This is a genomic window from Streptomyces sp. NPDC001599, from assembly GCF_042893535.1.
Lineage (GTDB): Bacteria > Actinomycetota > Actinomycetes > Streptomycetales > Streptomycetaceae > Streptomyces.
Genome location: NZ_JBIAVA010000007.1, coordinates 168445 through 281005, shown reverse-complemented (window position 1 = coordinate 281005; position 112561 = coordinate 168445). Strand labels below are relative to the sequence as shown.

Sequence of the window (112561 nt, the reverse complement as noted above, 5' to 3'; positions counted from 1 at the left end):
CCTGGTGCTCGGCGAACCAGTCGACGCCGGCGCCCAGCAGGTTGTTCAGGAGCCCCGCGACGACCAGCACGACGGCCGCGAGGGGGATGGCGACGAAGCTCGTGCGCAGCGACAGGCGGCGCAGCGCGTCCATGTGGTCCGGCAGCGGCCGTACCGTCGCGCCCTCCAGGGGCGGGGCGGGCAGCAGCGCGGGGGCCGCGCTCTCCCGGCACACCGTCCAGAAGCGCTCGGCGACTCCGGTGACGAAGGCGGTCACCAGGAGGTAGGCGAGCGCGTCGTCGGGCGTCCAGTCGATCCACAGGGGCGCGACGATCAGCAGGGCGGCCCGCAGCCCGTCGGCGCCCACCATGGTCCAGCGCCGGTCGAGCGGGCCGTCCTGCGAGGTGAGGGAGGTCAGGGGCCCCAGCAGGACCGCGCCGAAGAGCAGCGTCGCCAGGATCCGGACGCCGAAAACGGTCGCCACTGCGAACGCCACGCCGCGGTAGCCCCCGCCGAAGGAGCCCGCGCCGATCGCGGCCTGGACCACGAGGAGGACCAGCACCAGGAGGGCGAGGATGTCGCCGACACCCCCCACGAGCTGTGCGCTCCACAAACGCCTCAGCTGCGGGCGGCGCAGCAGGGCGCGGACGGCGCGCTCGCGGGAGTCCGCGACCAGGGCGTCGTCCGGGGCGGGGTGAGGGGCCGTTGGCTGCTCGGCTCGCGTCATGCGTTCAGCCTATCGGTCGCCACCGACAGTCCGGTGTGCCCGGCCGAACGTACGCGCGCCCCGACACCGAAATGATGCCGGGGCGTTCGTTTTGCGAAGAGCGTGCGTGGCGGCGTGAGGAGGAGCGGGCGGGCCTGAGCCGGGCTCAGTCCTCCGAGGCCTTCGACGCGGTCGCCTTCTTCGCCGCCGTCTTGGCGGTCGTCTTCTTCGCGGTGCTCTTGGCGGCGGTCTTCTTGGCCGCCGTGGTCTTCGCGGCGGCCGTCTTCTTGGTCGCCGCCGCCTTCTTGGCCGGGGCCTTCTTGGCGGCCGTCTTCTTCACGGCCTTCTTCGCCGTCTTCTTGGCGGGCCCCTTGGCGCGCTTCTCGGCGAGCAGTTCGTAGCCCCGCTCGGGCGTGATCTCCTCGACGCTGTCGCCGGAGCGCAGGGTCGCGTTGGTCTCGCCGTCGGTGACGTACGGGCCGAAGCGGCCGTCCTTGACCACGACCGGCTTCTCGCTGACCGGGTCGGTGCCCAGCTCCTTCAGCGGCGGCTTGGCCGCGGCCCGGCCACGCTGCTTGGGCTGGGCGTAGATCGCCAGCGCCTCCTCCAGCGTGATGTCGAAGAGCTGCTCCTCGGTCTGGAGGGACCGCGAGTCCGTGCCCTTCTTCAGGTACGGGCCGTAGCGGCCGTTCTGCGCGGTGATCTCCACGCCCTCCGCGTCGGTCCCGACGACCCGCGGCAGCGACATGAGCCGCAGGGCGTCGTCAAGGGTCACCGTGTCCAGCGACATCGACTTGAACAGCGAGGCGGTGCGCGGCTTCACGGCGTTCTTGCCGGTCTTCGGGGTGCCCTCGGGCAGCACCTCGGTGACGTACGGGCCGTAGCGGCCGTCCTTGGCGACGACGGCATGGCCGGTGGCCGGGTCGGTGCCCAGCTCGAAGTCGCCGCTCGGCTTGGCGAGCAGCTCCTCCGCCAGCTCGACGGACAGCTCGTCGGGCGCCAGGTCCTCGGGGACGTCGGCGCGCTGGTGGTTCTCGGCGTCCTTCTCGCCGCGCTCGACGTAGGGGCCGTAGCGGCCGACGCGCAGCACGATGTCGTTGCCGACGGGGAAGGACGACACCTCGCGGGCGTCGATCGCGCCGAGGTCGGTGACCAGTTCCTTGAGGCCGCCGAGGTGGTCGCCGTCGCCGTTGCCCGCGTCGGCCGCGCGGCCGCCTCCGGTGCCGTCGCCCTCGCCGAAGTAGAAGCGGCGCAGCCACGGCACCGACTGGGCCTCGCCGCGGGCGATGGCGTCGAGGTCGTCCTCCATCTTGGCGGTGAAGTCGTAGTCGACGAGCCGCCCGAAGTGCTTCTCCAGGAGGTTGACCACGGCGAAGGAGAGGAAGGACGGGACGAGGGCCGTGCCCTTCTTGAAGACGTAGCCGCGGTCCAGGATGGTGCCGATGATCGACGCGTACGTCGACGGGCGGCCGATCTCGCGCTCTTCCAGCTCCTTGACCAGCGACGCCTCGGTGTAGCGGGCCGGGGGCTTGGTGGCGTGGCCGTCGACCGTGATCTCCTCGGCCGTCAGCGCGTCGCCCTCGGCGACCTGCGGCAGGCGCCGCTCGCGGTCGTCCAGCTCGGCGTTCGGGTCGTCGGCGCCCTCGACGTAGGCCTTGAGGAAGCCGTGGAAGGTGATGGTCTTGCCGGAGGCGCTGAACTCGACGTCCCGGCCGTCGGAGGCGGCGCCGCCGATCTTGACCGTGACGCTGTTGCCGGTCGCGTCCTTCATCTGGGAGGCGACGGTCCGCTTCCAGATCAGCTCGTACAGCTTGAACTGGTCGCCGGTCAGTCCGGTCTCGGCGGGCGTGCGGAAGCGGTCGCCGGAGGGGCGGATCGCCTCGTGCGCCTCCTGCGCGTTCTTGACCTTGCCGGCGTACGTGCGCGGCTGAGGCGGCAGGTAGTCGGCGCCGTACAGCTGCGTCACCTGGGCGCGAGCGGCGGAGACCGCCGTGTCGCTCAGGGTCGTGGAGTCCGTACGCATGTAGGTGATGTAGCCGTTCTCGTACAGCTTCTGGGCGACCTGCATGGTCGACTTCGCGCCGAAGCCGAGCTTGCGGCTCGCCTCCTGCTGGAGTGTCGTCGTACGGAACGGGGCGTACGGCGAGCGGCGGTACGGCTTGGACTCGACGGAGCGGACGGCGAACCGCGTGTTCTCCAGGGCGGCGGCGAGCGCGCGGGCGTTCGCCTCGTCGAGGTGGAGGGTGTTCGCGCTCTTGATCTGGCCCAGGGAGTCGAAGTCGCGACCCTGCGCGACACGCCGTCCGTCGACCGTCTGGAGGCGGGCGACCAGCGACGACGGGTCGGAGACGTCTCCCGCGCGGCCGGTCGCGAAGGTGCCGGTGAGGTCCCAGTACTCGGCGGAGCGGAACGCCATGCGCTCGCGTTCCCGCTCGACGACGAGCCGGGTGGCGACGGACTGGACGCGGCCGGCCGACAGGCGCGGCATGACCTTCTTCCACAGGACCGGCGAGACCTCGTAGCCGTAGAGGCGGTCGAGGATGCGGCGGGTCTCCTGGGCGTCGACGAGCTTCTGGTTCAGCTCGCGCGGGTTGGCGACGGCAGCGCGGATCGCGTCCTTGGTGATCTCGTGGAACACCATGCGTTTGACCGGGATCTTCGGCTTGAGGACTTCCTGGAGGTGCCAGGCGATGGCCTCGCCCTCGCGGTCCTCATCGGTGGCGAGGAAGAGTTCGTCGGAGTCCTTCAGGAGGTCCTTGAGCTTCTTGACCTGGGACTTCTTGTCGGCGTTGACCACGTAGATGGGCTGGAAGTCGTGTTCGACGTCCACACCGAGGCGGCGGACCTCGCCGGTGTACTTCTCCGGCACCTCCGCCGCGCCGCTGGGAAGGTCGCGGATGTGCCCGACGCTCGCCTCGACGACGTAGCCAGGGCCGAGATAGCCCTTGATCGTCTTCGCCTTGGCAGGCGACTCGACGATGACGAGTCGTCGGCCGCCCTTCGCGGTCTCGCTGGTCGGGGACAACTTCGCTCTTCTCTCCGGTCGACGCTGGGCCTCCCCAGGGCGTGGTCCCGGGTCGGGTCGTTCTGTGTTTCGATCGTGACGCTGCGGAGTGTGACGGTACCTCCCGCCCCCGTGTCAAACGGGAAAAGCCCGCAACGGCCACTCGAACGGTAACCCGACGAACCGTGTTCCTGCCGCCCGGAGTGCTCACCTGCCCCGACGCGTGTATCCGGAGCGCGATCCCCCGGTTACCCGGGCGGCGCCCCGGCCGGGGCGCGGAACCGGCTCCTCACACCTGGGTCAGGCACCAGGCCCCGAGGCTCAGCGCGACCACGGCGGCGACGCTCGCGACGGTCGCCGATGCGACGGGGCTCACACCGTGCGCGACGGGCCGGCCGTGCCGCACCCGTGTCGTGGTCCACACCAGCAGACCGGCCCCGAACAGGGCGAACACCACTCCCGCGAAGATCGCCGGCCCGCTCTCCATGGTCCCCGTGCCCCTTTTCTCCAGCCCGCGCGTGTCCAGCCTCCGGGAGGCTGTCACGCACGGGCGGCGGGCAGGCGAACCCGAGGTGAACGGGGAGCCGACGGATCCGCCGGGTGCCGTCGTCGGGCGTGGCCGGTCCGCGTACGCCGGGTGGGGCGGGCGGCTCGGGCAGTCGCGGAAAAAGAAATGGGTGCGCGCACCCACGCCCGGCGACGGGGCCGCCCTACGCCGGTTCGAGGAAGCCCTGCTCCACCAGCAACCGGATCTGCGCGGGCGTGCGGTCGCGCAGGGCCACCGGGTCCTCGCCGACCAACTGGGCGATGGCGTCCAGGATGCGGCCCGCGCTCATGGTGCCGTCGCAGACGCCGGCGAATCCGGCGCCGACCGTGTCGACCCGGGTGGCCCGGCGCATCCCGCGGTTCTGGCGCAGGACGACGTGCTCCGGGTCCTCGGCGCCGGGCAGCCCGACCTGCTCCTGGACGACCTCGCCGGCCAGCGTGAAGTGCGCCTCCAGCAGGGCCGCGTCGTCGTGGGAGCGCAGGTAGTCGACCCGGTCGAAGTGGGCGCGCACGGTCTCGCCGAGCGGCTGCTCGACGGGGTGCGGCCATTCCTCGGCGACGACCGAGGGGGCGGCGGCCCCGGTCCGGCGCAGGGTGATCCAGCCGAAGCCGACGGCCTTGACCTTCCGCGCCTCGAACTCGTCCAGCCACGCGTCGTACCGCGCCTGGTACGCGGCCGGGTCACCGCGGTGGTCGCCCGCGTCCCGCAGCCACAGCTCGGCGTACTGGGTGACGTCCTGCACCTCGCGCTGCACGATCCAGGCGTCGCAGCCGCGCGGCACCCAGGAGCGCAGCCGGTCCGTCCAGTCCTCCCCCTCCACGTGCTGCCAGTTGGCGAGGAAGTGCGCGAACCCGCCCTCGTTCAGGCGCTCTCCCGTCTGCTGAACGAGCGAGCGGCACAGATCGTCCCCGCCCATGCCGCCGTCGCGGTAGGTGAGCCGGGCGCCGGGCGAGATCACGAACGGCGGGTTGGAGACGATGAGGTCGTACGTCTCGTCGTCGGCGACCGGTTCGTAGAGGGAGCCCTCGCGCAGGTCGGCGGCCGGAGCGCCGGACAGGGCCAGGGTGAGCGCGGTGATGTGCAGCGCGCGGGGGTTGACGTCGGTGGCCGTCACGCGCGTGGCGTGCGCGGCGGCGTGCAGCGCCTGGATGCCGGAGCCGGTACCGAGGTCGAGGGCTGCGGAGACGGGCGTACGGACGGTGAGGCCGGCCAGGGTCGTGGAGGCGCCGCCGACACCGAGGACGACGCCCTCGGCGTGGTTGCCGATGCCGCCGGCGCCGCCGACCGCGCAGCCGAGGTCCGAGACGATGAACCAGTCCTCGCCGTCGGACCCCCCGTAGGGCCGGACGTCCACGGTGGCCGCCACCTCGTCGTCGCCCGCACGGTCGAGCCAGCCGCTCTCCAGGCAGGCGTCGACGGGCAGGACGTCCGCCACGCGCGCGTGGGGCACGGGTTGCTGGAGCAGGAACAGCCGGACGAGCAGTTCGAGCGGTGTGTCGCCGCGGGTCGCCCGGAGCGCGGGCACGGTCTCGCTGCGCGACAGCGCCGCGTAGGCGGGGGCGCCGAGCAGCTCCAGCAGTCCGTCGGCGGTGAAGGACGCCCCGAGCAGGGCGTCCCGCAGCCGGGCGGCGACGTCGGGGCGGTCGGCGGAGGGCAGGGGGGACAGGCTGGCGTTACTCACACCCCCATTGTGGCCCTGCGGTCAGCACCCCGCCCCGCGTCCGCGTCGGGAGAGCGGCCGGCGTCCGCGTGGGAAGACCGGCCAGCATCCGCGCGGGAGACCGGCCCGCGTCCGCGTGGGGAGACCGGCCCGGTCAGCCCTCGGCGGCCGACGGGGTCACCGAGGCCGACTTGCAGCTGGGCTGCTTGGCCATCGCCTGGCCGACGTCGCCCTCCTCCAGGGTCTTGAGCGCGTTGCTGCCGCTCTTGCTGAGCTTGTTCAGCTCGGTGGCGATGTCCTTGAGGCCGTCGGCGAACTCGGCCTGGTCCTTGGTGTTGAGGTCCTCCACCTGCTTGCGCAGGGAGGCGTAGGACGAGGAGAGGCCGTTCAGCTCGGTGACGGCGTCCTTCTGCTTCTTCTCGCCGTCGTCGACGTCCGGGGGCCCGGCCTTCTGGACGGTGGCGCCCATCGCCTTGTAGGCGTCGGACATGTCCTGGAACGCCTTCGCGTCGGTCTTCTGGACCTCGGCGGGAGTGCTGTTGTCCGAGGTCTCCTTCTGGATGGCCGCGTTGGCCGCCTCGATCTTCTTGGCCTGCGGCTGCACGCCCTCGCAGACGTCCTTGGCCCAGGAGTCCAGCTTCTCGTTGTCGTCGCTGCTGCTGCATCCCGTCAGCGCCAGTACCAGTACCGCACCGCCGGACAGTGCGGCCGCGAGCTTCTTGTTCACCGGATTGGTCCCTTCCATGGCTCTCGGCCCCGGAACATACACGCCGGATGGGGGACATCCACCGGACGAACATCCGTTATGACGGTATTGAAGCCATTTGCACCAAGAGAGAGAAGGCTCACGGTGAGACGGCGCACGCGGGCGCGAAACGGGCGGACGACGCGTCAACACGCGCCGTCCGCCCGTCCCTTGAGCGGTGTATGGACCGACTCCGTCTGGTGCCCCGGAGAGCGGAGGCTACGAAACCACCGCCGGATCGGCCGACTTGGGCTCCGGGTCGGCGTCGTCCTCGTCGCCCATGGCGATCCCGCGCCGCTTGGACACGTAGACGGCCGCCGCGATGACGGCGAACGCGACGACGGCGATCAGCACCCGTACACCGACGCTCTTGTCGGCTCCGTAGGAGAACTTGATGACCGCCGGCGCGATGAGCAGCGCCACCAGGTTCATGACCTTCAGCAGCGGGTTGATCGCCGGACCCGCGGTGTCCTTGAACGGGTCGCCGACCGTGTCGCCGATGACGGTGGCGGCGTGGGCCTCGCTGCCCTTGCCGCCGTGGTGGCCGTCCTCGACGAGTTTCTTGGCGTTGTCCCAGGCGCCACCGGAGTTGGCGAGGAACACCGCCATCAGCGTCCCGGCGCCGATCGCGCCCGCCAGGAACGCGCCGAGCGCGCCGACGCCGAGCGTGAACCCGATGAAGATGGGCGCCATCACGGCGAGCAGCCCGGGCGTGGCGAGTTCCCGCAGGGCGTCCCTGGTGCAGATGTCGACGACCTTGCCGTACTCGGGTTTCTCGCTGTAGTCCATGATTCCGGGCCGTTCCCGGAACTGCCGTCGCACCTCGTAGACCACCGCGCCCGCCGACCGCGACACCGCGTTGATCGCCAGCCCCGAGAAGAGGAAGACGACCGCCGCGCCGGCGATGAGCCCGACGAGGTTGTTGGGCTGTGAGATGTCCATCATCAGGTTCATCGGCGCGCCCTCGCCGCTGAGTTTCTCGCCCACGTCCGCCGCGCCGGTGGTGATGGCGTCGCGGTACGACCCGAAGAGGGCCGCGGCGGCCAGTACGGCGGTGGCGATGGCGATGCCCTTGGTGATGGCCTTGGTGGTGTTGCCGACGGCGTCCAGGTCGGTGAGCACCTGGGCACCGGCGCCCTCGACGTCGCCGGACATCTCGGCGATGCCCTGCGCGTTGTCGGCGACCGGCCCGAAGGTGTCCATGGCGACGATCACACCGACCGTGGTGAGCAGACCGGTGCCGGCCAGCGCCACCGCGAACAGCGCCAGCATGATCGACGTACCGCCGAGCAGGAAGGCCCCGTAGACGCCGAGGCCGATCAACAGGGCGGTGTAGACGGCGGATTCGAGGCCGAGCGAGATCCCGGCGAGGACGACGGTGGCGGGACCGGTAAGCGAACTCTTCCCGATGTCCTTGACGGGGCGCCTGGTGGTCTCGGTGAAGTAGCCGGTGAGCTGCTGGATCAGGGCGGCGAGCACGATGCCGATCGCGACGGCGACCAGCGCGAGGATCCGCGGGTCGCCGCTCTTGCCCGCGATCGCCGCGTCGGTGACACCGTCCAGGTCGGCATACGAACCGGGCAGATAGACGAAGACGGCGACCGCCACAAGGACCAGCGAGATCACCGCGGAGATGAAGAAGCCCCGGTTGATCGCGCTCATGCCGCTGCGGTCGGACCGCCGCGGAGCCACCGCGAAGATGCCGATCATGGCCGTGAGCACGCCGATCGCCGGGACCAGCAGCGGGAACGCCAGCCCGGAGTCGCCGAAGGCCACCTTGCCGAGGATCAGCGCGGCCACCAGGGTGACGGCGTACGACTCGAAGAGGTCGGCCGCCATGCCCGCGCAGTCGCCGACGTTGTCGCCCACGTTGTCGGCGATGGTCGCGGCATTGCGCGGATCGTCCTCCGGGATGCCCTGCTCGACCTTGCCGACCAGGTCGGCGCCGACGTCGGCGGCCTTGGTGAAGATGCCGCCGCCGACGCGCATGAACATCGCGATCAGCGCGGCACCGAGGCCGAAGCCCTCCAAAACCTTCGGCGCGTCGGCCGCGTACACCAGCACCACACAGCAGGCGCCCAGCAGGCCGAGCCCCACCGTGAACATGCCGACGACGCCGCCCGTGCGAAACGCGATCTTCGTCGCTTTGTGTGAGACGAGAGTGAGATCCTTTTCCGGTTCGCCGGGGGCCGGTGTCGCTTCCCGGGCCGCCGCGGCGACGCGCACATTGCTGCGCACGGCGAGCCACATGCCGATATAGCCGGTGGCCGCCGAGAACGCCGCGCCGATCAGGAAGAAGATCGAACGTCCGGCACGTTGATTCCAGTCGTCCGCGGGCAGCAGCATGAGCAGGAAGAACACGACGACGGCGAATACGCCGAGCGTGCGCAACTGCCGGGCCAGGTAGGCGTTCGCGCCTTCCTGGACGGCCGCCGCGATCTTCTTCATGCTGTCGGTTCCCTCGCCCGCCGAGAGCACCTGGCGCACCAGGACGCCGGCGAGCACCAGCGCTGCCAGTGCGACAACCGCGATGACCGCGACCAGGGCGCGGTTCCCGTCGGTCAGCACGGCGGCCGCGAGATGAGAGGTAGGAAGCTCCGCCATTCGTCCTCCTTGACGCTTGGGCTGAGCTCAAGATGTGGACGGGATTGTAGGTACCGGAAGCCGATCAAAACAGTGCACGACAAAAGGAATTGCTCTGTCAACCACAAAGGGACCGGAAGTAGTAATGGCCCTCCGGCATTAATGTCGTGATCCGCTCGTTGATCCGCTCGTTGATCCGCTCGATGATCCGTTTCAAGAACGGCTTGGTGATCAATTCTCCGTGCGATTGATCGTGAAAGAATTCACTTAACGCCCGCACGGCACCAATGTATGTCCGCGCACGACAAAGGGCCCCACCAGGTGGGGCCCTCCGGGTGACACAGTGGTGAAGTGCGGGGGTGACGCGGGGGTGACGCGGGGGATCAGATCGGCGGCAGCACCGCCGGCGCGGTGGGCCAGGTCATGCGGATCAGTCCGCCGTCCTCGCCCGCCGAGACCTCCACGTCGTCGACGAGTCCGCTGATGACCGCGAGACCCATCTCGTCCTCCTCGGCCTCCAGCTCGTCGGCGGCGTCCCCCGAGGTCTTGACCCCGGGGACCGCGTGCGGCGCCTCGTCACCGACCTCGATGGAGAACTGCTTCTCCTCCTCGATCAGCGACACCTTGACCGGCGCCGTGATGCCGACGTGCTGATGCAGGCCCACGGCTCGGGTGCAGGCCTCGCCGACGGCGAGCCTGACCTCGTCGAGGACGGCCTCGTCCACTCCGGCCCTGCGCGCCACCGCGGCCGCCACCAGACGGGCGGTGCGGACGTGCTCGGGCAGCGCGCTGAAACGGAGTTCGACGGTGGCCATGCATCCCCCTCGGAACTGCGGGCGTGCTTTCGAGGGTCCGGGCCGCCGACAGCCCGGACCCCCCTCGTTCTACTTGCTGTCCCGGGCCCCAAGAGGCCCGGGACCGGTCGTCAGTCGGTGGCCGCCACCGCTTCCTCGACCGAGGTGTGAATGGGGAACACCTTGGTGAGGCCGGTGATACGGAAGATCTTGAGAATGCGCTCCTGGTTGCAGACCAGCCGCAGCGAGCCCTCATGGGCACGCACCCGCTTCAGTCCACCCACCAGCACGCCGAGCCCTGTGGAGTCGAGGAAGTCCACGCCCTCCATGTCGACGACGAGGTGAAAACTCCCGTCGTTCACGAGCTCGACCAGCTGCTCACGCAGCTTGGGCGCGGTGTATACGTCAATTTCGCCACCGACCTCGACGACCGTACGATCGCCGACGGTACGGGTCGACAGGGACAGGTCCACGGATCCTCCAGCACCTTGCTATCGAGCGGTCGTCCATCGGGACACCTCGGCTTGAAGCCCCCAGGACGGTTCGCCAGCCGCGATGGCATTCAATCACTTACCGGCAGGCGTGCACGACGCCTTGGTCCCATTGTCCGTCACGCCAGTGACAGACTCGGTGCCGATGGCCAAGAATCACCGACCCGATCGATCCCCGGCGGAGCCCGGCTCCCGGCCGGAACCGGGCATGCTCCTGGACCGGCTCGCCGCGGGACCGAGCCGGGCTGCGCGCATCACTCATACGGAGCACTTGCCCCCGCGTGCGGGCCGTCATGCCGTCTGGCCGGACCGGATTCGGCCGGAGGTCCTGGCCGCGGTGCGGGCCGCGGGAATCGAACACCCCTGGGCCCACCAGGCACGCGTGGCCGAGCACGCCCTGGACGGAGACTCGGTGGTCGTCGCCACCGGCACCGCGTCGGGCAAGTCCCTGGCCTATCTGGTGCCCGTCCTGTCGGCCCTCGTGGACGGTTCCGAGGCGCCCAACGGGCGCGGCGCCACGACCCTCTACCTGGCCCCCACCAAGGCGCTGGCAGCCGACCAGTGCCGGTCGGTGAAGGAACTTTCACAACCTCTCGGGACTTCCGTGCGGGCCGCGGTCTACGACGGCGACACGCCGTTCGAGGAACGCGAGTGGATCCGCCAGTACGGAACGTACGTCCTGACGAACCCGGACATGCTGCACCGCGGCATCCTGCCCTCCCACCCCCGCTGGTCGTCGTTCCTGAAGGCTCTGAAGTACGTCGTCATCGACGAGTGCCACACCTACCGGGGCGTCTTCGGCTCCCACGTCGCCCAGGTGCTGCGCAGACTGCGCAGACTGTGTGCGCGCTACGGCGCGTCGCCCGTGTTCCTGCTCGCCTCCGCCACCGCCGCCGAACCCTCGGCGGCGGCCCGCCGGCTCACCGGTCTCCCGGTGATCGAGGTCGCCGACGACGCGTCACCCCGCGGTGAACTGGTGTTCGCCCTGTGGGAGCCGCCGCTGACCGAACTGGAGGGCGAGAAGGGCGCACCGGTCCGCCGTACGGCCACCGCGGAAGCCGCCGACCTGCTCACCGACCTCACGGTGCAGGGCATGCGCTCGATCACCTTCGTCCGCTCCCGGCGTGGCGCGGAGCTGATCTCGGTGATCGCCCAGGAACGTCTGGCCGAGGTCGACCGCTCCCTGGCCGGGCGCGTGGCGGCGTACCGCGGCGGTTACCTCCCCGAGGAGCGCCGTGCCCTGGAACGCGCCCTGCACTCCGGCGACCTCCTCGGCCTGGCGGCGACGAACGCCCTGGAACTCGGCCTCGACATCTCCGGCCTGGACGCCGTGGTGATCGCCGGGTACCCGGGCACGCGGGCCTCGCTGTGGCAGCAGGCGGGCCGGGCCGGCCGGGCCGGGCAGGGGGCGCTGGCCGTGCTGGTCGCCCGTGACGATCCGCTGGACACCTTCCTCGTCCACCACCCGGAGGCCCTCTTCGACCAGCCGGTGGAGTCCACCGTCCTCGACCCGGACAACCCGTACGTCCTCGCCCCCCACCTGTGCGCGGCGGCGGCGGAACTGCCGCTGACCGAGGAGGACCTGAAGCTCTTCGGCCCCGCCTGCGAGGAGCTGCTGCCCCAGCTGGAGGCGGCGAAGCTGCTGCGCCGCCGGACCCGGGCCTGGCACTGGACCCGCCGTGAGCGGGCCGCCGACCTGACGGACATCCGCGGCGAGGGCGGACGCCCGGTACAGGTCGTCGAGGAGGGCACGGGCAGGCTGCTGGGCACCGTGGACGCCGGTGCCTCCCACACGGCCGTCCACGAGGGCGCCGTGCACCTGCACCAGGGGCGCACGTACCTCGTCCGCTCCCTCGACCTGGAGGACTCCGTCGCGCTGGTCGAGCAGGCCACCCCCGCCTACTCGACGGTGGCCCGCGACACCACGGCGATCTCGGTCCTGGAGACCGACGTCGAGGTCCCCTGGGGCGACGGGCGCCTCTGCTACGGCTCCGTCGAGGTCACCAACCAGGTGGTCTCCTTCCTGCGCCGGCGCCTGATCACCGGCGAGGTCCTGGGCGAGACGAAGCTCGACCTCCCTCCCCGCACGCTGCGCACCCGCGCGGTGTGGTGGACGGTCACCGAGGACCAGTTGGACGCGGCCCGGATCAACCCGGAGATCCTCGGCGGGGCCCTGCACGCCGCCGAGCACGCCTCGATCGGCATGCTGCCCCTGTTCGCGACCTGCGACCGCTGGGACATCGGCGGCGTGTCGGTCCCCCTGCACCCGGACACACTGCTGCCGACGGTCTTCGTGTACGACGGCCACCCCGGCGGCGCGGGCTTCGCCGAGCGGGCCTTCCACACGGCCCGCGACTGGCTCACCGCAACCCGCGAAGCCATCGCCTCCTGCGAGTGCGACGCGGGCTGTCCGTCCTGCATCCAGTCCCCCAAGTGCGGCAACGGCAACGATCCACTGCACAAGCGGGGGGCGGTACGGCTCCTCACCGTGCTGCTGCGGGGGGCGGCGGAGGCAGGACCGGCGGAGCAGCCGGAGCAGCCGGAGCAGCCGGGGTAGGCGGGGCAGGCGGGAGGGGCCGTGCGGACGGCGGGGGCAGTGCGGACGGCGGCGGCTGTGCGGGCGCACCCGTTTCGAGCGGGGCGGGACCCGCCCTCGCCCGGACCTCCACCGTGAACGGCCCTCTGCCCGAGGCCGCCGTCACGTCCGAGATCTGACCGGTGAGCACGCAGCGCACCAGCCGCACCTCCTGCGCCCGCGCGACCCGCCCCGCCCTTTCGCACGCCGCGGTGGCGCCCTGCGCCCAGTCGTCCGCCGCGGCGAGGGCCGCCAGATCGGCGCCGCCCGCCGCGCGGTGCCGGGCCACGACGGCCTGCCCCAGGGCCAGCACGATGCCGAACACGAAACACAGAACGGCGATGACGGCCACGCTCCACACGGTCGCCGACCCCTGGTCGGAGGCGCTCACGGCTCGCCTCCCACCGGCGCCGTCCCTCGCGGCGCCGTCCTCACCGGTTCCGCCGCCCTTCACGGCTAAGCCTCCACGGAGTCTGCCCCTTACGGCTCCGCCTCCACCGATTCGATCCCTCACGGCTCGAACCCCACCGCCTCGGTCCCTCACGGCTCGAACCCCACCGGTTCGGTCCCTCACCGTTCGTCCCTCACCGGTTCCGTGGCCGTCGGCTCCGTCCCCACCGTCTGCTCCACCGAAGCCACGGCTTCCTCCCGTACTTCGAACGGCAGGCCCTGCAGAGCGGGTGGCTCGGCCACCACGACCACACGTACCAGGCCCGCCTCCCGGCTCACCGCGACCCGCGCTCCACGTGGTGCCGCCTCACGGGCGAGCTCGACGACCGCGTCTTCCGGGTCCTGTCGTGCCGCCGCGCGGGCCCCCGCCCGGGCCGCGTCCACGCACTGGATCTGAGCGGCCACCACGAGCAGCCCCCACACCAGCGCCATCGCGAACACCACCAGCACGGGAAGCACCACGGCAGCCTCCGCCGTCACGAATCCGCTGTCCGGCCCGGTGCTCGCCCGGGCGGCGTCCGGTGCGCCGCGCATGCGGCGTCCGCATGCACCGCGGACCGGCGTCCCGGCTCTCACCGCCCTTTCACATCCGCGCATTGAGAGCCCCCTTCACGATGCCCTGCAGCTCCGCGCTGACCGTGCCGCTCGTGACGACCTTGTAGAGGACCACGGCGAAGGCCACCGCCGCGACGATCCCCATCGCGTACTCGGAGGTGACCATTCCGGTGTCCCGCCGCGCGGCCTGCCGGCGCACCGCCCCGAGTACTCCGCCCACCAGGGCACCCAGCCGTGCCCGCACCCTCTGATACATCGCAACCCCCGTAAGGCTCGATTCCGTTGCTCGCTTGCTCATTCGTTGCTCGACTGCTGCTCGTCCGACGCCCCGATCCGTCAGCCACCGCCTCCCCCGCGACCGAGCACCCCGCCGGCCAGTCCGATGACCACCGGCAGTACGCCCACCGCGATGAACGCGGGCAGAAAGCACAGCCCCACGGGCGCGGTGACCATGACGGCCGCTCGACGGGCCCGGACCGTCGTGGTGCGGGCCCAGTCGGCACGGGCCTGGGCGGCCAGGCGGGCGACCGGGCCCGCCGCGGGCAGACCGGACACCTCGGCCCGCTCCAGCAGCCGCGCCAGGGGCACGGCCCCCGGGACGGCGGCCAACCCCCTCCAGGCACCGTCCGGTTCGCCGCCGAGGCGCACCTCCGCGGCACCGCGCCCCAGCGCGTCCCCGACCGGTCCGCCCAGGGCCTCGCCGACCGCCCGCGCCGCCGCCACCGGACTCGCGCCCGCCGCGATGCAGGCCGCCAGCAGATCGGCTGCCAAAGGCAGTTGGCGGGCGGCCTGCGCGGCGGCGGCCTCCGCCGCCTCCGTGCCCGCGGCCGAACGCCGGGCATTCCAATGCCACAGTCCGAACGCGCCCACCAGCCCCACCAGGACCCCGACCACACCGCCGACCAGGGCCCAACCGGCGCCCACCGTGCCGACCAGCGGCAGCCACGGGCGCAGGGTGCTCAGCGCTTCGGCGCGTCGCACGGCGGACCGGACCGACGCCGGCCGCGGTGCCAGTAGGCCCCCGAGCCGCCTGCGCAGTGCGCGGCCCCGTCGCGCGGCACCGAGACCGCGCGTCAGCCAGCCGACGACCAACACCATCGCCACCGCTGCCCCCAGCCTGTGGACAAAGTCGCCGTTCACGAAGTCGCCTCCGCTCCGCGCACGATCCGCGTCACCCACCACACTCCCAGGCTCTCCAGGACCCCGCCGACCAGCAGGCAGCCCAGCCCGGCACCGGTGTGCAGCAGCACGTGCAGAGGATCGGACCCGAGGGCGACGCCGAGCAGGAGGCCCAGGACCGGAAGGCCGGCAAGCATCACGGCGGTGGCCCGGGCGCCGGCCAATTGGGCGCGCAGGTCCGCGCGCTGGTCCCGCTCGGCACGCAGCGCGCCCTCCAGCCGGTCGAGACCGGCCGCGAGCCCCGCGCCCTGATCGACCGCGACCCGCCAGCACGCCGCGAGCCCGCGCAATCCCTCGGCGCCGGGCTGCCCGGCCGCCAACGCCAGCGCCCTCGGGACGTCCCCGCCGAACCGGGCCGCCGCAACCACCGCCGCCTGCGCCTCACCGAGCCCGCCGGAGTCGTGCGCGGCGCACAGGAGCGCCTCGCCCGGTTGCCGCCCTGCCCGCACTTCCCCGGCGAGCGTCCCGCACAGGGCGATCACCGCGTCCTGCCGACGCTCCTTGTCCCGCCGCTCCCGACCGGCCAGCCGCGTCCGCCGCAGCGCCGGCACTCCGGCCGCCCCCGCGACGACCGGCAGCACCGAGGTGCCCAGGATCGCCAGCACCAGCCCGGCGGCCAGTGACCACCACTCGGGCCTCAGCCGGCCCCTGAGACGCCGCAACCCGTCCGTCGTCCGACGCGCCGCGGGCAGACCGGCGGCGCGCGTCCCACCAGACCCGTCAGTCCCCCTCGGCCCACCGGTCGCGCGCGTCCGGCCTTCGGCGAGCACCGCCCGCGCTCGCCGTACGCCTGAGTGCCACCCTCCTGCCAACCAGGCGGCCGCTCCCAGGCACACCAGGATCGCGCCCGTCGACAGCTCACCCGTCCCCGGCATGCCCGTCACCGGCGTGCCGGTCACCGTCATGCTCATCACCTCCGCGCCTCCCGTCCGACCGCCCGCTCTTCGATTCCCGTGCCGCGCAACAGCTCCCGCAGCCGCTGCCAGCCGCGTTCGGCCACGAAGGCCTCCGTCCCCCATCGCAGCGCCGGTACCGTCCGCACCAGCCCCGACGGGTCCCGCTCCAGTACGTGCACCTCGGCGATCCGGCGCCGTCCCGCGCGGTCACGGACCAGGTGGAGGACCACCGAGAGGGCCGCCGCGAGCTGGCTGTGCAGAGCCGCACGGTTCAGGCCCGCGGTCGTGCCGAGCGCCTCCAGCCGCGCCGGTACGTCGGCGGCGGCATTGGCGTGGACCGTCCCGCACCCGCCTTCGTGACCCGTGTTCAACGCGGCGAGCAGGTGGACCACTTCGGGACCCCGCACCTCACCCACGACCAGCCGGTCCGGCCGCATGCGCAGCGCCTGGCGCACCAGGTCCTCCAGGGTGACCAGACCCGCGCCCTCCTGATTCGCCGGTCTGGTCTCCAGACGGACGACGTGCGGGTGGTCGGGTCGCAGTTCCGCCGAGTCCTCGGCCAGCACGATGCGCTCGTCCGGTCCGACCAGTCCGAGCAGGGCGCTGAGCAGCGTCGTCTTTCCACTGCCGGTACCGCCGCTGACGAGGAAGGACAGCCGGGCCCGCAGCAGGGCGCGCAGCACGCGGTCACCGCCCGGCGGCACGGTGCCCGCCGCCGCCAGCTCGTCGAGGGTGAAGGCGCGCGGCCGTACCACCCGCAGGGCGAGGCAGGTGCAGTCGACGGCGACCGGTGGCAGCACCGCGTGCAGCCGAGTGCCGTCGGGCAGCCTGGCGTCCACCCAGGGCCGAGCGTCGTCGAGCCGGCGCCCAGCGACGGTCGCGAGGCGCTGCGCGAGCCGCCGCACCGCCGCCGCGTCGGGAAAGGAGACCGGTGCCAGCTCCAGGCCGCCGCCCCGGTCCACCCAGACCCGGTCCGGGGCGGACACCAGCACATCGGTCACCGAGGGGTCGGCGAGCAGCGGCTCGAGCGGTCCGCTGCCGACCAGTTCCGACCTGAGCTGTTCGGCGGCACCGAGGATCTCGGCGTCCCCGAGCACCCGACCCTGCTCCCGCAGTGCCTGCGCCACTCGCGCGGGCGTCGGCTCCGCCCCGCTCTCGGCGAGCCACCGCCGCACCCGGTCGAGCATCCCGGGAGGGGCGCCGAGGCCGTTCTGCGCGGACGGCGCCGTAGACCGCAGGGAGCCCTGCGCCTGCGTCCGCGCCGGGCCGGAAGCCGGTCCCGTTCCCACAGGCGTTCCGGCGGACTGCCGGATCACCCAGCCCGGAACCGCCCGTGTGTCCGGTCCATCAGGTGTCCCTGGGGTCCCAAGAGCCCGGCCGCCCGTCCCCTCCCCCTGGGCCGCCCCCGCGGGCCTCCCCGGAATTCCGACCCGCTCCACCGCAGCCGACATGTCCGTCTCGACCCCCCTTCCACCGCTCACCGCCGGCCCGGCCACGCCCCTCACGAGCCGCTCCCGCCGCGCCCGTCCGTCTCCGCCAGCGCCCGTTCCCAGAACTCCCGGCAGAAGCGCGCCAGCGGGCCGCGGGTGGGTGTGCCCGGAGGGCGTTTGCTCTCCGTGGCCCGCAGGAGGCCGGACTCGACCGGCACTTCGCCGGCCAGGGGAAGGCCGAGCAACCGGGCCACCTCACGGTCGTCGAGTCCGGAGCCGTAAGGTCCGCGCACCGCGACCCGGAGGTCGCGCAGAACCATGCCCACCGCGGCCGCCACCCGGCCCGCCGCCGCGACGGCCCGCAGCTCGGCGGGGACGACGAGGAGCCCGATGTCGAGCTGCGCGAGTACCTCGGCGACGCCGTCGTCGATCCGCCTGGGCAGGTCGACGACGACCGTGCCGCCCCTTCGCCGGGCCGCCGCGAGCACCGCGCGAACGGCCTGCGGCGGTACCGCGACGCAGTCGCCCCGGTCCCAGCTGAGCACCCGTAGCGAATGCAACCGGGGCAGCGACTCCTCCAGGGCGCCGCCGCCGACCCGCCCTCGCGAGGCCGCGAACGCCGGCCACCGCAGCCCCTCGGCCGTCTCACCGCCGAGGAGGACGTCGAGGCCGCCGCCCAGGGGATCGGCGTCCACCAGGAGACTGCGCAGCCCTTCCCGCGCGGAGGTGATGGCGAGCGCGCAGGCCAGTGTGGACGCTCCGGCGCCGCCCCGGCCGCCGATGACGCCGACGGTGAGGGCCGGACGGCCGACGCCCTCGGCGACGTCGGCGATGCGGTCGACCAGCCACTGCTCTCCGTCGGGCAGCATCAGGACGTGGTCGGCGCCGATCTCGACGGCCCGCTGCCAGATCCCCGAGTCGTCCTGGTCACGGCCCACGAGGACCACTCCCCGCCTCCGCACCGCTCCGCGTACCCGCCGCGCCGCGTCGTCCCCTACGAGGACCAGGGGCGCGGTCTCCCATCCGGTCCGCCTCCCGGCCGCCGAGGAGGCGGGCGGCGCCGAGGAAGCCGCCGCCGTCAGCGCCGAAGTCGTCGAAGGAGGCGAAGGCGGCGCCATGGGTACCGAGTGGTGCACCTCCGGCGTGGCGCCCGCTGCCGCGCACAGGCGCAGCAGGTCGTCGAGGAGCTGAGTGTCCTCGGTGACGATCAGGGGTCCGCTCTGCCGCCCTCCGGCTGTGGGCGGCGGGTCGTGCGTGATCGTTCCGGTCATGGTCTTTCCCCCTTCGGCGCGGCTCCCGCGGCCGCGCCCCGCGTCTCGTGGTCTCTCGCGCAGCCCCTGCGGCCCCGCGATTTGCGGCCGCGTGGAGAACCGGAAAGCGGTCCCCGCACGAGCGGTCCACATCACGCGTCCGGCAAACAGATCCGGCCATGGAACTCGGCACGGCCCGGACGCATGGGAATCACGGTGCAGCGATCCGGGAAATCGTGTGGATCTTGGTCAAAAACTGTGGACAACTCGATGGTTGTGAATATCGACTCACTCGAACCGGTGACCCTCCTCCGGTTCCGCTCCACCCCGCGTGCGACTGCCGCAGAGCAGTCCGGTCACTACGCTGTGTAGCGAATCGTGGTCGCGACAACGCCGGGGCCCCGCGCCGCAACGGCACGGGGCCCAGATCGTAAGAAGAGCGGAAAACCCACCCGGACATGCGACGACCCCCGCCGGGGGGGAGAGCGGGGGTCGTCTCCACGGCCGACTCGGGGGGGGGGAGGAGTCGGACCGGGTTAGCACGGTCGCGAACGATCCGTGACTTCCATGGTGTACCCGAGAGCCCTCTCAGGCAAACCCACGCGCCACAGCTTACGCCGAATGGGCTGCGCCTATGCTCAGGGTTGTGGAAAACCACCCCTCGCCCCACTCCGCGTCTCACTCCATGCCCCGCACGGCGGCCTTCTTTGACCTGGACAAGACGGTCATTGCGAAGTCGAGCACGCTCACGTTCAGCAAGTCGTTCTACCAAGGCGGGCTGATCAACCGCAGGGCTGTGTTGCGTACCGCATATGCCCAGTTCGTGTTCCTCGCCGGCGGAGCCGACCACGACCAGATGGAGCGGATGCGCGAGTACCTCTCCGCGCTGTGCCGCGGGTGGAACGTCCAGTTGGTCAAGGAACTCGTCGCCGAGACCCTGCACGACCTGATCGACCCGATCATCTACGACGAGGCGGCCTCCCTGATCGAGGAGCACCACACCGCCGGCCGCGACGTCGTGATCGTCTCGACGTCGGGCGCCGAGGTGGTCGAGCCGATCGGCGAGCTGCTGGGCGCGGACCGGGTGGTGGCGACCCGCATGATCGTGGGTGAGGACGGCTGCTTCACCGGAGAGGTGGAGTACTACGCGTACGGCCCGACCAAGGCGGAGGCGATCCGGGAGCTGGCCGGGTCCGAGGGGTACGACCTGTCCCGCTGCTACGCCTACAGCGACTCGGCGACCGACCTGCCGATGCTGGAGGCCGTCGGCCACCCCCACGCGGTCAACCCGGACCGGGCGCTGCGCCGGGAAGCCCTCGCGCGCGAGTGGCCGATTCTCGATTTCCATCGCCCGGTGCGGCTCAAGCAGCGGATCGGGGGATTCTCCGTGCCCCCGCGTCCCGCGCTCGTCGCCGCCGCCGCGATAGGCGCCGCGGCGGCGACCGCGGGTCTCGTCTGGTACGCGAGCCGACGACGGTCCACGGCGGCCTGATCGAGCCTTTCACCCGCGTATGACCGCAAAAGTAAAGAAGTGCGGCGAGCACTTCCGCTTACTCGGGACCGGTAGTACAAAGGACTCAACGGCCCGCGAGACCAAGGACATCCGAAAGGATCACCTTAAACACGCATTTGGCCCCACGGACCGAGCATGGACACCGGGCACCCACGCGACGTCGACCCGTCGATTACGGGCCAGCCGCACCAGGTCACGGGCGAAGCTCCCGGCCTGATGGGCACATATCGAGGACGCTTGGTAACCGGGTGGTCATGCCAGCGGCGGTACGAACACTCGTACCGCCGCATTTCTGTGCTACGCCGCCCCGCGCTGGAGCGCCTCGCACACCGCCGTCGACTCGCGGGCACCCAGCGCGACAGCCTTGCCGCAGTGGGCGATCCAGGCGGCCATGCCCTCCGGGGTTCCGGAGACGTAGCCGTCGAGCGCCGCCAGGTAGGCCGCCCGCCCCAGCTCGGCGTGACCGACCTCGGCCGGGCACACCGACTTGGGGTCCAGTCCGCTGCCGACCAGGACGATACGCTCCGCCGCGCGCGCGACCAGGCCGTTGTCGGAGGTGAAGGGACGCAGCGCCAGCAGTTCCCCGTGCACCACCGCGGCCGTCACCAGCGCCGGCGCGGAACCGCCGGCCGCGACCAGCGCGGCCAGGCCGTCCAGCCGGCCGTGCGCCTCCTCGGCGTCGGGCAGCGGCAGCTCGACGAGCGGTTCGTCCACCGGCTCGCCGTTCTGGCGGGGCCGTCCCACCTCGTCGGCCTTGTCCGCGGCCGCCACCAGGTGCAGCCGGGCGAGCACGCGCAGCGGCGACTGTCGCCAGATGGACAGCAGCTGCCCCGCCTCGGCGGTCAGCCGCAACGCGGCGCCCACCGAGCGTGCTTCGACATCGCCACTGAAGTCGCTGCGCCGGCGCACCTCCTCCAGGGCCCAGTCCGCCCCGGACAGCGCCGCCGAACCCCGGGCACCGCGCAGTGCCGCCTCGGAGGTGATCTCGTTGCTGCGGCGCCGCATGATCCGGTGGCCGTAGACGCGGTCCACGGCCTTGCGTACGGACTCCACGGACTCGGCCACGCCGGGCAGGTCGCCCAGGGCCGCGAGCGGATCGGCGTTCGCGCCTGTCGTACTCATGAGTAAGACCCTACGCAACCCGGCGCCGTGCCCCACGAATGAGTGGTCTTCTTCACCCCCTACCCGCCCCGCATGCCACCTACAGCTATCGAGCCACTACGCTTGGTGAACATGAAAATTGCTTTCGTCGGGAAGGGCGGCAGCGGCAAGACCACCCTGTCCTCCCTGTTCGTCCGCCACCTCGCCGCCACCGGCGCACCCGTCGTCGCGATCGACGCCGACATCAACCAGCACCTGGGGGCAGCGCTGGGTCTCGACGACGCGGAGGCGGCCGGGCTGCCCGCGATGGGCGAGCACCTTTCGCTGATCAAGGACCATCTGCGCGGCACCAACCCGCGCATCGCCTCCGCCGAGACGATGATCAAGACGACGCCGCCCGGTGAGGGCTCGCGCCTGCTGCGCGTGCGGGAGGACAACCCGGTCTACGACGCCTGTGCCCGGCCGGTGGAACTAGACGGCGGGACCGTCCGTTTGATGGTCACCGGGCCTTTCACGGACGCCGACCTGGGCGTCGCCTGCTACCACTCCAAGACCGGAGCGGTGGAGCTGTGCCTGAACCACCTGGTCGACGCGCGTGACGAGTACGTCGTGGTCGACATGACCGCCGGCTCGGACTCGTTCGCCTCCGGCATGTTCACCCGCTTCGACATCACGTTCCTCGTCGCCGAGCCGACCCGCAAGGGAGTCTCCGTCTACCGCCAGTACAAGGAGTACGCCCGCGACTTCGGCGTCACGCTGAAGGTCGTCGGCAACAAGGTGCAGGGGCAGGACGACCTCGACTTCCTGCGCGACCAGGTCGGGGACGACCTGCTGGTCACCGTCGGGCACTCGGACTGGGTGCGCGCCATGGAGAAGGGCCGCCCGCCCCGGTTCGAGCTCCTGGAGGAAACCAACGGCCGGGCGCTGCGCACGCTGCACACGGCCGCCGACGCGACGTACGAGCTGCGGGACTGGCCGCGATACACCCAGCAGATGGTCCACTTCCATCTGAAGAACGCCCACAGTTGGGGCAACGAGCGCACCGGGGACGACCTGGCGGCGCAGGTCGACCCCGGCTTCGTCCTCGGCGAGGAGGTCGCCGCCCCCGCGTGACCCGCCGGTCACCGCGTCCTCGTGCCTCTCGGAGCGGCCGGCGGCCCGGCCCTACTGCTTGGCGGCCGGCGCCCCGGGCACGCCCTTGGGCGCCGGGGCGGGCGCGGCCGACAGGAAGGACGCCCAGCCCTTCTTCGGAGCCTCACCGACGCCGAGGGTGCGCAGCTTCTTCAGGACCTTGGGGTCCTGGGCGTCCAGCCAGTCCGCGAGTTGCCGGAAGGAGACGCAGCGCACCTCCTCCTTGGTGCACACGGTCTCGACGACCTCTTCCACGGCGCGCATGTAGGTGCCGCCGTTCCAGGACTCGAAGTGGTTGCCGATGATCAGCGGCGCGCGGTTCCCGTCGTAGGCCCTCTCGAAGCCCTTGAGCAGGCTGTCACGCATCTGGTCGCCCCAGAACTCGCGCTTGGCGGGGTCGCCCTGGGTGGCGGTGCCCGACTGGTTGACCATGTAGTTGTAGTCCATGGTGAGCTGCTCGTAGGAGTGGCCGGGGAACGGCACGAGCTGCATCGACAGGTCCCACAGGCCTTCCTTCTTCGAAGGCCAGACCTGGTTGTTCACCCCGCTGCTGTCGTAGCGGAAGCCCATCTGGCTCGCCGCCTTCATGAAGTTCTTCTGACCCTCCAGGCACGGGGTGCGGGCGCCGATCAGTTCCTTGTCGTAGTCGAAGGGCAGGGGCGCCGCGTTCTTCATCCCGGTGTTGGTCTTCCAGGTCTTCACGAACTGCTTGGCCTGGCTGATCTCCTCCTTCCACTCCTCGACGGACCACTCGCCGACCCCGCCGCCGGCGCCGCAGAAGTGCCCGTTGAAGTGGGTGCCGATCTCGTTGCCCTCCTGCCACGCCAGTCGCAGTTGCTTGACGGTGTCGGTGATGCCCTGTTCGTCGTTGAAGCCGATGTCGGAGCGGCCCGGGGAGTGCTGGGGCGGGTTGTACAGGTCCCGCTTCTCGGTCGGCAGCATGTACACGCCGCTCAGGAAGTACGTCATGGTGGCGTTGTTCTCCTTGGCCACTTCACGGAAGTGGGAGAACAGCTTCTGGCTGTCCTCACCCGCGCCGTCCCACGAGAACACCACGAACTGCGGCGGCTTCTGGCCGGGCTTGAGACGTTCGGGCCGGGGCAGGTGCGGCTGAGCCCCGGTGTACGCGGTGGAACCGTCACCGATCAGCCGGACCGCGTTCTTGGGCGCCGGTGCCGCTTTCCCCTTCTCCTTCCCCGGACCTTGCGTCCCTTCGCCGGAACCGGTGCCGTTGTCGATCGCGCAACCGGCCAGCGACGCGGCGCAGACCGCGGCGACCACGGCGCGCGCGGCCGTCTTGCGGGAGGCCATCCTGCGGGTGGCGGCCATGTCCGCCCACCTTCTTCCTTCTCTCGGGCCAACGCCGACTAGGCGATGTCGGGTGCTGAGCCGGGCCGTGCCGTCAGCGCCGTCAAGGTGACACGGAAATGAGAAGGAATTAGTACGACAAGCCGATGAAATAACTGATCCACTCGAATGCGCGGGGCGCTACTCCATTCGCGCTAAAAACCTATGCCTCTTCTTTACTCTGAATTACTCTCTATTTACTCGCTGTAATCGAACGGATCCTCAGGAGACGGGAACATGTCAGCCTGCGTCCCCGCCCGCGCCGATTCGGCCCGGACCAAGCACGTCCACCAGCCCCACAGCCCGCCGCCCAACGGCCCCCGGCGCTTCCGCGTCGCGGGTGCCGACGTCTCGGCCGCGATCGCGGTCTTCCTGATCGCCCTCCCCCTCTCCCTGGGCATCGCCCTCGCCACCGGCGCCCCCCTCCAGGCCGGCCTCGTCGCCGCCGCGGTGGGCGGGATCGTCGCCGGACGGATCGGCGGCTGCCCCCTCCAGGTCAGCGGCCCCGCCGCCGGGCTCACCGTGGTCACCGCCGACCTCATCCAGCACTACGGATGGCGTACGACCTGCGCCATCACCGTCCTCGCCGGCATCGCCCAACTCGGCCTGGGCTGCCTGCGCGTGGCGCGCTCGGCGCTCGCCGTGAGCCCCGCCATCGTGCACGGCATGCTCGCCGGCATCGGCGTCACCATCGCCGTCGCCCAGCTGCACATCGTCCTCGGCGGCACCCCCCAGAGCTCCGTGCCCGACAACCTGGTCGCGCTGCCCGCCCAGTTGGCGAACCTCCACCCCGCCGACCTGGCCGTGAGCGTGCTGACCCTGACCCTGCTGCTGCTCTGGCCCCGCCTCCCCGGCCGGGCGGGCCAGGTCCTGGGCAAGCTGCCCGCCGCCCTGATCGCCGTCGCGGGTGCCACCGCGGTCGCCGCCCTCACCGAACTTCGCCTGCCCAAGGTCGACCTGCCGTCCTGGAGCAGCCACGCCCTGGCCTCGCTGCCCGACGGTCCGGTACTCGGTCTCGTCGCCGCCGTCCTCACCACCACGCTGGTGTGCAGCGTGCAGTCCCTGCTCGGCGCGGTCGCCGTCGACAAGCTGGTCGCCGCCCGGCCCGCTCTGACCGGCCGCGTCAAGCGCTCCAACCTCGACCGGGAGCTGCTCGGTCAGGGCGCCGCCAACATCGTTTCCGGGTCGCTCGGCGGACTGCCCATCGCCGGTGTGGCCGTGCGCAGTTCCGCGAACGTGGCGGCGGGCGCCGTCAGCCGGAACTCCACGATGCTGCACGGCGTTCTCGTAGTGATCGCCGCACTGCTGATGGTCCCGGCCCTGGAGCTCATCCCGCTCGCCTCGCTCGCCGCCCTGGTCATGGCCGTCGGCCTCAAGATGGTCTCGCTGAACCACATCCGTACGGTGACCCGCCACCGTGAGGTGCTGGTCTACGCGGTCACCACCTGCGGCGTGGTGTTCCTCGGCGTCCTGGAGGGCGTCGCCCTGGGCATCGCCGTCGCCGTCGGCGTCGCCCTGCACCGTCTCACCCGCACCCGGATCACCCACGACGACACGGAGGGAGTCCATCACGTACACGTGCGCGGCCAGTTGACCTTCCTCGCCGTGCCGCGGCTCAGCCGGGTCCTGCACCAGGTGCCCCACGGAGCGGACGCCGTCGTCGAGCTGGACGGGTCGTTCATGGACCACGCGGCGTACGAGACGCTGCAGGACTGGCAGAAGACGCACACCGCGCAGGGCGGCTCCGTCGACATCACCGGCCGCCGGCCCGGCACCCGGATCTCCGAACCGGCCGAGGAGGAAGGCTGCCGCTGCCGTCCCTGGACACCCTGGCGCAACCACCAGTGCGAGCGCCCGCCCAAGGCCCCACCACCCGGCACGGACGGGCAGGCAGCCACCGACGGATCCCCCGGCGGGACCCTCGGCGCCGCGACCGGCCCGAACACCACCGGCACGAGAGACACAAGAGGTGCAACAGGTCCGACGGGTACAACAGGTCCAACAGGTGCATCCGGTGCTGCCGACGGACCCACCGGACACGAGCTCGCCCGTGGCATCAGCGCTTTCCATCGCAACACCGGCCCGCTGATGCGCCGTGAGCTGGCCCGGCTGGCCCGGGAGGGACAGCAGCCCTCCCAGCTCTTCCTGACCTGCGCCGACTCGCGGGTGGTCACGTCGATGATCACCTCCAGCGGCCCCGGCGACCTCTTCGTGGTGCGCAACGTCGGCAACTTCGTGCCGCTGCCCGGCGAGGAGAGCGGCGACGACTCGGTGGCCGCGGCGATCGAGTACGCCGTGGACGTACTGAAGGTGCGGTCCATCACGGTGTGCGGGCACTCCGGGTGCGGGGCGATGCAGGCGCTGCTCGGCGCCGAACACGGGGGTGCGCGCACCCCCCTCCAGCGGTGGCTGCGGCACGGGCTGCCCAGCCTGGAGCGCGCCCTGCCGGACGTGGACGGGGACGAGCAGGAGCAGGGGCGCGAGCCCGGTCGCGCCCGCCCCCGGCTGGCCGGACGCGGGGCCGCCGACACGGCCGAGCGGCTGTGCCTGGCCAACGTGGTCCAGCAGCTGGAGCACCTGCGCGCCCACGACTCGGTGGCCCGGGCGCTGGGCGCCGGAGACCTGGAGCTGCACGGCATGTACTTCCACGTGGGCGAGGCCCAGTCGTACCTGCTGTCCGAGGACGCGGAAGGCGGCGTGTTCGAGCTGGTGCGGGAGACGAACCTGACCGCCTGACCGCCCGGGCCGACCGTCCGAGCGGTCCCGGGCAGCCGCGGCGCGGGCGGGTGTGAGCGGCGTTACACACCCTGAACCCCGCGCCGTCGGCGTCCGTGGGTACGGGTGACCACGGACCACAAAGCCACGCAGGAGACACAGCAGGCAGGCGGCGACCCGAACAGGTCTAAACCATTTGCCCGTCGACCCTTGTCATCGGCCCCCCGGGTCTGATGAGCTGTGGCCTGGGACACAACGGACAACCCTGAGAAAGGGAGATGTCGTGAGCAACGAATCCTTGGCCAACCTGCTCAAGGAAGAACGCAGGTTCGCACCCCCCGCCGACCTGGCCGCGCACGCCAACGTCACGGCGGAGGCGTACGAACAGGCCAAGGCTGACAGGCTCGGCTTCTGGGCCGAGCAGGCCCGCCGACTGACCTGGGCGAAGGAGCCGACCGAGACCCTCGACTGGTCGAACCCGCCGTTCGCCAAGTGGTTCAAGGACGGCACGCTGAACGTCGCCTACAACTGCGTCGACCGCCACGTGGAGGCCGGCAACGGCGACCGCGTCGCCATCCACTTCGAGGGCGAGTCCGGCGACAGCCGCGCCATCACCTACGCCCAGCTCAAGGACGAGGTCTCCAAGGCCGCCAACGCCCTGCTGGAGCTGGGCGTGGAGAAGGGCGACCGGGTCGCGATCTACATGCCGATGATCCCCGAGACGGCGGTCGCGATGCTGGCCTGTGCCCGTATCGGCGCCGCGCACTCGGTGGTCTTCGGCGGCTTCTCCTCGGACGCGCTGGCCACCCGCATCCAGGACGCCGACGCCCGCGTCGTCATCACCGCCGACGGCGGATACCGGCGCGGCAAGCCGTCCGCGCTCAAGCCGGCCGTCGACGAGGCCGTCGAGCGCGCCGGGATCGTCGAGCACGTGCTCGTCGTCCGCCGCACCGGTCAGGACGTCGCCTGGGACGACTCCCGCGACAAGTGGTGGCACGAGACGGTCGACGGGCAGTCCGCCGAGCACACGCCCGAGGCGTTCGACGCCGAGCACCCGCTGTTCATCCTGTACACGTCCGGCACGACGGGTAAGCCCAAGGGCATCCTGCACACCTCAGGCGGCTACCTCACGCAGACGGCGTACACCCACTGGGCGGTCTTCGACCTCAAGCCGGAGACGGACGTCTTCTGGTGCACCGCCGACGTGGGCTGGGTCACCGGACACTCGTACATCGTCTACGGCCCGCTCGCCAACGGCGCGACGCAGGTCATGTACGAGGGCACCCCGGACACCCCGCACCAGGGCCGGTTCTGGGAGATCGTGCAGAAGTACGGCGTGACGATCCTGTACACGGCGCCCACCGCGATCCGGACGTTCATGAAGTGGGGCGACGACATCCCCGCGAAGTTCGACCTGTCCTCCCTGCGTGTCCTCGGCTCGGTCGGCGAGCCGATCAACCCCGAGGCGTGGATCTGGTACCGCAAGAACATCGGCGCGGACGCCACCCCGGTGGTCGACACCTGGTGGCAGACCGAGACCGGCGCGATGATGATCACGCCGCTGCCGGGCGTCACGGAGGCCAAGCCGGGCTCCGCCCAGCGCCCGCTGCCCGGCATCTCCGCCACCGTCGTCGACGACGAGGCCAACGAGGTGCCCAACGGCGGGGGCGGCTACCTGGTGCTCACCGAGCCGTGGCCGTCGATGCTGCGCACCATCTGGGGCGACGACCAGCGGTTCATCGACACGTACTGGTCCCGCTTCGAGGGCAAGTACTTCGCGGGCGACGGCGCCAAGAAGGACGACGACGGCGACATCTGGCTGCTCGGCCGCGTCGACGACGTGATGCTCGTCTCCGGCCACAACATCTCCACCACCGAGGTCGAGTCGGCCCTCGTCTCCCACCCCTCGGTCGCCGAGGCGGCCGTGGTCGGCGCGACGGACGAGACGACCGGGCAGGCCATCGTGGCCTTCGTGATCCTGCGCGGCACCACCGCGGAGAGCGAGGACCTGGTCGCCGAGCTGCGCGACCACGTCGGTGCCACGCTCGGCCCGATCGCCAAGCCCAAGCGGATCCTGCCGGTCTCCGAGCTGCCGAAGACCCGCTCCGGCAAGATCATGCGGCGCCTGCTGCGAGACGTGGCGGAGAACCGCCAGGTCGGCGACGTCACGACGCTGGCGGACTCGACGGTCATGGACCTCATTCAGACGAAGCTCCCGGCCGCGCCCAGCGAGGACTGAGCCGGCCACACGCACACCGAGGGCACCCGGCGCCGGACGCGCGCCGGGTGCCCTCGCCCTGTGCGGCGCCCGGGGCCCGGGTAAGCTGGACGGAACGTAAGAGAATCATCAAGATCCTCATGGTGCGCCGGGAAGTCTGGTCGGCATGTGTTCCGTGCTGCCCACCGACCGGAGGTTCTCCTCGTGACCGCGCCCCGCACCCCCCGCAAGGCCTTCGGACGGCTGTCCCTGCCGGAGCGCACCTACATCGCGGACGCGTTGCGCACCGAGACCGTCGGCGGCGTCCTGCTGCTCGTCGCCGCGATCGCCGCCCTGGTGTGGGCGAACGTACCGGCGGTGCACGACAGCTACGAGAGCGTCAGCCACTTCCACTTCGGCCCCGCGGCGCTCGGTCTGAACCTGTCGGTCGCGCACTGGGCCGCCGACGGGCTCCTCGCGGTCTTCTTCTTCGTCGCCGGCATCGAACTCAAACGCGAACTCGTCGCCGGTGACCTGAAGGACCCCAAGGCCGCCGCGCTCCCGGTGGTGGCGGCGCTGTGCGGCATGGTCGTACCGGCGGTCGTGTACACCCTCACCAACACCGCGGGCGGCGGCTCCCTGTCCGGCTGGGCCGTGCCGACCGCCACCGACATCGCCTTCGCGCTCGCCGTACTCGCCGTCATCGGCACGTCACTGCCGAGCGCCCTGCGTGCCTTCCTCCTGACCCTCGCCGTCGTCGACGACCTGTTCGCCATCCTGATCATCGCGGTCTTCTTCACCGACGGTCTCAACTTCGCCGCGCTCGGCGGCGCGGTCGTCGGCCTCGTCGTCTTCTGGCTGCTGCTCCGCAAGGGCGTGCGCGGCTGGTACGTGTACGTCCCGCTCGGCCTGGTGATCTGGGGCCTGATGTACAACAGCGGCGTCCACGCCACCATCGCCGGTGTCGCGATGGGCCTGATGCTGCGCTGCCACACGCGCGAGGGCGAGGAGCACTCGCCCGGCCAGCACATCGAACACCTGGTGCGTCCGCTGTCGGCGGGCCTGGCCGTGCCGCTGTTCGCCCTGTTCAGCGCGGGTGTGGCCATCTCCGGCGGGGCACTGGCCGACGTCTTCACCAAGCCGGAGACCCTTGGTGTGGTGCTCGGGCTCGTCGTCGGCAAGACACTGGGCATCTTCGGCGGCACCTGGCTGACCTCGCGCTTCACCAGGGCCTCGCTCAGCGACGACCTCCAGTGGGCCGACGTGTTCGCGGTGGCCACCCTGGCCGGCATCGGGTTCACCGTCTCGCTGCTCATCGGCGAGCTGGCCTTCGAGGACGACGCGGCGATGACGGACCAGGTCAAGGCCGCCGTCCTGACCGGCTCGCTGATCGCGGCGGCCCTGGCCACGGTGCTGCTGAAGATACGGAACGCGAAGTACCGGGGGATGGTCGCGGAGGAGGAGCGCGACGACGACCTCAGCGGTGTCCCCGACATCTACGAGGAGGACGACCCCGCCTACCACCTGCGGGTGGCCGCCGTCTACGAGAGGAAGGCCGCCGAGCACCGCCGGATCGCCGAGGAGATGGAGTCGGCGCGGCTTGCCGAAGTGACGGGCGGGGCAGGCGATGAGGGCGACGGTCCGGCATGATCTGACGAGACGGTACAAAAGACGGGACCGTACGCAGTCGAGCGGACACGGGCCGGGCCGGACACGGCCGGACCGAGGACGAGGCGACGCCACGGAACCGTACGCAGAAGAGCCAGCAGAAGAGGGAGACCGCGATGAGCGCACCCGACGGCAGCCCGGTCGGCACCGAACGCAGCATCGGCCAGCTGTTCGCCTCGGCGACCACCGAAATGTCGGCGCTCGTGCACGACGAGATCGCGCTGGCGAAGGCGCAGCTGAAGCAGGACGTCAAGCGTGGGGCGACGAGCGGCGGCGCGTTCTCCGCCGCGGGCCTGCTCCTGCTCTTCTCCCTGCCGATGCTGAGCTTCGCGCTGGCCTACGGCATCCGGACCTGGAGCGGCTGGAACATGGCCGTCTGCTTCCTGCTGTCCTTCGCCGCCAACGTGCTGGTCGCGGGCCTCCTCGCGCTGATCGGCATCGTCTTCGCGAAGAAGGCCAAGAAGGGCCGCGGCCCGCAGAAGGTCGCCGCCTCGGTGAAGCAGTCGGCGGGCGTGCTCCAGAACGCCAAGCCGCACCCCCGCCCGGAACTGCCCGCGGACCGGTCCCCCGAAGCGATCGAGGCTGTGGCACGCTCGTCCTCATGACGGGCTCCAGCACTCCTTCGGGGCAATCCCCCTCGCCGCAGCACCCCAACCCCACCTCGGTCGTGCGCCTCGGCATTCCGGGCGGACCCGAGGTGACCCACCGGGACGTCGCGGCCAACGGCGCCCGCTTCCACATCGCCGAGCTGGGCGACGGGCCGCTGGTGCTGCTGCTGCACGGCTTCCCGCAGTTCTGGTGGACCTGGCGGCACCAGTTGGTGGCGCTCGCCGACGCCGGTTTCCGCGCGGTCGCCATGGACCTGCGCGGCGTCGGCGGCAGCGACCGCACCCCGCGCGGTTACGACCCCGCGGGTCTCGCCCTCGACATCACCGGCGTGATCCGCTCCCTCGGCGAGCCGGACGCCGCGCTGGTCGGTCACGACCTCGGCGGCTACCTGGCCTGGACGGCGGCCGCGATGCGGCCCAAGCTCGTACGACGGCTCGCGGTGTCCTCGATGCCGCACCCCAGGCGCTGGCGCTCGGCCATGCTCGGCGACGTCCGCCAGAGCCGGGCGGGCTCCTACATCTGGGGTTTCCAGCGGCCCTGGGTGCCGGAGCGTCAACTGACCGCGGACGACGGCGCGCTGGTCGGCCGGCTGCTCCACGACTGGTCCGGGCCGCGGCTCCTCGACGACGAGGCGGTGACGGCGTACCGGCGCGCCATGTGCATCCCCTCCACGGCGCACTGCTCGGTCGAGCCGTACCGCTGGCTGGTGCGCTCCCTGGCCCGTCCCGACGGCATCCAGTTCTACCGCCGGATGAAGCGGCCGGTGCGCGTGCCGACCCTGCACCTGCACGGATCCCTGGACCCCGTGATGCGGACGCGGAGCGCGGCGGGGTCGGGTCAGTACGTCGAAGCGCCCTACCGCTGGCGGCTGTTCGACGGGCTCGGGCACTTCCCGCACGAAGAGGATCCGGTCGCGTTCTCGACCGAACTGATCAACTGGCTGAAGGATCCCGAACCCGATCGGTGAGGGTTTGATGAGCGATCGGTCACCGAACGGACGCGCCCGGTATCCGAACCGGAACGCTTGTCCTATGAACGGCCACTTGCCCGGCGCATAGGCCAATTGGGCGCCCCGGGAACGGTTATCGACCTTGGGGCGGGGGCACACGTCCGGGTATGGGCTGGACGCACGACTACAGTGACGTAGCACGCGACGGCCGCTCCACGAGCGGCGTGAGCAGCACCCACCGACGCGGCGGCACCCCGCAACTCGCGGGTGCGGACCTTCGGGTGGGTATTCCGCGCATCCTGCGCCGCCGGGCCCGCTGGGTCTCCGTACGCCTGCGCCATCCACGGACCTGAGACACACCGCCCCGACGACCCCCGTGCACGGGTCTGCCCGGACGCGGGGCTAGAGCGCGCAGCTGTCGCTGTCCACCTGCTGACTGGCGGTGCGGCCCTTGCTGATGTCGTCGCGGATCTCGTCCGCGGTGAGCGCGTAACCGGTGTCGGGGTCGTCCAGGGACTTGGCGAAGACCACGCCGTACACCTCGCCCTCCGGCGTCAGCAGCGGGCCGCCCGAGTTGCCCTGACGGACGGTCGCGTACAGCGAGTAGACGTCCCGGCGGACGGTGTCGCGGTGGTAGATGTCCGGTCCGTTGGCCGTGATGCGCCCGCGGACCCGGGCGGCACGGACGTCGTACGCCCCGTTCTCCGGGAAGCCCGCGACGATCGCGCCGTCGTCGCCCCGCGCGTCCTCGTCCTCGTCGGTGAACCGCAGCGCGGGCGCGTCCAGTTCCGGCACGTCGAGTACGGCGATGTCGCGACGCCAGTCGTAGAGGACGACCGTCGCGTCGTACTTCCGGCCCTCGCCGCCTATCTGCACCGTGGGCTCGTCGACGCCGCCCACGACATGGGCGTTGGTCATGACTCGGCGGTCGGAGAAGACGAAGCCGGTGCCCTCGAGGACCTTGCCGCAGTCCGGGGCGGTGCCCATGACCTTGACGATGGAGCGCTTGGCGGTGACGGCGACCGGGCTGTTCGCCAGCGCGGGGTCGGGCGGCGGCGTGTCGAGGACCGGCTCGTTGGAGAACGGGCTGAAGACCTGCGGGAAGCCGTTCTCCGCGAGGACCGAGGTGAAGCTGTCGAACCAGGTGTCGGCCTGCGCGGGCAGCACCTCCTGCACGCCCGCGAGCACCGTGGACTGCCGCACCTCCTTGCCGACCGTCGGCATCGTGGTCCGCGCGAGGGCGGAGCCGAGCAGCCAGGCGACCAGGAGCATGGCCACGACGTTGACCAGGGCGCCGCCGGTGGCGTCCAGGGCGCGGGCCGGCGACCACGTGATGTAGCGGCGCAGCTTGTTGCCCAGATGGGTCGTCAGGGCCTGGCCGATGGAGGCGCACACGATGACGATGACGACCGCGACGACGGCGGCGGTCTGGCTCACCTCCGCGTTGTCCGTCAGCGCGTCCCAGATCACCGGCAGCAGGGAGACGGCGACGAGACCGCCGCCGAGGAAGCCGATCACCGACAGGATGCCGACGACGAAGCCCTGCCGGAAGCCGACGATCGCGAACCAGACGGCGGCCAGCAGCAACAGGATGTCCAGCACGTTCACTGATTCAGGCCTCGCCTTGTCGTCTGCGGTACGCAGGCCACCCTGTCATGCGCGCCAGTCCAGCGGGACCTGCTTCTCCCGGTCCCAGGGCCGCTCCCAGCCCGCGAAGTGCAGCAACCGGTCGATGATGCCGGCGGTGAAGCCCCACACGAGCGCCGATTCGACCAGGAATGCCGGGCCCCGGTGACCGCTGGGGTGGATGGTCGTCACCCTGTTGGCGGGGTCCGTGAGATCGGCCACGGGGACCGTGAAGACGCGCGCGGTCTCGGCCGGGTCGACGACACCCACCGGGGTGGGCTCGCGCCACCAGGCCAGCACCGGGGAGACGACGAAGCCGCTCACCGGGATGTAGAGCTTGGGCAGGACCCCGAAGAGCTGGACGCCGGCCGGGTCGAGTCCGGTCTCCTCCTCGGCCTCGCGCAGGGCGGCCCGTAGCGGGCCGTCACCGCGCGGATCGCCGTCCTCGGGGTCGAGGGCGCCGCCCGGGAAGGCGGGCTGGCCGGGGTGGGAGCGCAGGGACCCGGCCCGCTCCATGAGCAGCAGCTCCGGACCCCGGCCGGCCTCCTCGCCGTCCTCGCCCGCGCGCGTGCCGTCGCCGAAGAGGATCAGGACGGCGGACTGGCGGCCGGCGCCGTCCGCCGGCGGCAGGAAGCGGCTCAGCTGGGTGGGCCGGACCGTCTCGACGGCCCGCACCACCGGGTCCAGCCAGCCCGGCAGACCCTCCTTGCTGAGGACCGCACCGTCCCGAACGCGGTCCCTGGCGGGGCCTTGCGTGTCGCTCGCCCGTGTCATCTCCACCCCCGTCCTGCCGACTCCAACGCCCGACGCCCCCGAGATCGTTCCGTCACCCGGCCGCCCCCAGCGGCGGCGCCGGCTTCCCGCCCGCGTCCAGGTAGGCCTGCGGGGGCTTCAGCCGCTGCCCCGGGAAGCCGCCCTTCTCGTACTTCAGCAGCTTCTTCGCCTTCTCCGGGTCCGTCTCGCCCTCGCCGTACGCCGGGCACAGCGGGGCGATGGGGCAGGCGCCGCAGGCCGGCTTGCGGGCGTGACAGATGCGGCGGCCGTGCCAGATCACGTGGTGGGAGAGGTCGGTCCAGTCGCTCTTCGGGAAGAGCGCGCCGACGGCGGCCTCGATCTTGTCCGGGTCGGTCTCCTCGGTCCACCGCCAGCGGCGCACCAGGCGCTGGAAGTGCGTGTCCACGGTGATGCCGGGGCGGCCGAAGGCGTTGCCGAGCACGACGAAGGCGGTCTTGCGGCCGACGCCGGGCAGCTTGACGAGGTCTTCCAGGCGCCCGGGGACCTCGCCGCCGAAGTCCTCCGTGAGCGCCTTGGACAGTCCTATGACGGACTTGGTCTTGGCCCGGAAGAAGCCGGTCGGACGCAGGATCTCCTCGACCTCCTCGGGGACGGCGGCGGCCAGGTCCTCGGGGGTCGGGTACTTGGCGAAGAGGGCGGGCGTCGTCTGGTTGACCCTGAGGTCGGTGGTCTGCGCGGACAGCACCGTGGCCACGACCAGTTGGAACGGGTTCTCGAAGTCCAGCTCCGGGTGGGCGTACGGGTAGACCTCGGCGAGCTCGCGGTTGATACGGCGGGCCCGTCGCACCAGCGCGGTGCGTGACTCGCCGCGCGGCGGCTTCGGGGCGACGGTCTTGGCCGGGGCGACGCCCTTGACGGCGGCGGTGGCCTTCTTCGGGGCGATGGCGGGCTTCTTGGCGGGCGCCTGCCTCTTGAGGGGCGGGGCCTGCTTCGCGGCGGCAGACTTGGCGCCCGTCTTGGCCGCGGTCTTCTTGGCCGTGCCCGTCTTGGCCGCGGTCTTCTCGGCGGCGGCCTTCCTCGCGTTCGCGGCGGTCTTCCTACCCGCGTCGGTCTTCTTACTCGCGGCGCTCTTCTCCACGGCACCCTTCTCCGCAGTCACCCTCTTGGCAGGCACTGCCTTCTTTGTCGCTTTCGCCGTTTTCCTACCGCCATCGGGACCCTGTTCGCCCACAGCGGAATCGCGATGTGCACTCACCCGCGCAGCCCCCTCGGCCTGTGCTCTCACCGGCGATTTGGACACCCGGCCAGCCTACGACCCGGCACCGACATCCGCCCCGGACCTCGAAGATCGGCGCCCAATTGGACCCCTGCCGCGTACCCCGGGACATCAGTGCGGCATCCTTGTGACAGATCACACTGTTTGGACTGTCCGGCAAAATGGGCACCACGGACCCCTGGTACACCGGGGGAACAAGATCCTCTGAGCCGGTCGACAAGGAGAGAACTCGTGGACGACGTTCTGCGGCGCAACCCGCTCTTCGCGGCGCTCGACGACGAGCAATCCGCGGAGCTCCGCGCCTCCATGAGTGAGGTGACCCTCGCCCGCGGCGACACCCTGTTCCACGAGGGGGACCCCGGAGACCGCCTCTACGTGGTCACGGAAGGCAAGGTCAAGCTCCACCGCACGTCCCCCGACGGGCGCGAGAACATGCTGGCCGTCGTCGGCCCCAGCGAGCTGATCGGCGAGCTGTCGCTCTTCGACCCGGGCCCGCGCACGGCGACCGGCACCGCGCTGACCGAGGTCAAGCTGCTCGCCCTCGGCCACGGCGACCTCCAGCCCTGGCTGAACGTCCGGCCCGAGGTGGCCACCGCGCTGCTGCGCGCCGTCGCACGCCGCCTGCGCAAGACCAACGACGCCATGTCGGACCTGGTCTTCTCGGACGTTCCCGGCCGTGTCGCCCGCGCCCTGCTCGACCTCTCCCGCCGCTTCGGCGTGCAGTCGGAGGAGGGCATCCACGTGGTGCACGACCTGACGCAGGAGGAGCTGGCCCAGCTGGTCGGCGCGTCCCGCGAGACGGTCAACAAGGCGCTGGCGGACTTCGCCCAGCGCGGCTGGCTCCGCCTGGAGGCCCGCGCGGTGATCCTCCTGGACGTGGAGCGACTGGCCAAGCGCTCCCGCTGACGCCGGGGAGCGCCGGACCCGGGGACCGGGGACCGGGGACCCAGGGACCAGGGGAAAGCTATTCGAGCCGCTGGATGAGCCCGTGCTCACCCAGGTACTCCAGCTGCGCCCGCACCGACAGCTCCGCCGCCGGCCACAGGGAGCGGTCGACGTCCGCGTACACGTGGGCGACGACCTCGCCCGGCGTGCGGTGGCCGTCCTCGACCGCCGTCTCGACCTGGGCGAGACGGTGGGCGCGATGGGCGAGGTAGTACTCCACGGCACCCTGGGCGTCCTCAAGGACGGGCCCGTGCCCCGGAAGCACCGTGTGCACCCCGTCGTCGGCCGTGAGCGACCTGAGCCTGCGCAGCGAGTCCAGGTAGTCGCCGAGACGGCCGTCCGGGTGGGCCACCACCGTCGTGCCGCGGCCCAGGACGGTGTCGCCCGTCAGGACCGCCCGGTCGGCCGGGAGATGGAAGCACAGCGAGTCCGCCGTGTGCCCCGGGGTCGCCACGACCCTCAGCTCCAGGCCGCCGACCCCGATCACGTCACCGGCCGCCAGCCCCTCGTCGCCCAGCCGCAGCGCCGGGTCCAGGGCCCGTACGTTCGTGCGGGTCAGCTCGGCGAAGCGCGCGGCGCCCTCCGCGTGGTCCGGGTGACCGTGCGTCAGCAGCGTCAGCGCGACCCGCTTGCCGGCCCGCTCGGCCGTGTCGACGACGTGCCGCAGGTGGGCGTCGTCCAGTGGGCCCGGGTCCACGACGACGGCCAGGTCGGAGTCGGGTTCGGCGAGGATCCAGGTGTTCGTGCCGTCCAGGGTCATCGCGGAGGCGTTGGGCGCGAGGACGTTCACCGCGCGCGCAGTGGCCGGTCCCGACAGGACGCCGCCGCGCGGCTGTCCGGGCAGTGCTGCTGCGTCCGTCATGCGGGGGCTCCCCCGGTCGGGTCGGAAGGTGTCGCCGGCGCCGCGCTCGCGACGCGCTTGGTGAACTCGTCGTGTCCCGGCCAGGAGAGGACGACCTCGTCCCCGGACAGCCGCGCGCGGGCCAGTACCGGTGTCATGTCGCGGCCGGGCGCCGACGCCAGCGCCTCGGCCGCCGTGGCGTACTCCGCAAGTCCGCGCAGGGTCGCGACGGTGGGCGGCATCATCAGCAGCTCGCCCTTGTCGTACCCGGCGGTCGCGTCGGCCGGTGTGATCCACACCGTGCGGTCGGCCTCGGTGGAGGCGTTGCGGGTGCGCTGCCCCTCGGGGAGCGCGGCCACGAAGAACCAGGTGTCGTAGCGCCGGGACTCGAACTCCGGGGTGATCCAGCGCGCCCACGCCCCCAGCAGGTCGGAACGCAGGACCAGGCCCCGGCGGTCCAGGAACTCCGCGAAGGACAGCTCACGGTCGACCAGCGCGGCCCGGTCGGCCTCCCAGTCCGCGCCCGTCGTGTCCCCGACCACCGAGTCACCGGTCGGACCCGCGAGCAGGACGCCGGCCTCCTCGTACGTCTCCCGTACGGCGGCGCAGACGATCGCCTGGGCGCCCGCCTCGTCGACGCCCAGCCGGTCCGCCCACCACGCGCGCGTGGGGCCCGCCCAGCCGACGGCGCGGTCGTCGTCGCGCGGGTCGACCCCGCCGCCCGGGTAGGCGTAGGCGCCGCCGGCGAAGGCCATGGAGGTACGGCGGCGCAGCATGTGGACGGCGGGACCGGACCCGGTGGCGTCGGCGCCGGTACCGGTGTCCTTGAGCAGCATGACGGTGGCCGCGCGCTTCGGGGTGACCGGCGTCAGGGTGCCTGCCGCCAGCGCTCGGATGCGGTCCGGCCACTCCGGTGGGTACCACTGACCATTCGCCATGGCCGGAGGCTATCCGGTGACGGGCGGATGTTCGAGTGGCCACCGGGGCGCGGTGGGCGTCAGGAGGGCAGGCCGGTCAGCCACTCGGTGAGCAGCCGGTTCGTCTCCTCGGGGCGCTCCTGCTGGAGCCAGTGGCCGCAGCCGTCGAGGAGGTGCGAGGCGCTCAGCCCGGGCAGGGTGACCGGATACGCCTCGATCGCGTCGGACAGCCAGGTCGTGGAGGCGTCCAGCGCGCCGCCGAGGAACAGGGACGGCTGGGTGACCGGGGCGCCCTCGTGCGCGGCCAGGTCGGCCCAGTCGCGGTCCATGTTGCGGTAGCGGTTGAGGGCGCCGGTCAGGCCGGTGCGCTCGAACTCCCCGGCGTAGACGTCCAGGTCCTCCTCGGTCAGCCAGGAGGGCAGCCGTCCGGCGGCCGGGAACCGGTCGCGCATCCGGCCGCCGGGGGCGACGAAGTGCGGGTCGGGCTCCTGAGGGCCGGGCATGGTGTCGGCCGACAGTGCGGCGTAGAGGCCGGCGAGCCAGCCGCGTACGTCGGGCTCGATCTCCGCCTCGGCGCGGCCGGGCTCCTGGAAGTAGGAGACGTAGAACTCCTGCCCCGCCAAGGGCCCGGCCGGGTCGCTCATACCGGCGAAGACGTCGCTGGGCCTCGGTCCGCCCGGCGGGGTGTACGGCACGCTCAGCAGGCCCACCGCGCGGAAGACGTCCGGCCGCAGCAGCGCGGAGTGGGCGGCGATGTTCGAACCCCAGTCGTGGCCGACGACCACGGCGGAGCTCTCCCCCAGCGCCTCCACCACGGCGACGTTGTCCGCCACCAGGTCCAGCATCCGGTACGCCTCGACGGCGTCCGGCCGCGAGGAGCGCCCGTAGCCGCGTACGTCGACGGCGACCGCGCGGAATCCGGCGGCGGCCAGCGCGGGCAGTTGGTGGCGCCAGGAGTACCAGGACTCGGGGAAGCCGTGCACGAGCAGGACCAGCGGCCCGCTGCCCTGCTCCACCAGATGGATCCGGCCGGCGGGTGAGGGCACCAGCCGGTGCACGGGCCGACCGGCGGCACGTCCGGGCCTGCGGTCCCGCGGGGCGTCTCGCTCGCCGGTCTGCTGGTCGGTCACGGGCGGCTGCGGCATGGCTCCTCCTGGCGCATACGGTCGGTACGGCCCCGGCCGGGACCGGGAGGGCCGGCCTGGGCCGGCTCCCGCGCCGTACGGGGCACCGGGACCGATACTGCGGGGGCGGTGCGGCGGGCGCGAGGTTTGTTGCCGGCCTGGCAACGCGCGCGCCGCCCGCCCGGCGTCCGTTCTGCCCGCTCCGCCGGCGGACGGCAGGTAGTCCGCTCCGCCGGTGTACGGCGGCAAGTCCGCTCCGTCGGCCTACCGGACGCCCGGTCCGTTACGGCTGGACGAGCTCCACCTGGATCTCGACCTCCACCGGCGCGTCCAGCGGCAGGACCGCCACGCCGACCGCGCTGCGGGCGTGCACGCCCTTGTCGCCGAGGACCTCGCCGAGGAGTTCGCTGGCGCCGTTGATCACACCGGGCTGGCCGGTGAAGTCGGTCGCGGAGGCGACGAAGCCGACGACCTTGACGACACGCGCGACGCGGTCGAGGTCACCGGCGACGGACTTCACGGCGGCCAGGGCGTTCAGCGCGCAGGTGCGGGCCAGTTCCTTGGCCTCGTCCGGGGTGACCTCGGCACCGACCTTGCCGGTGACCGGAAGCTTGCCTCCCAGCATCGGCAGCTGGCCGGACGTGTAGACGTACGGGCCGGACTGCACGGCCGGCTGGTATGCGGCCAGCGGCGGGACGACCTCGGGCAGCGTCAGACCGAGCTCGGCGAGCTTCGCCTCGACGGCGCTCATGCCTGCTTCTCCCGCTTCAGGTAGGCGACGAGCTGCTCGGGGTTGTTCGGCCCGGGCACGACCTGGACGAGCTCCCAGCCGTCCTCGCCCCAGGTGTCCAGAATCTGCTTCGTGGCATGGACGAGCAGCGGCACGGTTGCGTATTCCCACTTGGTCATGCGGCCGACTCTAGCCGCTGGCCGGGGCACCTCCGCAGCCGCTGTCCGGGGGCCGTCCGCGACCGCTGCCCGGCCACCGCGCGCCTCGGCCGCGGCCACGTTGTCCACAGCCACCGGCGTACTCCGCGCGCGGACTGGTTACGCTCGAATACGTGAGCAGGCTCCAGGTCGTCAGCGGCAAGGGCGGTACCGGCAAGACCACGGTGGCCGCGGCCCTCGCGCTGGCCCTGGCCACCGAGGGGAAGCGCGCGCTTCTCGTCGAGGTCGAGGGCCGCCAGGGCATCGCGCAGCTCTTCGAAACGGAGGCGCTGCCTTATGAGGAGCGGAAGATCGCCGTCGCTCCCGGGGGCGGGGAGGTGTACGCCCTCGCCATCGACGCCGAACTGGCCCTTCTGGACTACCTCCAGATGTTCTACAAGCTGGGCAGCGCCGGACGGGCCCTGAAGAAGCTCGGCGCGATCGACTTCGCGACCACCATCGCGCCGGGGGTCAGGGACGTCCTGCTGACCGGCAAGGCGTGCGAGGCGGTCCGCCGCAAGGACAAGCAGGGGCGGTTCGTGTACGACTACGTCGTCATGGACGCCCCGCCGACCGGCCGCATCACGCGCTTCCTCAACGTCAACGACGAGGTGGCGGGGCTCGCGAAGGTCGGCCCCATACACAATCAGGCGCAGGCCGTGATGCGGGTGCTGAAGTCGCGGGAGACCGCCGTGCACCTGGTGACGCTGCTGGAGGAGATGCCGGTCCAGGAGACCGTGGACGGCATCGCCGAGCTGCGGACGGCGCGGCTCCCGGTGGGACGTGTCGTGGTGAACATGGTCCGGCCCCAGGTCCTGGACGCCGCCGGCCTGGAGCTCGTACGGGAGACACCGCGTACGGCGCTGGCCCGGTCCCTGTCCGGGGCGGGACTCGGCGGGGCACGGCGGGGCGGGCACGCCGAGCGGCTGGTGGACCCGCTCCTCGCCCAGGCCGGCGAGTACGCCGAGCGGTACGCGCTGGAGCAGGAGCAGCGGGCGGTCCTCGGCGAGCTGGGCCTGCCGACGCACGAACTGCCGCTGCTCGCGGAGGGCATGGACCTGGCGGGCCTGTACGAGCTGGCCACCGAGCTGCGGAAGCAGGGGATCGCATGAGTCCGGACGACCCGGCCCGTCACCGGAAGGGCGGCCCGGCCCGCCACCAGGAGGGCGCGCGCCGCCTGACCCCCGCGCGCGTGCTCGACGTCGACGCCCTGCTGGAGGACCCGCACAACCGCATCGTGGTGTGCTGCGGTTCGGGCGGGGTCGGCAAGACGACCACGGCGGCGGCCCTGGGCCTGCGGGCGGCCGAGCGCGGCCGCAAGGTGGTCGTCCTCACCATCGACCCGGCCCGGCGGCTGGCGCAGTCCATGGGCATCGACTCGCTCGACAACACCCCGCGCCGGGTGAAGGGCGTCGACGACTCGGCGGGCGGCGAGCTGCACGCCATGATGCTCGACATGAAGCGGACCTTCGACGAGATCGTCGAGTCCCACGCGGATCCCGAACGGGCGGCGGCGATCCTGGGCAACCCCTTCTACCAGTCGCTCTCTGCGGGCTTCGCGGGCACGCAGGAGTACATGGCGATGGAGAAGCTGGGGCAGTTGCGGTCGAGGGACGAGTGGGACCTCATCGTCGTCGACACGCCGCCGTCCCGCTCCGCGCTGGACTTCCTGGACGCCCCCAAGCGCCTCGGTTCCTTCCTGGACGGCAAGCTGATCCGCGTCCTGCTGGCCCCGGCGAAGGTCGGCGGCCGGGCCGGGATGAAGTTCCTGAACGTGGGCATGTCGATGATGACCGGCGTCCTGGGGAAGGTCCTGGGCGGACAGTTCCTCAAGGACGTGCAGACCTTCGTGGCCGCGATGGACTCGATGTTCGGCGGCTTCCGCACGCGCGCGGACGCGACGTACAAGCTGCTCCAGGCGCCAGGGACGGCGTTCCTGGTGGTCGCGGCGCCGGAGCGGGACGCACTGCGCGAGGCCGCGTACTTCGTACAGCGGCTGGCGGCCGAGGACATGCCGCTGGCCGGTCTGGTGCTCAACCGGGTCCACGGCAGCGGCGCCGACCGCCTGTCGGCCGAGCGGGCACTCGCCGCCGCGGAAAATCTTGAGGATCCCCGCATTGTGGATCAGGACGGCGGGAAAGCTGGACTTCGTACCGCTCCCGGCAACTCTCCCGACACGTACGGCAGTTCAGACGACACGCCCGGCAGTTCAGAAGCGGCCGGCTCCGAGCCCGGCGACTCGGCCCCCGACGCCTCAGCCGGGGACTCCACCGCCTCTCCCGAGGCTTCCGGCACCTCACCCGAGGTTTCCGACACGGCGGAGCGGTCCGTCGACGCGCTCGCCGCGGGCCTGCTGCGGCTGCACGCGGAGCGCATGCACCTGCTCGCCCGCGAGCAGCGCACACGTGACCGCTTCACCGCGCGTCATCCCGAGGTCGCGGTCACCGAGGTGGCCGCGCTGCCCGGCGACGTGCACGACCTCGCGGGGCTGCGGGACATCGGGGCACGCCTGGCCACCGGCCGACCCGAGCTGCCCGAACCGGACGCGTGATCCGGACGCCTGATCCGGAGGCATGATCCGGCCGTACGGACTCAGCCCACGGCCGCGTAGTTCTCGTACACCTCGTCGTCGTCGAGGGGCACGATGCCGACCCCTCGTTCGTACTCCGTACGCGCCGTCTCGAGGAGCCGGCGCCAGGAGGTCACGGTGGGCCGCCTGCGCAGCAGCGCGCGGCGTTCCCGCTCCGTCATGCCTCCCCACACGCCGAACTCGACGCGGTTGTCGAGCGCGTCGGCCAGGCACTCGGTCCGCACCGGACATCCGGTGCACACCGCCTTGGCCCTGTTCTGCGCTGCTCCCTGAACGAACAGTTCGTCCGGATCGGTAGTGCGGCAGGCGGCCTGCGCACTCCAGTCGGTTACCCAGCCCATACCGGCGCCGTCCTCTCCCGAATCGAGGCTCCCCCACGGCGGCAGCGGCATATTCACCGCCGCCAGTTGAGGACGTTACGGAAGGTGGGCACAGCGCAACACCCCCTTCGGGCCCAATCTTGAATGGCCCGAACGGACTATGGGTAAGCGGCAGATCACCCGGGGGAGTGAGCTGGCGACATGCGCGACGATCCCGACATACAGGTCATCTCTGTTGCGCCACAACGGACACCGATTGACACACAAGGCGGATTCGGACACGCACCCCACACGCCGTGGCACGCGCCGGTACACACCAACGCGCCCCCCAGCGGGGCCCCTCGGAAAAAAATCGAGCGGATCCGGAACGATTCGGGGTCGCCGGACGTATTGATACGTGGCCTCACTGCTGTGACAGTTGAGTGCAGCTTAGGCCAAGGCATATACGCGTGTCCGGCGAATGAGAACGTAGGCTGCCTCCATGCCAAAGAAGCGCTCGGGCGGTGGTCTGTCGCCAACGCAGCAGGCCGCCAAGTTCCTCGGTGTCAGTGTGCTCGCGGGAGCAGTGCTGGCCGGCATCGCGTTGCCCGCCGTGGGCGCGCTGGGGCTGGCCGCCAAGGGGTCGGTGGAGGGCTTCGACGCCCTCCCGGCCAACCTGAAGACTCCCCCGCTGAGCCAGCGCACCACCATCCTCGACGCCGACGGCGGCACCATCGCCACGGTCTACTCGCGCGACCGGACGGTGGTGGACCTCAAGGACATCTCGCCGTACATGCAGAAGGCGATCGTCGCGATCGAGGACTCCCGCTTCTACGAGCACGGCGCGATCGACCTCAAGGGCGTCCTGCGCGCCCTCAACAAGAACGCGCGCAGCGGCGAGGTCTCCGAGGGCGCCTCCACGCTCACCCAGCAGTACGTCAAGAACGTCTTCGTGGAGGAGGCGGGCGACGACGCGACGAAGGTCGCCCAGGCCACCCAGCAGACCATCGGCCGCAAGATCCAGGAGCTGAAGCTCGCGATCCAGGTCGAGGAGGAGCTGGGCAAGAAGAAGATCCTCGAGAACTACCTGAACATCACGTTCTTCGGCCAGCAGGCCTACGGCGTCGAGGCGGCCTCCCAGCGCTACTTCTCCAAGCACGCCAAGGACCTCAACGTCCAGGAGGCCGCCCTCCTGGCCGGCATCGTCCAGTCGCCGAGCCGGTACGACCCGGTCAACGACGAGGCGGAGGCCACCAAGCGGCGCAACGTCGTCCTGACACGCATGGCCCAGGTCGGCGACATCTCCCCGGCCCAGGCCGAGAAGGCGAAGAAGGCACCGCTCGGGCTGAAGGTCAGCAAGCCGAAGAACGGCTGCATCACGGCCGTGAACGACGCGAGCTTCTTCTGCGACTACGTACGCGAGGTCTTCCTGAGCGAGCCGGTCTTCGGCAAGACCCGCAAGGACCGGGCCAAGGTCTGGAACCAGGGCGGCCTGACCGTCCGCACGACGCTCGACCCGCAGGCCCAGGAGTCGGTGCACCAGTCCCTCAAGGACCACGTCAACAAGTCGGACTCGGTCGCCGCGGCCAGCACCCTGGTCGAACCCGGCACCGGCCGGATCGTCGCCATGGGCCAGTCGAAGCCGTACGGCTACGGCAAGAACGAGACCGAGATCAACTACTCGGTCGACCACGCGGTGGGCGGCTCCAACTACGGCTTCCCGACGGGTTCGACGTTCAAGCCGTTCCTGGCGGCCGCGGCCCTGGAGGAGAACGTACCGGCGACGAAGGAGTACGCGTCGCCGTACGACATGGACTACCCGAGCCCCATCCAGACCTGTGACAAGCCCTGGATCAACGACAAGAGCTACCGCGTCGAGAACGAGAACGAGTCGGAGGTCGGCCCGTACCGGCTGAAGGAGGCGATGGCCAAGTCGGTCAACACCTACTTCGTCCAGATGCTCGCCGACATCGGTCTGTGCCCGGTCGCGTCCATGGCGGACAAGCTCCACGTCCACCAGGGCAACGGGGACAAGCTGCCGCAGAACCCCTCCGCCCTCGCCCTCGGCTCGGTCGGTATGTCCCCGCTGACGATGGCGAGCGCCTACGCGACCTTCGCCTCGCGCGGCATGTACTGCACGCCGGTCGCGATCGAGTCGATCACCCAGAAGGTCGGCAACAAGCAGAAGTCGCTCGAGGTGCCGAAGTCGACGTGCTCGCGCGCCATGACGGAGAAGACCGCGGACAGCGTGAACACCCTGCTGCAGGGCGTGGTCGACTCCGGTACGGGTAAGGCGGCCGGCCTGAGCGACCGCGACAACGCCGGCAAGACGGGTACGACCGACGAACGCAAGAACGCCTGGTTCGTCGGCTACACGCCGAACATGTCGGGCGCCGTCTGGGTCGGCAGCGCCAGCCAGGAGGTCGAGATGAAGAACATCACGATCGGCGGCGTCTACCACCCCCTCGTCTTCGGTGGCGCGGTCCCGGGCCCGATCTGGAAGGACGCCATGACCGGCGCCCTGTCGGGCAAGGACTCCCCCTCGTTCAATCTCGTCGACATCCCGGACGGCGACAAGAACAAGGACAAGGACAAGGACAAAAACAAAGACAAGGACAAGGGCCGCGACGAGGACAAGCCCGACGACGGGAACAACGGCGACGACGACGGCTTCATCGCCGGCCTGACCAACGGCGGCGCGGGCGACGGCGGCGGGGACGGCGGCTTCCCGGGCAACCTGATCCAGGGCCCGGGCAACGGCCCCGGCGGACGACGCTGATCCGTTCCTTTCACCTGTGAGGGCCCTCACCGCGACTGCGGTGAGGGCCCTCACAGGTGTTAGCGGCGTAACAACGGGACCGGCTTCGGCCGCGTCGCAAGGACGACGCCGCGACGGCTCAGCCGGCCAGGAGCTTCTTGACCGCGGCCGCGACCCGGCCGCCCTCGGCCTGCCCGGCGACCTTCGGGTTCACGATCTTCATCACGGCACCCATGGCCCGCGGCCCCTCGGCACCGGCCGCCTTGGCCTCCTGCACGGCCTGCGCGACGATCGCGTTCAGCTCGTCGTCGGAGAGCTGCTTCGGCAGGTAGGCGGCGAGCACCTCGCCCTCCGCCTTCTCCCGCTCGGCCTGCTCGGCGCGGCCGCCCTGGGCGAAGGCCTCGGCGGCCTCGCGGCGCTTCTTCGCCTCGCGGGTGATCACCTTCTGCACCTCGTCGTCGGAGAGCTCGCGCTTCTCCTTCCCCGCGACCTCCTCCTTGGTGATCGCGGCCAGCGTCAGCCGGAGCGTGGAGGAGCGGAGCTCGTCGCGCTCCTTGATCGAGGAGTTGAGGTCGTCGTGCAGCTTCGCCTTGAGCGTGGTCATGGACCTGATTGTCGCAGGTACGCGAGGAACGGCGCCCGCTGATTTACGCGCCCCCGGAGGACGCGGCCGCGGGCAGCCTCCCACCGCCGCTTCCTGGCGCTTCTGAGACGATGGACGTATGCGCGCGCGATACGGAGTACCCCTGGGAATCACGGCGGTTGGCGCCGCCGGTCTGGTCTACGCGGCGGGGATCGAGCCCCGCTCCTTCCGCCTCCGGCGGGTGACGGTCCCCGTCCTCCCGTCCGGGATGCGTCCCCTGCGGGTGCTCCAGGTCTCCGACATCCACATGGTCGGCGGTCAGCGCAAGAAGCAGCGCTGGCTGCGGTCGCTGGCCGGGCTGCGCCCCGACTTCGTGATCAACACCGGCGACAACCTGTCCGACCCGGAGGGAATCCCCGAGGTCCTGGACTCCCTGGGCCCCCTGATGGAGTTCCCGGGCGCCTATGTCTTCGGCTCCAACGACTACTACGGGCCGCGGCCCCGCAACCCCGCCCGTTACCTGCTCGAGAAGGTCCAGGGCCGCCACGGCCTCAACGGCAACCCGCCCGTCGTGGGTGCCGTCCACAACCCGTGGGAGGACCTGCGCGACGGTTTCGACGCCGCGGGCTGGCAGAACCTGACGAACACCCGCGGCACGCTCAAGATCGAGGGCATGTCGGTCGAGCTGACGGGACTGGACGATCCGCACATCAAGCGGGACCGGTACACGGAGGTGGCCGGCGGCCCGTCCCCCACGGCCGACTTCTCGATGGGCGTGGTCCACGCCCCGTACCTGCGCGTCCTGGACTCCTACACGGCGGACGGCTACCCCCTGATCCTGGCCGGCCACACCCACGGCGGCCAGCTGTGCATCCCCTTCTACGGCGCCCTGGTCACCAACTGCGACCTGGACACCGACCGCGTGAAGGGTCTGTCCACCCACACGTCCGGCGGTCACACGGCCCACCTCCACGTCTCGGCCGGCTGCGGCGCGAACCGATACACCCCGTTCCGCTTCGCCTGCCCACCGGAGGCGACGCTGCTGACACTGGTGGGCCGGGAGAGCTGACCTTCGAGGGGGGGGAGCCTGCGGGAAGATCCAGACGGTCGCCGGGGGACCGGGTAACCCAGGTAACCCACACGGCCCACTCACATGGCCCGCTATGTCCGGTCTGTCTACGTTGAGGCCATGACAGCCCCGATACCCAGGGACATCCCGGACCTCCCCCCGATCCCGGGCCATGTCGTCCGGCCACCCACCGTCGTACCGGCCCGTGCCGTACTGATCCCGGCCCGCCGTCGCCCGGTCGCCGCCTTCCGTGGCCTGATCGCCCTGCTGGCCCTGACCGGCGTGGCGATCGAACTGCTCGCCGCCGGCATCCCGCCCACGACGGCCCTGAGCCACTTCACGGTCCAGAGCGGCATCCTGCTGGCGCTGGTCATGCTCGCCTCCGCCCGGTGCGCCTGGTCCGCCCACCACCCCCTGCCGGGCGCCCTCACGGGCGCGGCCCTCTTCTACGTCGTCGCCGCCGCCCTGGTCCACCACGTGCTCCTGGCCCACGCGTCGAGCCCGCTCGCCACGCCCGACGGCACCGGCACGGCCTGGCAGACCGCCGCGACCCATCTGCTCCACACGGCAGTGCCGCTGGCCGCGGCCCTGGACTGGCTCCTCCTCACCCCCGCCGGCCGCCTGCACCTGCGCCAGGCCCCCGCATGGCTCCTGTACCCGCTGGCCTACCTGGCCTTCTCGCTGGCCCGCGGCGAGCTGCTCCTCCCCGGCGCCCAGGACCGCTACCTCTACCCCTTCCTCGACGTCGCCCAGCACGGCTACAAGATCGTCCTCGGCAACGCCCTCCTCATCGGCCTCGCCCTCTACGCCCTGGCCGTACTCCTCGTCGCCCTGGACCACATCCGCCCGGACCCGCTCCGCCGACCCCGTTAAACCGGATTTCGTCTCCGGCCACCGGTGGGCTAAAGTAAACGACGTCGCCGCGACGAGCAGCGACGATCGGGGTGTGGCGCAGCTTGGTAGCGCGCTTCGTTCGGGACGAAGAGGTCGTGGGTTCAAATCCCGCCACCCCGACAGTGAAGTACCAGGTGAGGCACCTACTCGATTGAGTAGGTGCCTCACCTGTTTCGTTTGCGTGCCCATCTGCGTGACTGACGCTTCCCGCGCGTCTACGACTGCGGATCAGCTCCCGAAGATCCCGTCCATGACCGCGACGACGTCATTGAGGCACCCGACCGGCTGTGAACCCCTCACCGTCCTGGAACTCAATCAACACCTCGCTGTCGACGAGGTAGACCCAGCACTCATAGCAGTCCGCCAGAACCGCATCAGCAGCTACACAGCTCGCCAGGTCCGCGGCAATCAATCGTGCGGTACGCCCATGGCCCCTGCCCCAACGTGTCGACGCAGGTGCTGCCGTTCGAGCAGGGCGGACGTGACGCGCTGGGCGGTTCGCTGACGGTTCTCACGCTGCCGGACGGCTCGGAGGTGGCCTACACGGAAGGGACGCACTACGGCCAACTCGTCGAGGAACCGGCCGAGGTCGAGAACTTCTCCCGGATTCACGATCGGGTCCGGGGCACGGGCGGCCGCCACCGTCCCTGAGCCGACGGGGCCTCGGTCGACGGCTGTTCTCCGGGTCCGCCGGTGCCTCGTTCGCGAGGTGCCGGTGGGCCACTGACCTCCCCAAAGAACCGGGGAAAGAACTTCCCGCCCACCCACCCTCCCCGCGCCGGTGCGTGCGTGTCACCCGTGCGAGTGACTGGCTTGCGGGTGGGGGATTCGGGCCGTTACGTTCGCCGCAAGAGCACACCGCCGACCCACAACAGAGCGGCCCCCGACCAGGATTGCCGTCCCGGGCGAGGGCCTAACCGATCAAGGAAGAGTGATTTCCTGATGGCTGACTCGCAGTCTAACGCGCGCCTGCGCGCCGACGCCGGAGCACCGACATCCGGCGTGATCCACGTACGCACCCGGCTCACCTCCGACTTCACGGTGATCTCCAACGCCCTCGCCCAGCGGCACGGCAGCGCGGTCACGGTCGGCGTGGCCGTGTACATCCTGTCGCTGCCCACCGGCGCCCCTGTGACCATCGCCGCCCTGTGCGCACACTTCAGTGAGGGCGAGATTCTGATCTCGCGCGCCTTGCGGGAGCTGGAAGCCGCCGGGTACCTGGAGCGTCGTCGAGAGCGTCTGGCCTCTGGGCAGATCCGTACTCGGACGTACTTCTACGACGTGCCCGGTGGTGAGGGGCCGCCGGGCAGCCAGCCGGAGCCGCCGATGCCCGAACCGGTGCCGGTGCCGGTGCCGCCGAGGCCGGATCGGCCGCAGCGGCGGCCCGCTGAGCGCGAGACCGCGCCGCCCACGCCGGAGGAGGCGTCGGCGCCCGCGCTCGCCGACGCCGATCCGCAGGCGATCGCCGTCCTGTCCGCCCTGCGTCGCGTCGACGCCCGTCTCGTGCTGTCCACGCGGGAAGCAGTGGGCCTGGCACCTGCCGTGGGTGAGTGGCTGGCGGCCGGGGTCGCGCCGCAGGAGATCACCGAGCTGCTGACCACTGGGCTTCCCGACCGTTTTCAGGCCCGTCCGGCCAGAGTCCTCGCCTTCCGGCTTCGGGAAACCCCGCTACCGGCACCGCCCCCGCCCGTCGTCGTTCCCCGGCCGGCAGTACTGCCCTTCCAGACCTGCGACGGCTGTGAGCGTGCCTTCCGCGCCCAGGAGCCGGGACACTGCCGGAGCTGCGGTGAGCACCTCGTCGGGGAGCGTCTGGCTGCGGTGGGCTGAGTCGGAGGGCGGCCCGGGCGCGGTCTGCGTGGCTCACCTGCCGGTGTACGCCGAGGCCGCGGGCAGCTCTACCGTGACGCGGAGGCCCCCGCTGTGCCGTGGGGTGAGGGTGAGGGTGCCGTCGTGGGCCTGGGTGATGGTGTTGACGATGGCCAGGCCCAGGCCGACGCCGGGGTGGTCGGTGTGTATGCGTTCCGTGCCGCGCTGGAAGGGTTCGGTGAGGGTCGAGGCCTGGTGAGGGCTGATCAGGTCGCCGGTGTTCTCGACGACGAGCCGCGTGGTGCGGGGGCCGGGGGCGGTGTGGATCCAGACCCTGCCCCGGCCGGGGAGGTTGTGGACGATCGCGTTGTGGACGAGGTTCGTGGTCAGTTGGAGGAGGAGGGCCGGTGATCCGAGGGCGAGGGTTACCTGGCCGCTGGTTTCGAGGGTGACACCGTGCTTCTCCGCGAAGGGGAGCAGGGTCTCGGTGGCTTCCTCCGCGAGGAGGGACAGATCGACCTGCTCCCGGGTGAAGGAGCGCTGGCCGGCGCGGCTGAGCAGGAGCAGGGCCTCGGTGAGGTCGATCGCCCTGGTGTTCACTGCGTGGAGGCGGTCGATGATCTCGCCGGGGTCCTGGTGCGGGTCGGTGCGGGCCACGTCGAGGATGGCCTTCGAGACGGCCAGCGGGGTGCGCAGCTCGTGCGAGGCGTTGGCCGCGAAGCGCCGCTGTTCGGCCACGTGCGCTTCGAGGCGGGCGAGCATCTCGTCGAAGGCGTCGGCCAGTTCGCGGTACTCGTCCCTGCGGCCCGGCAGCCGGATGCGGTGGGAGAGGGAACCGGTCGCTGCCGTGCGGGTGGCCTCCGTGATGCGGTCCAGGGGGGCGAGCATGCGTCCGGCGAGGAACCATCCGCCCACGAGGCCGAACACCAGGAGGAACGCCATGACCCAGGCTGCCGTGGGGGCGAAACTGCGCAGGAAGATCGTGCCCGGAGTCGCTCTCACCGCCCCCCATTCATTGGTGATCAGCCACCCCTGCCGCACGAGGAACACCCCCACGGCTGCCAGCAGCAGGGCACCGGCGAGCATGAGGAATCCTGCGTAGCTGAGGGTGAGCTTCAGTCGGACGCTGGGGCCGGGTCTCCTATCCACGGTCGCTACCCGCCCGCTCGGTGACGGGTGCCGTGTCGATGCGGTAACCGGCGCCCGGCACGGTGGCGATGATCCCCGGTTCGCCCAGTCGCTTGCGCAGGGCGGAGACGGTGATGCGGACGGCGTTGGTGAAGGGGTCGGCGTTCTCGTCCCACGCGCGTTCCAGAAGTTCCTCGGCGCTTACGACGCCGCCCTCGGCGGCGACCAGGACTTCGAGCACGGCGAACTGCTTCCTGGTCAACGCGACGTAGCGGCCGCCCCGGTAGACCTCCCTGCGAAACGGGTCGAGGCGCAGGCCGGCGATCTCCCGCACCGGAGGCCTGCTGTGGGCGCGCCTGCGGTCGAGTGCCCGGAGCCTGAGCGCGAGCTCCTGCAGTTCGAACGGCTTGGTCAGGTAGTCGTCGGCGCCGAGTCCGAAGCCGGACGCCTTGTCGTCGAGGCGGTCGGCCGCGGTGAGCATGAGGATCGGCATGCCGCTGCCGGAGGCGACGATGCGTTCGGCGATCTCGTCACCGGACGGGCCGGGGATGTCGCGGTCGAGGACGGCGATGTCGTAGGCGTTGACGCTCAGAAGCTCCAGCGCGGTGTCGCCGTCGCCCGCGATGTCGGCCGCGATGGCCTCCAGGCGCAGGCCGTCGCGGATCGCCTCCGCCAGGTAGGGCTCGTCCTCGACAATCAGCACACGCATGGTCTCGAGATTACGAGTCGCCACATATCGTCGGCATATCGAAAACCGCATACGTGCCGGCAACACCCCGCCGCGTTCACTGGGCGTATGCGTCAGATCTCGCCACCAGCCCCGCCAGCACCAGCAGTCCCAGCAGTCCCGCCGCCGACCGCACCGGATCCGGATCCGGATCCGGATCCGGATCCGCGACAGCTTTCCCGGGCGGCGCTCCGCAGCGCGGTAAGCCCGGAGCTCTGGAGGCGTGCGCCGCTGCTCACGGTGTCGGCGCTGCTGCTGGGCCTCGTGATGATGCTGCACGCGGAGATTCCGAACCGGTTCGGGTCCGTCGGCAGCCTGGTCGAGACCTTCCTGCCGTGGTTCGGCCTGTTCGTCCCCGTGCTGGCCGCCGGAGCGCTGTGGCGCCGCTCCCCCGCCGCTGTGACCGCGCTGGTGCTGCCGGTCACGGTGTGGCTGACCCTCTTCGGCGGGCTGCTCGGCGACAAGTCCGGCTCGGGCGGCGACCTCACCATGGCCTCCCACAACGTCGGCGCCGAGAACCCGGACCCGGCCGGCACCGCCCGCGACCTGGCCGCCTCCGGAGTGGACGTACTGGCGCTGGAGGAGATCACCGCACAGGACCGGGATGTGTACGAGAAGGGGCTGGCCAGGGAGTACCCGTACCACACGGTGCAGGGCACGGTCGGGGTGTGGAGCAAGCTGCCGCTGTCGGGCACGCGGCCGGTCGACATCGCCACGGACTACGGGCCGCTGGCCGACACCAAACCGGCCGACGTCACGATGGCCGGCAACCGTGCGCTGCGCACCACGGTGGCCACGGACAAGGGCCCGCTGGTGGTGTACGTGGCCCACCTGGGCTCCGTACGGCTCAATCCCCGGGCGGGATTCTGGACGGACTCCCGCGACCGGAACGCGCAGGCGCTCGGCGCGGTCCTCGCCGCCGACCGCAGTGAGCGGGTCGCGCTGCTCGGCGACCTGAACGGCACCCTGGACGACCGCGCGTTGGCGGGCATCACCTCGCAGTTGCACTCGGTCCAGGACGCGGCCGGGGACGGTTTCGGCTTCAGCTGGCCGGCGAAGTTCCCGGTGGCGCGGATCGACCAGATCCTGGTGCGCGGCGTGGAGCCGACCGGTTCGTGGACGCTGCCCGCCACCGGCAGCGACCATCTGCCCGTGGCCGCCGGGGTCAGTTGGTGAGCCTGACGAGCAAGGTGCGGTCGGTCCGACCCGACCCGGCCCAGCCTGGCCCGGCCCGGCCCGGGACATATCGTCGGCGTATCGAAAACCGCATACGCGTCGGCAACACCCCGCCGCCTTGACTGGGGGCATGGCCTACAGCGAACCAGTACGAACAGCGGCCCCGACGCGGCCGACCGTCCGGCCGATCAGCGCCGCCGAGCACCTGGCGTTCGTGCGGGCGCAGCGCTCGGTCAGCTTCCTGCAGACCCCCGCCTGGGGGCGCGTCAAGACCGAGTGGCGCAGCGAGTCCCTGGGCTGGTTCGACGGCGGACGGCTGGTCGGTGCCGGGCTCGTCCTGCACCGGCCGGTGCCACGGCTCGAGCGCTTCACGCTGGCCTATCTGCCCGAGGGCCCGGTCATCGACTGGACCGGAGACCTCGACGCCTGGCTCGATCCGCTGGCGGCGTATCTCAAGGCGCGCGGTGCGTTCGCGATACGGCTCGGTCCGCCGGTGTGCACGGACGTGTGGAGCGCAGACGAGATCAAGGAAGGCATCGCCGATCCGGGCACGCGGCGGCTCACCGGACTGCCCACCCGATGGACCGATCCGGTCGGCGCCCACGTGACCGGTCGGCTCAGGGACGCCGGCTGGCTGCCGCAGAGCCCGGAGGACGGCTTCGGAGTCGGGCATCCGCAGTTCAAGTACGAGGTCCCACTTGCCGGAAGAACCGAGGACGACCTGCTCAGAGGCATGAACCAGCTCTGGCGGCGCAACATACGGAAGGCGGCCAAGGAGGGCGTCGAGGTCACACTCGGGGATGTCACGCCCGAGAATGCCACGGTCGGGGATGGCACGCCCGGGGATGCCACAGTCGGGGAGGCGGCGGTCACGGACGACGTGAAGGCGTTCCACGACCTCTACGTCCACACTGCCGAGCGGGATCGCTTCACTCCCCGGCCGCTGCGCTACTTCGCGACCATGTTCGCCGTGCTCGGTGCCGAGGATCCCGAGCGCATCAAGCTCTACCTGGCCCGCCACCGGGGCGACCTGGTCGCCGCCACCGTCATGGTCCAGGTCGGTGCCCACGCGGTGTACGCCTACGGCGCCTCGTCCACCGGAAAACGCGAGGTGCGTGGCTCCAACGCCTGCCAGTGGGCGATGATCCGCGACGCGCTCGCCGCCGACTGCGACGTCTACGACCTCCGCGGCATCACTCCGACCCTCGACACGGACGACCCGCACGTCGGGCTGATCCAGTTCAAGGTCGGCACCGGCGGTCGGGCCGTGCGGTACGTGGGCGAGTGGGACCTGCCGCTGCGGCCGCTGGTGTACCGGACCTTCGACCTCTATATGAAGCGACGTGGTCGATGAGCCGTGTCCGACCCAGAATTACCGGTTGGTAATATATCGTCGGGATATCGAAAAGCGCATACGGGACGGCAACACCGAGGCGCCTTGAATGGAGGCATGACCTTCTCCTCGACCTCCTCGATCCCTCCCCCGTCCCGACTCCTTCCGACAACAGGAATCACGGTTTACGGCTGCGGGCAGGACGAGGCCGTCCTGTTCCGTCGGACGGCGCCCCGGTTCGGCGTCGAGGCGACTCTCACGGAGGCCGCCGTATCCGAAGAAAACGTCGGGCTGGCGGCCGGAAACCAATGCATCAGCATTGGACACAAGACCCCTGTCACACCTGCCACCCTTCGCGCACTCCACCGAGCCGGCGTGACGTACATATCCACCCGGAGCATCGGCTACAACCACATCGACGTGGAATACGCGGCCGGCGTGGGGATATCCGTCGAGAACGTCGTCTACTCCCCCGACAGCGTGGCCGACTACACCCTGATGCTCATGCTGATGGCGGTGCGCAACGCCAAATCCACCGTCCGCCGCGCGGAGCTGCACGACTACCGGCTGAACGAGATACGCGGGAGGGAGCTGCGCGATCTGACCGTCGGGGTGATCGGAACGGGGCGCATCGGTGCATCGGTCGTGGACAGGCTGCGGGGTTTTGGCTCGCGCGTACTGGCCCACGGAAATCGGCCCACCATCACGGCGGATTACGTATCTCTCGACGAGTTGCTGCGGTCGAGCGACATCGTGTCGCTTCATGTACCGCTGACTCCGGACACGCATCACCTGCTCGATCAACGACGTATCCGGCGGATGAAAAAAGGCGCGTTCGTCATCAATACCGGACGCGGCGCGCTCATCGACACCGAGGCGCTGGTCCCGGCTTTGGAGAGCGGCAGATTGAGCGGTGCGGCGCTGGATGTCGTCGAGGGCGAGGAAGGAATCTTCTACGCCGACTGCAGAAACAGAACCATCGAAAGCACGTGGCTGCCGCGACTGCAGAAGATGCCGAACGTACTCATCAGCCCGCACACCGCCTATTACACCGACCACGCCCTGAGGGACACGGTCGAGAACTCCATCATCAACTGCCTGAATTTCGGAAGCAGGAAACAGCATGACTGAGTCGGACAAGTTGGCCAGGGTGAAGGTCGGCATCGTATTCGGGGGCTCTTCCGAAGAACACGCCGTATCCGTCAAGTCGGCCCAGGAGGTCGCACGCAACCTCGACACCGAGAAGTACCAGCCCTTCTTCGTGGGGATCACGAAGGACGGCGCCTGGAGGCTCTGCGACGGTCCCGGCCCGGACTGGGAGAACGGCGACTGCCGTCCGGTCGTGCTGTCACCGGACCGGAGCGTGCACGGGCTGCTCGTCCTGGAGCAGGGGCGGTACCGGACGGTTCGCCTGGACGTCGTCCTTCCCGTCCTGCACGGCACCCTCGGCGAGGACGGTGCGACGCAGGGGTTGCTGGAGCTCTCCGGTATTCCGTACGTGGGCTGCGACGTCCAGAGCTCCGCCCTGTGCATGGACAAGTCCCTCGCGTACGTCGTCGCCAGGAGCGCGGGGATCGCCACACCGGATTTCTGGACCGTGACGGGGGACGAGACCATCGATCCCGGCCGGCTCACGTATCCCGTCTTCGTGAAGCCGGCCCGTTCGGGGTCGTCATTCGGCGTCAGCAAGGTGTCCCGGCAGGAAGACCTGGCGACCGCGGTGGAGTCCGCCCGGCGGTACGACACGAAGGTGCTGATCGAAGCGGCCGTCGTCGGCAGCGAGATCGGCTGCGCCATCCTGGGGAACGACCCCGACCTGATCGCGGGCGAGGTGGACCGCATCGCGCTCTCCCACGGATTCTTCCGGATCCACCAGGAGGAGGAGCCCGAGAGCGGCTCGGAGAACTCGACGCCGGTCGTCCCCGCCGACATACCGGCGGAGATGCGGTCGCTCGTCCAGGAGACCGCGAAGACCGTGTACCGCGCCCTGGGATGCCGGGGGCTGTCCCGGGTGGACATGTTCCTCAAGGAGGACGGGGAAGTCGTCCTCAACGAGGTCAACACCCTGCCCGGCATGACCTCGTACAGCCGTTATCCCAGGATGATGGCGGCCGCGGGTCTGCCGCTCTCCGAGGTGATCGACCGGATGCTGTCCCTGGCGTTGACGGGGAAGCTCCGATGACGGGGGACTTCGCCTTCGTGGACGAGCTGGTGTCCGGAATCCGGTGGGACGCCAAGTACGCCACCTGGGACAACTTCACCGGCAAACCCGTGGACGGATACCTGGCGAACCGGATCGTCGGCACGAAGGCCCTGTGCGCGGCTCTGGGAAGGGCACAAGAGCGGGCCGAAGACCTCGGCTTCGGGCTGCTCCTCTGGGACGGCTACCGCCCGCAGCGTGCCGTGGACTGCTTCCTCCGCTGGTCACAACAGCCGGAGGACGGCCGGACGAAGGCCCGGCACTATCCGAACATCGGCAGGGCCGAGATGTTCGACAGGGGGTACGTGGCCGCCAGGTCGGGCCACAGTCGCGGTGGCACCGTGGACTTGACGCTGTACCACCTGACCACCGGTGAACTCGCCCCCATGGGCGGCGGCCACGACCTCATGGACGCGATATCGCACCACGACGCCCGAGAGGTCTCGCGGGTCGAGGCGGGGAACCGCCGGCATCTGCGCTCGATCATGGCGGCCTGCGGTTTCGCCTCATACGACTGCGAGTGGTGGCACTACACGCTGAAGGAGGAACCGCATCCGGACACCTACTTCGACTTTCCCATCGCGTAGGCGTGCAGCCGAGCAGCCGGGCCGAGCGAGCGGGGCCCGCTCACGCCACCACGAAGGTGCGGCCGGGCGCCGCGTACTCCACCGGGCCCCCGTAGCGCGCCGCCGCCCGGTCGAGAGCGGCCGACGGCTCCAGGAACGGGCCGAGGTGGGTGACGACCAGACGGTGCGCGCCGGCGGTGGCGGCGGTCGTGCCCGCCTCCTCCGGGGTGTGGTGCACCGCCTCGGTGCCGGCCGGGGGTGTCTGTGCGGAGTCGGCCTCGCACAGCAGCACCGTGCAGTCGTCGGCGAGCTCGGTGAGCGCCTCGCAGGGGGCGCTGTCCCCGGAGTAGGCAAGACAGGCACCGTCCTCGGTCTCGACGCGGACACCGAAGGCGGGCATCCCGTGCGACACGGTGCGGCTGGTGAGCGTGAGGCCGCCGATGCGGGCGCGGTGGCGGTCGTGGAGTTCGACGACTCGGAAGGCGTCCTCGACCGGGCTCCGCCGCGGGCCGTTGGTGAGGAAGCCGGCGAGCCGGTCGGCGATGCCGGGCGGGGCCAGCAGGGGGACGGGGGCGGCGAGTTCGACCTCCGCGTACAACAGGCCGTAGTACGCGGTCAGCAGGTCGGCGCAGTGGTCCGCGTGCAGGTGGGAGATCCAGATACCGTCGAGCTGGTCCAGGCGTATGTGCTCGCGCAGCGCGCCGAGCGTCCCGCTTCCCGCGTCCATCCACAGCCGGGAGCCCCGGCCCACGCCCCCGTCCCCGTCCCCGTCCCCGCTCTCGACGAGGTACCCCGAGCAGGGATTCCCTGCCCGGGGGTACGGGCTCGCGCTGCCGAGGACCGTGAAGCGGAGATCGTCCGTCATGGTCGCGGAGTCTACGGGCGCTGCCGTCCCGTGCGGTGGGTGAGCAGGAGGGCCGTCACCGTCAGGGCCTGGATGCCGAGGATCATGGCCTGCACCTCCGGTTCCTCCACGGCGAGCAGGATCATCGTCGTGTTGACCGCGAAGTGCACCGCGATCGAGGCGACGATGCCGGCGCGCTCGTAGGCGGCGGTGACCAGCATGGCCATCGGGATGTTGCTGACGACGAACAGGACACCGCTCGGGGTGGCGAGGCCCAGGTCGTGCTGGACGGTGCCGTCGATGAAGAAGAGCGGGAGGTGCCACACCGCCCAGGTGACGCCCAGGACCAGGCAGACCTGGAAAGTCCCCAGCTTTTCGCGCAGCCTCGGGTAGGCGGTGCCCCGCCAGCCCGGTTCCTCGGACAGCGGGCCGCTGACCAGCATGCCGACGAGGAACGCGGCGGGCCCGCCGAAGTCCTCGACGGCGTCCTTCGCCACGTCCAGGCTCAGTTCGGGGCCGCCCGCACGGCTCGCCAGGAGGGCGGCGGCCAGTACGGTCGCCGAGCCCAGCACCAGCAGCAGTACGGCCTTGAGCAGGAGTGCCGCCCGGAAGGGGACCACGTGCTCCGGGACCGGTTCGCCGCGTCGGCGGCGGCGTACGCGGATGACGAGGGCGCCTATCAGGGGGCCGAAGGCGCCGAGCATGTAGGGGGCGTTGGCGGCTTCGTTCGTCTCCGTGCCGCCCAGCGCGATCGCCGTACCCCAGGAGAGCCAGCTCACGGCGAAGGCGATGACCATGAAGAGCCTGAGGTCGGCGCGGTAGTGGCGGCCGGAGGCCGGTGCGGCGGTACGGACGGATGCGCCGAGCGGGGTGCCGTGCGACGCCGTGCGTGAAGTGGGCATGCCAAACCTTCGGTTGTCCGTGGTGATGGGTGACGTGGGTGATGGGTGGCGTGGGTGATGTGTGCCGTGCGCGACCGACGTTGTTTCGCCGAGGTCAGGAGTGGGTCGTACGCCGCTCCTGAGCGGGGGCGCCCGAGGGCTCGCGCAGGCGGGCCGCGAGCCAGGTCGCGACGAGGGTGAGCAGCTCGGCGTCGACCGGCTCGCGCAGGAGACGACGGTAGGAACGGAGCGTGGGCCGGCCCGTGTCGCGGCGCAGTACGTGGGTCAGGTCGGGGACGCGGTGGATCTCGGCGTCGCCGCCGGGCACCAGGCGCCGGATCTCGTCCAGGTCGGCGGGAGGAACCTGGACGTCCTTGTCGCCGGTGACGGCGAGCACGGGGACCGCGGCCGGGATGACGGCCAGGTCGTCACGGGTGTCGTGGACGAGCATCTCGCGCATCCAGCGGGCGTTGACCCGGAGACCGGCGATACGCGCCACGTCGGTGCGGGTGCGTTTGACGCGGGCCAGGACGCGCTCGCCCAGAGCGCCCAGCGGGCGGCGCAGGAGGCGGACGGGGGCGGGCATGCCGCCGAAGACCGACGCCGCCTGCCAGCGGAAGGCCGCCTCGCCCTCACGGGCGAACCCGGCCAGCAGTACCGCCGCCGCCACCTCCTGCCGGGCGGCGAGGGTCATCGCGTGCAGGGCGCCCTCGCTGTGGCCGACGACGCCGACGGCGTCGGGGCGTATGTCCGGGTGCGCGGCCAGGTGGCGCAGGGCGGCGCTCGCGTCGCGGCGGTTGTCGATGAAGCCGCTCTCCTCCCAGACGCCGGGGGTGGCGCCCGCGCCGCGCCGGTCGTAGCGCAGCGTGGCGACGCCCGCCGCGGCCAGGGCGTCGGCCAGCGGGCGCCCGAGGTTCAGCGGCAGCCTGGGCGTGTTGCCCTCGCGGTCCAAGGGGCCCGAGCCGTGCAGCAGGAGGACGGCGGGGTGCGGTCCGGGGCCGGCGGGAAGGCTCAGGGTGCCGGCCAGCAAGGTCCCGTCGTCCGCGGTGACCGTCAGGTCGGTTTCGGGCAAGGCTCCGCCTCTCTCGATCGCTCTCAACTACGAGAACGTTATCAGATGTGAGAACATGAGTCTCATGGCTACCTCGAATCTCCTCCTCCACCCGGTCCGCATGCGCATCCTCCAAACCCTGGTCGGTGCGGGTGAACTGACCACGGCTCAGCTGCGCGAACGGCTCCCCGACGTTTCGCCCGCGTCCATGTACCGGCACATGGCCGCGCTCACCAAGGCCGGTGTCCTGGAGGTGAGCCAGGAAAGGCGCGTGCGCGGCACCGTCGAGCGCAGCTACCGGGTCCGCCAGGACGAGGCCCTCGTCGACGAGGACGCCCGCGCCGCCATGACCAAGGACGACCACCGGCAGGCCTTCACCGTCTTCACCGGCGCCCTCATGGCCGACTTCGACCGCTACCTCTCCCGCGACGACACCGAGCCCGTCCGCGAAGGCGTCCTCTACCGGCAGGGCGCGGTCTGGCTGACGGACGAGGAGTTCACCGAACTCGTCGCGGAGCTGGAGGCCGTGGTCGCCCGTCGCACCGGGCGCAGACCGGACGACGGCCGCGTCCGCCACCTCATCAGTCTCGTCGTCATGCCGGACAAGGAGGGCGGTCCGGCGTAAGGGAGGCGTATGGGAGTGGCACGGGGTGGTCCTGCCCGGCCGGGCAGGATCTAGGGTGTCCCGGATTGCCGGAAGGACTGGCCTGGGGAGACAGGGAGGCGGCCGTGGGTGCTGCGCGTACGAGCAGGACGCCGTTGCCGGGGATAGGGGTGCGCTACGACCTGGTCACCCGGGAGCGGCGCCGGCTGTCGGTGGTGGCTGAGCCTGCCGGGGCGCGGACGCTGAGCGCGTACCGCAAGGACGATCCGGACGACGCCGCGCTGTCGGTGCGGCTGGACGCGCAGGAGGCGGCCCTGGTCGTCGACGCGCTCAGGCCCGCCCATCACAGCCCGAGCCTGCTGTCGACGACCGAACTGGGGCTGGTCGCGGAGCGGATCGGCCTCTCGACCGCCTCGCACTGGAACGGGCGCCTGCTGGGCGACACCCGCACCCGTACCGAGACCGGGGTGTCCATCGTCGCGGTGCTGCGGCGGACCGAGGCGCTCCCGTCCCCGGGGCCGGACTTCCGGCTGGCCGGCGGCGACACGCTGATCGTGATCGGGACGCGCGAGGGCGTCGACGCGGCCGCGGAGATCCTCGGGCGGGAGTGAGCCCGGCCCCTCGCGTCGGTGCGCGGGCAGCCGCCCCGCCCTCACACGTTGGCGTGCGTCGACTCCGTGGGAGTGGTCGCGGTGACGGGCGCACCCTTGCGGGGGCCGCGGGTGAGGCGACGGGCGAGGGGCTCGGTGAAGCGGGCCGTGAGCGGGCCGAGTACGACGAGGATGAGGACGTACGCCGTCGCCAGCGGGCCGATACGGGGCTCGACACCCACCGCGAGCCCGGCGATGACGATCGAGAACTCGCCCCGCGCCACCAGCGTGCCGCCCGCGCGCCAACGGCCCGAGCCCCGCAGGCCGGCGCGGTGGGCGGCGTACCAGCCGGTGGCGACCTTGGTGAGGGCGGTGACGGCGGCGAGGAGCAGGGCCGGGACCAGGACCGGCGGGATGTCGGCCGGGTTGGTGGACAGGCCGAAGAAGACGAAGAAGACGGCGGCGAACAGGTCGCGCAGCGGGGTGAGGAGGCTGCTGGCGCCCTCGGCGACCTCGCCGGACAGGGCGATGCCGACGAGGAACGCGCCGACCGCGGCGGAGACCTGGAGTTCCTGGGCGAGGCCCGCCACTACGAGGGTCAGGCCGAGGACCACCAGCAGGAGCGTCTCCGCGCTGTCGGAGGAGACCGCGCGGCTGATCAGCCGCCCGTGGCGCAGCGCGAGGTAGAGGACGGCGCCGACGGTGCCCAGGGAGATCAGCAGGGTGACGGCGCCGCCGGCCAGGCTGACGCCGGCGAGCAGGGCCGTGAGGATCGGCAGGTAGACGGCCATGGCGAGGTCCTCGATGACGAGGACGCCGAGGACGACGGGGGTCTCGCGGTTGCCCAGCCGGCCCAGGTCGCCGAGGACCTTGGCGATCACGCCGGAGGACGAGATCCAGGTGACGCCCGCGAGGGCGACGGCGGCCACCGGGCCCCAGCCGAGGATCAGTGCCGCCACGGCGCCGGGTACGGCGTTCAGGACGAAGTCGACCGCGCCGGAGGGGTACTGGGTCTTGAGGTTGGTGACCAGTTCGGAGGCGCTGTACTCGAGGCCGAGCAGGAGCAGGAGCAGGATGACGCCGATTTCCGCGCCCGTGGCGGTGAACTCCTCGCTGGCCTGCAGGGGCAGGATGCCGCCGTGGCCGAAGGCGAGGCCGGCCAGCAGGTAGAGGGGGATGGGCGAGAAACCCACGCGGCCGGCGATGCGGCCGAGGAGGCCCAGGGCGAGGATGATCGCTCCGAGTTCGATGAGCACGGCGGTCGTGTTGTGCACGGGCGTCTGTCCTCCGGGGTGGGTCGGTGGCGGCGGGCGGGGCTGCGGGGCGCGGGTGCGGGTGCGTGGTCGGTGCGGGCCGGGTGGGAGCGCTGCCCGGCGTTGCGGGGTGCCGCTGCGCCCACCCGTGCCGCCCCAGCGGCACGACTGCCCGCAGCTGCGGGGGTAGAGCGGCGGCCCGCAGCTGCGGCGGGGTGGCGCTGCCCGCAGCTGCGACGGGTCGCCCGGCGTTGCGGCGGCGGACGGCGGATGCCCTCAGCGGCGGTGTGGCGGCTGCCTGGAGCTCGGGCGTGGCGGTGGCCTGCGGCTGCGGCTGCGGATACGACTGCGGTCGGCGGTGCCTGCCGTGGCTCGGGGCTGAGGTGGGGCGAGGAGGTGCGTCAGGATTCGGGGACGCTGTCTCGGGCCGTGTTGTCGATGCGCGCGGGGTTCACGGGGTCGGCGGGGCTGACGGTAGGGGCGGCTCGGTGCGTCTGGTGCATCCGGCTTGCCCCCGTCTCCTCGAACTGCCGTACCGTCTGGGTGAACTGAGCGCCCGTCCGCTCGACGGAGCATCACGGCTCGGTAAAGAAGTTTACCGCATCACTTATTACGCATTGTGATGCTTTCCGGGGTGCATGGGGAGCAATGGCTCCGACTCCGGAGTGCCGTGCTCGCCCAGCCAGCGGGCCAGTTTGCCGCGGCGGCCGACGGCGCGCAGCCGGCGTTCCGCCGCCTCCCGGACCTGGGGTGTGGTGATGAGGAGCAGTTCGTCACCGGCGCGCAGCACGGTGTCGCGGTCGGGTACCAGACTGGCGCCGTCGCGGACGACCAGGGTGACGGCCGTCGGATGCGGCAGCCGCAGTTCGAGGACGGTGACACCGTGCAGCCGCGAACCCGGCGGAACGGACACGGTGAGCAGGTCGGCGTCCAGGACGTCGAGCGGCGCCGTCTCGACCTGGATCTCGCGCAGCGCGTCCGGCCGGGTCACCCCCGTCCACCGGGCGACGGCGGGCAGCGTGGGCCCCTGGAGCAGGGTGAAGAGGACGACGAGCACGAACACGATGTTCAGGGCGTCGCGCGCACCGGTCACCCCGGCCACGACCGGGAAGGTCGTGAGCACGATGGGGACCGCGCCGCGCAGACCGGCCCAGGAGATGAAGACCTGCTCGCGCCAGGGCACGCGGAACGGCAGCAGGCAGAGCAGCACCGACACCGGCCGGGCGAGCAGCAGCAGGACCAGGCCGACGACCAGGGCCGGGAGGATCGCGGAGGGCAGCTCGCTCGGGTCGACGAGCAGGCCGAGCATGACGAACAGGCCGATCTGGGCCAGCCAGCCGACGCCCTCGGAGAAGGAGCGGGTGGCCGCGCGGTGGGGCAGCTTGGCATTGCCGAGGACGAGCCCGGACAGGTAGGCGGCGATGATGCCGCTGGCGCCCAGCGCTCCGGCGGCGGCGAAGGCGATGACACCGAAACCGACGGTGGCCAGCGGGTACAGGCCGGTCGCGGGCAGGGCGATGTGCCGCAGCGCGGCGACGCCCAGGCGGCCGATCACCACGCCGAGGACGCCGCCGACCACGAGCTGGAAGAGGAGGTTGCCCACGACGGGCAGCGGGCCCGGCAGACCGGCGGTGGTGGAGAAGAGCAGGACCAGGATGATGGTGGGCGCGTCGTTGAAGCCGGACTCGGCCTCCACCAGCACGCTCACCTTGCGCGGCAGCGGCAGGGCGCGCAGTACGGAGAAGACGGCGGCGGCGTCGGTGGAGGAGACGATCGCACCGATCAGCAGGGCCAGCCGCCAGTCGAATCCCAGCAGCCAGTGCGCGCCCGCGGCGGTCACCACCACGGAGATCACCACGCCCACGGTGGCGAGCACGCCGGCCGGGGCGAGCAGGCGCCGGACGTCGCTCCACCGGGTGGTCAGCCCGCCCTCGACCAGGATGAGCGCGAGGGCGGCGGCACCCAGTGCCTGGGCCAGCTGGGCGTCGTCGAAGCGCAGGCCGAGCCCGTCCTCGCCCGCGACGAGCCCGACGCACAGGAACAGCAGCAGGCTGGGCAGCCCGATGCGGTGGGCGGCGCGGGCCGCGGCGATGCTGGCCAGCAGCACCGTGCCGCCGATCAGCAGCATCACGTACAGCTCGGACAGGGTCATCGGACGCGCTCCGGGCCGTACACGCCCGCGTGCGCAGCCTCGCACGCGCCCGGGTCCGCGTCCCCGTGCCCGCCGGGGTCAGGACCCGGACGGCGGGCACCGGGTGCCGCGCTCGCGCCGGTGCGGGTCGAAGAGTTCACCGGCGACGCCGGCGAAGACCAGCCCGGCGGCGATGAGCAGCCCGTGGGCCAGGAACATGCCGGCGGCCAGCGCGCCCAGGGCGGCGGCGAGCAGCAGCCAGGCCCGGTGGTACCGGTACTCGCGCGGGCGGCGGGGACGGCCGTCGGCGAAGGCCCGGGCGAACCGGGGGTCCTCGCGGTGCAGGCGGGACTCGATCTCGCTGAGCCTGCGGTCTTCGGGTACGGGCATGGGGTCCTCCTCCCGACGCGGAGCCCTGGACGGGCGACGCGGTCAGCGGGGCGGGCCATGTGCTCTCCTTGCGGGGTGGGGCATCACGATCACACCAGGACGTAGCGGCCGGGTAAGGGGAGTGGGCTCCAGACTCGCCCGCGCGGGCCCGTCCGGGCCATCCGGGGCGGCACCCAAATACGGCGGCGTGCGACCTGTAGGCGCGGCCGGGGGAAGATCTGAGTGTCCTGCGCGCCCGCGGGGGGCCGACCGGGAAGGACCAGCTCGTGATCATTTTTGGCACCAAGGGATACCTCTACCAGCTCGCGATACTGACTCTGGTGTGCGGCCGGTGCGGCAATCCCGCCGCGCACACGCTCAGGAAGCGCGTCACGAAGTTCACCCTGTTCTTCGTGCCGCTGTTCCCCTTCTCGACGAAGTACGCGACCCAGTGCACCTTCTGCGGCGCCGAGCAGCAGGTGACCAAGGAGCAGGCGGAGCAGCTCCAGGCGCAGGAGGCCGGCGGTCAGGCGTACGGACCGTCCGGTCAGCAGCCCTACCAGCGGCCTTAGGGCCGGCGGAGGTTAGCCGCTGCCCCCTGCCTTCCGCGTTGCCGGTTTCCGGCAGCGTTGACTACCCTCACGTTGCCGGACACCGCGCACCGGGCGTGAACGGCAGGGGAGGCGCGGGGTGACGGAGCTGCAGACGGAGCAGCGGGAGGCATACCTGGCCGGGTACGCCGAGATCCTTGCGGGTGTCGCCGGCACGGGGCGCCGGCTGACCCGCGACGAGCTGGAGGAGCGCAGGCTCTTCGGTGAGCAGGCCGCGGAGGCCGGACACAGCCTGCGCAGTCTCGTCCGGCTGCACCTGGACGCCACGCGCACGTCCTGGCCCGGCCGCGGTGCGACGGTCTCCGGCACCGACGTCACCGGCACCGTGCTCGCCGCCGTGGCCCAGGCCGTGGACGCCTTCGCCGAGGGCTACGAACGTGCGCAGCGGCTCGCCGTACGCCAGGAGGAGGCCGCGCGGCGGGAGTTCATCGACGACCTGCTCTACGGGCGCAGCGACCTCGGCCGCCTCGCCGAACGGGCCGAGCGCTTCGGGCTCGTCCTCTCCCACGCCCACGCCGTCGCGGTGGCCGAGGGGCCCGAGGCGTACGACGACACCGCCCCGGTCACGCGGGTAGTGGAATCCGCGCTCATCTCCCGCTTCGGCGACCGGCGCGTCCTGATCACCACCAAGAACGGGCAGTTGATCTGTATCGCGCCCGGCGACCAGGACGACGTCCTCTCCTTCTTCGCCAAACAGGCCTACGCCGCCACGGACGGCAGCCGGGTGGCCATCGGGCGGCCGCAGAGCGGCGCGGGCGGCGTCGTGCACAGTTACGAGGAGGCGCTCAGCACCCTCGAACTCGCCGACCGGCTGGGCCTGGAGGAGCCCGTGGTGCGTGCCGCGGACATGCTGGTCTACCCGGTCCTCGCCCGTGACCGGCAGGCGATGGCCGACCTGGTGCTGAGTGTGCTGGGCCCGCTGCGCGAGGCCCGCGGCGGTGCCGAGCCGCTGCTGCGGACCCTGGAGGTGTACTTCGACGCGGGCTGCACCGCGGCCGAGGCCGCCCGGCGTCTGACGCTCAGCGTGCGGGCGCTCACCTACCGGCTGGACCGCATCCACCAGCTGACCGGGGCGAACGCCTCCGACCCGGTGCACCGCTACACGTTGCAGACCGCGGTCATCGGCGCCCGGCTGCTGGGGTGGCCCGTCCAGGAGATCTAGACTCGCAAGGTTCAGGACTCGCGGGAGATCCGGGCTCGCGGGAGATCCGGACTCGCAGGAGATCCGGACTCGCAGGAGATCCGGACTCGCGGGCCGTCCCGGCAACCGGTCGGCGCGGGGCGGGTCAGTCCGTGATCTCCACCTTGCCGTTTTCGGTGGTGGCCCGGCCTGCCTCGCCCTTGGCCGTGATGCCCTTCAGCAGGGACGCCAGGTCGACGCCCGTGGTCGAGCCCAGCAGTTCCATGCCCTGCGCCACGTTGTCGGCGACCGTGCGGGTGAGCCGGCTCGCGCCGTCCGTCGAGATGACCGTCATCTTGTCCACGGCCGCCAGCGGCTCGGACGCCTTCGCCACCACCTGCGGCAGCACCCCGACCAGCATGTGCAGCACGGCGGCGTCGCCGTACCGGTCGAAGGCGTCGGCCTTCTTCTCCATCGCCTCGGCCTCGGCCGCGCCCTTGGCACCGATCGCGGCGGCCTCGGCGTCGCCCTCCAGCCGTACGGCGTCCGCCAGGGCGCTGCGCCGCTGCTTCTCGCCCTCGCCGGTGAGCCGGGCCCGCTCGGCCTCGGCCTGTGCGGCGGCGATACCGGCGGCGCGCTCGGCCTCGGCCTGCTTCACCCGCGCCACCCGGCGGGCCTCCGCCTCCTGCTCGGCGGCGTACCGCTGGGCGTCGGCGGGCTTGCGCACCTCGGTGTCCAGCTGGCGGTCCTTCAGCGCGGCCTGCCGCTCGGCGACCTTCTCCTGCTCGGCGAGGATGTCCTGCTGCCGGGCCGCCTCCGCGAGAGGACCCGAGGCGTTGGCGCGGGCCGAGGCCTGGTCGGTCTCGGCCTTGATCTCGGCCTGCTTCAGGTAGAGGGTCCGCTGTGCGACCGCGATCTCCTCCTCCGCCTTCAGCCGCGCCTGCTCGGCCGCCCGCCGCGCGACCGCCTCCGCGATGTCGGCCTCCTGCTTCGCGCGGGCCGCTTCGGGACGGCCGAGGTCCTCCAGGTAGGAACCCTCGGTGGTGATGTCCTGGATCTGGAAGGCGTCGAGCACCAGGCCCTGCCCGGACAGGCTCGCCTCCGCCTCCTCGGCGACCTGGCCGGCGAAGGCGGCCCGGTCCCGGATGACGTCCTCCACGGACATCCGGCCGACGATCGCGCGCAGCGCGCCGGACAGCACCTCCTGGGTGAAGCCGACGATGCCGTCCTGCTGCATCAGGAACCGCTGTGCGGCGGCGCGGATCGCGTCCTCCGTGCCGCCGACCTTGACGATCGCGACGCCTTCGAGATTGGCCTTCACCCCGCGCAGCGTCACCGCGCCCCGCACGGCGACCGGGATGTGCCGGGAGGAGAGGTCGAGCGTGAACCGCTGCTGCACGAACGGCACCACGAACACGCCGCCGCCCACCACGACCTTCTGGCCGCTGTTGTCGGTGAACACACGGCCCGTCTCCGGATCGGTGGACCTCTTGCCGCGCCGCCCGGTGACGATGAACGCCTCGCTCGGACCGGCCACCTTGTAGCGGCTGACCACCACCAGGGCGAGCAGCACCAGGAGTACGACGACTCCCACCACCGCGATGACGACAGGACTCATGACAACGCCCCCGAATCACACAGAGAGAACAGAGAACAGAGAGAACAGAGAACGAGAGAAGGCGCCGACCTCAGCGGTCCACCGGGCGCACCATCACCGACGTCCCCGTCGGCACCGCCTCGACCCACACCTCGGCGCCCCGCGCCAGCGGCACCGTGCTGCGCGCCGCGCACTTCAGCGGCTGCCCGGCGAGCCGGAGCAGGACCTCGCCGTAGCCGTCCGCCGGGATGGCGGTCACGACCCTGCCGGCCGTTCCGAGAAGGTCGTCGGTACGAGGCGTGACGGCGGTCTGGTCGCGCATCAGGGCGCGGCTGAAGCGGTACGTCAGCCAGCCGGCCCCCACTCCGGCGACCGCGCCGACCCCGGCGGCGCCCGCGGGGCCGGTCCAGCCGGTGCCCAGGGCGATGGCGCCGGCGAAGCCGGTCATCGCCGTGAACCCGGCGACGACCGGCAGCGACAGCCACCCCTCCAGGAGGCCGTCCAGCGCTCCCCCGAACGCGCCTTCCAGCACTCCGTCGAAGACCAGCGACAGGGCGAGCAGCACGACCCCCGTAATACCCAGCCCGAGAAACCAGACCATGCGTGCCGTCCCCCTCCCGCCCGTCGCTGAGCTTCGGTGAAACGAATCGTCACACGCGGGGCGACAGCACGTCATTGCCGAGTTCCGGCAATCTTTACGCGTCTTTAATGCCGCCCTCGATCTCTTCCGGGGCTCCTGGAACCACGCCCGGTGCCTGTACTGTCCTTCCCCAAATGGGGACTCATACGGGGAGCGTTCCGAACCAGGTTCCGCAGGGCGACGGGTACGCGCACATGGTGGTGTGCGGCGACGACGGGCTGGCCCACCGGCTGGCCGCCGAACTGCGCGGCGTCTACCGCGAACAGGTCACACTCGTCGTCCCGCCCGCCGGGCGCCGGGTGCGTCAGCCGGTGGTCGGGCGGGCCCGCGCGGCCTCGGCGGCACTGCTGGACATGGTCAACGCGGCGGTCAACCGGACGGGCAACGGTGATCCGGGCGGCGCCGACCGCGAACTCGACGCCACCGAGCCGACCGAGGACGTACTCGCGGACGCCGGTGTCGAGCGGGCCACCGCCCTGGCCCTCGTGTACGACGACGACGAGACCAACATCCGCGCCGCCCTGACCGCCCGCCGGCTCAACCCCCGACTGCGGCTGGTCCTGCGTCTGTACAACCGGCGCCTGGGCCAGCATATCGAGGAACTCCTCGACCAGAGCGCGACCTTGGCCACGGGCAACGGTCCCGGCTCCGGGTCCGGATCCGGGCCCGAGTCCGGGTCCACGACCGTCCTGTCCGACGCCGACACCGCCGCTCCCGCGCTGGCGGCCACCGCCCTCGTCGGCACCAGCAAGGTCGTCGAGACGGACGGCCTGCTGCTGCGCGCCGTCGAACGCAATCCGCCCCGGCCCGGCGAGGTGGCCGACCCGGGACTGTGCACCCTGGCGCTGCTGTCCGCGACGAGCAACGACCCGGCCGGTGCAGACGGTTCGGAGGACAGCGGCGAGCAGGGGCCGCAACTGCTGCCCGACGCGGCGGCGGTGGAAGCGGCCACCGGACGCGGGACCGTGGCCCTGGAGCAGGTGTCGTACTCCGGTCCGCCGCTGCCCGCCGGGCGGGCCGGCGTACCCGCCTTCGGCCAACTGTTCTCACGGCGGCTGCGGTGGTCGCTGGCCGGCCTGGCGGCCTGCGTGGTCGCCCTCGCCGTGGCGCTGATGCTGGTCACCGGCGACCACCCCCTGCACGCGACGTACGTGACACTGCTCGACCTGTTCTCCATCAACGAACCCGCGCACAACAAGGACACCGGCCGTCAGATCCTCCAGCTCCTCTCCGGGTTCGTCGGACTGCTGCTGCTGCCCGTCCTGCTGGCCGCCGTGCTGGAGGCCCTCGGAACCTTCCGCAGCGCCTCGGCACTGCGGAAGCCGCCGCGCGGGCTGGGCGGGCATGTCGTCCTGCTGGGTCTCGGCAAGATCGGCACTCGCGTCCTGACCCGGCTGCGGGAGATGGACATCCCCGTGGTCTGCGTCGAGGCCGACCCCGAGGCGCGCGGCATGGCGACCGCGCGGCGGCTGCGGGTGCCGGTGGTGCTCGGGGACGTCACCCAGGAGGGCGTCCTGGAGGCCGCCAAGATCCACCGGGCGCACTCCCTGCTCGCCCTGACCAGCGTGGACACGACCAACCTGGAGGCGGTGCTGTACGCGCGGTCCGTACGGTCGCGGCTGCGGGTGGTGCTGCGCCTGTACGACGACGACTTCGCGACCGCCGTGTACCGCACCCTGCGGGTCGCCCATCCGGGCGCGCTCACCCGCAGCCGGAGCGTGACGCACCTGGCGGCGCCGTCCTTCGCCGGGGCGATGATGGGCCGCCAGATCCTCGGGGCGATCCCCGTCGAGCGGCGGGTGCTGCTGTTCGCGGCGGTGGAGGTGGCGGGGCACCCCCAGTTGGAGGGGAAGACGGTCGGGGAGGCGTTCCGGGCGGGGGCGTGGCGGGTGCTGGCGCTCGAGGTCTCCGACGGTGGGCGGGCGGAGGGGGGTGCGCCGGAGAGGGCGCGGGAGTCGCGGTTGGTGTGGGAGCTGCCCGACACGTATGTCCTGCGGGGCTCGGATCGGGTGGTGCTGGCGGCGACGCGGAGAGGGCTGGCGGAGTTGCTGGGGCGGCGGGCGCGGCGGGGGGCGGACGTGTAGGGGCGCCGCCCCTACGACCCCGCCAGGGGGCTCCGCCCCCTGGACCCCCGGCCTATGCCCACCCACCACCCGACTCGGTCGGCCGAGAAGCCACCCCGAAGACCGACTCGGTCGGCCAGGAAGCCGCCTCGGAGACCAACTCGGCCAAGAAGCCACCCCCGAGACCGACTCGGTCGGCCAGGAAGCCGCCCCGGAGACGACGTTACGGCTTCGGGAGGTTTCTGCTCGCGAAGTCCAGTTCCAGGCGTACCTGCTTGATGCGTTCGTCGACGACCAGGGAGCCGTGGCCCGCGTCGTAGCGGTAGACCTCGTGGACGGCGCCCCTGGCCTCCAGGCGCTCGACGTAGTTCTCGACCTGGCGGATCGGGCAGCGCGGGTCGTTGACGCCCGCCGAGATGTACACCGGGGCCTTGACCTCGTCGACGTAGGTCAGCGGGGAGGAGGCCTCGAAGCGCTCGGGGACCTCCTCGGGGGTGCCGCCCAGCAGGGTGCGGTCGAGTGCCTTGAGGCCCTCCATCTCGTCGTGGTACGCCGTGACGTAGTCGGCGACCGGCACGGCCGCGATGCCCAGCGTCCACGCCTCGGGCTGGGTGCCGATGCCGAGGAGGGTGAGGTAGCCGCCCCAGGAGCCGCCGGTGAGGATCAGGCGCTCGGGGTCCGCGAGGCCCGAGGTGACCGCCCATTCCCGCACCGCCGCGATGTCCTCCAGCTCGATGAGGCCCACCCGGTGCTTGAGGGCGTCGGTCCACGCGCGGCCGTACCCGGTGGAGCCCCGGTAGTTGACCCGGACCACCGCGTACCCGTGGTCGACCCAGGCGGCCGGGCCCGCGGCGAAGGAGTCGCTGTCGTGCCAGGTCGGCCCGCCGTGGATGTCGAAGACCGTCGGCAGCGGACCGGCCGCCCCGGCGGGCTTCTGGACCAGGGCGTGGATGCGGCCTCCGGGCCCCTCCACCCACACGTCCTCCACCGGGACCGAGCGGGGCGACTTCAGGCCGGGCGGGTCCAGGACGACGCGGCCGGTGGTGGAGCGGACGGCCGACGGCTCGGCGGCCGAGGACCACAGGTACTCCACGCTGCCGTCGGGGCGGGCCGTGGCCCCCGAGACGGTGCCGGCGGGGGTGTCGATCTCCGTCAGGCCGCGCTCGGCGAAGTCGTAGCGGAACAGCTCGCTGCGGGCCTCGAAGCCGTGCACGATCAGCAGGCCGGAGCCGTCCGGGTACCACTCGGCGCTGACGTCACCGGGCAGCTCCAGGGCGAGGTCGGTCTGCTCGCCCGTCGCCACGTCCCACACCAGGGGCTCCCAGCGGCCCCGGCGCTGGTGGCCGATGAGCAGCCGGGTGTCTCCGTCGACCGGCGCGAAGCCCAGGACCTCCAGGCCCAGCTCCTCCTCGCCGCCCCGGGTGTCGTCCAGCTCGGCGACCGTGCTGCCGTCGGGGCGCAGGACGCGCAGTGCCGAGTGCATGGCGTCGCCGTGCTCGGTGTGCTCGATCGCGATCAGGGAGCCGTCGTGAGAGAGGTCGCCGACGCCCGCGGACTCCCGGTGCCGGTAGATCTCCGCCGGTGCGCCGCCGTCCCCGCGCGCGAGGTGGATCGTCGTACCGTCCTCGTCGGTGGAGCGGCCGATCACCGCCGTGCGGCCGTCCCGGCCGAGGGCGAGGCCCGCCGGGTAGGAGGGGTCGAGGCCCGGCACGGCCTCCTCGTCCGCGCCGCCCGCGAAGGGCTGGCGGCGCCAGACGCCGAACTCGTCGCCGTCCTTGTCGTCGAACCACCAGATCCAGTCGCCGTCCGGCGCGAGCACGCCGTCCGTCGTGCCGTTGGGCCGGTCCGTGACCTGGCGCTGCTCCCCGCTCGACCGGTCCCAGGCGTACAGCTCGTACGTCCCCGTCGCGTTCGAGACGAACAGGGAGCGGTCCGGGGCGTCCTCGGCCCAGTCGGGCAGCGACACCCTCGGCGCCCGGAACCGCTTCTCCCAGTCGGGCACCTGCTCGCCCTGCGTCTGCCGCAACCCGTTGCTCTCAGTCATGGCCCCATACTGCCCCGACCCGGCGACAACGCGCAGAAGAGATCCCCAGCCTGTGGACAACCTCCTCCGTCCGTCACGTTTTCCACAGCCCCGCGGCCGGGTGGTCCGGGCGCGCACCGTACCGTGGAGGGCGTGTACCGGTTTCTGCTGACGCCCCGATGGTGGGGGATCAACGTCTTCGTCGTCCTGGCCATCCCCTTCTGCATCTTCATGGGTTCCTGGCAGCTCGGCCGTTTCGAGGACCGGGTGCAGGACCACGAGACCGCCTCCGCACAGCAGGAGTCGGCCGCCCGGGACGCCGCGCGCCCGCTGACCGAGCTGCTGCCCGTGGACAAGGCGACGGTCGGCAAGCAGACCACCGTGACCGGCCGGTACGACGATCAGCTGCTGGTCCCGGAGCGGAAGCTGGACGACCGGGAGGGCTTCTACGTCCTCACGCTCCTGCGCACCGACAGCGGTGAGGCCCTGCCGGTCGTGCGGGGCTGGCTCCCCGGCGAACCCGACCCGGCGAAGGCCCCGGCCCCGCCCACCGGCGAGGTCACGGTCACCGGGGCGCTCCAGGCCGCCGAGTCCCCCGGCGCGGGCGGCGTCAGCGGGCGCTCCGGGTGGCCCGACGGCCAGACCGGCGCGATCAGCGCGGCGACGCTGCTGAACCTCGTGCCGTACGACGTGTACGACGCCTGGGTCACGCTGAACGAGGGCGACTCCGGGATGCGGGCCGTGCCCGTGAGCGCGCCGCAGAACACGGGCCTCGACCTGAAGGCCTTCCAGAACCTCGGCTACACCGCCGAGTGGTTCGCGTTCGTCGGCTTCGTGATCTTCATGTGGTTCCGGCTGCTGCGCCGCGAGGTCGAACTCGCCCGGGACGCCGAGCTGGGCCTGGTCACGGAGGACGGGGAAGACACGGAGGACGAGGACGCCGGAAGGACCAGGGCGGGGCTCGCCTCCTGACCGGCAGGGGCCTCACCCGTCGGGGCCTCACCTCCGAGGACCCGACCCGCGGGGACCCGACCCGCGGGGGCTACGCCCCCGAGCCCGAGTCCGTCAGCAGGCCGGTCCAGTAGACGGTCCCCGCACACGCGTTGGACACCGTGGCCGTCGCCGATCCGGAACCGCCTTCCGGGGTGTACGTCACCGACACGCTGCCCTCGGCGGGACCGTCCTCCGTGATCAGCTGGGCCGTGGGCCCGGCCTCGCCGCCGCCCTCGGAGGTGCCGCCGCCCGCGGCGGTCGTGTCCCCGGTGGGCGAGGGATCGGCCGAGGGCCCGCCGGTGCCGCCCCCCGTGGTGCCGCCCGTGGTGGGACAGGTCTCGGAGGGCACCCAGGCGAACTGCACCTCGTACGCGGCACCCGGTGCCAGGGCCAGCGAGGCGGTCTCCAGCGAAGGGTCGGGCAGTCCGGCCGCGGCGTCCCCGGCGGCGTGCCGTGCGGTGCCGATCCTGGTGGCCTCCGCGGCGCCCAGCGGAGCGGTGACGACGTTGCCGGGGCCGGTGACGGTGCAGCCGTCCGAGGAGACGTTGGTGACGCGGAAGGAGCCGTAGACCACGCCCGTGGAGTCGGGCTCGGCGCTGCTCGCGACGGCCGGGCCGAGCGCCCCCGGCGCGCACGCGGGGACGTCGGCGGGGCTGCTGGCGCTGGGGACGCCCGAGGGGGGCGCGCCCGTCGCGGCGCCGGACTCCTTGCCGCCGGGCGTCTCCTTGGGGTCGGTCTTCTGCTGGTCGTCGGGAGTGTCCCCGGAGCCGGCGATGCCGCTCTGGCCGCCGGCCGGGTCCTTGCCCTGGGAGGCGCCGCCCTGGGCCTGTGAGGCGTTGCCCGCGACGGACGGGTCGGCACCCGCGCCGGTGGAGTTGGAGACGTGCACGAGGGCAGGGACCGCCGTGCCGAGGAAGAGGGCGGCGGCCGCCGCGCCGACGAGGGCCTGGCGCTTGCGGGCCCGCCGGGCGGGCACCGCGCGCCGCAGGTGCTCCAGGGTGCCGTCGCTCGGCTCCATCTCCCGGACCGCCCGGTGCATCATCGCGCGCAGGGCGGCCTCGTCGGTGGCCGGCCCGTCGGCCCCGGGAGCGTCGGGGCCCTGCGCGGCGGGGCCGTGGTTCACAGTTCCGTTCCCAGCGTGCGTGTCGTGCGTGTGCGTCTGCTGCTCCCGCCCGGCCGGTCCGGCAGGCGCGTCATGCCCTTCGCGGGCGTCCGGTCGCGCGTCGTGCCCGTCGCGGGCGTCCGTTCCCGGGTCGTGCCCGTCGCGGGTGCCCGATCCCGGGTCGTGCCCGTCGCGGGCGTCCGGTCGCGCGTCGTTGCCGTCGCTCATGCCGGAGCCTCCATGGCCACCCTGAGCGCCGCGATCCCGCGCGACCCGTAGGCCTTGACCGAGCCCAGGGATATGCCGAGCGTCTCGGCGACCTGGGCCTCCGTCATGTCGGCGAAGTAGCGCAGGACCAGCACCTCGCGCTGCCGGCGCTGGAGCCCCTTCATCGCCTTGATCAGGGAGTCGCGCTCCAGCTGGTCGTACGCCCCCTCCTCCGCACTCGCCATGTCCGGCATGGGCTTGGAGAGGAGCTTGAGGCCGAGGATGCGGCGGCGCAGCGCCGAGCGCGAGAGGTTGACGACGGTCTGCCGCAGGTACGCCAGGGTCTTCTCCGGGTCGCGGACGCGTTTGCGCGCCGAGTGCACCCGGATGAAGGCCTCCTGGACGACGTCCTCGCAGGAGGCCGTGTCGTCGAGCAGGAGGGCGGCGAGACCGAGCAGCGAGCGGTAGTGCGCCCGGTAGGTCTCGGTGAGGTGGTCGACGGTGGTGCCCGCCGCCACGTCCTCGGCGCCGTCGCGCTGGTTCGATATGCGGGCCGGCCGCGCTGCGGGCATCGGCGCGATCACCGGCATGCCACCGGCCGGGCCGGCCACACGGGGACGGGCGGACCGGACGGGAGGGCGCAGAGCCGCGCCCCGCGTGCCTGCGGTGAAATCGAGAACCTCTGCCACGCCAGTTGGACACGTGCACCCCCGTGAGGGTTGTACGTGCCGGGCGTCACGTTCCCGTGTCCGTCGGGCTGCCGCCCGGGCGGCTGCCCGGCTGACGGTGCGTCATAGGCCCTCATCGTCCGCTCTTCCCCTGTGTCCCATGTGAACGGGCGTCCCCACGCCCGTCCTCGGCGTCCCCGCGCCGAACCACGCCCCGCGCCACGAATGGGTGACCGCAAAGACGCTCCCCGCCGCTCGCACGGTTGCGGAGGGCGGGGAGGAAATCCTCTGACGGCACGGGTGCCCGGTACAAGTAGTCCGGACCAACTTCCGGATCACATCTCGTCCATGGATCCTACAAACGAAACCCACGGCCGCTGGGCCTTTTCGCCTCTCTGATCCCGGTTCAGCCGAACTCGGCCGCCACCAGCTCCGCGATCTGCGCGGTGTTGAGCGCGGCGCCCTTGCGCAGATTGTCCCCGCAGACGAAGAGTTCGAGCGCGGTCGGGTCGTCCAGGGCCCGGCGCACCCGGCCGACCCAGGTCGGGTCGGTGCCGACCGCGTCGGCGGGCGTCGGGAACTCCCCCGCGGCCGGGTTGTCGAACAGGACGACGCCGGGAGCGGTGGCCAGGATCTCCCGGGCCCCCTGGACACCGACCTCGCCCTCGAAGCGGGCGTGGACGGTCAGGGAGTGGGTGGTGACGACCGGCACCCGTACGCACGTCACCGCGACCGGAAGGTTCGGCAGCCCGAGGATCTTGCGGGACTCGTCCCGCACCTTCATCTCCTCCGACGACCAGCCGTCCTCCCGCAGCGATCCGGCCCACGGTACGACGTTCAGCGCGACCGGCTCCGGGAACGGCCCGGTGTCGTCGCCGACGGCCCGCCGCACGTCACCGGGGTGCGTCCCCAGCTCGGTGCCGGCCACCAGCGACAGCTGCCGGCGCAGCGTGTCCACGCCGTCCCGCCCGGCCCCGCTGACCGCCTGGTACGAGGAGACGACCAGCTCGCGCAGCCCGAACTCGGCGTGCAGCGCGCCCAGCGCCACGATCATGGACAGCGTCGTGCAGTTCGGGTTGGCGACGATCCCGCGCGGCCGCATCCGCACCGTGTGCGGATTGACCTCGGGCACGACGAGCGGCACGTCCGGGTCCATCCGGAAGGCGCCGGAGTTGTCGACCACCACCACGCCCTTGGCGGCGGCGATCGGCGCCCACTGCGCGGAGACCTCGTCGGGCACGTCGAACATGGCGACGTCGACCCCGTCGAAGGCCTCCTCGCTCAGCGCGACGACCTCGACCTCCTCACCGCGCACGGCCAGCTTGCGGCCGGCCGAGCGCGGGGAGGCGATCAGGCGGATGTCGCCCCAGACGTCCGCGTGCTGGGACAGGATCTGGAGCATGACCGAGCCGACGGCACCGGTCGCGCCCACGACGGCGAGCGTGGGCCTGCCGGTGCGGCCGTTACGGCCGGTGTCCTGCGCGGCGGACATCAGCGTCCGGTGCCCCCGTAGACGACGGCCTCGTCGCGGTCGGAGTCGAGCCCGAAGGCGGTGTGCACGGCGCGCACGGCCTCGTTCACGTCGTCCTTGCGGGTGACGACCGAGATGCGGATCTCGGAGGTCGAGATCAGCTCGATGTTCACCCCGGCGTCGGAGAGCGCGGTGAAGAAGTCGGCGGTGACGCCCGGGTTGCTCTTCATACCGGCGCCGACCAGCGAGATCTTGCCGATCTGGTCGTCGTAGCGCAGGGAGTCGAAGCCGATGCCCGGCCGGTTCTTCTCCAGCGCGTCGATGGCCTTGCGGCCCTCGGCCTTCGGCAGCGTGAAGGAGATGTCCGTCAGGCCGGTGGAGGCGGCGGACACGTTCTGCACGACCATGTCGATGTTGACCTGGGCGTCGGCGATGGCGCGGAAGATCGCGGCCGCCTCGCCGGGCTTGTCGGGCACCCCGACGACCGTGACCTTGGCCTCGGAGGTGTCGTGCGCGACTCCGGAGATGAGGGCCTGCTCCACGTGCTTTTCCCCTTGCTTGATCGGCTCGCTGCTGACCCACGTGCCCTGCAGTCCGCTGAAGCTGGACCGCACGTGGATCGGGATGTTGTACCGGCGGGCGTACTCCACGCAACGGTGGAGCAGCACCTTGGAGCCGGAGGCAGCGAGCTCCAGCATGTCCTCGAAGGAGATCCAGTCGATCTTCTTCGCCTTCGGCACCACGCGCGGGTCGGCGGTGAACACGCCGTCGACGTCGGTGTAGATCTCGCAGACGTCCGCGTCGAGCGCGGCGGCGAGGGCGACGGCCGTGGTGTCGGAGCCGCCGCGGCCCAGCGTGGTGATGTCCTTGCTGTCCTGGCTGACGCCCTGGAAGCCGGCCACGATGGCCACGTTGCCCTCGTCGACCGAGGTGCGGATGCGCCCCGGTGTGACGTCGATGATCCGGGCCTTGTTGTGGACCGAGTCGGTGATGACTCCGGCCTGGCTGCCGGTGAACGACTGGGCCTCGTGCCCCAGGTTTTTGATCGCCATGGCCAGCAGCGCCATGGAGATCCGCTCCCCGGCGGTCAGCAGCATGTCGAGTTCACGCCCGGCAGGGATCGGGGAAACCTGCTCGGCGAGATCGATCAGCTCGTCCGTCGTGTCGCCCATCGCGGAAACGACGGCGACCACCTGGTTGCCGTTCTTCTTCGCTTCCACGATCCGCTTGGCGACGCGCTTGATGCCCTCGGCATCGGCTACGGAGGAGCCTCCGTACTTCTGCACGACAAGGCCCACGTGCGCTCCTCGCTCAATCCGTCTCTTTCCGCACGTACGTATATGTACTGCGGTCGGCTCATTTTACCGAGCGCCCGGGTTCCGCCCCTGCGGTATCGCATGGTGAGACTCCGGACCGCCCACTGTTCGGGGTGGCTCATGCCCAGGGGGACGCGGGTCACTCGGGAAAGTGCCGGGCATCACACATTCACAAGTGAGAGGGCTCGGTCCGCCGGTGCCCCGGGCGCTCTCCTCCCGCGTGCGGCACCGCCGAAATCGTGTGCGGCGCTCACGCCCGACACGACATGATCACCGCATGACGGAACCCACGGAGAAGCCGCCCGCGCCGCGTTCCGTCGAGCTGCCGCGGGCGGCGCGGGACGGGGACGTGGCGACGGTGGTCAGGCTGCTGGACTCCGGTGTCGCCGTGGACGCCCTCGACGACGACGCGCGCACGGCGCTGGACCTGGCCGCGCAGGAGAACCACGCCGACGTCGTCCGGGTGCTGCTGGCGGCCGGTGCGGACACGGCGGCGCACGCCGGGCCGTACCACGACCTGACCCCGCTGACCTGCGCGGCCATGACCGGGAGCACCGATGCCGTCGCGGCGCTGCTGGACGCCGGGGCGTCCACGGGGGCGCAGGACCGGATCCCGTACACGCCGCTGATGCTGGCCGCGGGCGACAACCACCCCGAGACCGTCGCTCTGCTGATCGACCGGGGGGCCGATCCGGAGGACCGGTCCATGAAGGGGCGGACGGCGCTCGAATGGGCGGCCTGCCGCGGGTCCGTGGAGTCGGTGGTCGTGCTGCTGCAACGGGGGGCCGAGGCCACGGACACGGCCCTGCGCTGCGCGCTGCGGCACGCCGACCGGGGCGAGGAGGAGGGGGAGCGCTACGGACGGGTCGTCAGGGCACTGCGCTACGCGCGTACCCGGGCGGCGGCCGCCGCTCCACCGGCCGCGGACCGGGCGGCCGAGTGAAGCGGCGTCGTCAGTCCTGCGGGCTGAGCAGCCCGATGTCGACGGCCCGTTGCGGATCGGACCAGATCCCCATCGCCGTGTTCATGTGGAGGAAGCCGAGCCGGCGGTAGAAGGCCTCGGTGCCGGGGGCGGCGTAGAGGATGATCTTCTTGTGACCGGCCGCCAGCTCCACGAGCCTGCGGATGATGCCGGACCCGAGGCCCCGCCCCTGGTGCTCGGGGTGGACCGCCACGTCGGCGATGTAGGCGCAGTCGACACCGTCGGCCAGCGCCCGGCCCGCGCCGACGAGCACGTCACCGGCGTGGACGAAGCACGCGTAGCGGCTGCTGCCGAACACGGTGGCGAGTGCCTCGGGCGGTTTGTTGCCCAGGGGGGCCAGCAGATACAGCCGTGACAGCTCCTCGAGGTCCACCTCGTCGAGGCGGTGGGCCCAGGTGTAGTTCTCCAACGTCATGTCTTCCCTTCGGCTCATCCGGGTCTCATCCGGCTGTGGCGAGGTCCTCCTCGGGCGCGTCGGCCGGGGTCTTCGTCCCCCGGCCGGTGGCGAGGCGCAGCAGCAGCGAGGCCGCGGCCAGGACCACCCCGAACCAGATGACGCTCGTGACGCCGGCGTGGTCGGCGAACAGACCGCCGAAGAGCGCGCCGAGTGCGATGCAGGTGTTGTACGCCATGGTGTTGAGCGACATGGCGGCCTCGAAGGTGCCGGGCGCGGAGGCGAGCGTCATGTTGATCTGGGACAGCTGCACGGCGCCGAAGGAGAGTCCCCACAGGACCAGCGCGACGACGGCGCCGAGTTCCCCGTTCCCGACGAAACGCAGCAGCAACAGGGCCGCCAGGAGCCCTGCGAGGCCGACGACGAAGGTGCCGCGCAGGTTCTTGTTCACCGTGTGGCCGGCGACGAAGTTCCCGACCGCGCCGCCGACGCCGAAGATGATCAGGACGGTGGTGACGAAGGCGGACGAGGCGTCGGCGGTGTCCTCCAGGTAGGGACGCACGAACGTGTAGGCACCGAAGTGCCCGAGCACGAAGAAGACGACGACGAACAGCACGGTGCGCAGCTGCCCGTTCCTGACCGGCAGGCCGAAGACCTCGCGGACGGACACCGCGTTCCGCGACGGCATCGACGGGACGAGGGCCGCGACCGCGGCGAAGACCAGCACGCCGAGGCCGGCCCAGATGCCGAAGGTGGTCCGCCAGTCGGTCCACGCCTCGATGACCGTGCCGAGCGGGATGCCGACGACCGTGGCTATGGAGATGCCGGACATCACCACCGCGGCGGCCCGGTTCGCGTGCCGTTCGGGCACGATCCGCATGGCCATGCTCACGCCGATGGCCCAGAAAACCCCGCTGGCGAAGCCCATGCAGAGCCGGGTGGCGAGGATCAGCGCGTAGTTCGGTGAGACGGCGGTGACGAGGTTGCCCAGGGCGAGCACCGCCAGCAGCGTGGTGAGCAGCCTGCGCCGGTCGACGCGCCTGGTCCAGGCGACGATGAACGGCACGCCGAGGCCGGCCGCGACACCCTGGGCGGTGACCATGAGGCCGGCGACGCCGACGGAGATGTCGAGGTCCTCGCTCAGCGGAGTGAGCAGGCCCACGGGCATCAGCTCGGTGGTCAGGAAGACGAAGAGACTGGCCGTGATGGCGGCGACACCCAGCCATCCCTTCAGGGACGAGGACGAGGTCTCTTGCACGTGTGCGGACATGTCAACGGAGTCTGCTCTCCGCCCGATCCATGAGTCCAACACATGTTTGTCATCTCGTTCATCGTGATCCACGATGGATCTCATGGAGCTCCAGCAGATGCGCTACGTGCTCGCGGTCGCCGAGACCATGAGCTTCACCCGGGCCGCCGAGCGGTGTCACGTCGTGCAGTCCGCCCTCAGCCACCAGGTCGCGCGGCTGGAGCAGGAGCTGGGCGCCAGGCTCTTCGAGCGCACCACCCGCCGGGTGCGGCTGACGCCGGCCGGGGAGGCGTTCGTGCCGGCGGCCCGCCAGTGCCTGGCGGCCGCCGAGCGCGCGGCCGACGAGGTCGCCGCCGCCGTCGGGGAGGTCCGCGGGCAGCTCCGCGTCGGCGTGATCTCGTCCGTGGCCGCCGTCGACATCCCGCGCGCCCTGCGCGACTTCCGCCGGCGGTGTCCGAAGGTGCGCGTCAGCCTGCGCGTGGGCGCCAGCGAGGAGCTCGTCCAGCGGGTCAGGGAAGGGGACATCCAGGTCGCCTTCGTCGGGCTTCCGACCACCACGCGCCCCAAGGGAGTCGAGGCCCACGTGACGGGGCGTGACCGGCTCGTCGCCGTGGTCTCCCCCGATCATCCGCTCGCCGGCGGGGGTCCGGTCGATCTGCGACGGCTCGCGGAGGAGGTGTTCGTGGACCTGCCGGCGAAGACCGCCGGCCGCGCCCAGTCCGACCTGGCCTTCTCCGCCGCCGGACTCACCCGGGACGTCGCCTTCGAAGTGACGAACACGCAATTCCTGGCACGGCTGGTCGGACAGGGACTCGGCGTGGCGATGCTGCCCTCCGCCTATGTGCCCCAGCTCAGCGGCGTGACCACGATCCAGGTCGTCGACGCACCGGCCCGCGTCGAGTACGTCGTCTGGCCCCCCGGCGGCCGCACGCCCGCGGCGACCGCGTTCCTCCGTCTGATCGACGTCCCGGACGTCCCGGACGCCCCGGCCACCCCGGAGGGCGCCGCTACTTGACCGGCCGCAGGCCCAGCGGCCCCGCGATCTCCCGGACCATGACCCGGCCGGCCTCCGACTCCAGGGTCTCGTCGCCCAGCTCCTGGTCGGTGTCGAGGCCGTCCAGCTCCTCCAGGGGCTGGTTCAGCCGGACGTGGGCGACGACGGACTGGAGGGCGCGCAGGGTCGCGGAGGCGGTGGAGCCCCAGTTGGAGAAGTAGGAGAACTGCCACCACCACAGGGCCTCCGTGGTGCGGCCGGCCTTGTAGTGGACCATGCCGTGGCGGAGGTCGGTGATGACGTCGGTGAGGTCGTCGGAGATACGGGCCGGGACCGGGGCCTTGCGCGGCTCGTAGGGGTCGAAGACCTCGGAGTAGACGTCGATCGGGTCGAGGATGCGGGCCAGGTTCTCGCGGATCTCGTCCACGTCCTGCTCCGGGCCCGGATCGGGCTCGTAGCGCTCGTCGGGGACGATGTCCTCGTGGGCGCCCAGCCGGCCGCCGGCCAGCATCAGCTGGGAGACCTCCAGGAGGAGGAAGGGGACGGCCGAGTCGGGCTCGTCGCCCTTCGCCACCTCGGTGACGGCCACCAGGAAGCTCTCGATCTGGTCGGCGATCTGGACCGCGAAGTCGTCCGGGTTCTGGTCGGTCGCGTGCAGCGTGGCGTCAGACATCTAGGAGTCGTCTCCCCTCGAAGGCGCGGCCGAGGGTCACCTCGTCCGCGTATTCCAGGTCGCCGCCCACAGGGAGGCCGCTGGCCAGGCGGGTGACCTTGAGGCCCATGGGCTTGATCATGCGGGCGAGGTACGTGGCCGTGGCCTCGCCCTCCAGATTCGGGTCCGTGGCCAGGATCAGTTCCGTGACCGTGCCGTCCGCCAGACGGGCCAGCAGCTCACGGATGCGCAGGTCGTCCGGGCCGACCCCGTCGATCGGGCTGATCGCGCCGCCGAGCACGTGGTAGCGCCCGCGGAACTCGCGGGTGCGCTCGATGGCGACGACGTCCTTCGGCTCCTCCACCACGCAGATGACGGAAGGGTCGCGCCGGGTGTCGCGGCAGATGTTGCACTGCTCCTCCTGCGCGACGTTCCCGCAGGTCGCGCAGAAGCGGACCTTGGCCTTCACTTCCGTGAGGGCCTGGGCGAGCCGCCGTACGTCGGCCGGCTCCGCCTGGAGGATGTGGAAGGCGATCCGCTGCGCGCTCTTGGGACCGACGCCGGGCAGCCGCCCGAGTTCGTCGATGAGGTCCTGGACCACGCCTTCGTACAACGGACTGCCGTCCTTCCTGAGGTTCGTGCACTACGTACGGTAGATGGCTTCGGCCGGTCCGAGAAAGGCGAACCGGGAAAGCCGGGGCCCGCGGGGACTCAGAACGGCAGGCCGGGGATGCCGCTGCCGCCACCGCCCAGGCCCTGGGCGAGCGGGCCGAGCTTCTGCTGCTGGAGGTTCTGCGCGTTCTCGTTGGCCGCCTGGACTGCGGCGACGACCAGGTCGGCGAGGGTCTCGGTGTCCTCCGGGTCCACCGCCTTCGGGTCGATGACGAGGCCGCGCAGTTCGCCGGAGCCGGTGACCGTGGCCTTCACCAGGCCGCCGCCCGCCTGGCCGTCGACCTCGGTCTGCGCCAGTTCCTCCTGGGCCTTCGCCAGGTCCTGCTGCATCTTCTGGGCCTGCTGGAGCAACTGCTGCATGTTGGGCTGGCCACCACCGGGGATCACGTTCAGCTCCCATCACGTCCGGGCACTACGGTTTTGCCGTTCGGCACGAGCCTACGTGGTCCGGGCGGCCCTCGCCCCAGCACTCTTTCGAGTGACTCCCTGGGAGCCCTATACCTGATCAACGCCCTCTTCCGGGCGGAAAAGCGACGGAACCCGGCCCTTCGCCACCCATTGGGCGGTAGGAAGGGTTCCGGCGCAGGGTTCCGGCGTACGAGTCCTCACGGACGGCGAGCGGTACGGCGAGCAGTGGCGAGCAGTAGGGAGTGCCGGGTGGGTCAGCCGGAGATGCAGCCCGAGGGGCCGCCGCAGCGCGGGCGGGACGGCGAGGGCGGGGCGGCCGGGACGCGGCCGGGCGACCTGACCGGGCGGACGTTTCCCCTCGGGGACTGGGCACTGCCCGCCGAGCGGCTGGACGAGCTGTACCGGTGGGTGGAGCGGGGCGCGCTGGACACGGCGGCCTGGTATCTCGCGGACCGGGTGTGGAAGCGGCGCGCTGCCGTACTGCTGCGGGGCGGGGCCGCGGTGGGCGCGACCGCCGGAGCGGCGCTGCCGCTGCTGGACCTGTCCGGTGCGGTGGGCGGGGTCGCGCCCTGGGGGTATCTGGCGCTGCTGTGGGCGGTGGCGTGTGTGGCGGGTGACCGGTACTTCGGGGTGACGTCCGGCTGGATGCGGGACGTGGCCACGGCGCAGGCGGTGCAGCGGCGGCTTCAGGCGCTCCAGTTCGACTGGGCGTCGGAGAGCGTGCGGGAGGTGCTGGGCCCGGCGGACGGGACGGCGAGCGAGGCGGCGGAGCGGTGCCTGCTGGTGCTGCGGCGGTTCTCGGAGGACGTGACGGAGCTGGTGCGGGCGGAGACGGCGGACTGGATGGTGTGCTTCCGCCCGGGGCCGGGGCCGCTGGGACCGCACGCCGCGGCGGCGGCCGACGGGCCGCGCCCGGACGGCTCGGGCACGGGCGTCACCGGTCGGTTCCCGCTCCCCCCGCAGAACGGCGCCCGTCCGAACATGCCCCGCCAACGTCCGCCGGAGCCCCGCTGACGCCGACGGCGGGATCACGTCCCCTCACGGGCGGGTGTAGAGCAGGGACTCGCCGGTGTCGTCGTTGGTGCGCTCCAGGCTGCCGTCCGGCCGCAGGGTGACGGTGCTGGGCCCGCCCGGGGTGCAACTGCTGGACGGACCGGTCCTGACCTCGGACGGACCGAGCCGCAGCGGACCGCCGGGGCTCGGCTCGGCCGTGAGGGCGGCGTCGAACACGCAGTGGTACGTGCCGGTGCCCGTCGGCCCGTCCGCCACGAGGGTCAGCACCGTGTCGCCGACCTCGCCCTGCACGATGCTCAGCGTGCGGGGGTGGGTCCCGGAGGCGTTGTCGATGCTGGTCGACCAGTCACCCGTGTACCCGGTCGGGACCATGCCCTCGTCGGCGGCCGGGGCGGTCGAACCGGTCGACGGCGACTGGCCTCCCGCCGGACCGGACGAGCCGGACGCGCCCGTACCCGGATCCCGCGGGGCGCCCGTGGACCGCGTGGGTGTGGGGTCGCCGCCCGCCCGGTCGTCGCCGTCCCCGCGCATCAGGGCGTAGACCGTGCCGCCCGCACCGAGTGCGACGACCAGGGCGACGACGATCAGCAGGGCGGTGGAACGGGCGCTCCGGACGGGCTCGTGCGGGGGTCCGTACGGGGGCGTGGGCCCCTGGGGCGGGGTGGGGCCGAGGCCGCCCGCGCCGCCGTACGGGTGCTGGTGTCCGGGCTGCGAGGCGTGCCAGGCCGGGGCGTACCCGGGGGCGGGCGGCCGGGGGTGGCCGCCGTGGGGGTCGGGCGGGGGCGTGGTCCGGTGCTCGCCCGCGACCAGGGTGGGGAGGTGGTCCAGCGGGGCGCGGCCGCCGCTGCCCGGCTCACGCGGGGGAGGCGGACCGCCGGGCGCCGGATCGGCCCCCTGGGCAGCACCCCCGTCGCCGCTCCCTGGCCACGGGCCACCGTCGCCCACGCCGCCAGACCCCACAGCGCCGGGTCCAGCACCGCCAGGCCCCACACCGCCGGGTCCGCCACCGCTGGGCCCGCCGCCTGGCCAAGCGCCACCGGCACCTGCGCCGCCGGGCCCCGCGCCGCCGGGCCCCGCGCCACCAGCCGGCGCGTCGTCGGACAGCGTGCCGGCGGACGACGCCGTGGCCGCTCCGGGTGTGGGTGAAGGGGCCGGGCCTGCGGGCCGTGCCGGGTCTTCGGGGTTCTCCGTGTCCAGGAGCTGTACCGCGTGGCGGCCGAGCTGGGCCACCAGCGCGCCGGGCAGCCACGGGTCGCGGGAGCGGCCTCCGGTGACCGTGTCCTGCGCGCCCGTGCGCTCCAGGACGTCGGCGAGGCCCGGTCGCGCGGCGGGGTCCTTGCGCAGGCAGTCGCGCACGAGGTCGGCGATGCCCTCGGGCACGCCCGTCAGGTCGGGCTCCTCCTGCGCGATACGGAACATCAGGGCGTGCACACCGCTGTTCGCGGCGCCGAAGGGCAGCTTGCCGGTGGCGGCGTAGGCGAGGACCGAGCCCAGGCAGAAGACGTCGCACGCGGGCGTGACCCGGTCGCCGCGCACCTGCTCGGGTGCCATGAACCCGGGCGAGCCGACGAGCGAGCCGGTGCGGGTGAGGCCGCCGTCGGTCACCGTCTGAAGGGCGCGGGCGATGCCGAAGTCGATGACGCGGGGGCCGTCGATGGTGACCAGCACGTTGGACGGCTTGAGGTCGCGGTGGACGATCCCGGCGGCGTGGATGTCCTGGAGCGCGTGCGCCAGACCGGCGCCCAGCGTGCGCACCGAACGTTCCGGCAGCGCGCCGTGGTCGTGTCCGACGACCTGCTGGAGGCTGGGCCCGGCGACGTACCCGGTGGCGACCCACGGCACGGCGGCCTCGGTGTCCGCGTCCAGTACGGGCGCCGTCCAGTACCCGCCGACCCGGCGCGCGGACTCGACCTCCTGCCGGAACCGCTCGCGGAACTCCTCCGTCGCGGCCAGTTCCTCGCGCACCAGCTTCACGGCGACCGTGCGCCCCCGGTCCGAGCGGGCCAGGTAGACGTGGCCCATGCCGCCCGTGCCCAGCCGGCCCAAGAGCCGGTAGACCCCTATGTGCTGCGGGTCCCCGTCCCCCAGTCTCCGCATGCCGCGCCGCCTTCCCCCGAACATGAGCAACAGGGCGAGGATAGTGCGGGGCGGCGCCGCGGTGAGTCGCCGCTTGTCCACGGTTGCGTAACGGAGCGGCCCCCGCGCGCCCGAGCGCCCGCGACGCTCGGCAACGCGTCGACAACCTGTCGACAACCTGTCGTGGAAAGCCCCCGACCGCAGACAGGACGCCGATTCCGTTTCCGCATCGCGGACATCTACCCTCGGCCGCATGACCCCTCAGCCCTCCCCCCAGGCCGGCGCCGCCGTGAAGGCCGCGGACCGCGCGCACGTCTTCCACTCCTGGTCAGCGCAAGAGCTGATCGACCCGCTCGCCGTCGCCGGCGCCGAGGGGTCGTACTTCTGGGACTACGACGGCAGGCGCTACCTCGACTTCTCCAGCGGACTCGTCTACACCAACATCGGCTACCAGCACCCCAAGGTCGTCGCCGCGATCCAGGAGCAGGCGGCGCGGATGACGACGTTCGCGCCCGCGTTCGCCGTCGAGGCGCGCTCGGAGGCGGCCCGGCTGATCGCCGAGCGCACGCCCGGCGACCTGGACAAGATCTTCTTCACCAACGGCGGCGCCGACGCCGTCGAGCACGCCCTGCGCATGGCCCGGCTGCACACCGGCCGCCCCAAGGTGCTCTCCGCCTACCGCTCGTACCACGGCGGCACCCAGCAGGCGGTCAACGTCACCGGTGACCCGCGCCGCTGGGCCTCCGACAGCGGCACGGCCGGGGTCGTGCACTTCTGGGCGCCGTTCCTGTACCGCTCGCGCTTCTACGCCGAGACCGAGGAGCAGGAGTGCGCGCGGGCACTGGAGCACCTGGAGACGACGATCGCCTTCGAGGGCCCGGGGACCGTCGCCGCGATCGTCCTGGAGACGATCCCGGGCACCGCGGGGATCATGATGCCGCCGGCCGGTTACCTGGCCGGGGTGCGCGAGATCTGCGACAAGTACGGCATCGTGTTCGTGCTCGACGAGGTCATGGCCGGATTCGGCCGCACCGGCACCTGGTTCGCGGCGGACCTGTACGACGTCGTGCCCGACCTGATGACCTTCGCCAAGGGCGTGAACTCGGGCTACGTACCCCTCGGCGGCGTCGCGATCTCGGCCGAGATCGCCGCGACCTTCGCCGAGCGGCCCTACCCCGGCGGACTGACGTACTCCGGGCACCCGCTGGCCTGTGCCGCCGCCGTCGCCACGATCGACGTGATGGCGGAGGAGGGCGTCGTCGAGCACGCGGCGCGGCTCGGCGCCGAGGTCGTGGAACCGGCGCTGCGGGAGCTGGCCGAGCGCCACCCGAGCGTGGGCGAGGTGCGCGGGACCGGCATGTTCTGGGCGCTGGAGCTGGTGAGGAACCGGGAGACCCGGGAGCCGCTGGTGCCCTACAACGCGAGCGGGCAGGCGGCCGCGCCCATGTCCGCGTTCGCCGCCTCCGCCAAGGCGCACGGCCTGTGGCCGTTCGTGAACATGAACCGGACCCACGTGGTCCCGCCGTGCAACGTCTCCGAGGCGGAGCTGAAGGAGGGCCTGGCGGCCCTGGACACGGCACTGTCCGTGGCGGACGAGTACACGGAGTAAGCGGGACGGGGCTGGGGAACCGAGCGCGTAGGGTGGCGTGCTCGTACGCGGTAGACATGTGTACGAGCACGCCCCCGGGCGACGCCCCCGGGCGACGCCCCGAACGCGACGAGGAGACGCCCGCCCATGCCCGGTCCCAGCGGTACCGGTGCCGTCACGCGCAGCACCCTGCGGCAGCAGATAGCCGACGCGCTCCGTGACGAGGTGCTGGCCGGGCGGCTCCAGCCGGGGCAGGAGTTCACGGTCAAGGAGATCGCCGAGCAGTACGGCGTGTCCGCGACGCCGGTGCGCGAGGCCCTGGTCGACCTGTCCGCGCAGGGGCTTCTCGACGCCGACCACCACCGCGGCTTCCGCGTCCACGAGTACTCGGTCGACGACTTCCGCGGCATGATCGAGGCCCGCAGCCTGGTGACCGACGGCATGTTCCTCTCCCTGGCCGCCGACCTGCCGGGCGGTCCCGACCCGGCCGACCCGCGCATCGCCGCCGCCCTCGCCGGGGTCCGCCGGCGAGGCGAGGAGGCCCAGCGCGCCGCCGCGGCCGGGGACCTGACCGTCCTGATCGGCTACGACCTGCGCTACTGGCGCGAGCTGGCCACCCTCTTCGGCAACCCCTACCTCTGCGACTTCCTGCACCGGCTGCGCGTGCAGAGCTGGGTGTGCACCGTGCAGCACCTGCGCCGGCTCAGCGAACTGCGCGGCGCGCTGTGGTGCGGGCACACCGAACTGGTCGACGCCCTGGCCCGGCGCGACATCCCGGGCGCGCGATCGCTCGTCGACGCGTACAACAGCCACTCGCTCGCCCTGATCGAGGGGCTCGCCGGCGAATGACCAACGCCGGACGTGTCGTGGCCCGGCCCCAGATGGGTATGGGATCTGCACGCAACGCGCACCGGCGCACACCGACTACGCTGCCCTGACCACCGTGCTGTGTGAGGAGCCCTCTTTTGGCCTGTGACCTGTGGCTGGTACCGCTCGTCGACGTCTTGTGCCACACGCCGGACAACCCGTTCGCCGAGGAACTCGCGCAATACGACAAGGTGCTGGCCGAGGCCGGGCTGCCGCCGGTGCCGGTGTACCAGTACATGCCGGGGCTCTCCGGCGAGGTCGCGCCGGTGGCCGGCTTCGACTACGACGCGCTGCACTTCCTGCGCCGCGCGTACCTCCTCCAGGTGTGCGGCCTCCCGGTGACCCCGGTGGACGAACTCGGCGGCGACTACGAGCAGTTGCTGGAGATGTTCGAGTCGACGGCCCAGCATTCCCATCTGGTCTGGCACTACGACCACGCGGGCGCCTACGTCCCGGTCGACTTCCCGCACCCGCTCTCCAGTGACGAACTCCTGGCGGGCGGCGGCCCCTTGGGCTCCTCGCACACTCTTCTGCGGGAACTGGAGGCCGTCGCCCCGGCCCTCGGCATCGACCCGGCCAACCCCCCGGCCCCGCCGCAGCCGCCGCTCGCCCCCACGGAGCTGGAGGAGCCGGCGGTGCCCGCGCCGCACGACGCGAGCCCGTTCGCCCGGGAGCGCCATGTGTGGCTGGGCCTGCACGCGGCGGCGACGCGGAGCCTGGCGCAGGGTTCGATGATCGTCTTCAGCTGACCCGTTCTTCCGCGCCGGTCAGCCCAGCTGGGACAGGCCCTTGCGCAGATCGTCCGCGTTCATGATCGGGGAGACCTCGACCTCGGCGTTCAGTTCGGTGAAGAACGGCTCACCGGTGGGCGGCAGTTCCGAGCTGTCCTGCATGTCGAAGACCATCAGGGCGGTCCGCCGGCCGCCGAGCGGGCCGAAGTAGGCGGCCTCCGGCTTGATGTGCTCGAGGGTGCGGTTGATCAGCTCGGGCAGCTTCCCGCTGCGGATCGCCTCGTTCGCCTTGTCCGTGTCCAGCGTCGCCTTGAGCAGCACGCGCATCGCACTCACCTTCTTCTGCCGACGCGACGTGTACGCATTCAGCTTATGCCCGTGATGTCCAGTTCGTTCAGGCGAGCCGGTTCCGCGATCACGTCGATGCCGGTGATGCGGCCGTCGGCGGCGAAGTCGAAGCGGAGCACGACGCGCAGCCTGCCGTTCTCGGCCATCGCCATGCCCACCCGGCCGTCGACGAGGACGACGGCGGCGGCCCGGGCCCGGCCCATCGAGGCCATCGCTCCCCCGGCCACCCGCTCCACACCGCTGACGGTGACGGGCGCGGGCGTCGGGACGACCGCCGCGTCGGCACGCAGCACGACGTCCGGGTGGAGCAGGGCCACCAGCGCGTCGAAGTCGCCGCCGCGGGTGGCCGCCAGGTAGGCGTCGACCGCGCGGCGCCTGCGGGGCAGGTCGGCGTCGGGCGCGGGGACGCCCCGGACCCGGCGGCGGGCGCGGCTGGCCAGCTGGCGGGTGGCGGCGGGGGTCTTGTCGAGCATCGCGGCGATGTCGTCGAAGGGCACGTCGAACATGTCGTGCAGGACGAACGCGAGCCGCTCGGCGGGACCGAGGGTGTCCAGGACGATCAGCAGCGCGATCCCGACCTCGTCGGCGAGCTGCACCTCCTCGGCCGGGTCGGCGGCGGTGCCGGTGCCGGCCGGCTGCCTGCGGGCCCCGTCGTCCAGCGGCTCCTCGCGCCGGGTGTCGCGGGCACGGAGCAGGTTGAGGCAGACCCGGGCCACGACCGTGGTGAGCCAGCCCGAGGGATTGTCCACCTCGGAGGTGTCCGCCCGGTCGGCGCGCAGCCACGCCTCCTGGAGGGCGTCGTCCGCCTCGCTGAGCGAGCCGAGGATCCGGTACGCGACCGCCCGCAGCCGGGTCCGGTCCAGCTCGAACTGCCGGGCCATGTCGTCGGATCGTGCGGGCACCGTACGGCTTCCTTCCGCCTCCGGGCGCCCTCGGGGGCGCGTCGCCCCAGTGAACCATCCCGGCGTGCCCGCGTCCGCGGCGGTCTCACCGCACCAGGTCTCGCCCCACCAGGTCTCAGCGCACCAGGACGATGCCCGGCGGCCACAGCACCCCGGTGGCCAGCAGCAGCGACGGTCCCAGGTGGACGGGGCACACCCGCAGCGGCGCCCGCAGGTGCCGGGCGACCTCGAAGCGGACCGGGTCCCCGCAGTCCTCGGGACCGTTCTCGCCGCCGTACGGGCCCTGGCAGGAAGCGGCGCTGTAGCGGTCGGTCATGCCTCCGATCCGACACCACCGGGCACGCCGACGCCCGGCAAGGAGGGCCGAACGAAGGGCTGCGAGGGACAAAGGCTGCGGGGACGAACGGCTACAACGGCTACAACGGCTACAGGACGGTGGCGGCGTCGTCGAGGCCGATGCACTTGCGCTCCTGCGGGATCCACTTCACGGCGGGGTCCAGCGCGGCGAGGATGCCGCCCACCTCCTCGCGCGGACCGGAGTACGTGAACTCCACGGCCGGTGAGCGGCCGTAGGTCCGCAGGACGCTCACGCCGTCGCGCTTGAGCCGTGCTTCGTCCAGGACCCAGTCGACGCCGTCCGCGGTGACGCAGAGGTTGACGTTGGGCTGGAGCTCCTCGGCGCCGCAGCGGAACACCGCCTTCTGGCCGCCCCAGGACGCGACCCCGTCCCCCAGGGCCCAGTCGCGCGAGGCGCCGGGTATGTCGTCCGGGAGGCGGGAGACGATCTTGTCGCACTTGGGGTCGCCGGCGTGCGGCGCGGCGGAGACCCGGTGGCCGTCGACGTAGAAGGCCCCGCCGGTCACGACGACGACCGCCGCGGTCAGCCAGATCCACGTCCGGGTGGTGGGCTTCCGCATGTTCCGCTCGCTCCGCGCTGTCCGTCACTGCTGGTTCCGGGCCAGCGTATCCGCCGCCCGGAGGCCGACGGCCGGGGCCCCGAGCGGGGTCCCGGCCGTCGGTGTGCGTCCGGTTCCTACAGGAACGAGTTGATCTCGATCGTCTCGTCCCGGCCCGGGCCGACGCCGATCGCGGAGATCGGGGCGCCGGACATCTCCTCCAGGGCCTTGACGTACGCCTGGGCGTTCTTCGGCAGGTCGGAGAAGGACTTCGCCTTGGTGATGTCCTCGCTCCAGCCGGGCAGCGTCTCGTAGACCGGCTTCGCGTGGTGGAAGTCGGACTGCGAGTACGGCAGCTCCTCGACGCGCTTGCCGTCGATCTCGTAGGCCACGCAGACCGGGATCTGCTCCCAGCCGGTGAGGACGTCGAGCTTGGTGAGGAAGAAGTCGGTGAGGCCGTTGACGCGGGTGGCGTAGCGGGCGATCACCGCGTCGAACCAGCCGCAGCGCCGGTCGCGGCCGGTGGTGACACCGCGCTCGCCGCCGATGCGGCGCAGGGCCTCGCCGTCCTCGTCGAACAGCTCGGTCGGGAACGGTCCGGCGCCGACCCGGGTCGTGTACGCCTTGAGGATGCCGATGACCCGGCTGATCTTCGTCGGGCCCACGCCGGCGCCGGTGCAGGCGCCGCCCGCGGTCGGGTTCGACGAGGTGACGAAGGGGTACGTGCCGTGGTCGATGTCCAGGAGCGTGCCCTGGCCGCCCTCGAAGAGGACCACCTTGTCGTCGTCGAGGGCCTGGTTGAGGACCAGGACGGTGTCGGCGACGTACGGGGCGAGCTTGTCCGCGTAGCCGAGCAGCTCCTCGACGACCTGGCCGGTGGCGATGGCGCGGCGGTTGTAGAGCTTGGTGAGCATCTGGTTCTTGACGTCGAGCGCCGCCTCGACCTTCTGGGTGAGGATCGACTCGTCGTAGAGGTCCTGGACCCGGATGCCCACGCGGTTGATCTTGTCGGCGTAGGTCGGGCCGATGCCGCGCCCGGTGGTGCCGATCTTGCGCTTGCCGAGGAAGCGTTCCGTCACCTTGTCGACGGTGACGTTGTACGGCGTGATGATGTGGGCGTTGCCGCTGATCAGGAGCTTGGACGTGTCGACGCCGCGCTCGTTCAGCCCGCTCAGCTCGGAGAACAGGACCGACGGGTCGACGACGACGCCGTTTCCGATGACCGGCGTGCAGCCGGGGGAGAGAATCCCGGAAGGGAGCAGGTGAAGGGCGTACTTCTGGTCGCCCACGACTACCGTGTGGCCGGCGTTGTTGCCGCCCTGGTAGCGCACCACATAGTCGACGGAGCCACCGAGCAGGTCCGTCGCCTTTCCCTTGCCTTCGTCACCCCACTGAGCACCGAGCAGCACAAGTGCGGGCACGCGCGTACACCCCTTCCGGGCGGGGCATGTCCATGGTCGAGGGCGTATGCGACGGGTTTCCGCCACGTACACCGCGACCGTCGTTGGCCGCCAACCGTCGGACCGGGTGCCCCGGAATAGACGAAGCCCCTGGCGCAACAGCGCAAGGGGCTCTTGCACAAAGATGCTACCCGAGGAAGCGAGGCATGGCCGAGGTGGCGACTTCCGCGAGCTCTTCCGCGAACTCTTCCGCGAGGTCCGTTTCGCTTCTGGTGGTCGTCGATCCGGTCGCCCGACGGCTGGACGGGGAGTCGGTCAGAATCGCGAAAGACGTGCTCAGCGCGGGCGCGGCGCACACGAAGGTGTGCCTGCCGGACGACCCGGAGGAGTTCGCGCGGGCGCTCGGGCGGCGGGGTTCGCGGCGCCCGGTGGTGATCGGTGACGACAGCGCCCTGCTGCGGGCCGTGGGCCTGCTGCACCGGCAGCGGGAGCTGGCGGGCTGCGCGCTGTCCGTGGTTCCGGTGGGGTCGGCGCTCGGCCTCGCCCGCTCCCTGGGCCTGCCGACGGGGGCGGTGGCGGCGGCGCGGGCCGTGCTCGACGGCGCGGAGCGGCGCCTGGACCTGCTCGTCGACGACAGCGACGGGGTGGTGCTGGGGGCGGTGGGGATTCCGCCCGCTCCCGTGCCGGTACCGGTGCGGGCGGAGACGGGCTCCGGTTCGCAGGGGTCGGCACCGGCCCGTCCCTGGCTGCGGACCTGCCAGTCGCTCGTACGGACGCTGGCCTCCTCGCGTACGGCCCGGACCGCCGTGGCGCCGGGGACGCCCGGTCCGGCCCGGCTGCGGGTGGAGGTCGACGGGGTGACGCTGGTGGACCTGGACCAGCCGGTCGAGGGGGTGTCGGTGACGCCGGGCGCGTCGGGGGTGGCCGTGGTGGAGGTGCGGCCCCTGTCGGTGGGCGCGCAGGCGTCGCCGCTGACGGCGAGCGGACGGACGGTGACCGTGTCGGGGGCGCACTTCCGCTACCGGGCCGACGCGGTGGTGTGCGGGCCGGTGGGAACGCGGACGTGGGTGGCGCGCGAGGGGGCGTGGGGGCTGACGCTGCCGGCGGGGTAGGGCCGCTCAGGGCGCCTTGAAACCGGCGGTGTCCAGCAGGCAGTCGAACGGGGCGGGGATCAGGAGTCTCTCACCGAAGGGCCTGGTGACACGCGACTCGTATCCCTTGACCGACGGCGTCCACAGAACCGTGGCCTGCTCCTCCTGCATGTCGAGGATCAGGTAGACGGGGATACCGGCTCGTCCGTAGACCTCGACCTTGTCGCTGAGATCGGTGTCACGGGTGGATGAGGAGGTCAGCTCGGCGACGAAGGAGAGGGCTTCGCCGTCGAGGTGGGTGCTGGCGTGTCGGCTGACGCTCCGGTGCCCCGCGTGGATGTCCGGCCCGAACGCGCGCTCCGCTCCCGGAAACACGTAGAGGAACGGCCCGTAGCTGATCCGGTGTTCTTCCGGGAGATGCGGCCTAAGCTGCTCGCACACCAGTTCCATGACGTCGAGGTAATACCCCTTGGACCACGGCGACACGACGATGTTCCCCTTGATGATCTCGGCCTTGGAGCCGTCGGGCACGACCAGCGCGTCGAGGGTCTGCAGCAGCTCCTCGAAGCTCTGGGACTCAGTGGTGCCGCTCATCGTCGGTCGCTCCGCCATGACTGTCATGATGCGCCCTCCCCCGTGATACGGACCAGTCGCAACTCAGCGTAGTCGACTACTCACGCTCATTTTCCCGATTCTCCGTTTTCCGGATCGCCGTTCACCCCCGCCCGAACCGCTCCTCCCGGTGCACCCGCCAGCGTTCCATCATCGCCACGATCTCCCCGTCGACGAACTCGAAGAAGGCGAGGGTCTCGGCCATGCGCCGGCCCGCCGGGGTGTCGGCGCCGAGGCTGGCGACGCCCTCGCTCAGCGCGTTCTCCCAGCGCTTGAGGACGGCCTCGCGGTTGGTGAGCGCCTCGTACCACTGGTTGCTGTGCACCCGGTAGCGCTCCCGGCGCGAGCCGGGTTCGCGCTCGCGCGCGACCATGTGCTGCTGCGAGAGGTAGCGCACGGCGCCGGAGACGGCGGCCGGGCTGACCCGGAGGGTCTCGCCCAGTTCCGCGGAGGTCAGCGAGCCCGAGTCGGAGGCCAGCAGGGCGGCGAAGACCCGGGCGGGCATGCGCTGCATCCCGGCCTCGACGAGCTGGGCCGCGAAGCCCTCCACGAACTGGGACACCGCCTCGGGGTCGCGCCCCGGCCCCGCCGCATCCACCGCCGCCGCTTCCACTGGTTCCTTCGTCATCCGTCGATCATCTCTCACCCTGCGTCGCCCATCATCCTGACGGTTTCTTAACTTCACAAATTTCTGAAAGAAGCGTACTTTCCAAACCATGACGAAGGCAATCAGCGTCTCCGGACTCCACAAGTCGTTCGGACGTACGCATGCTCTGGACGGGCTCGACCTGGAGGTCGAGACCGGCGAGGTCCACGGCTTCCTCGGGCCCAACGGAGCCGGCAAGTCCACCACCATCCGCGTCCTGCTCGGCCTGCTGCGCGCCGACTCCGGCGCCGCGCAGGTGCTCGGCCGCGACCCGTGGGCGGACGCGGTGGAGGCGCACCGGCGGATCGCGTACGTCCCCGGTGACGTGACGCTGTGGCGCAACCTCTCCGGCGGCGAGGTCATCGACCTCTACGGCAGGCTGCGCGGCGGACTCGACACCCGGCGGCGCGCGGAGCTGGTCGAGCGGTTCGAACTCGACCCGACCAAGAAGGGCCGCACGTACTCCAAGGGCAACCGCCAGAAGGTGGCCCTGGTGGCCGCCTTCGCCTCGGACGTCGACCTGCTGATCCTCGACGAACCCACCTCCGGACTCGACCCGCTGATGGAGGAGGTCTTCCAGCGCTGCGTGGGGGAGGAGCGCGAGCGCGGCCGGACGGTGCTGCTCTCCTCCCACATCCTCAGCGAGGTCGAGGAGCTGTGCGACCGGGTCAGCATCATCCGCAAGGGGCGGACCGTCGAGAGCGGCTCGCTCGCCGACCTGCGCCACCTGACCCGGACCAGCGTCACCGCCGAACTCGCGGGCGCCCCGAACGGCCTCACCCGCCTGCCCGGCGTGCACGGCCTCGACGTCCAGGGCCACCGGGTCCGGCTCCAGGTCGACACCGACAAGCTGGACGCCGTCCTCAGGGCGCTGAGCGAGACGGGTGTGCGGTCGCTGACCTCGACGCCGCCGACGCTGGAGGAGCTGTTCCTGCGGCACTACCAGGCCTCGGACGCCGAAGACGCCGAAGACGCGGAGTCCGGGTCGGAGGTGACGGCGCGATGACCGCCACCGCCGAAACCGCCGCCACCGCCTTCGCGGCCCGGCCCGGGGGCTCGCGCCAACTGGCCGGCACCGGCACGCTGCTGCGCTTCGCCCTGCGCCGCGACCGCGTACTGATCCCCGTCTGGGTCGCGGTGAACGCGCTCATGGTGCTGTCCATGCCGGGCACCATCAAGGGCCTGTACGGCACCGCCGCCGAACGCGCCGACCTGCTGCGGCAGATGGAGACCAACGCCTCGCTGCGCGCGCTGGTCGGCCCCGTCTTCGACGACGGCCTCGGCGCGCTCACCGCCTGGCGGGTCGGCCTGTACGCGGGTGCGCTCGCCGCCGTGATGAGCCTGCTGATCGTCGTACGGCACACCCGGGACGAGGAGGAGAGCGGGCGGCAGGAGGTCGTCGCCTCCGGCATGGTCGGCCGCCGGGCCCCGCTGACGGCGGCGCTGCTGGCGGCGGCGGTCGCCAACGCGGTACTGGCCCTGCTGGTCGCCGTCGGACTGGCCGGACAGGGGGCGGCGGGCTCGCTGGCCCTCGCGCTCGGGGTGGCGGGCATCGGCATGCTCTTCGCGACCACGGCGGCGATCGTCGCCCAGCTCACCGAGAGCGCCCGGCTGGCCCGGGGCCTGACGGCGGCGGTGCTGGGCGCGGCCTTCGTCCTGCGGGCGGCGGGCGACTCCGCGACGGACGACGGTTCCTCCGTCCTCACCTGGGTGTCGCCGCTCGGCTGGCTGGAGAACGTGCGGGCCTTCGCCGACGAGCGGTGGTGGGTGCTGCTGCTGATCGCGGGCGCGACGGTGGCGCAGGGGGCCGTGGCCTACGGGCTGGCCGGACGCCGGGACCTCGGCATGAGTTTCCTGCCGACCCGGCCGGGACCGGCCGCCGGGCGGCTGCGTACGGCCGGTGCACTGGCCTGGCGCCTTCAGCGGGGCAGCGTCCTCGGCTGGAGCATCGGCTTCTTCCTCGCCGGGGTCGTCTACGGCGGGATGACGGAGGGCGCGGCCGATCTGGTCGGGGACAACGAACAGGCCCGCGAGATCATCGAGCGGATGGGCGGACAGGCCGGGCTGACCGACGCGTTCGTGTCGGCGATGGTCGGCATGCTGGGGCTGATCGCCGCGCTCTACGTCGTGGCGTCGGTGCTGCGGCTCAGCGGCGAGGAGACGTCCGGGCGCGCGGAACCGGTGCTGGCGGGCGCGGTGGGCCGGCTGCGCTGGGCCGCGGGCCACCTGGTGATCGCCTTCGGCGGCGCGGCGCTCATCATGCTGCTCGCCGGGCTCGGCTTCGCCGCCGGGTACGGGCGGGACTTCGGGGCGATCCTGGGCGCGTGCCTGGTGCAGTTGCCCGCGGTGTGGGTGATCGGCGGGGCGGCGGTGCTGCTGCACGGTCTGCTGCCCCGGGCGGCCGCGGCCGCGTGGGCCGTAGCGGGCGCGGTGCTGCTGCTCGGGTGGGTCGGACCGGCCCTGGACGTGCCGCAGACCGTCCTGGACGTGTCCCCGTTCGGCCACCTGCCGAAGCTGCCGGGCGGGGAGATGAGCTGGCCGCCGGTGCTGGTGCTGGTGCTGATCGCCGGGGCGCTGGTGGGGGCGGGGCTGGTCGGGCTGCGGCGGCGGGACCTGACGTGACGTAGGCGGGGGCGGCCCGGGGGTCGAGATCCGGACAGATCGCGGCGGACCGCGGCGGCCCCTTGCGTGGAGGCGACGCAACGGAAATAGTTGAACGCTAAACCACAAACGGAGGGGAGCACCCACATGAGCGTCGCGCTCGTACGCAACCCCGGCGAAGGCACCCACTACCGCTACTACGACAGCGTCCAGGAACAGGTCGTGTCGCACACCGAGACCCAGGGAGTCGTCAGCGTCGCGCGCCTGACCATGCGCCGCGCGGACGCACCGCCCCTGCACGTGCACAGGCGCGAGGACGAGAGCTGGGTGGTGCTGTCCGGGCGCGTCCGCTTCTGGGTCGGTTCGGCGTCGCTCGACGCGTGCGAGGTCCACGACGCCGGGCCCGGCTCCTACGTCTTCGGTCCCCGGTCGGTGCCCCACACGTTCCAGCCGCTCACCACCACGGCGGAGGTGCTGGTCATCAACAACCCGGGGGCGATCGAAGGCTACTTCCGCTCGGTCGGCCACGCCGAGGCGCGGCACGACCTGGACCACGTGGACGGACTCGCCCGGTACGGGGTGGCCCTGTTGGACGGCCCGCCCCACACGTAGGGCGTGCCGTGCCCCGCGGTGAAACCGGCGCGGGCGCGACGGCGTCCTCGTGGGCATGAGGCGAGACGCGGTGACGGGTGGCGGGTGCCTGGTGTCGGCGGCGGGTGTCGTGGGCGCCGTCTGGCTGTGGGGGGCCTCGGACCGCACGCAGCGCCACCTCGGCAACGAGTTCGAGAACAACGGGCAGGATTTCGGTGCCGTTCTCACCGAGCTGCCGTTGGTCTTCCTCGCCGGGGCCGTCGTGCCCGCCGTGGTGTGGGGGCTCGGGGCCTGGCTGCTGGGACGGCGCCGGCGCCCCCGGTCGTCACAGTTCCACGCGTAGCTCCGTCAGGCCGCGCATCACGAAGTTCGGCCTGCGTTCCGGCTGCGCCGCCAGGCGCAGGCCGGGGGCCCGCTCCAGCAGGGACGTCATGGACGCCGCCAGTTCGACGCGGGCCAACGGGGCGCCGATGCAGTAGTGGATACCGGCACTGAACGAGATGTGGGGGTTGTCCCGGCGGGTGAGGTCGAGGCGTTCCGGGTCGGTGAAGACCGCCGGGTCGTGGTTGGCCGACCCGAACAGCATCGCCACCTCCGCGCCGCGCGGCAGGGTCGTCCCGTCGATCTCGATCTCGTCCAGGACCCAGCGCTCGAAGAGCTGGAGCGGGGTGTCGTAGCGCATCAGCTCCTCCACGGCGGACGGGACGAGGGAGTGGTCGGCGCGCAGGGCCGCCAGCTGGTCCGGGTGGTGGAAGAGCGCCAGCCAGCCGTTGGTGGTCGCGTTCACCGTGGCCTCGTGACCGGCGTTCAGGAGCAGGACGCAGGTCGAGATCATCTCCTGCTCGGTGAGGCGGTCGTCGTCCTCGTCGTGCGCCGCGATCAGGCCCGAGATCAGGTCGTCGCCGGGGTCCTTGCGGCGGGCCGCGATCAGCGTGCGCAGGTACTCCGAGAAGTCGAGCGAGGCCCGGACCGCCCTCGCCGCCGTCTCCTCGGACGGGTTCAGCTCGTACATCCCGCAGATGTCCGCCGACCAGGGCCGCAGCGGGGCCCGGTCGGACTCCGGGATGCCCAGCATCTCGGCGATCACGGCGACCGGCAGCGGCTCGGCCACGTCGGTGAGCAGATCGCCGCCGCCCGCCGCGACCAGCCGGGCCACCAGGTCGTCCGCCAGCCCGTGCACGTACGGCTTCAGCCGCTCCACCGTGCGCGGCGTGAACGCCTTCGACACCAGACGCCGGATACGGGTGTGGTCCGGCGGCTCCAGGTCGAGCATGCCGTGGTCGTTGAGCGTGTGGAAGGGCTCCTGCTCCGGCGGGGGCGGCGTGCGGCCGAAGTCCTCGTGGCTGAAACGGTGCTGGTACGTCCGGCCGAGCCGGCGGTCGCGCAGCAGCGCGGACACGTCGGCGTGGTGCGGGACCAGCCACTGGTCGCTCGGCTCGTAGTAGAGGACACGCCCCCGGGCCCGCAGCTCGGCGAAGGCGGGATACGGGTCGGCGACGAACGCCGGGTTCCAGGGGTCGAACGCGAGGTCGGACTCGGGGAATTCGTCGGATGCAGCCGTCATGGACGGACGATAGATCCCCGACCCGGCCCCTGCATACACTCCGCTGATGCATGCCAAATGGGTGGGGGCCGCCTTGGCGGCGGGACTGGCACTGTGGTTCGGGTGGGGGCTGGCGGGGTTGGTGACGGTGGGATGCGCGCCGCATCCGAGGGGAGGCTGCGGTGTCCCGGAGGGCGGCGGCAAGTACTTCGCCGCGATGATGATCGCGCCCGTCCCGCTCGTTGTCCCGTTCAAGACCGGCTTTCACCGCAGGGACTGGCGTCCGGTTCTGGGCTACTCGGCCGGCGCGGTCGCGGGGGCCGTGGTCGCCCTGGCCATGGGGACCTCCCTCGGTCACTGGATCGTGGCGCTCGTCCTCGTGTCGTCCGCGGCCCTCGTCCCGTGGTGCACATGGTGGAACGGCGACGCGGTGCGCGAAGCGAGGCAGCGGGAGCGCGCACAGCGGCAGCGTGAGGAGCGGCTGGCACAGGCACGGGCCCGCAGGAGCCAACGGCGACGCGAACGGCGCCAACGCCAGAGGGAGCTGCGGCAGCAACAGCAACAGGACAGCGGCCGGTGACCGGTGGCGGCCTCGCCCCTGCGGTCAGCCCGGGGTGACCAGCCGCGCCTCGTAGGCGAAGACCGCCGCCTGGGTGCGGTCGCGCAGGCCGAGCTTCACCAGGATGCGGCTGACGTGGGTCTTGATCGTCGACTCGGCGACCACCAGGCGTTCGGCGATCTCCGAGTTGGACAGGCCCTGCGCGATCAGGACCAGGACCTCCGTCTCGCGTTCGGTCAGGTCGCCGTAGGCCGCCTGGGCCGAGGGCATCAGGCGCGGGGCGTCGGAGAGCTTGGAGAACTCGGTGATCAGGCGCTTGGTGATCGAGGGGGCGAGGAGGGCCTCCCCGGCCGCCACCACCCGGACACCGTCCGCGAGCTGGCGGGCCGAGGCGTCCTTGAGGAGGAAGCCGGACGCACCCGCGCGCAGCGCCTGGTACACGTACTCGTCGAGGTCGAAGGTGGTGAGGACCAGCACCTTGGACGTGCTGTCCGCCGCCACGATCTCCCGGGTCGCCTCGATGCCGTTCAGCTCGGGCATGCGGATGTCCATCAGGACGACGTCCGGAGCCAGCTCGCGGACCTTCGCCACCGCCTCGCGGCCGTTGACCGCCTCGCCGGCGACCTCGATGTCCGGCATCGCGTTCAGCAGGACCGAGAAGCCCTCGCGCACCATCATCTGATCATCGGCGATCAGTACGCGGATCGTCATGCCTCATCCTCGGTCTGCGCAGTGACCGGCAGGAACACCGCCACCTCGTACCCTCCGTCGTCCGTCGGGCCCGCCGTCATCTCGCCGTTCAGCATCGAGACGCGTTCGCGCATGCCGGTGATGCCGTGCCCGGCGCCGGGCGACGGTTTGACCAGGGTGTTGGGTGGGACGGCGGTGTTGACGACGCGCAGGCCCAGGCCGCCCAGGACGTAGGAGACCTCGACGCGGGCCGTCGCGCCGGGCGCATGGCGCAGGCTGTTGCTCAGCGCCTCCTGCACGATCCGGTACGCCGACAGCTCCACGCCGGGCGGCAGCTCGCGCACCGCGCCGGTCACCGCCTTGTCGACCGTCAGACCGGCGTCGCGCACGTTGGCGAGCAGGGCGTCCAGATCGGCGAGCGTCGGCTGCGGGGCGTCCGGGGCCTCGTAGTCCTCGGCGCGGACCACGCCCAGGACGCGGCGCAGCTCGGTGAGGGCCGCCACCGCGTTCTCCCGGATGGTGGCGAAGGCACGCTCCAGCTCCTCCGGCGGATTCTCCACGCGGTAGGGCGCGGCCTCCGCCTGGATGGCGACCACCGACATGTGGTGGGCGACCACGTCGTGCAGCTCGCGGGCGATGGTCGTGCGCTCCTCCAGCAGGGTGCGGCGGGAGCGTTCGTGCGCGGTGACCGTCTGCTGGGCGGTCACCTCCTTGCGGGCGGTCTGCCGTATGTGCCAGAGACAGACCAGGAGCAGGGCGAACGCCGACGTCACCATCATCGGCCCGCTGTTCGTGTAGTAGTACGACCCGCCGAAGAAGACGTCCGACACGAAGGCGTACACGCACGTCAGGGCCCACATCCACACAGCGGTGCGCGGCCGGGTGCGCAGTGCCACGATGATCAGCACCGCGAGGTGGCAGATGAACGCGCCCGGCATCCAGGGCCAGTCCCAACCGGCGCCGTTGATGAGCGCGACCAGTGGCGTCACGGCGACGGACAGCCAGAACGCGCCGATCGGCCGCACCAGCGTGGCGAGCACCGGGAGGGCGCACAGAACGCCGGTCAGCAGGGCCGGCGCGTCACCACCGGGCAGGTCGCCCGAGACCGCGCCGACGACGAAGGTGATGAACGCGATCGCCCCGACCACCGCGTGCGGGAGGTACCGCGCGTCCGAGCGCAGCCGACCGGGCAGCCGGCGTACGAACGGGCCGTCCGTGTGCCGGGGCGGCAGAAGGCGGTAGGCGAAGGGGTCCTGGAACAGATCCTGGCGCAGTCCTCGCAAGGAGGTCCGGACCAGCCGGTACTCCTGGCTGCGGGTCCCGCCCTCGTGCTGATGGTGAATCGTCTCGGTCACGCTCACACGGTAGGCCGACCGGGAGTGGCCGGTCGTCCCCGTGCAGACGGGTTCTCCGGCGTCCGTCTCAAGTACTACGGGAGCCACTGCGCGTCGCTCCTCAGTAGCCCGAGGGGCGCACCAGGCCCGACTCGTACGCGAACACCGCCGCCTGTGTGCGGTCCCTGAGGCCCAGCTTCACCAGGATCCTGCCCACGTGGGTCTTCACCGTCTGCTCGGCGACCACCAGACGCTGGGCGATCTCCGCGTTCGACAGGCCCTGCGCGATCAGCGCGAGCACCTCCGTCTCCCGTTCGGTCAGCTCGCCGACGCGGGCCTTCAACGGGGCGCGGGGTCGGTCGTCCAGCCGCGAGAACTCGGCGATCAGCCGCCGCGTGATCCCCGGCGCGAGCAGGGCGTCACCGGCGGCCACCACCCGGACCGCCTCGGCGAGCTGGTCGGCCGAGGCGTCCTTCAGCAGGAAGCCGGAGGCCCCTGCCCGCAGCGCCTCGTACACGTACTCGTCGAGGTCGAAGGTGGTCAGCACCAGTACCCGGATCTCCGGGGTGGCCGTGGTGATGCGCCGGGTGGCCTCGATGCCGCCCAGCTCCGGCATGCGGATGTCCATCAGAACGACCTCCGGGGCCAGCTCGGCGACCTTGGCCACCGCGTCCAGGCCGTCCACCGCCTGCCCGATCACCTCGATGTCGGGCTGGGTGTTGAGCAGCACGGTGAAACCCTGCCGGACCATCTGCTGGTCGTCGGCGATCAGCACGCGGATCACGCGGCCGTTGCTGCTGGTCGTCATGGGGTGTCGTCCTCGGTGGAAGGGTCGGTGGGAGAGCCGGTGAAGGGGGCGTCGGGCAGGTCGGTGCCGTCGGCCGGCAGGAACGCCGCCACCTGGTAGCCGCCGCCCGGCAGCGGGTGCGCCGTCAGGGTGCCGTCGAGCATCGCCACCCGCTCGCGCATACCGAGCAGCCCGTGCCCGGCCCCCTGCGAGGGCGCGGGGGCCCGCTTCGGCCGGGTGTTGGAGACTTCCACGCGCAGCCCGGTCGGAAGGTGGGTGAGGTGGACGCGGGCGCTCGCCCCGGGCGCGTGCCGCAGCACGTTGCTGAGCGCCTCCTGCACGATCCGGTACGCCGACAGCTCCACGCCGGGCGGCAGTGCTCTGCGTGTCCCACTGCTGCCCGTGGCGACGGTCAGCCCGGCGGCCCGGGTGTTCTCCACCAGCGCGTCGAGCCGGTCGAGGGTCGGCTGCGGGGCGTGCGGGGCGGCACCGGCGCCCACCTCGGCCGCATCCGGGGCGTCCGGGTGCTCGGAGCGCAGCACGCCCAGCACCCGGCGCAGCTCGGTGAGCGCCTCCAGCGCGTTCTGCCGGATGCCGGCCAGGTTCTCCTTCAGCTCGTCCGGCGGATTCTCCACGAGGAGGGGCGCGACCTGGGCCTGGATGGAGATCACCGACATGTGGTGGGCGACCACGTCGTGCAGCTCGCGCGCGATGCGGCCGCGCTCCTCCAGCAGGGTGCGCCGGGCCCGCTCCTCGGCGGTGAGCGAGGTCTGCTCGGCCAGCTGGTTGCGTGCTTCGCGGCGGCCGCGCAGGGCGATGCCGAGCAGGACGACGACCGCGAAGAGGATGACCGCGAGCTGGCCGGTCGGCAGGTAGTTCGGGGCACCCACCACGCCCTGTACGACGTAGGTGAGGAGCGCGGTGAAAAGCAACGCTTCCACGGACACCCGGGTGCGCACCCGCAGGGCGAGCAGCAGCATCACGAACAGGTGGCCGATGAGCCCGGCGGCCGTCCAGGGCCACGTGAACTCGTAGCCGCCCGGGACCATCTCGGCCCGCACCGCGATGGCCCCGACCAGCATGCCCGCCATCGACAGCCACCAGGCCGCGACCGGCCGCCACAGCGCGAACACCATCGCGCCGGCCTGGGCGGCACCGATGAGGAGGGCGAAGCCCGGTTCGATCCCGCCGTTGTCCCCGAGTTGGGCGGCGTCGCCGAGCAGCACGCCGAGCGCGGCCAGACACACCACCCCGTGCGGGAACCAGCGCAGCCACACCGACGGCGGCAGCGGATCGGCCCGCCAGGTCCACAGGTCGTCGTGGAGCACGCGCAGCACGCGCTCGGCCCGGGCCCGGGACCAGGCCCACTGCCGCTTCCCCCATCGCGTCACAGGCTCCACCCTAGACATGGCGTGCACCCGCCGTGGTCGCCCGGGTCCGCGGGCGGTGCGCGCGCACGACCCGGGTACGGCGCCGTCCTCGGCCGCGCTGCTCGCAGGAGCGGAACGTGGCCCAGCAGGCGGCCAGGACCAGCGCGAACACCGGGAGCCAGGCGAGCCGGGCCGCGACCCAGTCCAGGCCGTCGGGACGCGTGTGCAGGCCGGGCAGCCGGCCCGCGAGGAGGCCGGTGGCCGTGGTCGCCATCAGCGCCGTCTGGTGCCAGAGGAAGATCGTCATCGCGGAGAGGTTGACCACTGCGACCGCGGCCCACGCCACGGGCCGCCGCATCGCACGGCGCAGCCGCTCGCGCAGCAGCAGGGCGAGCCCGCACTGGGCCAGGCCGAAGGTGACGGCGGCCAGGGTCGGCGGGTTGAGGTTCGACACCGAAGCGCCGGGGACGCCGACCATCGACGCCGGGTAGCCCGCCCAGGCGACGAGCGCCGCGGTGGCCGCCGTGCCGCCGGTCAGCAGGATCCAGCCCGATCGGCGGCGGTCCAGTTCACCGCGGGACCAGGCGGCGCCCAGGGTGTAGGGGACCAGCCAGCCGGCGGCGAGGTTGACCCAGCCGAGCCAGGACGGGGCGCCGAGACCGAAGCGCAGCAGGTCGATGTGGAGGACGACGACCAGCGGCCACAGCGGATGCAGCCGGGTCAGCAGCGGCGTCGCCGCGGTCAGCGCGGCGAAGACCAGCAGGAACCACATCGGGGACAGCGCCAGCTTCACCAGCGTGCGCACGGTCACGAAGTCCGCGCCCGTGAGCAGGAGCAGCGCCGCCGTCGCCGTCCACAGACCGAGGACGGCCAGGGCCGGGCGGAAGAGCCGGGACAGCCGGGCGGTCAGCCAGCGGCCGTAGGACTCGCCCCGGGCGCGGGCCGACGCGTATCCGCGGGTGGCGACATGACCGCCGACCAGGAAGAACACGGCGAGGGTCTGGAAGGCCCAGGAGACCGGGGCCAGCCAGGGCATGTCCCCCAGCGGGCTGGCCGCGTGCAGGCTGCTGCCGTCGGCGACCAGCGCCGTCACCAGCCAGTGCCCGAGGACCACCCCGAGGATGGCGAGGGCGCGCAGGGCGTCCACGGCCCGGTCCCGGTCCTCGGGAGTGGCCGCGTCGATACGGGCGGCGGCCTCGCGCAGGGCGCCGCGCGCGAGCGACGGGATCCGAATCGCGGCCGGGGCAAGGTCAGTCATGGGTCACCTCCGTGGTCTCGCCCAGGGCGATCCGGGCCAGGTTCGTCAGGGAGAGGGAGCCGGTGTCGAAGTAGTCGCTGTGGCCGCCGTCCCCGGCGTCGAAGACCCGGGCGCCGAAGCCCGGGGAGACCGGGTCCGTGCCGAAGCCGACGGTGGTGCCGAAGAGGTCGGCGCTGACGTGCGGAACGTGCTCCACCCAGTCGTCGGCGCCCCGCCCCGCCCAGATCCGGGCGTCGGAGTGCAGACCGGCGGCGGTGTCGGCGCCGGTGCCGGGGCTGCCGACCAGGGCGATGTCGGACACGTCCAGGCCGTCGGCGGCGCGGGCGCAGACCACCGAGCCGTAGGAGTGGCAGAGGAGGGCGACGCGGGTGCCGGGGCCGCTGATCCGGTGCAGGTCGTCGACCAGGTCGCGCAGCTCGGGGGCGGCCCGGTCGGCGCGGTCGGTCGTGGCGACGGTGGTGCTGACGGTGCCCGGTGTCTCGTAGCCGAGCCAGGCCACGACGGCGGTGCGGATCCCCGCGGGAGCCTCGGCGACGAGCTGCCGGTGCAGGGCCAGGGCGGCGGTGCGGAAGCGGCCGTAGGTGTCGAGGCCCGTGTCGGAGCCGGGAACCAGGACGGCGACGCGGTCGGCGTGCGCCAGGTCGCCGAAGACCTCGGTGGCCAGTCCGGCACCCCGGCCGTCGAAGGCGAGGAGGTGGCGGGCCCGGTCGGCCATCGCCCGGTCCGCCGCCGCCCGGTGACGGTCGCCGTGGCCGGCGGCCATCCGGGAGGCCTCGGCCGCGTTGGCCCGGTTGGCGGCGTACGACTTCTCCAGCGTGGCGGCCGTCGGGGCCGCGAGCGCGGCGGGCAGCGGGGCGGGGATCTCGGGCCGCGCGGCCCCGGAGAGGGGAAGCGCCACGGCACCCGCGATGAGGGCGGCGCAACCGGCGCGGCGCCATCCGCGCACCCGCCGCCGCCAACGTACCGTCGTCCCCGGCCCCATGGCCTCTCCCCTCCAGCCCGCCCGTCCATCGGGCGCCTCTGAAGGGGAAGTTATGAATCGGGCCGGGTAACCCGCGTCCCGCCAGGGAACTCACCTGGCGGGTAGCTCTCAGGTACTACGGGTACGACGGGTACGTACGACGGGTACGACGGGTACGACGGGTACGGTCCGTCCGCCCGCCGGTCGGCCGGCTCACCACGCCAACTGTGCGATCTCCTCCGCCACCACCGCACACGCGTCCGCCACCGGGTCGATCAGCGGGTAGTGGCCGACGTCCTCCAGCAGCGTCACCCCCACCACCTCCCCGGCCTTCGCCGCCGCGTCCGCGTACGCCTCGGCGACCGCCTGCGGGACGTCCACGTCGGCGCGGCCCTGCACGAGGGTCGTCGCGATCCCGGTGGGCAGCAGCAGGGCGGGGTCCGCGTACGGGCGGCGCTCGGCGAACAGCTCGCCACCGCCCAGCAGTTGCCGCGCCGCGCCACCGCACACGCCGAGCTGGTCGGCGACCTCGAAGTCGGCGATCGGCGCGAGCGCGACCACGCCGCGCAGGGGCGTCGGGCGGTCGGTCCGCCACGGCGCGTCCGCGGGCAGCAGGTGCCTGGCGGCCGCCCACAGGGCGAGGTGACCGCCTGCGGAGTGGCCGGTGAGCACCATGCGCCGCGCGTCCGCCAGCGGCAGGTGCTGCCGGACCAGCTCCGGCAGCGCGTCCAGCGCGGCGGCCACGTCGTCGAACGTGTCGGGCCAGCGTCCCGCGACGGGTTCACCACCCGCACCCTCCGCACCGGCCCCCTCCGCCCCGCGCCGGTACTCCACACTGGCCACGGCGAAGCCCCGGCCGGCGAGGAAACCGGCGAACGGGCTGATGTGACGCCGGTCGTACGGGGCCCGCCACGAGCCTCCGTGCAGGACCACCACGACGGGAGCGGCGCCCGGGCCCGCCCCGCCGCGCGGCAGGTAGAAGTCGATCACCTGGTCGGGGTGGTCGCCGTAACCGGCGGTGCTGTCGGGTTCGACCGGCGGGTGGGAGAGGGCCGATTTCTCCTCCGCGGCGTCCCTCGCGGCAGCGGTGCCCGGTTCTGCGGCGGCGTCCGGCATGGTCAACCTCTCAGCGACGGAACGGTGTTGGCGGACCGGAGGAAGGAAAGATTCGGCCGTTGGCGGGACGTTATCAGGCCGATGACGTGCGCGGACACGGGGATGTGACGCTGGGTGAGGGCCGGAACGACGCGTCCGGCCCCCTGCCCCGGCCGCGGCTCAGCCGGCCAGCGTCCGGGCCAGCACCCGCGCCGCCCGCTCCACGTCCGCGAAGCCGACGTACAGCGGGGTGAAGCCGAAGCGCAGCACGTCGGGGGCGCGGTAGTCGCCGACCACCCCGCGCTCGATCAGCCGCTTCATCACCTCGCCCGCGTCGTCACAGCGCAGCGCGACCTGGCTGCCCCGCTCGGCGTGCGCCGCCGGGGTCACGGACGCCACGCGGCCGTCCGGGACGTACGCCCCGACGCAGCGCAGGAAGAAGTCCGTCAGGGCCAGCGACTTGGCCCGCACCGCCGCCACCGAGACCCCGTCCTCGTCCCACACGTCCAGCGCCGCGTCCAGGGCCAGCAGGGAGAGGATGTCCGGCGTGCCGACCCTTCCGCGCACCGCGCCGGAGGCCGGGGCGTAGTCGGGCCGCATGCCGAACGGCTCGGCGTGCGAGTTCCAGCCCGGCAGCGGGGAGTCGAAGCGGGGCTGGAGATCGCGGCGCACGTACAGGTACGCGGGCGAGCCGGGGCCGCCGTTGAGGTACTTGTAGGTGCAGCCGACCGCCAGGTCCACGCCGTGCTCGTCGAGTCCGACCGGCAGCGCGCCCGCGCTGTGGCACAGGTCCCAGACCGCGTACGCCCCCGCCGCGTGCACCGCGGCCGTGAGTCCGGGCAGGTCGTGCAGCCGGCCCGAGCGGTAGTCGACGTGGTTGAGCAGCACCGCGGCGGTGCGGTCGCCCAGGGCGCCGGGGACCTCGGCCGGGGCCACGGGCCGCAGGGCACAGCCCGTCATCCGGGCCGCCGACTCGGCGATGTACCCGTCCGTGGGGAAGGTGGTGGCGTCCACGAGGATCTCGTTCCGCCCGGTCCCGTCCTCCTGCGCCATGCGCACCGCCGCGACCAGTGCCTTGAAGACGTTGACGCTGGTCGAGTCGCCGACGACGACCTGTCCGGCGGCCGCGCCCACCAGCGGGGCGATCCGGTCGCCGATCCGCTCGGGCGCGGTCCACCAGCCGCTCTCCTCCCAGGACCGGATGCGCAGCTCGCCCCACTGACGCCGTACGACGTCCTCCACGCGGGCGGGGACGTGCGCGGGGAGGGCGCCCAGCGAGTTGCCGTCGAGGTACGTGACGTCGTCGAGGACGAAACGCTCGCGCACCGCCGCCAGCCCGTCGCCGGCGTCCAGCTTCTGCGCCTCGCCCGCGAGGCTCGTCGGCTCAGACATACGACCGCGCCGTCCACAGCTCGGGGAACACGTTGCCCCGGGCCCGCTTCTCCAGCCAGGCCACCCCGGCGGAGCCGCCCGTGCCGGTCTTGGAGCCCATCGCGCGCCGGGTGGCGACCAGGTGGTCGTTGCGCCAGCGCCACACCAGCTCGGCGACGTCGGTGAGGGCCTCGCCGAGGCGGGCCAGCTCGCCGTTCTGGTCACCGGAGTAGACGGCCGTCCAGGCGGCCTCGACCTCGGGGGCGGCCTCGTACTTCCGGGTGAGGTCGCGCCGGAGCACGGCGTCCGGGATGTCGTACCCGCGCCGGGCGAGCAGCCGGACCACCTCGTCGTACAGGCTCGGCTCGTGCAGCGCCTTCTCCAGTTCGGCGTGGACGCGGGGGGCGCCGCGGTGCGGGACGAGCATGGACGCGGACTTGTCGCCGAGCAGGAACTCCAGGCGGCGGTACATCGCCGACTGGAAGCCGGAGCCCTCGCCGAGGGCGGACCGGTAGGAGTTGAACTGGGCCGGGGTGAGCTGCCCCAGGGGGGTCCAGGAGGCGTTCAGCGCCTCCAGCTCGCGCACCGAACGCTTGAGCGCGTCGGTCGCCACCGGGATCCGGTCCTCGCGCAGGGCGCGGGCGGCGGTCTCCCATTCGTGGACGATGACGGTGAACCACAGCTCCATGACCTGGGTCGTGACCAGGAAGACCATCTCTCCGGGGTCGTCCGAGAGGGTGTGCTGGAGGTGGGTGAGCACGTCCGCCTTGACGTAGTCCTCGTACGGCGTGCTGCCCTCGAAGTCGAGATTCGGGGCGTCGTGGGACATCGCTGTCTCCTGATGTGCACGGGTAGCGGTCCGCCCTGCCGTTACCGGCACGGGGCCCCGGTCCCCAACGGCATCCTCCGCAATCGTCGCAGGAAACCGCAAGGCCCGCCCGCGCACGGCGGACGGGCCCGGGGGTGTCGGGGGCCGGTCAGCCCAGCACCTCGGCCGCGCTCGGCGAGGAGTCCTTCAGGAACTGGCTGCAGCGCTCGTACTCCTCCTTCTCGCCGATCGCCTGGGCGGCGCGGGCGAGGGCGTGCAGGGCGCGCAGGAAGCCGCGGTTCGGCTCGTGCTCCCAGGGCACCGGGCCGTGCCCCTTCCAGCCGCTGCGGCGCAGGGAGTCGAGGCCGCGGTGGTAGCCCGTCCGGGCGTACGCGTACGACTCCACGACGCTGCCCCGCTCGAACGCCTCGTCGGCCAGGCGGGCCCAGGCGAGCGAGGACGTCGGGTACTTCGCGGCGACGTCGGCGGGAGAGGTGCCGCCCGCCAGCAGCTCGCGCGGCCCGGGGTCGTCGGGGAGGTGGGTCGGGGGCGGTCCCCCGAGGAGGTTCTCGTGAATGGCCATGGGACAAGTCTGCGGCATCGCCGGGGGCGGCCGGACGGGGCTGTCGGTGGGAGGGGGTGCGTTGGGTAAGGGGGCGCCTTGTCGGCCGCGGGTGCGTCGTGGCCGGGCGCGCAGTTCCCCGCGCCCCTCGGCAGCGTGACCCGGCCGTCGGCCCAAGGCGGCACCCCGCGACCGGGCACGTCGTCGGCCGCAGGTACGTCGTGGCCGAGCGCGCAGTTCCCCGCGCCCCTCGGCGGCGTGACCCGGCCGTCGGCCCAAGGCGACACCCCGCGACCGGGCACGTCGTCGGCCGCAGGTACGTCGTGGCCGAGCGCGCAGTTCCCCGCGCCCCTCGGCGGCGTGACCCGGCCGTCGGCCCGG

At 72.1% G+C, this 112561-nt stretch carries 105 protein-coding genes, 1 tRNA gene and 1 pseudogene (1 of these 107 cut by a window edge); 41 read left to right on the top strand and 66 right to left on the bottom strand.

Annotation, left to right across the window (positions count from 1 at the left end; genetic code table 11):
* From tmk to bldG, 8 genes are all read right to left on the bottom strand, one after another.
* Positions 1-706, bottom strand: the start of a protein-coding gene (tmk, locus tag ACFYZ3_RS20190; protein WP_388519346.1) for a dTMP kinase. Its footprint begins 2600 nt before the window's first position; 706 of the gene's 3306 nt are visible here — the first part of the coding sequence; it begins with the start codon at positions 704-706; its stop codon lies off the left edge, out of view.
* A 145-nt stretch (positions 707-851) separates the two neighbouring features.
* A complete protein-coding gene (gene topA, locus ACFYZ3_RS20185; RefSeq protein WP_388519343.1) occupies positions 852-3710 on the bottom strand; it encodes a type I DNA topoisomerase in 2859 nt (952 codons plus the stop codon).
* Positions 3711-3978: 268 nt separating this feature from the next.
* Positions 3979-4176, bottom strand: coding sequence for a hypothetical protein (locus tag ACFYZ3_RS20180; protein WP_388519340.1), 198 nt, complete (start codon positions 4174-4176; stop codon positions 3979-3981).
* Between the two features lie 223 nt (positions 4177-4399).
* The gene (locus ACFYZ3_RS20175; RefSeq protein ID WP_388519337.1) at positions 4400-5917 is read right to left on the bottom strand and encodes a methyltransferase; all 1518 of its coding nucleotides are present in this window, start codon (positions 5915-5917) and stop codon (positions 4400-4402) included.
* Positions 5918-6050: 133 nt separating this feature from the next.
* Positions 6051-6641, bottom strand: coding sequence for a small secreted protein (locus ACFYZ3_RS20170; RefSeq protein ID WP_388519334.1), 591 nt, complete (start codon positions 6639-6641; stop codon positions 6051-6053).
* 219 nt (positions 6642-6860) lie between these two features.
* Positions 6861-9245: a sodium-translocating pyrophosphatase gene (locus ACFYZ3_RS20165; RefSeq protein ID WP_388519332.1), complete on the bottom strand. Its 2385-nt coding sequence runs from the start codon at positions 9243-9245 to the stop codon at positions 6861-6863.
* A 362-nt stretch (positions 9246-9607) separates the two neighbouring features.
* Positions 9608-10039 carry an ATP-binding protein gene (locus tag ACFYZ3_RS20160; protein ID WP_164419823.1) on the bottom strand — a complete coding sequence of 144 codons (432 nt, stop codon included), beginning with the start codon at positions 10037-10039 and terminating at the stop codon, positions 9608-9610.
* 110 nt (positions 10040-10149) lie between these two features.
* A complete protein-coding gene (gene bldG / locus ACFYZ3_RS20155; protein ID WP_003975386.1) occupies positions 10150-10491 on the bottom strand; it encodes an anti-sigma factor antagonist BldG in 342 nt (113 codons plus the stop codon).
* An 82-nt stretch (positions 10492-10573) separates the two neighbouring features.
* Between bldG and ACFYZ3_RS20150 the strand changes: the two genes are divergently transcribed.
* Positions 10574-13066 carry a DEAD/DEAH box helicase gene (locus tag ACFYZ3_RS20150; protein ID WP_388519328.1) on the top strand — a complete coding sequence of 831 codons (2493 nt, stop codon included), beginning with the start codon at positions 10574-10576 and terminating at the stop codon, positions 13064-13066.
* Here the strand turns inward: ACFYZ3_RS20150 and ACFYZ3_RS20145 are convergent.
* The 7 genes from ACFYZ3_RS20145 to ssd all read right to left on the bottom strand — a co-directional run bounded on the left by ACFYZ3_RS20145 (position 12993) and on the right by ssd (position 18865).
* A complete protein-coding gene (locus ACFYZ3_RS20145; RefSeq protein WP_388519325.1) occupies positions 12993-13475 on the bottom strand; it encodes an Rv3654c family TadE-like protein in 483 nt (160 codons plus the stop codon). The two genes, ACFYZ3_RS20150 and ACFYZ3_RS20145, sit on opposite strands and share 74 nt — an antisense overlap.
* A gap of 179 nt (positions 13476-13654) precedes the next feature.
* Positions 13655-14068, bottom strand: coding sequence for a TadE family type IV pilus minor pilin (locus ACFYZ3_RS20140; protein ID WP_388519323.1), 414 nt, complete (start codon positions 14066-14068; stop codon positions 13655-13657).
* A 49-nt stretch (positions 14069-14117) separates the two neighbouring features.
* Complete coding sequence (locus ACFYZ3_RS20135; protein ID WP_388519320.1) at positions 14118-14345, bottom strand: DUF4244 domain-containing protein; 228 nt, start codon at positions 14343-14345, stop codon at positions 14118-14120.
* A gap of 80 nt (positions 14346-14425) precedes the next feature.
* Entirely contained in the window at positions 14426-15229 is an 804-nt protein-coding gene (locus ACFYZ3_RS20130; protein WP_388519317.1) for a type II secretion system F family protein, read from the bottom strand.
* Positions 15226-16143, bottom strand: a complete 918-nt coding sequence (locus tag ACFYZ3_RS20125) for a type II secretion system F family protein (protein ID WP_388519623.1) — start codon at positions 16141-16143, stop codon at positions 15226-15228. Before ACFYZ3_RS20125 ends, ACFYZ3_RS20130 begins: the two co-directional genes overlap by 4 nt.
* 35 nt (positions 16144-16178) lie before the next feature.
* Entirely contained in the window at positions 16179-17351 is a 1173-nt protein-coding gene (locus tag ACFYZ3_RS20120; protein ID WP_388519314.1) for a TadA family conjugal transfer-associated ATPase, read from the bottom strand.
* 314 nt (positions 17352-17665) lie between these two features.
* Complete coding sequence (ssd, locus tag ACFYZ3_RS20115) at positions 17666-18865, bottom strand: septum site-determining protein Ssd (protein WP_388519312.1); 1200 nt, start codon at positions 18863-18865, stop codon at positions 17666-17668.
* Positions 18866-19478: 613 nt separating this feature from the next.
* Here ssd and ACFYZ3_RS20110 point away from each other — a divergent pair.
* Positions 19479-20336 (top strand): HAD family hydrolase, encoded by an 858-nt coding sequence (locus tag ACFYZ3_RS20110; protein WP_388519310.1) that lies wholly within the window; start codon positions 19479-19481, stop codon positions 20334-20336.
* A 318-nt stretch (positions 20337-20654) separates the two neighbouring features.
* On the opposite strand, the gene ACFYZ3_RS20105 is transcribed toward ACFYZ3_RS20110, so the two are convergent.
* On the bottom strand, positions 20655-21479 hold the full coding sequence (locus tag ACFYZ3_RS20105) for an oxidoreductase (RefSeq protein ID WP_388519307.1): 825 nt from the start codon (positions 21477-21479) through the stop codon (positions 20655-20657).
* Positions 21480-21590: 111 nt separating this feature from the next.
* Here ACFYZ3_RS20105 and ACFYZ3_RS20100 point away from each other — a divergent pair, with 111 nt between their 5' ends.
* Positions 21591-22571, top strand: coding sequence for an ATP-binding protein (locus tag ACFYZ3_RS20100; protein WP_388519304.1), 981 nt, complete (start codon positions 21591-21593; stop codon positions 22569-22571).
* A gap of 51 nt (positions 22572-22622) precedes the next feature.
* Here the strand turns inward: ACFYZ3_RS20100 and ACFYZ3_RS20095 are convergent, their stop codons facing one another.
* On the bottom strand, positions 22623-23918 hold the full coding sequence (locus ACFYZ3_RS20095) for a hypothetical protein (protein WP_388519301.1): 1296 nt from the start codon (positions 23916-23918) through the stop codon (positions 22623-22625).
* A 255-nt stretch (positions 23919-24173) separates the two neighbouring features.
* Here ACFYZ3_RS20095 and ACFYZ3_RS20090 point away from each other — a divergent pair, with 255 nt between their 5' ends.
* From ACFYZ3_RS20090 to ACFYZ3_RS20065, 6 genes are all read left to right on the top strand, one after another.
* On the top strand, positions 24174-26672 hold the full coding sequence (locus tag ACFYZ3_RS20090; RefSeq protein WP_388519298.1) for a SulP family inorganic anion transporter: 2499 nt from the start codon (positions 24174-24176) through the stop codon (positions 26670-26672).
* Between the two features lie 262 nt (positions 26673-26934).
* The gene (acs, locus tag ACFYZ3_RS20085) at positions 26935-28890 is read left to right on the top strand and encodes an acetate--CoA ligase (RefSeq protein WP_388519295.1); all 1956 of its coding nucleotides are present in this window, start codon (positions 26935-26937) and stop codon (positions 28888-28890) included.
* Positions 28891-29073: 183 nt separating this feature from the next.
* Positions 29074-30498 (top strand): Na+/H+ antiporter NhaA, encoded by a 1425-nt coding sequence (gene nhaA, locus ACFYZ3_RS20080; RefSeq protein WP_388519292.1) that lies wholly within the window; start codon positions 29074-29076, stop codon positions 30496-30498.
* Between the two features lie 134 nt (positions 30499-30632).
* On the top strand, positions 30633-31121 hold the full coding sequence (locus tag ACFYZ3_RS20075; protein WP_003975371.1) for a phage holin family protein: 489 nt from the start codon (positions 30633-30635) through the stop codon (positions 31119-31121).
* Positions 31118-32092 carry an alpha/beta hydrolase gene (locus ACFYZ3_RS20070; protein WP_361012113.1) on the top strand — a complete coding sequence of 325 codons (975 nt, stop codon included), beginning with the start codon at positions 31118-31120 and terminating at the stop codon, positions 32090-32092. Before ACFYZ3_RS20075 ends, ACFYZ3_RS20070 begins: the two co-directional genes overlap by 4 nt.
* A gap of 149 nt (positions 32093-32241) precedes the next feature.
* Positions 32242-32427 (top strand): hypothetical protein, encoded by a 186-nt coding sequence (locus ACFYZ3_RS20065; protein ID WP_078582024.1) that lies wholly within the window; start codon positions 32242-32244, stop codon positions 32425-32427.
* Positions 32428-32476: 49 nt separating this feature from the next.
* On the opposite strand, the gene ACFYZ3_RS20060 is transcribed toward ACFYZ3_RS20065, so the two are convergent.
* From ACFYZ3_RS20060 to nth, 3 genes are read right to left on the bottom strand one after another with little or no spacing between them, the layout of a single operon-like run.
* Complete coding sequence (locus tag ACFYZ3_RS20060; protein ID WP_388519287.1) at positions 32477-33682, bottom strand: MarP family serine protease; 1206 nt, start codon at positions 33680-33682, stop codon at positions 32477-32479.
* A 45-nt stretch (positions 33683-33727) separates the two neighbouring features.
* Positions 33728-34474, bottom strand: coding sequence for an NUDIX hydrolase (locus ACFYZ3_RS20055; protein ID WP_388519284.1), 747 nt, complete (start codon positions 34472-34474; stop codon positions 33728-33730).
* A 52-nt stretch (positions 34475-34526) separates the two neighbouring features.
* Positions 34527-35666 (bottom strand): endonuclease III, encoded by a 1140-nt coding sequence (nth, locus tag ACFYZ3_RS20050; protein WP_388519282.1) that lies wholly within the window; start codon positions 35664-35666, stop codon positions 34527-34529.
* Positions 35667-35942: 276 nt separating this feature from the next.
* Here nth and ACFYZ3_RS20045 point away from each other — a divergent pair, with 276 nt between their 5' ends.
* The gene (locus tag ACFYZ3_RS20045; RefSeq protein WP_003975365.1) at positions 35943-36617 is read left to right on the top strand and encodes a Crp/Fnr family transcriptional regulator; all 675 of its coding nucleotides are present in this window, start codon (positions 35943-35945) and stop codon (positions 36615-36617) included.
* Between the two features lie 58 nt (positions 36618-36675).
* Here the strand turns inward: ACFYZ3_RS20045 and ACFYZ3_RS20040 are convergent, their stop codons facing one another.
* From ACFYZ3_RS20040 to ACFYZ3_RS20020, 5 genes are all read right to left on the bottom strand, one after another.
* Complete coding sequence (locus tag ACFYZ3_RS20040) at positions 36676-37518, bottom strand: MBL fold metallo-hydrolase (protein ID WP_388519279.1); 843 nt, start codon at positions 37516-37518, stop codon at positions 36676-36678.
* Entirely contained in the window at positions 37515-38435 is a 921-nt protein-coding gene (locus ACFYZ3_RS20035) for an NUDIX hydrolase (protein WP_388519276.1), read from the bottom strand. Before ACFYZ3_RS20035 ends, ACFYZ3_RS20040 begins: the two co-directional genes overlap by 4 nt.
* A 59-nt stretch (positions 38436-38494) precedes the next feature.
* Positions 38495-39559 carry an alpha/beta fold hydrolase gene (locus tag ACFYZ3_RS20030; RefSeq protein WP_388519273.1) on the bottom strand — a complete coding sequence of 355 codons (1065 nt, stop codon included), beginning with the start codon at positions 39557-39559 and terminating at the stop codon, positions 38495-38497.
* A 262-nt stretch (positions 39560-39821) separates the two neighbouring features.
* Entirely contained in the window at positions 39822-40289 is a 468-nt protein-coding gene (locus tag ACFYZ3_RS20025) for a RidA family protein (RefSeq protein WP_104634494.1), read from the bottom strand.
* Positions 40286-40447, bottom strand: a complete 162-nt coding sequence (locus ACFYZ3_RS20020) for a DUF4177 domain-containing protein (protein WP_003975360.1) — start codon at positions 40445-40447, stop codon at positions 40286-40288. Before ACFYZ3_RS20020 ends, ACFYZ3_RS20025 begins: the two co-directional genes overlap by 4 nt.
* Positions 40448-40599: 152 nt before the next feature.
* Between ACFYZ3_RS20020 and ACFYZ3_RS20015 the strand changes: the two genes are divergently transcribed.
* Both ACFYZ3_RS20015 and ACFYZ3_RS20010 read left to right on the top strand, forming a co-directional pair.
* Positions 40600-41577 carry an ArsA-related P-loop ATPase gene (locus tag ACFYZ3_RS20015; RefSeq protein ID WP_011029095.1) on the top strand — a complete coding sequence of 326 codons (978 nt, stop codon included), beginning with the start codon at positions 40600-40602 and terminating at the stop codon, positions 41575-41577.
* The gene (locus ACFYZ3_RS20010; protein ID WP_388519269.1) at positions 41574-43016 is read left to right on the top strand and encodes an ArsA family ATPase; all 1443 of its coding nucleotides are present in this window, start codon (positions 41574-41576) and stop codon (positions 43014-43016) included. The genes ACFYZ3_RS20015 and ACFYZ3_RS20010 overlap by 4 nt, the downstream gene beginning before the upstream one ends.
* A 41-nt stretch (positions 43017-43057) precedes the next feature.
* On the opposite strand, the gene wblA is transcribed toward ACFYZ3_RS20010, so the two are convergent.
* Positions 43058-43396, bottom strand: coding sequence for a transcriptional regulator WblA (wblA, locus tag ACFYZ3_RS20005; RefSeq protein ID WP_011029097.1), 339 nt, complete (start codon positions 43394-43396; stop codon positions 43058-43060).
* 460 nt (positions 43397-43856) lie between these two features.
* On the opposite strand from wblA, the gene ACFYZ3_RS20000 reads away from it, so the two are divergent.
* Positions 43857-46133, top strand: coding sequence for a transglycosylase domain-containing protein (locus tag ACFYZ3_RS20000; RefSeq protein WP_388519266.1), 2277 nt, complete (start codon positions 43857-43859; stop codon positions 46131-46133).
* Between the two features lie 118 nt (positions 46134-46251).
* On the opposite strand, the gene ACFYZ3_RS19995 is transcribed toward ACFYZ3_RS20000, so the two are convergent.
* Positions 46252-46716, bottom strand: a complete 465-nt coding sequence (locus ACFYZ3_RS19995) for a GatB/YqeY domain-containing protein (protein ID WP_007452125.1) — start codon at positions 46714-46716, stop codon at positions 46252-46254.
* A gap of 118 nt (positions 46717-46834) precedes the next feature.
* Between ACFYZ3_RS19995 and ACFYZ3_RS19990 the strand changes: the two genes are divergently transcribed.
* The 5 genes and pseudogenes from ACFYZ3_RS19990 to ACFYZ3_RS19970 all read left to right on the top strand — a co-directional run bounded on the left by ACFYZ3_RS19990 (position 46835) and on the right by ACFYZ3_RS19970 (position 50485).
* On the top strand, positions 46835-47764 hold the full coding sequence (locus ACFYZ3_RS19990; RefSeq protein WP_361012083.1) for a metallophosphoesterase: 930 nt from the start codon (positions 46835-46837) through the stop codon (positions 47762-47764).
* Positions 47765-47884: 120 nt separating this feature from the next.
* Positions 47885-48637, top strand: a complete 753-nt coding sequence (locus ACFYZ3_RS19985; RefSeq protein ID WP_388519262.1) for a Pr6Pr family membrane protein — start codon at positions 47885-47887, stop codon at positions 48635-48637.
* 67 nt (positions 48638-48704) lie between these two features.
* Positions 48705-48778 (top strand) — tRNA-Pro (locus ACFYZ3_RS19980).
* A 318-nt stretch (positions 48779-49096) separates the two neighbouring features.
* Positions 49097-49282: pseudogene (locus ACFYZ3_RS19975) on the top strand (Scr1 family TA system antitoxin-like transcriptional regulator); the annotation flags it as partial.
* 318 nt (positions 49283-49600) lie between these two features.
* Positions 49601-50485 (top strand): hypothetical protein, encoded by an 885-nt coding sequence (locus tag ACFYZ3_RS19970; RefSeq protein ID WP_388519259.1) that lies wholly within the window; start codon positions 49601-49603, stop codon positions 50483-50485.
* A gap of 33 nt (positions 50486-50518) precedes the next feature.
* Here the strand turns inward: ACFYZ3_RS19970 and vanS-Sc are convergent, their stop codons facing one another.
* Positions 50519-51613: a VanSc-type vancomycin resistance histidine kinase VanS gene (gene vanS-Sc, locus ACFYZ3_RS19965; protein ID WP_388519256.1), complete on the bottom strand. Its 1095-nt coding sequence runs from the start codon at positions 51611-51613 to the stop codon at positions 50519-50521.
* A complete protein-coding gene (vanR-Sc, locus tag ACFYZ3_RS19960) occupies positions 51606-52301 on the bottom strand; it encodes a VanSc-type vancomycin resistance response regulator transcription factor VanR (RefSeq protein ID WP_388519253.1) in 696 nt (231 codons plus the stop codon). Before vanR-Sc ends, vanS-Sc begins: the two co-directional genes overlap by 8 nt.
* 87 nt (positions 52302-52388) lie before the next feature.
* Between vanR-Sc and vanJ the strand changes: the two genes are divergently transcribed.
* The 5 genes from vanJ (at position 52389) to vanX (ending at position 57615) form a co-directional block, all read left to right on the top strand.
* Positions 52389-53495: a teicoplanin resistance protein VanJ gene (gene vanJ / locus ACFYZ3_RS19955; RefSeq protein WP_388519250.1), complete on the top strand. Its 1107-nt coding sequence runs from the start codon at positions 52389-52391 to the stop codon at positions 53493-53495.
* 130 nt (positions 53496-53625) lie between these two features.
* Complete coding sequence (locus tag ACFYZ3_RS19950) at positions 53626-54849, top strand: lipid II:glycine glycyltransferase FemX (RefSeq protein WP_388519247.1); 1224 nt, start codon at positions 53626-53628, stop codon at positions 54847-54849.
* Between the two features lie 96 nt (positions 54850-54945).
* Positions 54946-55959 carry a D-lactate dehydrogenase VanH-Sc gene (gene vanH-Sc, locus ACFYZ3_RS19945; protein ID WP_388519245.1) on the top strand — a complete coding sequence of 338 codons (1014 nt, stop codon included), beginning with the start codon at positions 54946-54948 and terminating at the stop codon, positions 55957-55959.
* Between the two features lie 10 nt (positions 55960-55969).
* A complete protein-coding gene (gene vanA-Sc, locus ACFYZ3_RS19940; protein ID WP_388519620.1) occupies positions 55970-57010 on the top strand; it encodes a D-alanine--(R)-lactate ligase VanA-Sc in 1041 nt (346 codons plus the stop codon).
* Positions 57007-57615, top strand: coding sequence for a D-Ala-D-Ala dipeptidase VanX (gene vanX, locus ACFYZ3_RS19935; RefSeq protein ID WP_388519242.1), 609 nt, complete (start codon positions 57007-57009; stop codon positions 57613-57615). Before vanA-Sc ends, vanX begins: the two co-directional genes overlap by 4 nt.
* Positions 57616-57655: 40 nt before the next feature.
* Here the strand turns inward: vanX and ACFYZ3_RS19930 are convergent, their stop codons facing one another.
* The 3 genes from ACFYZ3_RS19930 to ACFYZ3_RS19920 form a co-directional block, all read right to left on the bottom strand.
* A complete protein-coding gene (locus ACFYZ3_RS19930) occupies positions 57656-58459 on the bottom strand; it encodes an MBL fold metallo-hydrolase (RefSeq protein WP_388519239.1) in 804 nt (267 codons plus the stop codon).
* 11 nt (positions 58460-58470) lie between these two features.
* Positions 58471-59340, bottom strand: a complete 870-nt coding sequence (locus ACFYZ3_RS19925) for a CPBP family intramembrane glutamic endopeptidase (protein WP_388519237.1) — start codon at positions 59338-59340, stop codon at positions 58471-58473.
* Positions 59341-59434: 94 nt separating this feature from the next.
* A complete protein-coding gene (locus ACFYZ3_RS19920) occupies positions 59435-60391 on the bottom strand; it encodes an alpha/beta hydrolase (protein ID WP_388519234.1) in 957 nt (318 codons plus the stop codon).
* A 64-nt stretch (positions 60392-60455) separates the two neighbouring features.
* On the opposite strand from ACFYZ3_RS19920, the gene ACFYZ3_RS19915 reads away from it, so the two are divergent.
* Together ACFYZ3_RS19915 and ACFYZ3_RS19910 are read left to right on the top strand one after the other, a co-directional pair.
* On the top strand, positions 60456-60995 hold the full coding sequence (locus ACFYZ3_RS19915) for a helix-turn-helix domain-containing protein (RefSeq protein ID WP_388519232.1): 540 nt from the start codon (positions 60456-60458) through the stop codon (positions 60993-60995).
* A 104-nt stretch (positions 60996-61099) separates the two neighbouring features.
* Complete coding sequence (locus tag ACFYZ3_RS19910) at positions 61100-61585, top strand: TrkA C-terminal domain-containing protein (RefSeq protein ID WP_356859800.1); 486 nt, start codon at positions 61100-61102, stop codon at positions 61583-61585.
* Positions 61586-61626: 41 nt separating this feature from the next.
* Here the strand turns inward: ACFYZ3_RS19910 and ACFYZ3_RS19905 are convergent, their stop codons facing one another.
* The 3 genes from ACFYZ3_RS19905 to ACFYZ3_RS19895 all read right to left on the bottom strand — a co-directional run bounded on the left by ACFYZ3_RS19905 (position 61627) and on the right by ACFYZ3_RS19895 (position 65338).
* Complete coding sequence (locus ACFYZ3_RS19905) at positions 61627-62838, bottom strand: cation:proton antiporter (protein WP_388519230.1); 1212 nt, start codon at positions 62836-62838, stop codon at positions 61627-61629.
* Between the two features lie 589 nt (positions 62839-63427).
* Positions 63428-64969, bottom strand: coding sequence for a potassium/proton antiporter (locus ACFYZ3_RS19900; protein WP_388519227.1), 1542 nt, complete (start codon positions 64967-64969; stop codon positions 63428-63430).
* Between the two features lie 78 nt (positions 64970-65047).
* Positions 65048-65338, bottom strand: coding sequence for a DUF3040 domain-containing protein (locus ACFYZ3_RS19895; RefSeq protein ID WP_388519224.1), 291 nt, complete (start codon positions 65336-65338; stop codon positions 65048-65050).
* A 266-nt stretch (positions 65339-65604) separates the two neighbouring features.
* On the opposite strand from ACFYZ3_RS19895, the gene ACFYZ3_RS19890 reads away from it, so the two are divergent.
* Together ACFYZ3_RS19890 and ACFYZ3_RS19885 are read left to right on the top strand one after the other, a co-directional pair.
* Complete coding sequence (locus ACFYZ3_RS19890) at positions 65605-65889, top strand: zinc-ribbon domain-containing protein (RefSeq protein ID WP_356868534.1); 285 nt, start codon at positions 65605-65607, stop codon at positions 65887-65889.
* A gap of 118 nt (positions 65890-66007) precedes the next feature.
* Positions 66008-67090, top strand: coding sequence for a PucR family transcriptional regulator (locus ACFYZ3_RS19885; RefSeq protein WP_388519221.1), 1083 nt, complete (start codon positions 66008-66010; stop codon positions 67088-67090).
* Positions 67091-67214: 124 nt separating this feature from the next.
* On the opposite strand, the gene ACFYZ3_RS19880 is transcribed toward ACFYZ3_RS19885, so the two are convergent.
* Entirely contained in the window at positions 67215-68666 is a 1452-nt protein-coding gene (locus ACFYZ3_RS19880) for a flotillin family protein (RefSeq protein WP_388519218.1), read from the bottom strand.
* 70 nt (positions 68667-68736) lie between these two features.
* The gene (locus ACFYZ3_RS19875; protein WP_388519215.1) at positions 68737-69246 is read right to left on the bottom strand and encodes a hypothetical protein; all 510 of its coding nucleotides are present in this window, start codon (positions 69244-69246) and stop codon (positions 68737-68739) included.
* 233 nt (positions 69247-69479) lie between these two features.
* Here ACFYZ3_RS19875 and ACFYZ3_RS19870 point away from each other — a divergent pair, with 233 nt between their 5' ends.
* A complete protein-coding gene (locus ACFYZ3_RS19870; RefSeq protein ID WP_388519617.1) occupies positions 69480-71369 on the top strand; it encodes an NAD-binding protein in 1890 nt (629 codons plus the stop codon).
* A gap of 202 nt (positions 71370-71571) precedes the next feature.
* Here the strand turns inward: ACFYZ3_RS19870 and ACFYZ3_RS19865 are convergent, their stop codons facing one another.
* Positions 71572-73392, bottom strand: coding sequence for a prolyl oligopeptidase family serine peptidase (locus tag ACFYZ3_RS19865; RefSeq protein WP_388519213.1), 1821 nt, complete (start codon positions 73390-73392; stop codon positions 71572-71574).
* Positions 73393-73524: 132 nt separating this feature from the next.
* Here ACFYZ3_RS19865 and ACFYZ3_RS19860 point away from each other — a divergent pair, with 132 nt between their 5' ends.
* Positions 73525-74343 (top strand): SURF1 family protein, encoded by an 819-nt coding sequence (locus tag ACFYZ3_RS19860; protein ID WP_388519211.1) that lies wholly within the window; start codon positions 73525-73527, stop codon positions 74341-74343.
* Positions 74344-74413: 70 nt separating this feature from the next.
* On the opposite strand, the gene ACFYZ3_RS19855 is transcribed toward ACFYZ3_RS19860, so the two are convergent.
* From ACFYZ3_RS19855 to ACFYZ3_RS19840, 4 genes are all read right to left on the bottom strand, one after another.
* Positions 74414-75694, bottom strand: a complete 1281-nt coding sequence (locus tag ACFYZ3_RS19855) for a hypothetical protein (RefSeq protein WP_388519208.1) — start codon at positions 75692-75694, stop codon at positions 74414-74416.
* On the bottom strand, positions 75691-76263 hold the full coding sequence (locus ACFYZ3_RS19850) for a SigE family RNA polymerase sigma factor (RefSeq protein WP_030183825.1): 573 nt from the start codon (positions 76261-76263) through the stop codon (positions 75691-75693). Before ACFYZ3_RS19850 ends, ACFYZ3_RS19855 begins: the two co-directional genes overlap by 4 nt.
* 484 nt (positions 76264-76747) lie before the next feature.
* Positions 76748-77833 (bottom strand): aspartate-semialdehyde dehydrogenase, encoded by a 1086-nt coding sequence (locus ACFYZ3_RS19845; protein WP_388519204.1) that lies wholly within the window; start codon positions 77831-77833, stop codon positions 76748-76750.
* Positions 77833-79110: an aspartate kinase gene (locus ACFYZ3_RS19840; RefSeq protein WP_133888659.1), complete on the bottom strand. Its 1278-nt coding sequence runs from the start codon at positions 79108-79110 to the stop codon at positions 77833-77835. The genes ACFYZ3_RS19845 and ACFYZ3_RS19840 overlap by 1 nt, the downstream gene beginning before the upstream one ends.
* Before the next feature lie 295 nt (positions 79111-79405).
* On the opposite strand from ACFYZ3_RS19840, the gene ACFYZ3_RS19835 reads away from it, so the two are divergent.
* The gene (locus ACFYZ3_RS19835) at positions 79406-80071 is read left to right on the top strand and encodes an ankyrin repeat domain-containing protein (protein WP_388519199.1); all 666 of its coding nucleotides are present in this window, start codon (positions 79406-79408) and stop codon (positions 80069-80071) included.
* 10 nt (positions 80072-80081) lie between these two features.
* On the opposite strand, the gene ACFYZ3_RS19830 is transcribed toward ACFYZ3_RS19835, so the two are convergent.
* Positions 80082-80543 carry a GNAT family N-acetyltransferase gene (locus ACFYZ3_RS19830; RefSeq protein ID WP_388519196.1) on the bottom strand — a complete coding sequence of 154 codons (462 nt, stop codon included), beginning with the start codon at positions 80541-80543 and terminating at the stop codon, positions 80082-80084.
* Positions 80544-80550: 7 nt separating this feature from the next.
* Entirely contained in the window at positions 80551-81774 is a 1224-nt protein-coding gene (locus ACFYZ3_RS19825) for an MFS transporter (protein WP_388519193.1), read from the bottom strand.
* A gap of 82 nt (positions 81775-81856) precedes the next feature.
* Between ACFYZ3_RS19825 and ACFYZ3_RS19820 the strand changes: the two genes are divergently transcribed.
* Complete coding sequence (locus ACFYZ3_RS19820) at positions 81857-82768, top strand: LysR family transcriptional regulator (RefSeq protein ID WP_388519614.1); 912 nt, start codon at positions 81857-81859, stop codon at positions 82766-82768.
* Here the strand turns inward: ACFYZ3_RS19820 and ACFYZ3_RS19815 are convergent.
* From ACFYZ3_RS19815 to ACFYZ3_RS19805, 3 genes are all read right to left on the bottom strand, one after another.
* Entirely contained in the window at positions 82761-83420 is a 660-nt protein-coding gene (locus ACFYZ3_RS19815) for a DUF5063 domain-containing protein (protein ID WP_388519191.1), read from the bottom strand. The genes ACFYZ3_RS19820 and ACFYZ3_RS19815 overlap by 8 nt on opposite strands.
* A complete protein-coding gene (recR, locus tag ACFYZ3_RS19810) occupies positions 83413-84012 on the bottom strand; it encodes a recombination mediator RecR (protein WP_388519188.1) in 600 nt (199 codons plus the stop codon). Before recR ends, ACFYZ3_RS19815 begins: the two co-directional genes overlap by 8 nt.
* Positions 84013-84110: 98 nt before the next feature.
* Positions 84111-84458 carry a YbaB/EbfC family nucleoid-associated protein gene (locus tag ACFYZ3_RS19805; protein ID WP_356867232.1) on the bottom strand — a complete coding sequence of 116 codons (348 nt, stop codon included), beginning with the start codon at positions 84456-84458 and terminating at the stop codon, positions 84111-84113.
* A 270-nt stretch (positions 84459-84728) separates the two neighbouring features.
* Between ACFYZ3_RS19805 and ACFYZ3_RS19800 the strand changes: the two genes are divergently transcribed.
* Positions 84729-85493, top strand: coding sequence for an SLATT domain-containing protein (locus tag ACFYZ3_RS19800; RefSeq protein WP_388519185.1), 765 nt, complete (start codon positions 84729-84731; stop codon positions 85491-85493).
* 24 nt (positions 85494-85517) lie between these two features.
* Here ACFYZ3_RS19800 and ACFYZ3_RS19795 read toward each other — a convergent pair whose 3' ends face one another.
* On the bottom strand, positions 85518-87590 hold the full coding sequence (locus tag ACFYZ3_RS19795) for a serine/threonine-protein kinase (protein ID WP_388519182.1): 2073 nt from the start codon (positions 87588-87590) through the stop codon (positions 85518-85520).
* A 232-nt stretch (positions 87591-87822) separates the two neighbouring features.
* Here ACFYZ3_RS19795 and ACFYZ3_RS19790 point away from each other — a divergent pair, with 232 nt between their 5' ends.
* The 3 genes from ACFYZ3_RS19790 (at position 87823) to ACFYZ3_RS19780 (ending at position 90773) form a co-directional block, all read left to right on the top strand.
* Entirely contained in the window at positions 87823-89178 is a 1356-nt protein-coding gene (locus ACFYZ3_RS19790) for an aspartate aminotransferase family protein (RefSeq protein WP_388519179.1), read from the top strand.
* A gap of 126 nt (positions 89179-89304) precedes the next feature.
* On the top strand, positions 89305-90006 hold the full coding sequence (locus tag ACFYZ3_RS19785) for a GntR family transcriptional regulator (RefSeq protein WP_388519177.1): 702 nt from the start codon (positions 89305-89307) through the stop codon (positions 90004-90006).
* 116 nt (positions 90007-90122) lie between these two features.
* Entirely contained in the window at positions 90123-90773 is a 651-nt protein-coding gene (locus ACFYZ3_RS19780; protein WP_388519174.1) for a hypothetical protein, read from the top strand.
* Positions 90774-90791: 18 nt separating this feature from the next.
* On the opposite strand, the gene ACFYZ3_RS19775 is transcribed toward ACFYZ3_RS19780, so the two are convergent.
* From ACFYZ3_RS19775 to ACFYZ3_RS19755, 5 genes are all read right to left on the bottom strand, one after another.
* Positions 90792-91082 (bottom strand): hypothetical protein, encoded by a 291-nt coding sequence (locus ACFYZ3_RS19775; RefSeq protein WP_388519171.1) that lies wholly within the window; start codon positions 91080-91082, stop codon positions 90792-90794.
* Positions 91083-91120: 38 nt separating this feature from the next.
* Positions 91121-92005, bottom strand: a complete 885-nt coding sequence (locus ACFYZ3_RS19770) for a sigma-70 family RNA polymerase sigma factor (protein WP_388519168.1) — start codon at positions 92003-92005, stop codon at positions 91121-91123.
* Between the two features lie 115 nt (positions 92006-92120).
* Positions 92121-92321, bottom strand: a complete 201-nt coding sequence (locus ACFYZ3_RS19765; RefSeq protein WP_003975312.1) for a hypothetical protein — start codon at positions 92319-92321, stop codon at positions 92121-92123.
* 109 nt (positions 92322-92430) lie between these two features.
* Positions 92431-92922, bottom strand: coding sequence for a DUF3515 family protein (locus ACFYZ3_RS19760; protein WP_388519165.1), 492 nt, complete (start codon positions 92920-92922; stop codon positions 92431-92433).
* A gap of 116 nt (positions 92923-93038) precedes the next feature.
* Entirely contained in the window at positions 93039-94322 is a 1284-nt protein-coding gene (locus ACFYZ3_RS19755) for an adenylosuccinate synthase (RefSeq protein WP_003975310.1), read from the bottom strand.
* A 185-nt stretch (positions 94323-94507) separates the two neighbouring features.
* Here ACFYZ3_RS19755 and ACFYZ3_RS19750 point away from each other — a divergent pair, with 185 nt between their 5' ends.
* Positions 94508-95413 carry a diacylglycerol kinase family protein gene (locus ACFYZ3_RS19750; protein WP_388519162.1) on the top strand — a complete coding sequence of 302 codons (906 nt, stop codon included), beginning with the start codon at positions 94508-94510 and terminating at the stop codon, positions 95411-95413.
* Positions 95414-95419: 6 nt separating this feature from the next.
* Here the strand turns inward: ACFYZ3_RS19750 and ACFYZ3_RS19745 are convergent, their stop codons facing one another.
* Complete coding sequence (locus ACFYZ3_RS19745) at positions 95420-96013, bottom strand: Uma2 family endonuclease (protein WP_388519159.1); 594 nt, start codon at positions 96011-96013, stop codon at positions 95420-95422.
* Positions 96014-96107: 94 nt separating this feature from the next.
* Positions 96108-96632, bottom strand: coding sequence for a GbsR/MarR family transcriptional regulator (locus tag ACFYZ3_RS19740; protein WP_388519157.1), 525 nt, complete (start codon positions 96630-96632; stop codon positions 96108-96110).
* A gap of 88 nt (positions 96633-96720) precedes the next feature.
* Here ACFYZ3_RS19740 and ACFYZ3_RS19735 point away from each other — a divergent pair, with 88 nt between their 5' ends.
* The 4 genes from ACFYZ3_RS19735 to ACFYZ3_RS19720 all read left to right on the top strand — a co-directional run bounded on the left by ACFYZ3_RS19735 (position 96721) and on the right by ACFYZ3_RS19720 (position 100185).
* A complete protein-coding gene (locus ACFYZ3_RS19735; protein ID WP_388519154.1) occupies positions 96721-97656 on the top strand; it encodes an ATP-binding cassette domain-containing protein in 936 nt (311 codons plus the stop codon).
* Complete coding sequence (locus ACFYZ3_RS19730; protein ID WP_388519151.1) at positions 97653-99272, top strand: ABC transporter permease; 1620 nt, start codon at positions 97653-97655, stop codon at positions 99270-99272. The genes ACFYZ3_RS19735 and ACFYZ3_RS19730 overlap by 4 nt, the downstream gene beginning before the upstream one ends.
* A 126-nt stretch (positions 99273-99398) precedes the next feature.
* Positions 99399-99863 carry a cupin domain-containing protein gene (locus ACFYZ3_RS19725; protein ID WP_388519148.1) on the top strand — a complete coding sequence of 155 codons (465 nt, stop codon included), beginning with the start codon at positions 99399-99401 and terminating at the stop codon, positions 99861-99863.
* Between the two features lie 55 nt (positions 99864-99918).
* Complete coding sequence (locus ACFYZ3_RS19720) at positions 99919-100185, top strand: hypothetical protein (protein WP_388519145.1); 267 nt, start codon at positions 99919-99921, stop codon at positions 100183-100185.
* Here ACFYZ3_RS19720 and ACFYZ3_RS19715 read toward each other — a convergent pair.
* Positions 100168-101406, bottom strand: a complete 1239-nt coding sequence (locus ACFYZ3_RS19715; protein WP_388519142.1) for a cytochrome P450 — start codon at positions 101404-101406, stop codon at positions 100168-100170. The two genes, ACFYZ3_RS19720 and ACFYZ3_RS19715, sit on opposite strands and share 18 nt — an antisense overlap.
* A gap of 46 nt (positions 101407-101452) precedes the next feature.
* Here ACFYZ3_RS19715 and ACFYZ3_RS19710 point away from each other — a divergent pair, with 46 nt between their 5' ends.
* Positions 101453-101965, top strand: coding sequence for a hypothetical protein (locus ACFYZ3_RS19710; protein ID WP_388519139.1), 513 nt, complete (start codon positions 101453-101455; stop codon positions 101963-101965).
* A 24-nt stretch (positions 101966-101989) separates the two neighbouring features.
* On the opposite strand, the gene ACFYZ3_RS19705 is transcribed toward ACFYZ3_RS19710, so the two are convergent.
* The 10 genes from ACFYZ3_RS19705 to ACFYZ3_RS19660 all read right to left on the bottom strand — a co-directional run bounded on the left by ACFYZ3_RS19705 (position 101990) and on the right by ACFYZ3_RS19660 (position 112201).
* The gene (locus tag ACFYZ3_RS19705) at positions 101990-102655 is read right to left on the bottom strand and encodes a response regulator transcription factor (protein WP_159325139.1); all 666 of its coding nucleotides are present in this window, start codon (positions 102653-102655) and stop codon (positions 101990-101992) included.
* Positions 102652-104076, bottom strand: coding sequence for a sensor histidine kinase (locus ACFYZ3_RS19700; RefSeq protein WP_388519136.1), 1425 nt, complete (start codon positions 104074-104076; stop codon positions 102652-102654). Before ACFYZ3_RS19700 ends, ACFYZ3_RS19705 begins: the two co-directional genes overlap by 4 nt.
* A gap of 13 nt (positions 104077-104089) precedes the next feature.
* Positions 104090-104776 carry a response regulator transcription factor gene (locus ACFYZ3_RS19695; protein WP_356867277.1) on the bottom strand — a complete coding sequence of 229 codons (687 nt, stop codon included), beginning with the start codon at positions 104774-104776 and terminating at the stop codon, positions 104090-104092.
* Positions 104773-106164, bottom strand: coding sequence for a sensor histidine kinase (locus ACFYZ3_RS19690; protein WP_388519133.1), 1392 nt, complete (start codon positions 106162-106164; stop codon positions 104773-104775). Before ACFYZ3_RS19690 ends, ACFYZ3_RS19695 begins: the two co-directional genes overlap by 4 nt.
* Complete coding sequence (locus tag ACFYZ3_RS19685; RefSeq protein WP_388519130.1) at positions 106157-107383, bottom strand: acyltransferase; 1227 nt, start codon at positions 107381-107383, stop codon at positions 106157-106159. Before ACFYZ3_RS19685 ends, ACFYZ3_RS19690 begins: the two co-directional genes overlap by 8 nt.
* The gene (locus ACFYZ3_RS19680) at positions 107376-108365 is read right to left on the bottom strand and encodes an alpha/beta hydrolase (protein WP_388519128.1); all 990 of its coding nucleotides are present in this window, start codon (positions 108363-108365) and stop codon (positions 107376-107378) included. The genes ACFYZ3_RS19685 and ACFYZ3_RS19680 overlap by 8 nt, the downstream gene beginning before the upstream one ends.
* A 192-nt stretch (positions 108366-108557) precedes the next feature.
* A complete protein-coding gene (locus ACFYZ3_RS19675; protein WP_388519126.1) occupies positions 108558-109460 on the bottom strand; it encodes an alpha/beta hydrolase in 903 nt (300 codons plus the stop codon).
* Between the two features lie 159 nt (positions 109461-109619).
* Positions 109620-110831: a kynureninase gene (gene kynU / locus ACFYZ3_RS19670; protein ID WP_388519123.1), complete on the bottom strand. Its 1212-nt coding sequence runs from the start codon at positions 110829-110831 to the stop codon at positions 109620-109622.
* On the bottom strand, positions 110824-111639 hold the full coding sequence (locus ACFYZ3_RS19665; RefSeq protein WP_356867289.1) for a tryptophan 2,3-dioxygenase: 816 nt from the start codon (positions 111637-111639) through the stop codon (positions 110824-110826). Before ACFYZ3_RS19665 ends, kynU begins: the two co-directional genes overlap by 8 nt.
* A gap of 148 nt (positions 111640-111787) precedes the next feature.
* A complete protein-coding gene (locus ACFYZ3_RS19660; protein WP_165685307.1) occupies positions 111788-112201 on the bottom strand; it encodes a DUF3151 domain-containing protein in 414 nt (137 codons plus the stop codon).
* Positions 112202-112561: the final 360 nt, after the last annotated feature.

Excerpts from the sequence above, each read along its gene's own strand:
- ACFYZ3_RS20090 (WP_388519298.1), top strand. The coding sequence starts at position 24,174 with ATGTCAGCCTGCGTCCCCGCCCGCGCCGATTCGGCCCGGACCAAGCAC.
- ACFYZ3_RS19790 (WP_388519179.1), top strand. The coding sequence starts at position 87,823 with ATGACCCCTCAGCCCTCCCCCCAGGCCGGCGCCGCCGTGAAGGCCGCG.
- ACFYZ3_RS20095 (WP_388519301.1), bottom strand. The coding sequence starts at position 23,918 with ATGGCCGCCACCCGCAGGATGGCCTCCCGCAAGACGGCCGCGCGCGCC.
- ACFYZ3_RS20180 (WP_388519340.1), bottom strand. The coding sequence starts at position 4,176 with ATGGAGAGCGGGCCGGCGATCTTCGCGGGAGTGGTGTTCGCCCTGTTC.
- vanJ (WP_388519250.1), top strand. The coding sequence starts at position 52,389 with ATGCGTCAGATCTCGCCACCAGCCCCGCCAGCACCAGCAGTCCCAGCA.
- ACFYZ3_RS20075 (WP_003975371.1), top strand. The coding sequence starts at position 30,633 with ATGAGCGCACCCGACGGCAGCCCGGTCGGCACCGAACGCAGCATCGGC.
- vanX (WP_388519242.1), top strand. The coding sequence starts at position 57,007 with ATGACGGGGGACTTCGCCTTCGTGGACGAGCTGGTGTCCGGAATCCGG.
- ACFYZ3_RS19875 (WP_388519215.1), bottom strand. The coding sequence starts at position 69,246 with ATGGTCTGGTTTCTCGGGCTGGGTATTACGGGGGTCGTGCTGCTCGCC.
- ACFYZ3_RS20000 (WP_388519266.1), top strand. The coding sequence starts at position 43,857 with ATGCCAAAGAAGCGCTCGGGCGGTGGTCTGTCGCCAACGCAGCAGGCC.
- ACFYZ3_RS19845 (WP_388519204.1), bottom strand. The coding sequence starts at position 77,833 with ATGTCCGCCGCGCAGGACACCGGCCGTAACGGCCGCACCGGCAGGCCC.
- ACFYZ3_RS19720 (WP_388519145.1), top strand. The coding sequence starts at position 99,919 with ATGAGGCGAGACGCGGTGACGGGTGGCGGGTGCCTGGTGTCGGCGGCG.
- ACFYZ3_RS19735 (WP_388519154.1), top strand. The coding sequence starts at position 96,721 with ATGACGAAGGCAATCAGCGTCTCCGGACTCCACAAGTCGTTCGGACGT.
- ACFYZ3_RS19870 (WP_388519617.1), top strand. The coding sequence starts at position 69,480 with ATGGTGGTGTGCGGCGACGACGGGCTGGCCCACCGGCTGGCCGCCGAA.
- ACFYZ3_RS20020 (WP_003975360.1), bottom strand. The coding sequence starts at position 40,447 with ATGACCAAGTGGGAATACGCAACCGTGCCGCTGCTCGTCCATGCCACG.
- ACFYZ3_RS19675 (WP_388519126.1), bottom strand. The coding sequence starts at position 109,460 with ATGCCGGACGCCGCCGCAGAACCGGGCACCGCTGCCGCGAGGGACGCC.
- ACFYZ3_RS19695 (WP_356867277.1), bottom strand. The coding sequence starts at position 104,776 with ATGACGACCAGCAGCAACGGCCGCGTGATCCGCGTGCTGATCGCCGAC.
- ACFYZ3_RS19750 (WP_388519162.1), top strand. The coding sequence starts at position 94,508 with ATGGCCGAGGTGGCGACTTCCGCGAGCTCTTCCGCGAACTCTTCCGCG.
- ACFYZ3_RS19715 (WP_388519142.1), bottom strand. The coding sequence starts at position 101,406 with ATGACGGCTGCATCCGACGAATTCCCCGAGTCCGACCTCGCGTTCGAC.
- ACFYZ3_RS20105 (WP_388519307.1), bottom strand. The coding sequence starts at position 21,479 with ATGAGTACGACAGGCGCGAACGCCGATCCGCTCGCGGCCCTGGGCGAC.
- ACFYZ3_RS19970 (WP_388519259.1), top strand. The coding sequence starts at position 49,601 with ATGGCTGACTCGCAGTCTAACGCGCGCCTGCGCGCCGACGCCGGAGCA.
- ACFYZ3_RS19745 (WP_388519159.1), bottom strand. The coding sequence starts at position 96,013 with ATGACAGTCATGGCGGAGCGACCGACGATGAGCGGCACCACTGAGTCC.
- ACFYZ3_RS19740 (WP_388519157.1), bottom strand. The coding sequence starts at position 96,632 with ATGACGAAGGAACCAGTGGAAGCGGCGGCGGTGGATGCGGCGGGGCCG.
- ACFYZ3_RS19775 (WP_388519171.1), bottom strand. The coding sequence starts at position 91,082 with ATGCGCGTGCTGCTCAAGGCGACGCTGGACACGGACAAGGCGAACGAG.
- ACFYZ3_RS20170 (WP_388519334.1), bottom strand. The coding sequence starts at position 6,641 with ATGGAAGGGACCAATCCGGTGAACAAGAAGCTCGCGGCCGCACTGTCC.
- ACFYZ3_RS19765 (WP_003975312.1), bottom strand. The coding sequence starts at position 92,321 with ATGACCGACCGCTACAGCGCCGCTTCCTGCCAGGGCCCGTACGGCGGC.
- ACFYZ3_RS20010 (WP_388519269.1), top strand. The coding sequence starts at position 41,574 with ATGAGTCCGGACGACCCGGCCCGTCACCGGAAGGGCGGCCCGGCCCGC.
- ACFYZ3_RS20070 (WP_361012113.1), top strand. The coding sequence starts at position 31,118 with ATGACGGGCTCCAGCACTCCTTCGGGGCAATCCCCCTCGCCGCAGCAC.
- kynU (WP_388519123.1), bottom strand. The coding sequence starts at position 110,831 with ATGTCTGAGCCGACGAGCCTCGCGGGCGAGGCGCAGAAGCTGGACGCC.
- ACFYZ3_RS19665 (WP_356867289.1), bottom strand. The coding sequence starts at position 111,639 with ATGTCCCACGACGCCCCGAATCTCGACTTCGAGGGCAGCACGCCGTAC.
- ACFYZ3_RS19990 (WP_361012083.1), top strand. The coding sequence starts at position 46,835 with ATGCGCGCGCGATACGGAGTACCCCTGGGAATCACGGCGGTTGGCGCC.
- ACFYZ3_RS19825 (WP_388519193.1), bottom strand. The coding sequence starts at position 81,774 with ATGTCCGCACACGTGCAAGAGACCTCGTCCTCGTCCCTGAAGGGATGG.
- ACFYZ3_RS19820 (WP_388519614.1), top strand. The coding sequence starts at position 81,857 with ATGGAGCTCCAGCAGATGCGCTACGTGCTCGCGGTCGCCGAGACCATG.
- ACFYZ3_RS19835 (WP_388519199.1), top strand. The coding sequence starts at position 79,406 with ATGACGGAACCCACGGAGAAGCCGCCCGCGCCGCGTTCCGTCGAGCTG.
- wblA (WP_011029097.1), bottom strand. The coding sequence starts at position 43,396 with ATGGGCTGGGTAACCGACTGGAGTGCGCAGGCCGCCTGCCGCACTACC.
- ACFYZ3_RS19685 (WP_388519130.1), bottom strand. The coding sequence starts at position 107,383 with ATGACTGACCTTGCCCCGGCCGCGATTCGGATCCCGTCGCTCGCGCGC.
- ACFYZ3_RS20160 (WP_164419823.1), bottom strand. The coding sequence starts at position 10,039 with ATGGCCACCGTCGAACTCCGTTTCAGCGCGCTGCCCGAGCACGTCCGC.
- ACFYZ3_RS19710 (WP_388519139.1), top strand. The coding sequence starts at position 101,453 with ATGCATGCCAAATGGGTGGGGGCCGCCTTGGCGGCGGGACTGGCACTG.
- ACFYZ3_RS19815 (WP_388519191.1), bottom strand. The coding sequence starts at position 83,420 with ATGTCTGACGCCACGCTGCACGCGACCGACCAGAACCCGGACGACTTC.
- ACFYZ3_RS19660 (WP_165685307.1), bottom strand. The coding sequence starts at position 112,201 with ATGGCCATTCACGAGAACCTCCTCGGGGGACCGCCCCCGACCCACCTC.
- ACFYZ3_RS20040 (WP_388519279.1), bottom strand. The coding sequence starts at position 37,518 with ATGACGGACGCAGCAGCACTGCCCGGACAGCCGCGCGGCGGCGTCCTG.
- ACFYZ3_RS19985 (WP_388519262.1), top strand. The coding sequence starts at position 47,885 with ATGACAGCCCCGATACCCAGGGACATCCCGGACCTCCCCCCGATCCCG.
- ACFYZ3_RS19930 (WP_388519239.1), bottom strand. The coding sequence starts at position 58,459 with ATGACGGACGATCTCCGCTTCACGGTCCTCGGCAGCGCGAGCCCGTAC.
- ACFYZ3_RS19690 (WP_388519133.1), bottom strand. The coding sequence starts at position 106,164 with ATGTCTAGGGTGGAGCCTGTGACGCGATGGGGGAAGCGGCAGTGGGCC.
- ACFYZ3_RS20150 (WP_388519328.1), top strand. The coding sequence starts at position 10,574 with ATGGCATTCAATCACTTACCGGCAGGCGTGCACGACGCCTTGGTCCCA.
- ACFYZ3_RS20065 (WP_078582024.1), top strand. The coding sequence starts at position 32,242 with ATGGGCTGGACGCACGACTACAGTGACGTAGCACGCGACGGCCGCTCC.
- vanH-Sc (WP_388519245.1), top strand. The coding sequence starts at position 54,946 with ATGACCTTCTCCTCGACCTCCTCGATCCCTCCCCCGTCCCGACTCCTT.
- ACFYZ3_RS20035 (WP_388519276.1), bottom strand. The coding sequence starts at position 38,435 with ATGGCGAATGGTCAGTGGTACCCACCGGAGTGGCCGGACCGCATCCGA.
- ACFYZ3_RS19915 (WP_388519232.1), top strand. The coding sequence starts at position 60,456 with ATGGCTACCTCGAATCTCCTCCTCCACCCGGTCCGCATGCGCATCCTC.
- ACFYZ3_RS20125 (WP_388519623.1), bottom strand. The coding sequence starts at position 16,143 with ATGCCGGGGACGGGTGAGCTGTCGACGGGCGCGATCCTGGTGTGCCTG.
- ACFYZ3_RS19725 (WP_388519148.1), top strand. The coding sequence starts at position 99,399 with ATGAGCGTCGCGCTCGTACGCAACCCCGGCGAAGGCACCCACTACCGC.
- ACFYZ3_RS20140 (WP_388519323.1), bottom strand. The coding sequence starts at position 14,068 with ATGCGCGGCGCACCGGACGCCGCCCGGGCGAGCACCGGGCCGGACAGC.
- ACFYZ3_RS20055 (WP_388519284.1), bottom strand. The coding sequence starts at position 34,474 with ATGACACGGGCGAGCGACACGCAAGGCCCCGCCAGGGACCGCGTTCGG.
- ACFYZ3_RS19680 (WP_388519128.1), bottom strand. The coding sequence starts at position 108,365 with ATGGGGCCGGGGACGACGGTACGTTGGCGGCGGCGGGTGCGCGGATGG.
- ACFYZ3_RS19830 (WP_388519196.1), bottom strand. The coding sequence starts at position 80,543 with ATGAGCCGAAGGGAAGACATGACGTTGGAGAACTACACCTGGGCCCAC.
- ACFYZ3_RS19760 (WP_388519165.1), bottom strand. The coding sequence starts at position 92,922 with ATGCGGAAGCCCACCACCCGGACGTGGATCTGGCTGACCGCGGCGGTC.
- ACFYZ3_RS20135 (WP_388519320.1), bottom strand. The coding sequence starts at position 14,345 with ATGTATCAGAGGGTGCGGGCACGGCTGGGTGCCCTGGTGGGCGGAGTA.
- ACFYZ3_RS19880 (WP_388519218.1), bottom strand. The coding sequence starts at position 68,666 with ATGAGTCCTGTCGTCATCGCGGTGGTGGGAGTCGTCGTACTCCTGGTG.
- vanR-Sc (WP_388519253.1), bottom strand. The coding sequence starts at position 52,301 with ATGCGTGTGCTGATTGTCGAGGACGAGCCCTACCTGGCGGAGGCGATC.
- ACFYZ3_RS20025 (WP_104634494.1), bottom strand. The coding sequence starts at position 40,289 with ATGAGCGCCGTCGAGGCGAAGCTCGCCGAGCTCGGTCTGACGCTGCCC.
- ACFYZ3_RS19730 (WP_388519151.1), top strand. The coding sequence starts at position 97,653 with ATGACCGCCACCGCCGAAACCGCCGCCACCGCCTTCGCGGCCCGGCCC.
- ACFYZ3_RS19895 (WP_388519224.1), bottom strand. The coding sequence starts at position 65,338 with ATGCCCGTACCCGAAGACCGCAGGCTCAGCGAGATCGAGTCCCGCCTG.
- ACFYZ3_RS20110 (WP_388519310.1), top strand. The coding sequence starts at position 19,479 with ATGCTCAGGGTTGTGGAAAACCACCCCTCGCCCCACTCCGCGTCTCAC.
- ACFYZ3_RS20030 (WP_388519273.1), bottom strand. The coding sequence starts at position 39,559 with ATGCCGCAGCCGCCCGTGACCGACCAGCAGACCGGCGAGCGAGACGCC.
- ACFYZ3_RS19900 (WP_388519227.1), bottom strand. The coding sequence starts at position 64,969 with ATGACCCTGTCCGAGCTGTACGTGATGCTGCTGATCGGCGGCACGGTG.
- ACFYZ3_RS19850 (WP_030183825.1), bottom strand. The coding sequence starts at position 76,263 with ATGCCGGTGATCGCGCCGATGCCCGCAGCGCGGCCGGCCCGCATATCG.
- ACFYZ3_RS19950 (WP_388519247.1), top strand. The coding sequence starts at position 53,626 with ATGGCCTACAGCGAACCAGTACGAACAGCGGCCCCGACGCGGCCGACC.
- ACFYZ3_RS20165 (WP_388519332.1), bottom strand. The coding sequence starts at position 9,245 with ATGGCGGAGCTTCCTACCTCTCATCTCGCGGCCGCCGTGCTGACCGAC.
- ACFYZ3_RS19865 (WP_388519213.1), bottom strand. The coding sequence starts at position 73,392 with ATGACTGAGAGCAACGGGTTGCGGCAGACGCAGGGCGAGCAGGTGCCC.
- ACFYZ3_RS19855 (WP_388519208.1), bottom strand. The coding sequence starts at position 75,694 with ATGAGCGACGGCAACGACGCGCGACCGGACGCCCGCGACGGGCACGAC.
- ACFYZ3_RS19995 (WP_007452125.1), bottom strand. The coding sequence starts at position 46,716 with ATGACCACGCTCAAGGCGAAGCTGCACGACGACCTCAACTCCTCGATC.
- ACFYZ3_RS19705 (WP_159325139.1), bottom strand. The coding sequence starts at position 102,655 with ATGACGATCCGCGTACTGATCGCCGATGATCAGATGATGGTGCGCGAG.
- ACFYZ3_RS20100 (WP_388519304.1), top strand. The coding sequence starts at position 21,591 with ATGAAAATTGCTTTCGTCGGGAAGGGCGGCAGCGGCAAGACCACCCTG.
- ACFYZ3_RS19925 (WP_388519237.1), bottom strand. The coding sequence starts at position 59,340 with ATGCCCACTTCACGCACGGCGTCGCACGGCACCCCGCTCGGCGCATCC.
- ACFYZ3_RS19785 (WP_388519177.1), top strand. The coding sequence starts at position 89,305 with ATGCCCGGTCCCAGCGGTACCGGTGCCGTCACGCGCAGCACCCTGCGG.
- ACFYZ3_RS20120 (WP_388519314.1), bottom strand. The coding sequence starts at position 17,351 with ATGCTCGACCGGGTGCGGCGGTGGCTCGCCGAGAGCGGGGCGGAGCCG.
- ACFYZ3_RS19795 (WP_388519182.1), bottom strand. The coding sequence starts at position 87,590 with ATGCGGAGACTGGGGGACGGGGACCCGCAGCACATAGGGGTCTACCGG.
- ssd (WP_388519312.1), bottom strand. The coding sequence starts at position 18,865 with ATGACCGGAACGATCACGCACGACCCGCCGCCCACAGCCGGAGGGCGG.